Annotated in this window: 96 protein-coding genes (1 of these 96 only partly in view); 47 read left to right on the top strand and 49 right to left on the bottom strand. The window is 57.2% G+C overall.

Going from position 1 to position 110,817, the window contains the following annotated elements; translation table 11 throughout:
- Window positions 1-104 precede the first annotated feature (104 nt).
- The 3 genes from murB to UTM25_RS17795 are packed head-to-tail and all read left to right on the top strand — an operon-like array spanning window position 105 to window position 3,101.
- Window positions 105-1,133, top strand: a complete 1,029-nt coding sequence (murB, locus tag UTM25_RS17805; protein ID WP_194401355.1) for a UDP-N-acetylmuramate dehydrogenase — start codon at window positions 105-107, stop codon at window positions 1,131-1,133.
- A complete protein-coding gene (gene birA, locus UTM25_RS17800; RefSeq protein ID WP_194401356.1) occupies window positions 1,130-2,092 on the top strand; it encodes a bifunctional biotin--[acetyl-CoA-carboxylase] ligase/biotin operon repressor BirA in 963 nt (320 codons plus the stop codon). Before murB ends, birA begins: the two co-directional genes overlap by 4 nt.
- Window positions 2,093-2,108: 16 nt before the next feature.
- Window positions 2,109-3,101 carry a glycosyl hydrolase family 8 gene (locus UTM25_RS17795; RefSeq protein WP_194401357.1) on the top strand — a complete coding sequence of 331 codons (993 nt, stop codon included), beginning with the start codon at window positions 2,109-2,111 and terminating at the stop codon, window positions 3,099-3,101.
- Between the two features lie 48 nt (window positions 3,102-3,149).
- On the opposite strand, the gene bcsG is transcribed toward UTM25_RS17795, so the two are convergent.
- The 3 genes from bcsG to bcsE are packed head-to-tail and all read right to left on the bottom strand — an operon-like array spanning window position 3,150 to window position 6,575.
- Window positions 3,150-4,829, bottom strand: a complete 1,680-nt coding sequence (bcsG, locus tag UTM25_RS17790; protein ID WP_023309595.1) for a cellulose biosynthesis protein BcsG — start codon at window positions 4,827-4,829, stop codon at window positions 3,150-3,152.
- Entirely contained in the window at window positions 4,822-5,019 is a 198-nt protein-coding gene (gene bcsF / locus UTM25_RS17785; protein ID WP_024908822.1) for a cellulose biosynthesis protein BcsF, read from the bottom strand. Before bcsF ends, bcsG begins: the two co-directional genes overlap by 8 nt.
- Window positions 5,013-6,575 carry a cellulose biosynthesis c-di-GMP-binding protein BcsE gene (gene bcsE / locus UTM25_RS17780; protein WP_194401358.1) on the bottom strand — a complete coding sequence of 521 codons (1,563 nt, stop codon included), beginning with the start codon at window positions 6,573-6,575 and terminating at the stop codon, window positions 5,013-5,015. Before bcsE ends, bcsF begins: the two co-directional genes overlap by 7 nt.
- A 175-nt stretch (window positions 6,576-6,750) precedes the next feature.
- Between bcsE and bcsR the strand changes: the two genes are divergently transcribed.
- The 9 genes from bcsR (at window position 6,751) to UTM25_RS17735 (ending at window position 22,616) form a co-directional block, all read left to right on the top strand.
- Window positions 6,751-6,939 (top strand): cellulose biosynthesis protein BcsR, encoded by a 189-nt coding sequence (gene bcsR / locus UTM25_RS17775; RefSeq protein WP_008503237.1) that lies wholly within the window; start codon window positions 6,751-6,753, stop codon window positions 6,937-6,939.
- An 11-nt stretch (window positions 6,940-6,950) separates the two neighbouring features.
- Window positions 6,951-7,703: a cellulose biosynthesis protein BcsQ gene (gene bcsQ, locus UTM25_RS17770; RefSeq protein ID WP_194401359.1), complete on the top strand. Its 753-nt coding sequence runs from the start codon at window positions 6,951-6,953 to the stop codon at window positions 7,701-7,703.
- Window positions 7,700-10,315: a UDP-forming cellulose synthase catalytic subunit gene (bcsA, locus tag UTM25_RS17765; protein ID WP_029740462.1), complete on the top strand. Its 2,616-nt coding sequence runs from the start codon at window positions 7,700-7,702 to the stop codon at window positions 10,313-10,315. Before bcsQ ends, bcsA begins: the two co-directional genes overlap by 4 nt.
- A gap of 10 nt (window positions 10,316-10,325) precedes the next feature.
- Window positions 10,326-12,746, top strand: a complete 2,421-nt coding sequence (gene bcsB / locus UTM25_RS17760; protein WP_194401360.1) for a cellulose biosynthesis cyclic di-GMP-binding regulatory protein BcsB — start codon at window positions 10,326-10,328, stop codon at window positions 12,744-12,746.
- A 6-nt stretch (window positions 12,747-12,752) separates the two neighbouring features.
- Window positions 12,753-13,859 carry a cellulose synthase complex periplasmic endoglucanase BcsZ gene (gene bcsZ / locus UTM25_RS17755; RefSeq protein ID WP_320715125.1) on the top strand — a complete coding sequence of 369 codons (1,107 nt, stop codon included), beginning with the start codon at window positions 12,753-12,755 and terminating at the stop codon, window positions 13,857-13,859.
- On the top strand, window positions 13,841-17,323 hold the full coding sequence (gene bcsC / locus UTM25_RS17750) for a cellulose synthase complex outer membrane protein BcsC (RefSeq protein ID WP_320715117.1): 3,483 nt from the start codon (window positions 13,841-13,843) through the stop codon (window positions 17,321-17,323). Before bcsZ ends, bcsC begins: the two co-directional genes overlap by 19 nt.
- 119 nt (window positions 17,324-17,442) lie before the next feature.
- Window positions 17,443-19,449 carry a biofilm formation regulator HmsP gene (gene hmsP / locus UTM25_RS17745; RefSeq protein ID WP_194401362.1) on the top strand — a complete coding sequence of 669 codons (2,007 nt, stop codon included), beginning with the start codon at window positions 17,443-17,445 and terminating at the stop codon, window positions 19,447-19,449.
- Between the two features lie 159 nt (window positions 19,450-19,608).
- Window positions 19,609-20,895, top strand: coding sequence for a dicarboxylate/amino acid:cation symporter (locus UTM25_RS17740; RefSeq protein ID WP_194401363.1), 1,287 nt, complete (start codon window positions 19,609-19,611; stop codon window positions 20,893-20,895).
- A 227-nt stretch (window positions 20,896-21,122) separates the two neighbouring features.
- Complete coding sequence (locus tag UTM25_RS17735; protein WP_194401364.1) at window positions 21,123-22,616, top strand: M16 family metallopeptidase; 1,494 nt, start codon at window positions 21,123-21,125, stop codon at window positions 22,614-22,616.
- Between the two features lie 63 nt (window positions 22,617-22,679).
- Here the strand turns inward: UTM25_RS17735 and UTM25_RS17730 are convergent, their stop codons facing one another.
- Window positions 22,680-23,609, bottom strand: a complete 930-nt coding sequence (locus UTM25_RS17730; RefSeq protein ID WP_194401365.1) for a sugar kinase — start codon at window positions 23,607-23,609, stop codon at window positions 22,680-22,682.
- A 229-nt stretch (window positions 23,610-23,838) separates the two neighbouring features.
- Between UTM25_RS17730 and pdeH the strand changes: the two genes are divergently transcribed.
- Window positions 23,839-24,612 carry a cyclic-guanylate-specific phosphodiesterase gene (gene pdeH, locus UTM25_RS17725; RefSeq protein ID WP_194401366.1) on the top strand — a complete coding sequence of 258 codons (774 nt, stop codon included), beginning with the start codon at window positions 23,839-23,841 and terminating at the stop codon, window positions 24,610-24,612.
- Window positions 24,613-24,677: 65 nt separating this feature from the next.
- Complete coding sequence (locus UTM25_RS17720; RefSeq protein WP_194401367.1) at window positions 24,678-26,720, top strand: AsmA family protein; 2,043 nt, start codon at window positions 24,678-24,680, stop codon at window positions 26,718-26,720.
- 59 nt (window positions 26,721-26,779) lie between these two features.
- Here UTM25_RS17720 and UTM25_RS17715 read toward each other — a convergent pair whose 3' ends face one another.
- The 3 genes from UTM25_RS17715 to UTM25_RS17705 all read right to left on the bottom strand — a co-directional run bounded on the left by UTM25_RS17715 (window position 26,780) and on the right by UTM25_RS17705 (window position 30,340).
- Entirely contained in the window at window positions 26,780-28,102 is a 1,323-nt protein-coding gene (locus UTM25_RS17715) for an MFS transporter (protein ID WP_111963705.1), read from the bottom strand.
- Between the two features lie 260 nt (window positions 28,103-28,362).
- Window positions 28,363-29,388, bottom strand: a complete 1,026-nt coding sequence (yhjD, locus tag UTM25_RS17710) for an inner membrane protein YhjD (RefSeq protein WP_194401368.1) — start codon at window positions 29,386-29,388, stop codon at window positions 28,363-28,365.
- Window positions 29,389-29,440: 52 nt separating this feature from the next.
- Window positions 29,441-30,340, bottom strand: coding sequence for a LysR family transcriptional regulator (locus tag UTM25_RS17705; RefSeq protein ID WP_023309580.1), 900 nt, complete (start codon window positions 30,338-30,340; stop codon window positions 29,441-29,443).
- A 119-nt stretch (window positions 30,341-30,459) separates the two neighbouring features.
- On the opposite strand from UTM25_RS17705, the gene UTM25_RS17700 reads away from it, so the two are divergent.
- Window positions 30,460-31,218, top strand: a complete 759-nt coding sequence (locus tag UTM25_RS17700; RefSeq protein WP_194401369.1) for an SDR family NAD(P)-dependent oxidoreductase — start codon at window positions 30,460-30,462, stop codon at window positions 31,216-31,218.
- Between the two features lie 267 nt (window positions 31,219-31,485).
- Here UTM25_RS17700 and UTM25_RS17695 read toward each other — a convergent pair whose 3' ends face one another.
- On the bottom strand, window positions 31,486-32,025 hold the full coding sequence (locus UTM25_RS17695; RefSeq protein ID WP_194401370.1) for a GNAT family N-acetyltransferase: 540 nt from the start codon (window positions 32,023-32,025) through the stop codon (window positions 31,486-31,488).
- Window positions 32,026-32,173: 148 nt separating this feature from the next.
- Between UTM25_RS17695 and UTM25_RS17690 the strand changes: the two genes are divergently transcribed.
- Entirely contained in the window at window positions 32,174-33,763 is a 1,590-nt protein-coding gene (locus UTM25_RS17690) for an STY4199 family HEPN domain-containing protein (RefSeq protein ID WP_194401371.1), read from the top strand.
- A 59-nt stretch (window positions 33,764-33,822) separates the two neighbouring features.
- Here UTM25_RS17690 and UTM25_RS17685 read toward each other — a convergent pair whose 3' ends face one another.
- The 3 genes from UTM25_RS17685 to UTM25_RS17675 form a co-directional block, all read right to left on the bottom strand.
- Window positions 33,823-35,472, bottom strand: coding sequence for an alpha,alpha-trehalase (locus UTM25_RS17685; RefSeq protein ID WP_029740255.1), 1,650 nt, complete (start codon window positions 35,470-35,472; stop codon window positions 33,823-33,825).
- Window positions 35,473-35,653: 181 nt separating this feature from the next.
- Complete coding sequence (gene gorA, locus UTM25_RS17680; RefSeq protein ID WP_194401372.1) at window positions 35,654-37,006, bottom strand: glutathione-disulfide reductase; 1,353 nt, start codon at window positions 37,004-37,006, stop codon at window positions 35,654-35,656.
- A gap of 71 nt (window positions 37,007-37,077) precedes the next feature.
- Entirely contained in the window at window positions 37,078-37,920 is an 843-nt protein-coding gene (locus UTM25_RS17675) for a 23S rRNA (adenine(2030)-N(6))-methyltransferase RlmJ (RefSeq protein ID WP_023333753.1), read from the bottom strand.
- A 214-nt stretch (window positions 37,921-38,134) separates the two neighbouring features.
- Between UTM25_RS17675 and prlC the strand changes: the two genes are divergently transcribed.
- Together prlC and rsmJ are read left to right on the top strand one after the other, a co-directional pair.
- Window positions 38,135-40,177, top strand: coding sequence for an oligopeptidase A (gene prlC / locus UTM25_RS17670; RefSeq protein WP_194401373.1), 2,043 nt, complete (start codon window positions 38,135-38,137; stop codon window positions 40,175-40,177).
- 7 nt (window positions 40,178-40,184) lie between these two features.
- Window positions 40,185-40,937 carry a 16S rRNA (guanine(1516)-N(2))-methyltransferase RsmJ gene (gene rsmJ, locus UTM25_RS17665; RefSeq protein WP_194401374.1) on the top strand — a complete coding sequence of 251 codons (753 nt, stop codon included), beginning with the start codon at window positions 40,185-40,187 and terminating at the stop codon, window positions 40,935-40,937.
- A 98-nt stretch (window positions 40,938-41,035) separates the two neighbouring features.
- Here rsmJ and uspA read toward each other — a convergent pair whose 3' ends face one another.
- On the bottom strand, window positions 41,036-41,473 hold the full coding sequence (gene uspA, locus UTM25_RS17660) for a universal stress protein UspA (RefSeq protein WP_003861223.1): 438 nt from the start codon (window positions 41,471-41,473) through the stop codon (window positions 41,036-41,038).
- Between the two features lie 283 nt (window positions 41,474-41,756).
- Here uspA and uspB point away from each other — a divergent pair, with 283 nt between their 5' ends.
- Window positions 41,757-42,092, top strand: a complete 336-nt coding sequence (gene uspB / locus UTM25_RS17655) for a universal stress protein UspB (protein ID WP_003861224.1) — start codon at window positions 41,757-41,759, stop codon at window positions 42,090-42,092.
- A 54-nt stretch (window positions 42,093-42,146) separates the two neighbouring features.
- Here uspB and pitA read toward each other — a convergent pair whose 3' ends face one another.
- On the bottom strand, window positions 42,147-43,646 hold the full coding sequence (pitA, locus tag UTM25_RS17650; protein ID WP_023309552.1) for an inorganic phosphate transporter PitA: 1,500 nt from the start codon (window positions 43,644-43,646) through the stop codon (window positions 42,147-42,149).
- 228 nt (window positions 43,647-43,874) lie between these two features.
- Between pitA and UTM25_RS17645 the strand changes: the two genes are divergently transcribed.
- Complete coding sequence (locus UTM25_RS17645; protein WP_194401375.1) at window positions 43,875-45,071, top strand: aminoacetone oxidase family FAD-binding enzyme; 1,197 nt, start codon at window positions 43,875-43,877, stop codon at window positions 45,069-45,071.
- 32 nt (window positions 45,072-45,103) lie between these two features.
- Here UTM25_RS17645 and UTM25_RS17640 read toward each other — a convergent pair whose 3' ends face one another.
- Window positions 45,104-46,042, bottom strand: coding sequence for an NAD(P)-dependent oxidoreductase (locus UTM25_RS17640; RefSeq protein ID WP_194401451.1), 939 nt, complete (start codon window positions 46,040-46,042; stop codon window positions 45,104-45,106).
- Window positions 46,042-46,734: an RraA family protein gene (locus UTM25_RS17635; protein ID WP_194401376.1), complete on the bottom strand. Its 693-nt coding sequence runs from the start codon at window positions 46,732-46,734 to the stop codon at window positions 46,042-46,044. Before UTM25_RS17635 ends, UTM25_RS17640 begins: the two co-directional genes overlap by 1 nt.
- A 169-nt stretch (window positions 46,735-46,903) precedes the next feature.
- Between UTM25_RS17635 and UTM25_RS17630 the strand changes: the two genes are divergently transcribed.
- Window positions 46,904-47,641, top strand: a complete 738-nt coding sequence (locus UTM25_RS17630; protein ID WP_194401452.1) for an IclR family transcriptional regulator — start codon at window positions 46,904-46,906, stop codon at window positions 47,639-47,641.
- Between the two features lie 37 nt (window positions 47,642-47,678).
- Here UTM25_RS17630 and UTM25_RS17625 read toward each other — a convergent pair whose 3' ends face one another.
- On the bottom strand, window positions 47,679-49,013 hold the full coding sequence (locus UTM25_RS17625) for an MFS transporter (RefSeq protein WP_194401377.1): 1,335 nt from the start codon (window positions 49,011-49,013) through the stop codon (window positions 47,679-47,681).
- A 317-nt stretch (window positions 49,014-49,330) separates the two neighbouring features.
- Between UTM25_RS17625 and UTM25_RS17620 the strand changes: the two genes are divergently transcribed.
- Entirely contained in the window at window positions 49,331-49,729 is a 399-nt protein-coding gene (locus tag UTM25_RS17620; protein WP_023309546.1) for a potassium channel family protein, read from the top strand.
- Between the two features lie 167 nt (window positions 49,730-49,896).
- Entirely contained in the window at window positions 49,897-50,922 is a 1,026-nt protein-coding gene (locus UTM25_RS17615; RefSeq protein WP_194401378.1) for a TerC/Alx family metal homeostasis membrane protein, read from the top strand.
- Window positions 50,923-50,981: 59 nt separating this feature from the next.
- Here the strand turns inward: UTM25_RS17615 and UTM25_RS17610 are convergent, their stop codons facing one another.
- Complete coding sequence (locus UTM25_RS17610) at window positions 50,982-51,644, bottom strand: HAD family hydrolase (RefSeq protein WP_014885577.1); 663 nt, start codon at window positions 51,642-51,644, stop codon at window positions 50,982-50,984.
- Between the two features lie 239 nt (window positions 51,645-51,883).
- Between UTM25_RS17610 and UTM25_RS17605 the strand changes: the two genes are divergently transcribed.
- The gene (locus UTM25_RS17605; RefSeq protein WP_194401453.1) at window positions 51,884-52,411 is read left to right on the top strand and encodes an NlpC/P60 family protein; all 528 of its coding nucleotides are present in this window, start codon (window positions 51,884-51,886) and stop codon (window positions 52,409-52,411) included.
- 5 nt (window positions 52,412-52,416) lie between these two features.
- Here the strand turns inward: UTM25_RS17605 and UTM25_RS17600 are convergent, their stop codons facing one another.
- Together UTM25_RS17600 and UTM25_RS17595 are read right to left on the bottom strand one after the other, a co-directional pair.
- Window positions 52,417-53,211, bottom strand: a complete 795-nt coding sequence (locus tag UTM25_RS17600; RefSeq protein ID WP_194401454.1) for an SDR family NAD(P)-dependent oxidoreductase — start codon at window positions 53,209-53,211, stop codon at window positions 52,417-52,419.
- 32 nt (window positions 53,212-53,243) lie between these two features.
- Window positions 53,244-54,125, bottom strand: a complete 882-nt coding sequence (locus UTM25_RS17595; protein ID WP_194401380.1) for a LysR family transcriptional regulator — start codon at window positions 54,123-54,125, stop codon at window positions 53,244-53,246.
- A gap of 99 nt (window positions 54,126-54,224) precedes the next feature.
- On the opposite strand from UTM25_RS17595, the gene UTM25_RS17590 reads away from it, so the two are divergent.
- The 8 genes from UTM25_RS17590 to arnF all read left to right on the top strand — a co-directional run bounded on the left by UTM25_RS17590 (window position 54,225) and on the right by arnF (window position 62,430).
- Entirely contained in the window at window positions 54,225-54,731 is a 507-nt protein-coding gene (locus UTM25_RS17590) for a phenolic acid decarboxylase (protein WP_194401381.1), read from the top strand.
- 323 nt (window positions 54,732-55,054) lie between these two features.
- Entirely contained in the window at window positions 55,055-56,194 is a 1,140-nt protein-coding gene (gene arnB, locus UTM25_RS17585) for a UDP-4-amino-4-deoxy-L-arabinose aminotransferase (protein WP_194401382.1), read from the top strand.
- Window position 56,195: 1 nt separating this feature from the next.
- Window positions 56,196-57,179, top strand: a complete 984-nt coding sequence (gene arnC, locus UTM25_RS17580; protein WP_023619309.1) for an undecaprenyl-phosphate 4-deoxy-4-formamido-L-arabinose transferase — start codon at window positions 56,196-56,198, stop codon at window positions 57,177-57,179.
- Window positions 57,176-59,158, top strand: a complete 1,983-nt coding sequence (gene arnA, locus UTM25_RS17575; RefSeq protein ID WP_194401383.1) for a bifunctional UDP-4-amino-4-deoxy-L-arabinose formyltransferase/UDP-glucuronic acid oxidase ArnA — start codon at window positions 57,176-57,178, stop codon at window positions 59,156-59,158. The genes arnC and arnA overlap by 4 nt, the downstream gene beginning before the upstream one ends.
- Entirely contained in the window at window positions 59,155-60,057 is a 903-nt protein-coding gene (gene arnD, locus UTM25_RS17570; protein WP_058842007.1) for a 4-deoxy-4-formamido-L-arabinose-phosphoundecaprenol deformylase, read from the top strand. The genes arnA and arnD overlap by 4 nt, the downstream gene beginning before the upstream one ends.
- The gene (gene arnT, locus UTM25_RS17565) at window positions 60,054-61,709 is read left to right on the top strand and encodes a lipid IV(A) 4-amino-4-deoxy-L-arabinosyltransferase (protein ID WP_194401384.1); all 1,656 of its coding nucleotides are present in this window, start codon (window positions 60,054-60,056) and stop codon (window positions 61,707-61,709) included. The genes arnD and arnT overlap by 4 nt, the downstream gene beginning before the upstream one ends.
- Window positions 61,709-62,044, top strand: a complete 336-nt coding sequence (arnE, locus tag UTM25_RS17560) for a 4-amino-4-deoxy-L-arabinose-phosphoundecaprenol flippase subunit ArnE (protein WP_206689157.1) — start codon at window positions 61,709-61,711, stop codon at window positions 62,042-62,044. Before arnT ends, arnE begins: the two co-directional genes overlap by 1 nt.
- Window positions 62,041-62,430 (top strand): 4-amino-4-deoxy-L-arabinose-phosphoundecaprenol flippase subunit ArnF, encoded by a 390-nt coding sequence (arnF, locus tag UTM25_RS17555; RefSeq protein WP_194401386.1) that lies wholly within the window; start codon window positions 62,041-62,043, stop codon window positions 62,428-62,430. Before arnE ends, arnF begins: the two co-directional genes overlap by 4 nt.
- On the opposite strand, the gene acpT is transcribed toward arnF, so the two are convergent.
- The 20 genes from acpT to UTM25_RS17455 form a co-directional block, all read right to left on the bottom strand.
- On the bottom strand, window positions 62,378-62,995 hold the full coding sequence (gene acpT, locus UTM25_RS17550) for a 4'-phosphopantetheinyl transferase AcpT (RefSeq protein ID WP_194401387.1): 618 nt from the start codon (window positions 62,993-62,995) through the stop codon (window positions 62,378-62,380). The genes arnF and acpT overlap by 53 nt on opposite strands.
- 2 nt (window positions 62,996-62,997) lie before the next feature.
- Window positions 62,998-64,227, bottom strand: a complete 1,230-nt coding sequence (locus tag UTM25_RS17545) for a beta-ketoacyl-ACP synthase (protein WP_126786769.1) — start codon at window positions 64,225-64,227, stop codon at window positions 62,998-63,000.
- A complete protein-coding gene (locus UTM25_RS17540; RefSeq protein ID WP_194401388.1) occupies window positions 64,224-64,955 on the bottom strand; it encodes a 3-ketoacyl-ACP reductase FabG2 in 732 nt (243 codons plus the stop codon). Before UTM25_RS17540 ends, UTM25_RS17545 begins: the two co-directional genes overlap by 4 nt.
- The gene (locus tag UTM25_RS17535) at window positions 64,952-65,425 is read right to left on the bottom strand and encodes a 3-hydroxy-fatty acyl-ACP dehydratase (RefSeq protein ID WP_194401389.1); all 474 of its coding nucleotides are present in this window, start codon (window positions 65,423-65,425) and stop codon (window positions 64,952-64,954) included. The genes UTM25_RS17540 and UTM25_RS17535 overlap by 4 nt, the downstream gene beginning before the upstream one ends.
- Complete coding sequence (locus UTM25_RS17530) at window positions 65,422-66,591, bottom strand: beta-ketoacyl-[acyl-carrier-protein] synthase family protein (protein WP_194401390.1); 1,170 nt, start codon at window positions 66,589-66,591, stop codon at window positions 65,422-65,424. Before UTM25_RS17530 ends, UTM25_RS17535 begins: the two co-directional genes overlap by 4 nt.
- 1 nt (window position 66,592) lies before the next feature.
- Window positions 66,593-67,171: a DUF3261 domain-containing protein gene (locus tag UTM25_RS17525; protein ID WP_194401391.1), complete on the bottom strand. Its 579-nt coding sequence runs from the start codon at window positions 67,169-67,171 to the stop codon at window positions 66,593-66,595.
- Window positions 67,168-69,492, bottom strand: coding sequence for an MMPL family transporter (locus UTM25_RS17520; protein WP_194401392.1), 2,325 nt, complete (start codon window positions 69,490-69,492; stop codon window positions 67,168-67,170). The genes UTM25_RS17525 and UTM25_RS17520 overlap by 4 nt, the downstream gene beginning before the upstream one ends.
- A complete protein-coding gene (locus tag UTM25_RS17515; RefSeq protein ID WP_023309527.1) occupies window positions 69,461-70,066 on the bottom strand; it encodes an outer membrane lipoprotein carrier protein LolA in 606 nt (201 codons plus the stop codon). Before UTM25_RS17515 ends, UTM25_RS17520 begins: the two co-directional genes overlap by 32 nt.
- The gene (locus UTM25_RS17510) at window positions 70,063-70,485 is read right to left on the bottom strand and encodes an acyl-CoA thioesterase (RefSeq protein ID WP_023309526.1); all 423 of its coding nucleotides are present in this window, start codon (window positions 70,483-70,485) and stop codon (window positions 70,063-70,065) included. The genes UTM25_RS17515 and UTM25_RS17510 overlap by 4 nt, the downstream gene beginning before the upstream one ends.
- A 3-nt stretch (window positions 70,486-70,488) precedes the next feature.
- Window positions 70,489-72,180 carry a glycosyltransferase family 2 protein gene (locus UTM25_RS17505; RefSeq protein ID WP_194401393.1) on the bottom strand — a complete coding sequence of 564 codons (1,692 nt, stop codon included), beginning with the start codon at window positions 72,178-72,180 and terminating at the stop codon, window positions 70,489-70,491.
- Entirely contained in the window at window positions 72,171-72,524 is a 354-nt protein-coding gene (locus tag UTM25_RS17500; protein WP_023309524.1) for a (3R)-hydroxymyristoyl-ACP dehydratase, read from the bottom strand. Before UTM25_RS17500 ends, UTM25_RS17505 begins: the two co-directional genes overlap by 10 nt.
- Window positions 72,511-73,872: an acyl-CoA synthetase gene (locus UTM25_RS17495; RefSeq protein WP_194401394.1), complete on the bottom strand. Its 1,362-nt coding sequence runs from the start codon at window positions 73,870-73,872 to the stop codon at window positions 72,511-72,513. Before UTM25_RS17495 ends, UTM25_RS17500 begins: the two co-directional genes overlap by 14 nt.
- Window positions 73,865-74,452: a hypothetical protein gene (locus UTM25_RS17490; RefSeq protein ID WP_133551034.1), complete on the bottom strand. Its 588-nt coding sequence runs from the start codon at window positions 74,450-74,452 to the stop codon at window positions 73,865-73,867. The genes UTM25_RS17495 and UTM25_RS17490 overlap by 8 nt, the downstream gene beginning before the upstream one ends.
- A gap of 6 nt (window positions 74,453-74,458) precedes the next feature.
- A complete protein-coding gene (locus UTM25_RS17485; RefSeq protein WP_008503082.1) occupies window positions 74,459-74,710 on the bottom strand; it encodes an acyl carrier protein in 252 nt (83 codons plus the stop codon).
- 10 nt (window positions 74,711-74,720) lie between these two features.
- Window positions 74,721-74,978: a phosphopantetheine-binding protein gene (locus tag UTM25_RS17480; protein WP_008503081.1), complete on the bottom strand. Its 258-nt coding sequence runs from the start codon at window positions 74,976-74,978 to the stop codon at window positions 74,721-74,723.
- A complete protein-coding gene (locus UTM25_RS17475) occupies window positions 74,959-75,774 on the bottom strand; it encodes a lysophospholipid acyltransferase family protein (protein WP_033146839.1) in 816 nt (271 codons plus the stop codon). Before UTM25_RS17475 ends, UTM25_RS17480 begins: the two co-directional genes overlap by 20 nt.
- Window positions 75,771-76,493, bottom strand: a complete 723-nt coding sequence (locus UTM25_RS17470) for a beta-ketoacyl synthase chain length factor (RefSeq protein ID WP_194401395.1) — start codon at window positions 76,491-76,493, stop codon at window positions 75,771-75,773. Before UTM25_RS17470 ends, UTM25_RS17475 begins: the two co-directional genes overlap by 4 nt.
- A gap of 67 nt (window positions 76,494-76,560) precedes the next feature.
- Complete coding sequence (locus UTM25_RS17465; RefSeq protein ID WP_047646814.1) at window positions 76,561-77,625, bottom strand: methyltransferase; 1,065 nt, start codon at window positions 77,623-77,625, stop codon at window positions 76,561-76,563.
- A gap of 69 nt (window positions 77,626-77,694) precedes the next feature.
- Entirely contained in the window at window positions 77,695-78,084 is a 390-nt protein-coding gene (locus UTM25_RS17460) for a hypothetical protein (protein ID WP_023309518.1), read from the bottom strand.
- A 337-nt stretch (window positions 78,085-78,421) separates the two neighbouring features.
- Window positions 78,422-79,471 (bottom strand): AI-2E family transporter, encoded by a 1,050-nt coding sequence (locus UTM25_RS17455; protein WP_023309517.1) that lies wholly within the window; start codon window positions 79,469-79,471, stop codon window positions 78,422-78,424.
- Window positions 79,472-79,616: 145 nt separating this feature from the next.
- Between UTM25_RS17455 and UTM25_RS17450 the strand changes: the two genes are divergently transcribed.
- The gene (locus tag UTM25_RS17450; protein WP_194401396.1) at window positions 79,617-80,834 is read left to right on the top strand and encodes an MFS transporter; all 1,218 of its coding nucleotides are present in this window, start codon (window positions 79,617-79,619) and stop codon (window positions 80,832-80,834) included.
- Between the two features lie 4 nt (window positions 80,835-80,838).
- Here the strand turns inward: UTM25_RS17450 and UTM25_RS17445 are convergent, their stop codons facing one another.
- Both UTM25_RS17445 and UTM25_RS17440 read right to left on the bottom strand, forming a co-directional pair.
- Entirely contained in the window at window positions 80,839-81,396 is a 558-nt protein-coding gene (locus UTM25_RS17445; protein ID WP_194401397.1) for a DcrB family lipoprotein, read from the bottom strand.
- 72 nt (window positions 81,397-81,468) lie between these two features.
- Window positions 81,469-82,134: a 7-cyano-7-deazaguanine/7-aminomethyl-7-deazaguanine transporter gene (locus UTM25_RS17440; RefSeq protein ID WP_023309514.1), complete on the bottom strand. Its 666-nt coding sequence runs from the start codon at window positions 82,132-82,134 to the stop codon at window positions 81,469-81,471.
- A 167-nt stretch (window positions 82,135-82,301) separates the two neighbouring features.
- On the opposite strand from UTM25_RS17440, the gene tusA reads away from it, so the two are divergent.
- Window positions 82,302-82,544, top strand: coding sequence for a sulfurtransferase TusA (gene tusA / locus UTM25_RS17435; protein ID WP_008503071.1), 243 nt, complete (start codon window positions 82,302-82,304; stop codon window positions 82,542-82,544).
- A 64-nt stretch (window positions 82,545-82,608) separates the two neighbouring features.
- On the opposite strand, the gene yhgN is transcribed toward tusA, so the two are convergent.
- Complete coding sequence (yhgN, locus tag UTM25_RS17430; RefSeq protein WP_003861574.1) at window positions 82,609-83,202, bottom strand: NAAT family transporter YhgN; 594 nt, start codon at window positions 83,200-83,202, stop codon at window positions 82,609-82,611.
- Window positions 83,203-83,381: 179 nt separating this feature from the next.
- Here yhgN and asd point away from each other — a divergent pair, with 179 nt between their 5' ends.
- From asd to glgP, 6 genes are all read left to right on the top strand, one after another.
- The gene (gene asd / locus UTM25_RS17425; RefSeq protein ID WP_194401398.1) at window positions 83,382-84,485 is read left to right on the top strand and encodes an aspartate-semialdehyde dehydrogenase; all 1,104 of its coding nucleotides are present in this window, start codon (window positions 83,382-83,384) and stop codon (window positions 84,483-84,485) included.
- Window positions 84,486-84,734: 249 nt separating this feature from the next.
- Entirely contained in the window at window positions 84,735-86,921 is a 2,187-nt protein-coding gene (gene glgB / locus UTM25_RS17420; protein ID WP_033147085.1) for a 1,4-alpha-glucan branching enzyme, read from the top strand.
- Complete coding sequence (gene glgX, locus UTM25_RS17415) at window positions 86,918-88,891, top strand: glycogen debranching protein GlgX (protein WP_194401399.1); 1,974 nt, start codon at window positions 86,918-86,920, stop codon at window positions 88,889-88,891. Before glgB ends, glgX begins: the two co-directional genes overlap by 4 nt.
- 17 nt (window positions 88,892-88,908) lie before the next feature.
- Window positions 88,909-90,204, top strand: a complete 1,296-nt coding sequence (gene glgC, locus UTM25_RS17410; protein ID WP_023333724.1) for a glucose-1-phosphate adenylyltransferase — start codon at window positions 88,909-88,911, stop codon at window positions 90,202-90,204.
- The gene (gene glgA, locus UTM25_RS17405) at window positions 90,204-91,637 is read left to right on the top strand and encodes a glycogen synthase GlgA (RefSeq protein ID WP_194401400.1); all 1,434 of its coding nucleotides are present in this window, start codon (window positions 90,204-90,206) and stop codon (window positions 91,635-91,637) included. Before glgC ends, glgA begins: the two co-directional genes overlap by 1 nt.
- Window positions 91,638-91,655: 18 nt before the next feature.
- The gene (gene glgP / locus UTM25_RS17400; RefSeq protein ID WP_194401401.1) at window positions 91,656-94,103 is read left to right on the top strand and encodes a glycogen phosphorylase; all 2,448 of its coding nucleotides are present in this window, start codon (window positions 91,656-91,658) and stop codon (window positions 94,101-94,103) included.
- An 87-nt stretch (window positions 94,104-94,190) separates the two neighbouring features.
- Here glgP and glpD read toward each other — a convergent pair whose 3' ends face one another.
- Complete coding sequence (gene glpD / locus UTM25_RS17395; RefSeq protein ID WP_194401402.1) at window positions 94,191-95,699, bottom strand: glycerol-3-phosphate dehydrogenase; 1,509 nt, start codon at window positions 95,697-95,699, stop codon at window positions 94,191-94,193.
- A 188-nt stretch (window positions 95,700-95,887) separates the two neighbouring features.
- On the opposite strand from glpD, the gene glpE reads away from it, so the two are divergent.
- The 3 genes from glpE to UTM25_RS17380 are packed head-to-tail and all read left to right on the top strand — an operon-like array spanning window position 95,888 to window position 97,873.
- Window positions 95,888-96,220 carry a thiosulfate sulfurtransferase GlpE gene (glpE, locus tag UTM25_RS17390; protein WP_008503062.1) on the top strand — a complete coding sequence of 111 codons (333 nt, stop codon included), beginning with the start codon at window positions 95,888-95,890 and terminating at the stop codon, window positions 96,218-96,220.
- A 47-nt stretch (window positions 96,221-96,267) separates the two neighbouring features.
- Window positions 96,268-97,098 (top strand): rhomboid family intramembrane serine protease GlpG, encoded by an 831-nt coding sequence (gene glpG / locus UTM25_RS17385; RefSeq protein ID WP_194401403.1) that lies wholly within the window; start codon window positions 96,268-96,270, stop codon window positions 97,096-97,098.
- Window positions 97,099-97,114: 16 nt separating this feature from the next.
- Window positions 97,115-97,873 (top strand): DeoR/GlpR family transcriptional regulator, encoded by a 759-nt coding sequence (locus UTM25_RS17380; RefSeq protein ID WP_008503060.1) that lies wholly within the window; start codon window positions 97,115-97,117, stop codon window positions 97,871-97,873.
- 98 nt (window positions 97,874-97,971) lie between these two features.
- On the opposite strand, the gene malT is transcribed toward UTM25_RS17380, so the two are convergent.
- On the bottom strand, window positions 97,972-100,677 hold the full coding sequence (malT, locus tag UTM25_RS17375) for an HTH-type transcriptional regulator MalT (RefSeq protein WP_194401404.1): 2,706 nt from the start codon (window positions 100,675-100,677) through the stop codon (window positions 97,972-97,974).
- Between the two features lie 586 nt (window positions 100,678-101,263).
- Here malT and malP point away from each other — a divergent pair.
- Window positions 101,264-103,657 carry a maltodextrin phosphorylase gene (gene malP, locus UTM25_RS17370; RefSeq protein ID WP_194401405.1) on the top strand — a complete coding sequence of 798 codons (2,394 nt, stop codon included), beginning with the start codon at window positions 101,264-101,266 and terminating at the stop codon, window positions 103,655-103,657.
- A 9-nt stretch (window positions 103,658-103,666) separates the two neighbouring features.
- Window positions 103,667-105,748, top strand: coding sequence for a 4-alpha-glucanotransferase (gene malQ / locus UTM25_RS17365; RefSeq protein WP_194401406.1), 2,082 nt, complete (start codon window positions 103,667-103,669; stop codon window positions 105,746-105,748).
- A gap of 86 nt (window positions 105,749-105,834) precedes the next feature.
- On the opposite strand, the gene gntT is transcribed toward malQ, so the two are convergent.
- From gntT to gntX, 3 genes are all read right to left on the bottom strand, one after another.
- A complete protein-coding gene (gene gntT, locus UTM25_RS17360; protein WP_039263070.1) occupies window positions 105,835-107,151 on the bottom strand; it encodes a gluconate transporter in 1,317 nt (438 codons plus the stop codon).
- Window positions 107,152-107,536: 385 nt separating this feature from the next.
- Window positions 107,537-108,112, bottom strand: a complete 576-nt coding sequence (gene nfuA / locus UTM25_RS17355) for a Fe-S biogenesis protein NfuA (protein WP_008503055.1) — start codon at window positions 108,110-108,112, stop codon at window positions 107,537-107,539.
- A gap of 61 nt (window positions 108,113-108,173) precedes the next feature.
- Window positions 108,174-108,857 carry a DNA utilization protein GntX gene (gene gntX, locus UTM25_RS17350; RefSeq protein WP_194401407.1) on the bottom strand — a complete coding sequence of 228 codons (684 nt, stop codon included), beginning with the start codon at window positions 108,855-108,857 and terminating at the stop codon, window positions 108,174-108,176.
- 36 nt (window positions 108,858-108,893) lie between these two features.
- Here gntX and bioH point away from each other — a divergent pair, with 36 nt between their 5' ends.
- Together bioH and UTM25_RS17340 are read left to right on the top strand one after the other, a co-directional pair.
- Entirely contained in the window at window positions 108,894-109,667 is a 774-nt protein-coding gene (gene bioH / locus UTM25_RS17345) for a pimeloyl-ACP methyl ester esterase BioH (RefSeq protein WP_194401408.1), read from the top strand.
- 111 nt (window positions 109,668-109,778) lie between these two features.
- On the top strand, window positions 109,779-110,048 hold the full coding sequence (locus UTM25_RS17340) for a YdgH/BhsA/McbA-like domain containing protein (protein WP_023309499.1): 270 nt from the start codon (window positions 109,779-109,781) through the stop codon (window positions 110,046-110,048).
- 33 nt (window positions 110,049-110,081) lie between these two features.
- On the opposite strand, the gene feoC is transcribed toward UTM25_RS17340, so the two are convergent.
- Together feoC and feoB are read right to left on the bottom strand one after the other, a co-directional pair.
- Complete coding sequence (gene feoC, locus UTM25_RS17335) at window positions 110,082-110,318, bottom strand: [Fe-S]-dependent transcriptional repressor FeoC (protein ID WP_194401409.1); 237 nt, start codon at window positions 110,316-110,318, stop codon at window positions 110,082-110,084.
- A gap of 10 nt (window positions 110,319-110,328) precedes the next feature.
- Window positions 110,329-110,817, bottom strand: the final stretch of a protein-coding gene (feoB, locus tag UTM25_RS17330; protein WP_194401410.1) for a Fe(2+) transporter permease subunit FeoB. 1,830 nt of this gene lie beyond the right edge of the window; only the last 489 of its 2,319 coding nucleotides appear in the window; its start codon lies off the right edge, out of view; its stop codon occupies window positions 110,329-110,331.

Raw genomic sequence — 110,817 nt, 5'->3', positions numbered from 1 at the left:
ATCCGAAAGGATGGCCTTTTTGCGTTTATACGCTGCACAAACTAATCCCCCAACGCCCTGCTTATACGGTAAACTACCTGCGTTTTTGCATCAGGATAGCGTCTATGAACCACTCCCTTAAGCCCTGGAATACCTTTGGCATTCAACGCAATGCTAAACAAATTGTTCGTGCCGATAATGCACAGCAACTGCTGGATGCATGGCAAAGCGCAACAGAAAATAACGAACCCGTACTGATTCTGGGCGAAGGAAGTAATGTCCTGTTTCTCGATGATTTTGCGGGAACGGTGATCGTTAACCGCATCATGGGGATTGATGTTGAAGAGCGTGCCGATAGCTGGCACCTGCACGTGGGGGCCGGTGAAAACTGGCATCATCTGGTGCAATTCACCCTCGAAAAAGGGATGCCGGGCCTGGAAAACCTTGCGCTTATTCCAGGCTGCGCCGGATCGTCACCTATTCAAAATATCGGTGCCTACGGCATCGAACTGAAACATGTCTGCGAATATGTCGACTGCATCGAACTGGCGACCGGAACGGCTAAGCGTTTAACGGCGGAACAGTGCCGGTTTGGCTATCGTGACAGTATCTTCAAGCATGAATATCAGGATCGCTACGTGATTGTCGCCGTGGGCCTGCGCCTGTTGAAGAACTGGCAGCCCGTGTTGACCTACGGAGATTTAACGCGTCTCGATCCGGCTACCGTAACCGCCCGCGACGTTTTTGACTCGGTTTGCCATATGCGGATGACCAAACTTCCCGATCCAAAAGTAAACGGAAACGCCGGCAGTTTCTTCAAAAACCCGGTTATCAGCAACGAAAATGCAAAAGTCTTTCTTGAAGGATGGCCAGCCGCGCCACATTACCCTCAGGCTGATGGCAGCGTGAAGCTTGCCGCAGGATGGCTTATCGATCAATGCCAGCTAAAAGGCACTTCAGTAGGCGGTGCTGCCGTTCACCAGCAGCAGGCTCTGGTGCTGATTAATCAGCGCGATGCGACCAGCGATGATGTTGTACAGCTGGCTCATTATGTTCGTCAGCGTGTGGGCGAAAAATTTAACGTCTGGCTGGAGCCAGAAGTTCGCTTCATTGGCTGCACAGGTGAAGTTAATGCCGTGGAGGCTATCGCGTGAAGGACAATACCATTCCCTTAACCCTGATTGGCATCCTTGCTGACGGTGAGTTTCATTCTGGCGAGCAGCTGGGTGAACAGCTTGGCATGAGCCGTGCTGCTATCAATAAACATATCCATACGCTTCGCGACTGGGGTGTTGATGTGTTCACGATTCCTGGAAAAGGCTACAGCCTGCCGGAGCCGATTCAATTGCTGAATGAAGAAACGATCCGCAGCCAGATCGGACACGGCAATGTTGCGGTGCTTCCGGTGATTGATTCGACGAACCAGTATCTTCTGGATCGTCTGCCTGAGCTGACATCCGGCGATGCCTGCGTTGCTGAATATCAACAGGCCGGTCGCGGCCGTCGCGGTCGCAAATGGTTTTCGCCATTTGGCGCTAACCTCTATTTGTCTATGTACTGGCGACTCGATCAGGGCCCGGCCGCTGCTATTGGCCTGAGTCTGGTCATCGGCATCGTCATGGCGGAAGTGCTGCACGATTTGGGGGCGGATAAAGTACGTGTTAAGTGGCCTAATGACCTCTACCTCAACGATCGTAAACTTGCCGGCATTCTGGTCGAACTGACGGGAAAAACGGGCGATGCGGCGCAAATCGTCATTGGCGCAGGCCTCAACATGGTGATGCGCAATGTACAAAATGATGTGGTGAATCAGGCCTGGACTAACCTCCAGGAGGCGGGGATCGTCATCGATCGTAACACCCTTGCCGTGCGTATGATTAAAGAGTTGCGCAGTTCACTCACGCTTTTTGAGCAGGAAGGGCTGGCACCGTTCCTGTCTCGTTGGGAAAAGCTGGATAACTTCATTAACCGCCCGGTGAAACTGCTGATTGGTGATAAAGAGATCTACGGGACTTCACGCGGTATTGACGCACAGGGCGCGCTGCTCCTGGAGCAGGATGGCGTGATTAAACCCTGGATGGGCGGTGAGATTTCACTGCGAAGTGCCGAATAACCGGATCGAGTTAATTATGCGAAAACCCGTGTGCAAAACGCTGGCCGTCATGATGAGTCTGCTGTTCTCGCCTCTCTCTCATGCGGATCGGGCCTGGGAGAGTTACAAGGCCCGCTTTTTCAAACCGGAAGGCCGCATTGTTGATACCGGTAATGGCGGCGTGTCGCATACGGAAGGTCAGGGTTTTGCCATGCTGATGGCGGTGGCCAACGACGATAAAGCCACGTTCGATAAGCTCTGGCAATGGACAGACAGTCAGCTGAAGAACAAAGAAAATGGTCTGTTTTACTGGCGCTATAATCCCGCAGAGTCCAACCCGGTCGCCGACAAAAACAACGCTGCAGATGGCGACGTGCTGATTGCCTGGGCGTTACTGAAAGCCGACGCCCGCTGGCATGACAAACGCTACAGCGCCGCATCGGATGCAATTACAAAAGCACTGATTGACCACAGCGTGATCCGCTATGCCGGTTACCGCGTAATGCTGCCCGGCGTCCAGGGGTTTAAGCTTGAGGGTGAAGTGGTCCTCAATCCTTCCTATTTCGTGTTTCCGGCCTGGCAGGCCTTCTCCAGACGCAGTCATTTGCCGGTCTGGCGCGATTTGATTAAGGACGGGAAACGCCTGCTGGGGAAAATGGGTTCGGGTAAAGCGAATCTGCCCACTGACTGGGTTTCACTGGCATCAGGTGGCAAGCTGGCTCCTGCAAAAGGCTGGCCACCGCGAATGAGCTATGACGCGATTCGTGTTCCGCTGTACATTGCCTGGTCTGATAAGCAAAGCCCGCTGCTGACGCCGTGGAAGGCCTGGTTCGGACAGTTCCCCCGGGAACAAACGCCCGCCTGGGTTAACGTCGCGACCAACGAATATGCGCCCTACATGATGGAAGGCGGCCTGCTGGCTGTACGTGATTTCACGATGGGGCAGTCTTCCGGTGAACCTGAAATCACCGCTAAAGACGACTACTATTCGGCAAGTCTGAAAATGCTGGTGTGGATCGCCCAGCAATAATGTCGACATTGCCCCTCTCCCCGATGGGGAGAGGGACGTCATACCGTGTTACTGCGGATACGGTACCCAATCCCCGCCGTTCAGGCGAACGTAAGGTTTGTTTTGATATTGAATGACGACCGCGTTAGCGTTCTCTGAGACTTCTGCCGTTTGCGGCAGTTTGCTGGTGAGCTGATCCCAGTTCACGCTATCCTCCACAAACAGCTTCCCGTCAACGGCGCGGGCAACCAGTTCTGAGATCGCCAGATAGCTGGTTGGCTGTGTAATCTCAATCGGTGCGCCCTGATGCGGTGCCTTCATCCCAAAGAATTTAATGCCTGCAGGTACGTTGGTGATGGACGGGCTTGGGATATCACGCAGACCCGACACCTGCATTCTGTCACCTTTCAGCGCACCACCGTGCTCAGGCACTACAACCACCATCACTTTACGGCCTGATTTTTCCAGCTCCGTGAAGAACGCGTCCAGCTCGTCAAAGAACTTCTGCGCACGCACTTTATAATCAGCCGTTTTGCTCACGCCCGGGAAATGGTTACCGTCGTGGAGCGGCAGGGTGTTAAAGAACGTCGCGCTGCGCGGATTACTGTCTTTTTCGATGGTCTGCAGCCAGCGCTGCAGGACGGCAGTATCGTCATAAACGGGCGAACCGTCGAAGCCCAGCAGAGAGACAGGAAGACCGGTTTGATCCATCAGCGGTGCCTGCATGCCGCCCTGTTCACGCACCTCTTTCAGGAAGTTACCGAACTGGCCGTTATGCCCCAGCATCAGGTGCTGCGTGAAGCCCAGCTTTGCGAGGTTATCGAACAGATAACACTGGTTGCCGGCGGGTTGATACAGGTTTTTATGCGATGTCTGACCGCAGCTTGCACGCAGCAGGCGGATCGCCGCCGGGCCGCTGTACGAGGTGGCAGAGTTGAAATCTTTAAACTGAATATCGAAGTGTGACCACAGCGGATGAGACATCAAACCGGCGGCGTCCACGTCGGCCCAGGAGAGAGAGCAGATGTTGATCACCAGCAGTTCAAACGGCTGAGCATCCGCCGGCAGCGCATCCGGGAATTTAGTCTGTCGCTTGTCTTCCGCGGTATAGAAACTGGAGAGCCAGGCGTTCAGGTTGGTTGAGGTCGGCGGTGCGGTCTGGGTTGGGATATCGCCCACCACAGGCGTATCGCCTGCCGTTGTGACGGTTGCCGCCGCGCTTCCCCCTGTGGTAGTCACCGTGGTGGTCGGTTGACCGGCAGGCCACAGCGAAAAGTTCGGCCCAGCCAGCGTCAGCACGTTAAGCCAGATCATAATCGCGACGACAAACACCGTGACGCGGATCCACTGTGACAGGAACAGCCAGGCAACCAGCAGCACAAACACCGCGCCAATCATTTGCCAGTTAATAAAGCGCTCGGTCAGATCGAGGACATAGCTGGCGCTAAAGCCCGCCACCTGCGACCCCTGGCTCATAATGCTGTCCGGCCCCGGTAGCCAGGTATCATGCCAGAACAGCGCAAAGCCGACAGGTATAGCGACCCAGTGGCGCAAGCGATGTAGCCTGATATTCGGCAGCGGCATCAGCAGGAAGGCCATAAACACCAGGTTGAGAAGGGGATGGAAATTCAGATAGCCTGCCCACAGCAGGCCAAACTTCACCAGAAAGTAGAAGTTCCAGCCGGAAAGGCCGCGCCAGTATTGCCAGAGCGGCGAGGGTGACGAAGCGGTATAGGTAGAATTAGTCATGTTTTCGGTCTGCCTTGACGTGTGATGCCCGTGTCAGTGTTCCGGCTGGTTTTACATAGCGAGGTTTAATAAACAGCACTCTGGCCGTATCACGGATACGGCGTATGGAATGGCGCGCATAGTAGCCAAGCGGGAAAAAGATCAGCGCACAGAATATAACCAGTTGAATGATATCGCTGATGTTCATGATGATGCGTTCTCCGCGTTGTCTGTTAATAAGCGAAGGGGCTCCGGAACCCGACGCCAGACGTGTCCATCATGTCTGGCATTGAGGATCGGTTTGGCATCGCTCTTGATTGCGAGCGGTTTGGCCCATTGTTCAGGCTGGAGCGCACGCATCTGCACCAGCTCCGCGCTAATCGTATTATCTTCGAACCAAATCATACGGTTCGAGAAAATATCCCCTGTAGGCAGGGGGAAGATGTGGTTAAGCGCCGTATCGAGATCGTTTACCCGGCAGAAGGACAAAAACAGCACCAGGCGATTGTCGCCAATGGTCATGATGTCCCCTGTACGGTTCGGGCGACATAAGGTGAGAGCCTGTTCAACGCGAATACCCGGTACAGGACGCAGGGCAACCATAACCCCTTTTCCATCAGCAGGTAGAAGCGTGTTGTTCATCATGTTGCCCACGGCGTCGCAGAAGGTATCCCATTTTTGGTACCCACGCAGCTTCATCGGCTGCGTCATGGAGAGCAGCGTGGAAATATCTTCCGGTACGTGGCGGCTAAACTGCTGGCCCTGAACGCTTTCGATAAGCGTCAGGCAGCGTGACAACGGCGCATTCCAGGGAATAACCATATTGGCGCCGCAGCCCAGAAGCAGGCGCTCATCGGTGGCGCGCAGGCTGGTATTATTTTCGCGCACGATAATTTTTAATGCGCTTCCGCGCTGGCGGCGTAAGGTGTGGATTTGCCGTGCCAGCGTCTCAATCTGGTTATTCTGCATCAGCGAGAAAATAAGGGTTGCCGCCTGGGTTGTGCGGGCTTCATGGAAAAGGGCTTCGTTAGATTCAAACAGCGTCCAGTTTTCCGACAGGGCGGGTGCCCCCTCTAAAACCGCGATATGGCTCAGGATGCGTTTTTCATCACTGCGCGGCTGCACCACGGTTTCTTCCTGCTGCGCCAGGTGCCACTCGCCCTCGATATGTTTCAGCGTAAGCTGTTGCCTGGCACTCACGCCTTTTTCATTACACCAGAATGCAATATCGTAGAGATAGCTGCCTGCCTGGTCACGAACGCTTGCCAGGCCGAACAGGGAGCGATATTCGCCCATTAAAAGTGAAAACAGCTTGTCATTATTACTGCCGGGATTGACTATCAATAGCGTGCAATTTTGAAATTTTGCCCATTTATTGATATTTTCCAGCCACGAAAGCAGTTTTTCCGTAGGGATATTTTGCAGAACGTTATTGGCGCATTTAAGAATCACTAAATAGCGATCCGGATCAATAGAGCACTGAACGTCGCGGGTCAAAAAGTATAGACTATCGGCTTCCGATGTCATGGAAAATAATCGCACCGTCTTGGGGCCGCAGTCACTTTCAAGCGTGATAATGTTCTTCGGCTCTTCGCCCATGCTAATGACGGCCACGCGGGAATCCTTATCCTGAGCAGCAATTGTCTGGTTTACCAGACTGATAGCATCTTCATTACGGTCCGTATTAATCCACCAGACTCCTCCGACTGGCATGTGGCTCAATTCGTCCCATAATGACTGGATGCCAATAGAAAATATGGAGTCCACGGTGTCCCTCTTTTCGTCTAATTTATCTGTATCTCAGTTTACTAGCGAAAGCGTAGAAATAAACCTAACATTGAAATTAAAGAACATCAGATTTAGCATGTAAATGAAATTTGTCAGGGCAGGAAGCCCCGCAACTTCTTTAGCGTGCGATTTTCCTTAAAGGGATGGAAAAAGAATGGATAATAACGAACCTGGAACCCCAGTCGACTCGACTCTGGGTTACACATTCCAAAACGATTTTCTGGCGCTGACGCAGGCCTTTTCTTTACCTGAAATAGATTACACCGATATTTCCCAGCGGGAACAGTTGGCCGCGGCTATTAAACGCTGGCCGTTATTAGCTGAATTCGCCCATCAACAATAAGGGAGCCATTGATGGCCATACTCGGATTACAGGGTGTCCGTGGCGGTGTGGGTACCACATCAGTTACCGCGGCGCTGGCGTGGTCATTACAGCTTTTAGGTGAATCGGTGCTGGTTATTGACGCCTGCGCCGATAATTTGTTGCGTATGTCGTTTAACGTCGACTTTTCTCGTGAAGAGGGCTGGGCCCGGGCACTGCTTGATGATAAAGACTGGCAGGATGCAGGGATGCGCTATACCTCCCAGCTTGATCTGCTGCCGTTTGGGCAACTGACCACCACGGAACGCGAGAGTGAAGCCGCGTATCAGCGCCTGTTTTCGCAGTTCACGCTGGCGCTGCAAACCCTGAAAGAAAAGGGACACTACAAGTGGATCCTGCTGGATCTGCCGCACGGCGCCGGCACGCTGACCCGACAGCTTATCGCCCAGTGCGATCATATACTTTCCATCGTCAACGTCGATGCGAACTGCCATATCCGCCTGCATCAGCAGGGGCTGCCTCAGAACGCTCACCTTCTGATTAACGATTTGCGCATTGGCAGCCAGATCCAGGACGATCTCTATCAGGTCTGGCTGCAAAGCCAGCGCCGTCTGCTTCCCATTGTCATCCATCGCGATGAGGGGATGGCGGAATGCCTTGCGTCTAAGCAACCGCTCGGCGAATACCGCAGCGATTCACTGGCGGCAGAAGAGATCCTGACGCTGGCTAACTGGTGTCTGCTGAACTTCGCCAACAGGGCGGAGCATGCAGGGAGTTCTGTATGAGTCGTCTCGCCAGCTGGTTACTCATCCCACCGGTCAGTTCGCGTTTGAGCGAACATTACCGGCATTTCCGCCGGCACGGTGCTTCGGCATTTAGCGCCGCGCTCGGCTGTTTCTGGATGATTCTGGCCTGGATGTTTATTCCACTCGAACACCCGCGCTGGCAGCGCATACGTGCCCGGCACAGTGAGCTGTATCCGCACATTAATCCCAACCGGCCGCGTCCTTTGGATCCGGCGCGCTATCTCATTCAGGCCATCTGGCTGGTGGTCACGTCATCCCGCTCAGAGAAAATAACGCCGCACTGGCGCAGCTTCTCCCGCGTCCAGCAGTTACGTGAGCGCTACCACCAGTGGCTGGACAGACTGCCCAACAGCGTAAGCGATAAGACCAGCCATCTGGATAACCATAAAGAGCTCGGGCATCTTCACCCGGGCCTGCGGCGTTTTATCCTCGGCGTGATCGTCGTGTTCTCGCTCATTCTGGCGCTGGTCTGTATTACGCAACCTTTCAACCCTCTGGCGCAGTTCACCTTCCTGATCCTGCTGTGGGGCGTGGCGCTGTTGGTCCGCCGTATTCCGGGCCGCTTCTCGGCGCTGATGCTGATTGTGTTGTCGTTGACCGTCTCCTGTCGCTACATCTGGTGGCGTTATACCTCAACCCTGAACTGGGACGATCCGGTCAGCCTGGTATGCGGTCTGGTGCTGCTGTTTGCCGAAACCTACGCCTGGATCGTGCTGGTGCTGGGCTATTTCCAGGTCATTTGGCCGCTCAACCGCCAGCCGGTTCCGCTGCCAAAAGACACCGCGCAGTGGCCGTCTGTTGATCTCTTTGTACCGACCTACAACGAAGATCTGAGCGTGGTGAAAAACACCATTTATGCCGCGCTGGGCATCGACTGGCCGAAAGACAAGCTCAAGGTCTGGATCCTGGATGACGGCAACCGTCCGGCGTTCCGCCAGTTCGCAGAGGAGGTCGGCGTCGAGTACATCGCCCGTCCGACTCACGAGCATGCGAAAGCCGGGAACATCAACAACGCGTTGAAGTATGCCACAGGGGAGTTTGTCTCGATCTTTGACTGTGACCACGTGCCGACGCGCTCGTTCCTGCAGATGACCATGGGCTGGTTCCTGAAGGAGAAAGAGCTGGCGATGATGCAGACGCCGCATCACTTCTTCTCGCCGGATCCGTTTGAACGTAACCTTGGCCGCTTCCGCAAAACCCCGAACGAAGGCACCCTGTTCTATGGCCTGGTGCAGGACGGGAACGACATGTGGGATGCCACCTTCTTCTGCGGTTCCTGTGCGGTTATCCGCCGTAAGCCGCTGGATGAAATTGGCGGTATCGCCGTCGAAACGGTCACTGAAGATGCGCACACCTCTCTGCGCCTGCACCGTCGTGGCTATACCTCGGCGTATATGCGTATTCCGCAGGCTGCCGGTCTGGCAACGGAGTCACTGTCGGCGCACATTGGCCAGCGTATTCGCTGGGCGCGCGGCATGGTGCAGATTTTCCGTCTCGATAACCCACTGATAGGGAAAGGACTCAAGCTGGCGCAACGTCTCTGCTACGTCAACGCCATGTTCCACTTCTTATCCGGTATCCCGCGGCTAATCTTCCTGACCGCGCCGCTGGCGTTCCTGCTCCTGCATGCTTATATCATTTACGCCCCGGCGCTGATGATTGCGCTGTTTGTTCTGCCGCACATGATCCACGCGAGCCTGACGAACTCGAAGATACAGGGTAAATATCGCCATTCCTTCTGGAGTGAAATCTACGAAACGGTGCTGGCCTGGTATATCGCGCCGCCGACGATGGTGGCGCTGATTAACCCGCACAAAGGGAAATTTAACGTCACCGCCAAGGGCGGCCTTGTAGAAGAAGAGTACGTCGACTGGGTGATTTCCCGTCCGTATATCTTCCTGGTATTGCTGAATATCGTTGGCGTCATCGCCGGTATCTGGCGTTACTTCTACGGCCCGGAAAACGAAATCCTGACCGTCTTTGTGAGTATGGCCTGGGTCTTCTACAACCTGATTATCCTCGGCGGCGCGGTAGCGGTGTCGGTGGAGAGTAAACAGGTTCGTCGTGCACATCGCGTTGAAATCTGCATGCCTGCGGCGATCGCCCGTGAAGATGGTCATCTCTTCTCCTGTACCGTGCACGACTTCTCTGACGGTGGTCTGGGGATCAAAATCAACGGCCAGGCGAAGGTGTTGGAAGGCCAGAAAGTTAACCTGCTGCTTAAGCGCGGTCAGCAGGAGTATGTCTTCCCGACGCAGGTTGTGCGCGTGGCGGGCAATGAAGTCGGTTTGCAGCTGATGCCGTTGACCAAAAAGCAACATATTGATTTTGTGCAGTGTACGTTTGCCCGCGCGGACACGTGGGCTCTCTGGCAGGACAGCTTCCCGGAAGATAAACCTCTGGAAAGCCTGCTGGATATTCTGAAGCTGGGGTTCCGTGGCTATCGTCACCTTGCAGAATTCGCCCCGTCGTCGGTGAAATTAATTTTCCGGTCACTTACTTCGCTGGTTTCCTGGGTCGTGTCGTTCATTCCTCGTCGTCCTGAGCGGGATGAGGCGAAGCAGGCGGACCCGGTTATGGCTCAACAATGATGATAACGCGATGAAAACAAAACTTTCCTGGTTATGTGCAGTGGCAATGGGGATGAATGTCCTCCCCGCAACAATGGCTAACGCAGCTCCTGGTAACGCAGCGGCAACGCCTGCGCCAACGGTACCTGTCGTGGCGCAGGCAACCGATCCGGTTGTCACCGCGGCACCTGGTCAAACAGAAAATATCATGCCGAACCAGCCAACGGAGGGGAACACCCTGCTGGCAGACGGCCAGGTCATCGGGCAGGTGATGCCTGGCGTCCGGGGGGCGAATGCGCCCGTCGTTGCGGACAATGCGCCGTCGCGGGACGTGAAGCTGACCTTCGCGCAAATTGCACCGCCTCCGGGCAGTATGGTGCTGCGCGGCATCAACCCTAACGGCGGCATTGAGTTTGGCATGCGCAGCGATGAGGTCGTCTCCAATGCGGTGCTGAACCTGGAATATACGCCGTCGCCATCTCTGCTGCCGACGCAGTCTCAGCTGAAGGTCTACCTGAATGATGAGCTGATGGACGTACTGCCGGTCACCAAAGAGCAGCTGGGTAAGAAAACCCTGGCTCAGGTGCCGATCAACCCGCTGTTCATCACCGACTTTAACCGTATCCGTCTGGAATTTGTCGGCCACTACCGCGATGTCTGCGAAAACCCTGCCAGCAACACGCTGTGGATGGACGTCGGGCGTAACTCCTCGCTGCAGATGACCTACCAGTCGCTGGCGCTGAAAAACGATCTCTCGGCATTCCCGGTTCCGTTCTTTGATCCGCGTGATAACCGTCCGCTCACGCTGCCGATGGTGTTTGCATCATCCCCGGACGTGACCGAGCAGCTGGCGGCCACCATTGTGGCGTCCTGGTTTGGTTCACGTGCTGGCTGGCGTGGACAGAGCTTCCCGGCGATGTATGACAAACTGCCGGACAGAAATGCCATTGTGTTTGCGACCAACGCGAAACGCCCGGCCTTCCTGCGCGATCATCCGGACGTCAAAGCGCCGACCGTTGAGATGATAAGCCATCCGGAAAACCCGTACGTGAAGCTGCTGGTGGTCTTTGGCCGCGACGATAAAGATCTGGTGCAGGCCGCAAAAGCCATTGCCCAGGGCAACGTCCTTTTCCGCGATGACAGCGTGGTGGTGGATGAGGTCAAACCGCTGCTGGCGCGTAAACCTTATGATGCGCCAAACTGGGTGCGTACCGACCGTGCGGTGACATTTGGCGAGCTGAAAACCTATGAAGAACAGCTGCAGGCGACGGGGCTTGAGCCAGCGCCGATTAGCCTGTCACTGAATCTGCCGCCGGATCTGTACCTGCTGCGTACCAACGGCATTGATATCAATCTGAACTACCGTTATACCGCGCCAGCGACCAAAGACAGCTCGCGCATGGATATCAGCCTGAACAACCAGTTCCTGCAGTCGTTCAGCCTGCAAAGCACGCAGGATACTAACCGCCTGATGCTTCGCCTGCCGGTGTTGCAGGGGCTGCTGGACGGTAAAACGGATGTCTCCATCCCGGCGCTGAAGCTGGGCGCGATAAACCAGCTGCGCTTTGACTTCCAGTACATGAACCCGATGCCTGGCGGCTCGGCGGAAAACTGCATCACCTTCCAGCCCGTACAGAACCACGTTGTGATTGGCGATGAGTCGACCATCGACTTCTCGAAGTACTATCACTTCCTGGCGATGCCGGATCTGCGCGCCTTTGCTAACGCGGGCTTCCCGTTCAGCCGCATGGCCGATCTCTCTGAGTCCATCGTTGTGATGCCAAAAGCGCCAAGCGAAGGGCAGGTCACGACCCTGCTGGATACCATGGCGACCGTTGGGGGGCAGACGGGATTACCGGCGATTAACGTCACGTTGACGGACGATGGCAGTCAGATCCAGAACAAAGACGCTGACATCATGGTGATCGGTACCATTCCGGATAAGCTGAAGGATGACAAACGTATCGACCTGCTGGTGAAAGCGGCCCAGTCCTGGGTTAACACGCCGCTGCGTCAGACCGAGTTCCCGAGCATTATGCCGGATATGAACGACCGTCAGGCCAGCGCGCAGACGACCGTAACGTCTCAGGGGGCAATGGCCGCGGTGGTGGGCTTCCAGTCACCTTACAACGAACAGCGTAGCGTGGTGGCTCTCCTGGCGGACAGCCCGCGCGGGTATGAACTGCTCAATACGGCCATGAACGACAGCGGTAAACGTGCCGCGATGTTTGGTTCCGTTTCGGTGATCCGTGAGTCCGGCGTCAATAGCCTGCGCGTGGGCGACGTGTACTACGTGGGCCATCTGCCGTGGTTCGAACGCCTGTGGTATGCGCTGGCTAACCATCCGGTTCTGCTCGCCATCCTGGCGGCGGTCAGCGTGGTCTTGCTGGCATGGGTGCTGTGGCGTCTGCTGCGTATCATCAGCCGTCGTCGCCTGAACCCGGATGAGTAAGATGTGATGAAAGCCTTTCGCTGGTGTGCATTAGCAGCGTTGATGCTGGCGGCGCTTCCTCTTCGCGCCGCCTGTACCTGGCCTGCCTGGGAGCAGTTTAAAAAGGATTACATCAGTGAGGGCGGGCGCGTTATCGATCCCAGCGACACGCGCAAAATAACGACCTCGGAAGGGCAAAGTTACGCCCTGTTCTTTGCCCTTGCGGCGAACGATCGCCGCGCGTTTGACCAGCTGCTGACCTGGACGCGCGATAATCTTGCCAGCGGTAATCTCAACGACCATCTGCCAGCCTGGCTATGGGGCCAGAAAGATAAAGAGACGTGGGCGGTGATTGATACCAACTCAGCCTCTGACGCCGATGTCTGGATCGCCTGGTCTCTGCTCGAAGCGGGTCGGTTGTGGAAACATCCGGACTATACCCGCACGGGTAAGGTGCTGCTGAAACGTATTGTCAGCGAGGAAGTGGTGAAAGTCCCGGGGCTCGGCGCAATGCTGCTTCCCGGCAAAGTCGGCTTTGCCGATGAAAACGTATGGCGTTTTAACCCCAGCTATCTTCCGCCGCAGTTAGCGAGTTATTTCACGCGTTTTGGTACTCCGTGGACCCAGCTTCGTGAAACCAATCAGCGTCTGCTGCTGGAGAGCGCGCCGAAAGGCTTTTCGCCGGACTGGGTGCAGTATCAGAAAAATAAAGGCTGGCGGTTACAGCAGGATAAATCGCTGGTGGGCGGCTATGACGCCATTCGCGTTTATCTCTGGGTGGGAATGATGAGTGATAAAGATCCTCAGAAAGCCCGGCTTCTGACGCGCTTCCAGCCGATGGCGGCAAAGACAATGAAACGGGGTGTGCCGCCGGAGAAAGTGGATGTGGTCATGGGTAAACGCACCGGGAATGGTCCGGTCGGGTTCTCTGCCGCCATGCTGCCGTTTTTACAACAACGTGATTCCCAGGCGGTTCAGCGCCAGCGCGTTGCAGACCATTTTCCCGATAATAATGCCTATTACAGCTACGTGCTGACTCTCTTTGGGCAAGGATGGGATCAGCATCGTTTTCGCTTCACCGCAAAAGGTGAATTAATACCGGATTGGGGCCAGGAATGCGCAAGTTCACAGTAAATCTACTCACTTTATCGCTTGGCCTGGCGCTTATGCCGATGGTTGAGGCCGCCAACTCTCCGCAGCAGAAACAGCTGCTGGAACAGGTTCGGCTGGGCGAATCGACACAGCGTGAGGATTTGGTTCGTCAGTCGCTTTATCGTCTTGAGCTGATTGACCCGAACAACCCTGACGTCATTGCCGCACGCTTTCGCTACCTGCTGCGCCAGGGCGATAACGCCGGCGCGCAAAAAGAGCTGGATCGTCTGAAAGGGATCGCGCCGGGCTCGAGTGCATACCAGTCATCACGCAACACGATGCTGCTGTCCACGCCGGATGGCCGCCAGCAGCTCCAGCAGGCGCGTTTGCTCGCCACAACGGGACACACGCAGGAGGCGATTGCAGCCTATGACAAGCTGTTTGACGGCAACCCGCCGGGTGGCGACGTGGCGACGGAATACTGGAATGTGGTCGCGAAAGACCCTGCTCGCCGGAATGCGGCCATTAACCAGCTCAAGAAAATAAATACCAGCAGCCCCGGAAATACGCAGCTGCAGGCGACGCTGACCCAGCTTTTGTTCCAGAGCGGACGCCGTGATGAAGGCTTTGCGGTATTGCAGGAGATGGCTAAATCGACCAACGGGCGCAGCCAGGCGTCTGATATGTGGTATGACCAAATCAAAGGCCAGCCTGCCAGCAGCGCCAGCGTCAGCGCGCTGCAAAAATACCTGAGCGTATTCAGTGACGGCGATAGCGTCGCGGCGGCGCGTGCGCAGCTCGAAGAACAGCAAAAACAGCTCGCTGACCCGGCGTTCCGCGCGAAAGCGGAAGGGCTGGCGGCGGTGGATGCCGGGCAGGGGAGTAAGGCGGTGGCTGAGCTGCAAAAAGCCGTCAGCGCCAACCATGCCGACAGTGAAGCGGTGGGTGCCCTTGGTCAGGCTTATTCCCAGAAAGGCGACCGCGCCCGCGCGGTGGCGCAGTTTGAAAAGGCGATTGCCCTCGATCCCCAGAGCGATAACCGGGGTAAATGGGACAGTCTGCTGAAGGTCAACCGCTACTGGCTGCTGATCCAGCAGGGCGATGCGGCGCTGAAGGCGAATAACCCTGCGCAGGCGGAGCGTTACTATCAGCAGGCGCGCGGTATCGACAATACCGACAGTTATGCCGTGCTGGGGCTGGGAGATGCCGCCGCGGCGCGTAAAGATAACGACGCGGCGGAACGTTACTATCGCCAGGCGCTGCGTATGGACAGCGGTAACAGCAATGCGGTCCGCGGCCTGACCAATATTTACCGCGCGCAGTCCCCGGAGAAGGCCTCGCAGTTTATCCAGTCTCTCTCCGCCAGCCAGCGCCGGAGCATTGATGATATTGAGCGCAGCCTGACCAACGAGCAGCTCTCCGCTCAGGCAGAACAGCTGGAGAATCAGGGGAAATACGCCCAGGCGGCAGAGATTCAGCGTCGTCGTCTGGCACTCTCTCCCGGCGACGTGTGGATAACCTATCGTCTCTCGCGCGATCTCTACAGCGCGGGTCAGCGCAGCCAGGCGGATACCCTGATGCGTCAGCTTGCCAGCCAGAAACCGTCCGACCCGGATCAGGTGTATGCCAATGGGCTCTATCTTTCCGGTAACGATCAGGACCGCGCCGCGCTGGCGCATCTGGACACGCTGCCGCGCAGCCAGTGGAACGGCAATATTCAGGAGCTTGCCGACCGCCTGCAAAGCAACCAGGTGCTGGAAACCGCCAACCGTCTGCGCGACAGCGGCAAAGAGCAGGAGGCGGAAAACCTTCTGCGTCAGCAGCCAACCTCCACCCGCATCGACCTGACGCTGGCGGACTGGGCGCAGCAGCGTGGCGATCTGGCGTCGGCGAAAACGACGTACAGCGCCGTTCTGCAGCGTGAACCGCAGAACGAAGACGCGATCCTTGGCCTGACCGAGATTTACAGCGCGCAGGGCGACAAAGATTCCGCGCGCGCAGAGCTGGCGAAATTGCCCGCCGCGCAAAACGGCCAGCCGCTGTCGCTCAACATGCAGCGCCGGATCGCGATGGCGCAGGCAGGCCTGGGCGATTCTGCTGCCGCAGAACAGACCTTCAACAACATCATTCCGCAGGCTAAATCGCAGCCCGGCTCCATGGAAAACGCGCTGGTATTACGTGATGCCGCGCGTTTCCAGGCGCAAAACGGTCAGCCTCAGCAGGCGCTGGAAACCTATAAAGACGCGATGGTGTCGACGGGCATCACCACGACGCGTCCGGCCGACAACGACAGTTTCACTCGTCTGACGCGTAACGATGAAAAAGACGACTGGCTGAAGCGCGGCGTGCGCAGTGATGCCGGTGACTTGTACCGTCAGCAGGATGTTAACGTCACGCTGCAGCACGACTACTGGGGCTCCAGCGGCACGGGCGGTTATTCGGACCTGAAAGCGCACACCACCATGCTGCAGGTGGATGCCCCGCTGTCTGACGGGCGCATGTTCTTCAGAAGCGATCTGGTCAACATGGACGCCGGTTCATTTGATAACAATAACGGGACCTACGATCCAAAATGGGGGACCTGCTACGAAACGCCGTGTAGCGGCAACACCCATCAGTCCGACAATGGCGCAAGCGTCGCCGTCGGCTGGCAGAATAAAACCTGGGCGATGGATATTGGCACCACGCCAATGGGCTTTGACGTCGTCGACGTGGTGGGCGGTATCAGCTACAGCAGCGATCTGGGCCCCATCGGCTATACCGTTAACGCCCATCGCCGCCCAATCTCCAGCTCCCTGCTGGCGTTCGCCGGGCAAAAAGATACTAACACCGGCACCACCTGGGGCGGCGTACGTGCCACCGGTGGCGGCGTGAGCATGAGCTATGACAAAGGTGAAGCAAACGGCATCTGGTCAAGCCTGAATGCGGAAACGCTGACGGGTAAAAATGTGGAGGATAACTGGCGCGTCTGCTGGATGACGGGTTACTACTACAAGCTCATTAATAAAAACAACGAGCGCCTGACCGTCGGCGTCTCCAATATGCTCTGGCACTACGATAAAGACCTGAGCGGTTATACCCTGGGTCAGGGCGGCTACTACAGCCCGCAGGAGTATGTCTCCTTCGCACTGCCGGTGACCTGGCGTAAACGTACGGAGAACTGGTCCTGGGAGCTGGGTGGCTCGGTGTCCTGGTCTCACTCTAAAATCAAAGACGAACTGCGCTACCCGATCCAGAATCTGATCCCGACCGATGAGCCAGACCGCTATACCGACCGGGGCGCGATGGAAACCGGCAGCAGTTCCTCAGGCACGGGTTATACCGCGCGGGCCATTATCGAACGCCGCGTAACGTCCAACTGGTTTGTGGGCATGGGCGTGGATATTCAGGAAGCGAAAGACTATACCCCAAGCCATGCGCTGATCTATGTGCGCTACTCTGCTGCAGGCTGGCAGGGCGATATGGACTTACCGCCGCAGCCGCTCATCCCTTATGCGGACTGGTAATCGGATTTTCCTTAATCCATTTGTAAGTCTCTCTTAATAGCGAGGCAATCGGGTATACTCAGGCGCGCCAGGTTTACACCCTGGCGCGCCCTGCGCTTCGAGTTTTGTGGAGAGTCATTTTGCGTGTCAGCCGTTCCTTAACAATCAAACAGATGGCGATGGTTTCTGCCGTCACCATGCTGTTTGTACTGCTCTTCTGCGTAATTTTGCTGTTTCATTCCGTACAGCAGAATCGCTATAACACGGCTTCGCAGTTAGAAAGTATCGCGCGCTCGGTGCGCGGCCCGCTCTCTGCCTCTATCCTGAAAGGGGATATTCCCGAAGCGGAAACCATTTTAAAACGCATTCAGCCTGCCGGCGTCGTTAGCCGCGCCGATGTGGTCTTGCCCAACCAGTTTCAGGCGCTGCGGATGAGCTTTATCCCGGAGCGTCCCGTCCCGATGATGGTGATGCGCCTGTTTGAACTGCCGGTGCAAATTTCGCTGCCCGTTTATTCTCTTGAACGCCCTGCCAACCCGCAGCCGCTGGCCTACCTGGTATTACAGGCGGACTCTTACCGCATGTATAAATTCGTCATGAGTTGGGTGGTTACGTTAGTGACCACTTGCTTACTTATGACGCTTATTCTCAGCGTGGCGCTCACCTGGTGCATTAACCGGCTGATTGTTCATCCGCTGCGCCGTATCGCCCGCGAGCTGAATACGCTTGCGCCGCAGGATCAGATGGGACATCAGCTTGAGCTGCCGCGTCTGCATCATGACGATGAGATAGGTATGCTGGTGCGCAGCTACAACCTCAACCAGCAGCGCATCCAGCGTCAACAGGATGAGTTAAACAGCAGCGCCACGCGCTTCCCGGTGTCGGAGCTTCCCAATAAAGCCTTCCTGATGGCGATGCTGGAGCAGACCGTTGCCCGTCAGCAAACCACGGCGCTGATGGTTATCGCCTGTGAAACCCTGCAGGACACGGCTGGCGTGCTTCAGGAGAGCCAGCGCGAAATGCTTCTGCTCACCCTGGTGGAAAAGATCAAATCTGTCCTTGCCCCGCGCATGGTACTGACCCAGGTTAGCGGTTACGACCTGGTGGTGATTGCCAACGGCGTAAAAGAGCCCTGGCATGCAATCACGTTAGGTCAGCAAGTACTCACTGTCATTAATGAGCGGTTGCCCATTCAGGGGATCCAGCTTCGTCCAAGCGCCAGTATCGGGATTGCCATGTTCTATGGCGATCTGACCGCGGAACAGCTTTATCGCCGTGCCTTCTCGGCGGCCTTTACCGCCCGGCGCAAAGGGAAAAATCAGATCCAGTTCTTTGACCCGGAGCAGATGGAAAAGGCGCAGCAGCGCCTGACGGAAGAGAGTGACATTCTGACCGCGCTGGATAACCGCCAGTTTGCCCTCTGGCTTCAGCCGCAGGTGGATCTGTTGACTGGAGAGGTAAAAAGCGCCGAGGCCTTGCTGCGTGTGCATCAGCCGGATGGTTCATGGGAGCTGCCGGAAGGGCTGATTGAGCGCATTGAGTCCTGCGGCCTGATGGTTACCGTCGGCTATTGGGTGCTGGAGGAATCCTGCCGTCAGCTTGCCGCCTGGCAGGAGCGCGGCGTGACGCTGCCGCTGTCGGTCAATTTGTCTGCCCTGCAGCTGATGCACCCGACCATGGTTTCAGAGATGCTGGAGCTAATCCATCGTTACCGAATCAAGCCTGATACGTTAACTCTGGAAGTGACGGAGAGCCGACGCATCGACGACCCTAATCAGGCGGTCGCGATCCTGAAACCGCTGCGTAATGCCGGCATTCGCATCGCGCTGGACGATTTTGGCATGGGGTACGCCGGGCTGCGTCAGCTTCAGCACATGAAAACCCTTCCGGTGGATGTGCTCAAAATTGACAAAGCGTTTGTCGACGGTCTGCCGGGCGATAGCAGCATGGTGCAGGCGATTATCCAGGTGGCGCGCAGTCTCAACCTCCATCTTATTGCCGAAGGGATTGAAACCGAAGCGCAACGCGCCTGGCTGGCAGAGGCGGGCGTGGAGAGCGGGCAGGGCTTCCTTTTTGCCCCTGCTGTTCCTTCGGATGTCTTTGAAGAACGATACCTTTCTGGTGCTGACAATAACGCAAAAGTGTAATTTTGTTGCTGGCTTGTGCGAGCCAGCTCAAAGTTCTTAACATTTGTGTTTCAAATTTGAACTGAGTTTATTTCTGTCCTGTTATGTGGGTGTTATTTTAAAGCCGCAGGTTAACCATAACCTTACAAAACCTGTGGTTTTTCTTCCCAAGGACACCTTATGAAAACCTCACTCTTCAAAAGTCTTTATTTCCAGGTCCTGACAGCCATCGCCATCGGTATTCTGCTGGGTCACTATTACCCTGAACTGGGCGCGCAAATGAAACCGCTTGGCGACGCGTTCGTTAAGCTCATCAAAATGGTCATCGCTCCGGTGATCTTCTGTACCGTCGTGACGGGTATCGCCGGCATGGAAAGCATGAAGGCGGTAGGTCGTACCGGTGCAGTGGCGCTTCTCTATTTTGAAGTGGTCAGTACCCTTGCGCTGATTATTGGTCTGATCATCGTCAACGTGGTGCAGCCGGGCGCGGGGATGAACGTAGACCCGTCAACGCTGGATGCCAAAGCGGTCGCGGTGTATGCCGAGCAGGCGAAGGATCAGGGCGTGGTGGCCTTCCTGCTGGACGTGATACCGGGCAGCGTCATTGGCGCGTTCGCCAGCGGAAACATCCTGCAGGTGCTGCTGTTCGCCGTGTTGTTTGGCTTTGCCCTGCACCGTCTGGGCAGCAAAGGCCAGCTTATCTTTAATGTGATCGAAAGCTTCTCCCAGGTAATTTTCGGCATCATCAATATGATCATGCGCCTGGCGCCGATAGGTGCTTTCGGTGCGATGGCCTTCACCATCGGTAAGTATGGCGTCGGTACGCTGGTGCAGCTGGGTCAGCTGATTATCTGCTTCTATATCACCTGTATCCTTTTCGTGGTCGTGGTGCTGGGCTCCATCGCCCGCGCGACGGGTTTCAACATCTTCAAATTTATCCGTTACATCCGCGAAGAGCTGCTGATTGTTCTGGGGACCTCCTCTTCAGAATCCGCGCTGCCGCGTATGCTCGACAAGATGGAAAAGCTGGGGTGCCGTAAATCGGTGGTCGGGCTGGTGATCCCGACGGGCTACTCCTTCAACCTGGACGGCACCTCGATATACCTGACGATGGCGGCCGTGTTTATCGCTCAGGCGACCAACAGCCATATGGATATTTTCCATCAGATTACCCTGCTGGTGGTGCTCCTGCTCTCCTCTAAAGGCGCGGCAGGCGTGACGGGCAGTGGCTTTATCGTGCTGGCTGCTACTATTTCCGCTGTGGGTCACCTGCCGGTGGCGGGTCTGGCGTTGATTCTGGGTATTGACCGCTTCATGTCAGAGGCGCGTGCGTTAACCAACCTGGTGGGTAACGGCGTGGCAACGGTGGTGGTGGCGAAATGGGTGAAAGAGCTGGATCACAAAAAGCTCGACGATACTCTGAATAATCGTTCAACTGACAGCAAAAATCCTGGCTTAACCTCTTAATCTTGTCACAAATGCCCGTATTCCCTTGTCGGGATGCGGGCTCCTGCGCATAATAACTGTTCGTACCTGTCATAATTCGACAAGATTTTTTTTGGGTATATTTCACTTCTGACCGTGACGTTTTGCCGAACGCGCGGTCTAATCGACGTGTTTTCATCGTCATCTTTAAGAGTGAAGCGCGTCGCGAAACACTCTTTTTTAACCAGGAATGTTGATCAGGGGTTCACATGCAGGGCACAAAAATTCGACTCTTAACCGGCGGTTTGCTGATGATGGCAGCAGCCAGTTATGTGCAGGCAGATGCGCTCCAGCCAGACCCGGCCTGGCAACAAGGGACATTAGCGAACGGTTTTCAGTGGCAGGTTTTAGCCACTCCGCAACGTCCCAGTGACCGTGTAGAAATCCGTCTGTCCATTAATACCGGTTCCCTCGCGGAAAGCACTCAGCAAACCGGTTTTAGCCATTTTATTCCCCGGCTGGCGCTCACGCAGAGCGGCAGCCTGCAAGCGGTTCAGGTGCGTTCGCTTTGGCAGCAGGCCATCGATCCGAAACGCCCGCTCCCACCGGCAGTGGTCTCGTATGACTACACCATGTTTAACCTGAGCCTGCCAAATAACCGTAACGATCTGCTAAAAGAAGCGCTTACGTATCTCTCCGATGCCTCTGGCAATCTGGCGATTACGCCGGATACCGTCAACTATGCGTTGAGCAACAGCGACATGGTGGCGACCTGGCCCGGGGATACCAAAGAGGGCTGGTGGCGTTACCGCCTGAAGGGCTCGACGCTGCTGGGACATGACCCGGCCGAACCGCTGAAACAGCCGGTAGACGCCGAACAGGTAAAATCGTTCTACCAGAAGTGGTACACCCCGGATGCGATGACGCTGATCGTGGTGGGTAACGTGGACAGCCGCGCGGTGGTGGAGCAGATCAACAAAGCGTTTGGTGATTTGAAAGGCAAGCGTGAAACGCCAGCGCCTGTCCCGACGCTCTCACCGCTGCGTGCAGAGCCTGTCAGCATTATGACGGACGCCGTGCGTCAGGATCGCCTCTCCGTCATGTGGGATAACGCCTGGCAGCCCATCCGCGAGTCCGCGGCGATGTTGCGCTACTGGCGTGCCGATCTGGCGCGTGAAGCGCTGTTCTGGCACGTTCAGCAGACGCTGAGCAAGAACAACGTGAAGAATATCGGTCTTGGCTTTGACTGCCGCGTGCTGTTCCAGCGTGCGCAGTGCGCCATCAACGTTGAGTCGCCGGGCGATAAGCTGAATGCCAATCTGGGCGTAGTCGCGAAAGAGCTGGCAAAAGTGCGTAAAGAGGGGCTTTCCGAAGAGGAATTCAACGCTCTCGTGGCGCAGAAAAAACTCGAGCTGCAGAAGCTGTTTGCAACCTACGCTCGCGCCGATACCGACATTCTGATCAGCCAGCGTATTCGCTCTCTGCAGAACCAGGTGGTGGACATTGCGCCGGAACAGTACCAGAAGCTTCGTCAGGACTTCCTGAACGGCCTGACCGTCGAGATGCTCAATCAGGACCTCCGTCAGCAGCTGTCGCAGGAGATGGCGTTGATCCTCCTGCAGCCGAAGGGCGAGCCGGAATATGACATGAAGGAACTTCAGACGACCTGGGATTCCATTATGGCTACCGCGCCGCAGCCAGTGCAGGCCGCCACGGCCGATGATTTACATCCGGACGCGACGGATATTCCGCAGGGGCAGTAATGCTTAAACATTCCCTCTCCCTGTGGGAGAGGGTTAGGGTGAGGGCATCAGCCCGCACCTTACTTAAACAGGCATCGCCTCGCGCGGAATAATCGCCCCGCGATACTGAATCACCGTGCTGGCCGTCAGGTGCCCACGCTGTGCCGCCGCTTCCGGCGTTCCACCCGTCAGCCGTACTGCCAGATAGCCCGCGCTGAATGAATCACCGGCCGCCGTGGTATCAATCACTTTCTCTTTGGCAAGCTTCACCGCCGGAACGTTAACCAGCGCTTCACCCGCCACCGCGACCAGGCATGAATCCGCCCCGCGCTTAATCACCACTTCGCTCACGCCTGCCGCCTGCGTGCGTGCAATCACGTCCTCTACCGGTTTCTCACCCCACAGGGCGTCTTCATCGTCGAGCGTGAGGAAGGCGATGTCGGTGCACTGCAGCATCTGCTGATAGACCTGCTGCGTCTCTTCGCGGCTGGCCCACAGGCGCGGGCGATAGTTGTTATCGAAAATAACCTTACCGCCGTTTGTACGGCATTTGCGCAGCAGCGAGAGCAGCTTTTCACGGCTGGTGGGGCTTAAAATCGCCAGGCTGATCCCGCTCAGATAGAGATAGTCAAATGTCGCCAGTTCTTCGCAGATTGCCGCGGCCGCGTCGCTCTCCAGCCAGAATTTGGCCGCGGCTTCGTTACGCCAGTAATAAAACGTGCGTTCGCCGGTGCTGTCGGTTTCGATGTAGTAAAGCCCCGGGAGGCGGTTTTCCATACGCTGAATCAGCGACGTTCCAACATGTTCACTCTGCCAGGCCTCCAGCATTTGCTGGCTAAAGCTGTCCGTACCCAGGGCGGTAACGTAGTTCACGGTAAGCGCGTCAGGTGCGACCTGACGGGCAATATAAACGGACGTGTTTAACGTATCGCCACCAAATCCGCGGCTGACTTCAGCGCCTTTTTGTGACAGTTCAATCATGCATTCGCCAATCACGGCAATTTTTTTGGACATAGTCGTGAACCTGAACAGAAGAATTATCAGCAGTGTGCGCTGAGTGAATTAACTGGTCAACTATATTAAAACAACGTTCCATTATTTTATTTGAGCCAGCGCGTGTTCCCGCGCATTTCTGTCATCTTAATTTCATTTTCCCGGTGAATTGAACATAAAGTTCTCAATTGTCGCGCCGATAATCCTGTGACGAGTCCAGAAAGGCTATCCCAACAACAGGACATCTGAAATGAAGTCAGAGCAGGTTATCCAGCGGCTGAGCACTACGCCTGAGGCAAGTATCGAGAACTTGCAGGAGCATCGCTACTGGCTGCAATGCGAGCGTGCGTACACCTATCAGCCGATCTACCGAACAGATGGTCGACTGATGGCAATTGAAATTTTGACCGTCGTTACGCACCCCTCAAACCCTACTCAGCGCATCGCGCCGGATCGCTATTTTGCCGAAGTTGCCGTTCGCCAGCGTCTGGACGTGCTGGAAGAACAGCTTCGTATGCTGGCGACGAAGCAGCCCTTTTTCGAACAGCACGATATCCTCGCCTCGGTGAACGTCGATGGCCCAACCCTGCTGGCGCTGCGCCAGAACGCAAAATTGCAGGAGCTGATCGCCACCCTGCCGTGGATGCGCTTTGAGCTGGTGGAGCATGTCCGTCTGCCGCAGGATTCCTCGTTTGCTTCGATATGCGAATACGGCCCGCTGTGGCTGGATGACTTTGGCACCGGCATGGCGAACTTCTCCGCCCTGAGTGAGGTGCGCTACGACTACATTAAAGTGGCCCGCGACCTGTTCATTATGCTGCGTCAGACCCCGGAAGGACGGAATCTGTTTACGCTGTTATTACAGCTGATGAACCGCTATTGCCAGGGCGTGATTGTTGAAGGCGTGGAAACGCTGGAAGAGTGGCGTGATGTGCAAAACTCTCCCGCAGCGGCGGCGCAAGGCTATTATCTCTCTCGCCCGGTGCCTATGGATCGCCTCGATAACGTTATAACGACCCTCTGATAAGCCCGCTTCCCTTTGTCTGGACTATAGTTTTACAGAACAGGTCATCAGGAAAGGGGATAAAAATGACAAGAACAACCAGGGTAATCTCCTGGACAGCAGGGATTTTCTTGTTGTTGATCGTTGTCGTCGCCATCATTATTGCGACGTTTGACTGGAACCGTCTCAAGCCGACCATCAACCAGAAAGTCTCAACCGAACTGAACCGCCCCTTCGCCATACGCGGTGATTTAGGGGTGGTATGGGAGCGTCAGAAAGAGGAGCCCGGCTGGCGAAGCTGGATCCCCTGGCCACACGTCCATGCCGACGACATCATTCTCGGCAACCCGCCGGATATCCCGGACGTCACCATGGTCCACCTGCCGCGCGCGGAAGCCACGCTAGCGCCGTTAGCGCTTCTGACCAAAACAGTTTATCTGCCGTGGATCAAACTTCAGCAGCCCGATGCGCGTCTGATCCGACTCTCAGAAAAAAACAACAACTGGACCTTTAACCTTGCCAGCGATGGCGAAAAAGATCCGAATGCCCAGCCTTCCTCCTGGTCATTCCGTCTCGACAATATTCTTTTCGATCGCGGACGGATCGCCATCGACGATAAGGTCAGCAGGGCGGATGTGGAGATCCTGGTCGATCCGCTGGGCAAACCGCTGCCGTTTAGCGAGGTCACGGGCACGAAAGCGAAAGGTGACGTGGCAAGCGTGGGTGACTATGTCTTCGGCCTGACGGCAAAAGGGCGCTACAACGGCCAGCCGCTGAGCGGAAAAGGGAAAATAGGCGGCATGCTGGCGCTACGGAGCGAAGGTACGCCGTTCCCGGTGCAGGCGGACTTCCGTTCCGGTAACACCCGCGTGGCGTTCGTGGGCACGGTCAACGACCCGATGAATATGGGAGGCGTCGACCTTCAGCTTAAATTTGCCGGCGATTCGCTGGGCGAGCTGTATGACCTGACCGGCGTACTGCTGCCGGATACCCCGCCGTTCGAAACGGACGGGCATCTGGTCGCCAAAATTGATACCGAAAAATCATCCGTTTTTGACTACCGGGATTTTAACGGCCGCATCGGCGACAGCGACATCCACGGCACGCTGACCTACACCACCGGAAAACCGAGGCCGAAGCTGGAAGGGGATGTTGAGTCCCGTCAGCTGCGTCTGGCCGATCTTGGTCCGCTGATTGGCGTGGATTCGGGCAAAGGTACTAAGTCGAAAGAGGTCAAAAAGGACGTTCAGCCTGCGGGTAAAGTACTGCCTTACGATCGCTTCGAAACCGACAAATGGGACGTGATGGATGCGGATGTACGCTTCAAAGGCGGAAAAATTGAGCATGGCAGTACGCTGCCGATCAGCAATCTTTCGACCCATATCCTTCTCAAAAACGCCGACCTGCGCCTGCAGCCGCTGAAGTTCGGCATGGCGGGGGGGACGATTTCCTCGAACATTCACCTGGAAGGCGATAAGAAGCCGATGCAGGGACGGGCGGAGATCCAGGCGCGTCGATTGAAGCTTAAAGAGCTGATGCCGAACGTAGAGCTGATGCAGAAAACCCTCGGTGAAATGAACGGTAATGCCGATATTCGCGGCGTGGGGAACTCGGTGGCGGCGCTGCTGGGCAGCGGCAACGGGAACCTGAAACTGCTGATGAACGACGGGCTGGTGAGCCGAAACCTGATGGAGATCCTGGGGCTGAACGTCGGTAACTACGTCATCGGGCAAATCTTCGGTGATGACGAGGTGCGGGTGAACTGCGCGGCGGCCAATCTGGATCTGGTTAACGGCGTGGCGCGTCCGCAGATTTTTGCCTTCGACACGGAAAACGCGGTGATTAACGTGACCGGGACCGCCAGCATGGCCTCAGAGCAGCTTGATCTGACGATTGACCCGGAAAGTAAGGGGCTCCGTATCATCACCCTGCGCTCGCCGCTTTACGTGCGCGGAACCTTCAAAAACCCGCAGGCGGGCGTGAAGCCCGGACCGCTGATTGCGCGCGGTGCAGTGGCTGCGGCGCTTGCGACGCTGGTCACCCCAGCCGCAGCCCTGCTGGCGTTGATTTCGCCGTCAGAAGGCGAGGCGAATCAGTGCCGGACTATTTTGTCGCAGATGAAGAAGTAGCTCCCGTTCGCCCTCTCCCTGTGGGAGAGGGCCGGGTGAGGGCATCAGGCCGCAGTGAATTACAGAGCCTGGTGCTTCGTCTCGTGCGTCAGCAGCAGCGCAATCAGCGTCAGCGCCGCCATGGCCGCCAGATAGACGCCCACATAGAACAGACCATAGTTCGCCTGAAGCCAGGTGGCGATATACGGCGCAACGGACGCGCCCAGAATAGACGAGACGTTGTAGGAGAACGACGCACCGGTATAACGCACTTCCGTCGGGAACAGCTCAGGCAGCAGCGCGCCCATCGGGCCGAAGGTCAACCCCATCAGGCTCAGGCCAATCAGCAGATAGGCCATCACCAGCGCCGGGCTACCTGAACCCAGCAGCGGCGGGAAGACGAACAGGGCAAACAGAACGATCAGCGTGGTGATCGTAATCATGCTCGCACGACGACCGAATTTATCCGCAAGCAGTCCCGCAATAGGAACCATCACGCCAAACCCGATCACCGCCATCATCAGCATCCACAGCACTTCGTTACGCGGCAGCCCCAGGCCAACCGGCGCGGCGGCGGTACTGAACGTCATGGAGTAGACGGTCATGATGTAGAACAGCGTATAGGTTGCCAGCATGATAAACGTGCCCAGCACGGTCACGCGGACGTGTTTGGTCAGCAGCGTACCCAGCGGCACTTTCACCTGCTTGTTCGCCGCGGCCACTTTCGCAAAAACTGGGGTCTCATGCAGCGAAACGCGCACATACAGGCCAATCAGTACCAGGACGGCTGAGAAGATAAACGGAATACGCCAGCCCCAGCTCATGAACTGTTCATCCGTCAGCAGCCAGGAGAGCAGCAGGAACGTCCCGTTGGCAAAGAAGAAGCCAATCGGTGCGCCCAGCTGCGGGAATGAACCGTACAGCGCGCGCTTGCGCGCCGGGGCGTTCTCGGTGGCCAGCAGCGCCGCGCCGCCCCATTCACCGCCCAGTCCCAGACCCTGACCAAAACGCGCCAGCGCCAGCAGGACCGGCGCCAGAATGCCGATGGTTTCATAGGTCGGCAGCAGACCGATGGCTACGGTGGAGATGCCCATCGTCAGCAGTGAGGCCACCAGGGTGACTTTTCGGCCAATGCGATCGCCAAAGTGTCCAAACAGCGCAGAGCCAATCGGACGCGCAACAAACGCGATAGCAAAGGTCGCCAGAGACTGCAGCGTGGCCGCCGTCGGATCGCCCTGCGGGAAGAAAATGTGCGGGAAGACGATGACCGCCGCGGTGGCATAAATATAAAAGTCGAAGAACTCAATGGCGGTGCCAATCAGCGAGGCGACGACAACTTTATTGCGTGAATTTACCGGAACGTTTTCCGTTTCTGAGTCGAGTGTGGTGGCGGTTGCTTGCATAATATTTTCTTATTTTTGTCGAACGAAAGGCCATATTACGCACAGCAAAAGCGACATTTCAATCTGTAACAAAGCCGTGTGCTGGTGATAAAAGCAACAAAAAGCGAATAATTTTCAGGCCAGCGAAAAGACGTCTATGAAATGCTTCACAGATTTTAAATATCAGTCCATTAAACTGGTTTTTGGTTAAATAAAAGTTACTAACTGGATTTATATGCTGAAATGATGAATCGGGCTGAAATTTCAGCCCGAGAGCGGGGCTAGCGGTGTGTTTTACCGGGCATTCGCGTGTCGCCTTTGTACTCGGCGGTGGCAATCCATGCCGCGCAGAACAGGGTCAGGCGGGCGAAGAAGTAGAAGAAGGCCATCAGTCCCAGCACCGAGCCAAACGCCGCGCCAGAAGGAGATTTAACCAGTGACGGTAAGGTGTAAGTCATCACGATTTTGATCGCCTCAAAGCCGATCGCCGCAATCAACGTGCCGCGGATCAGCGCCTTCTTGTGCGGACGATGGCGGGGCAAGCGCCAGAAGATCCAGAAGAACAGCAGGTAGTTGGCGAAGATGGAAATGGCCAGCCCAATGCCGCGCCAGGCGGGCTTCAGCCATTCGATGTAATCAAGATAGAGCGCGGAGATGATCATCTGCTGCGCCGAGCCCGCCACGGAGGTAATGGAAAGCGTCACGATGAGCGCGACGAGCAGCCCAATCAGCGAAACAAAATCGCGGAGATACTTCACCCAGATTTTCTCCTGGTCCTGCGGCTTACGCTCCCAGACGTCGCGCGACTGGGCGCGAATGGCCTCGCGCAGGTTGCCCATCCAGTTAATGCCGGAGTAAAGGGCAATCAGCAAACCGACGATGCCGACGGTGGTACGCTGCTGAACGGCGGTATTGATGGTGCTCTTGAGCGTGCTGGCAAGGGTCGGGTCACTGACGTTATTCAGGATCTTATTGAAGATATCCTGCAGGAGCGTAGGGTGCGACGCGAGCACAAAACCGGCTGCCGCAAACGACACCATCAGGATAGGGATCATCGACAGGAAGGAAAAATAGGTGATGGCGGCACCAAACTGGTTTCCCATGCGGTCATTAAAGCGCTCGGTCGCGCGTATCAGATGCGCAACCATGGGAAACTGCTGAATTCTCGCGGCGATGCCGGTGACAGTCCCCAGCGCTTTGCTGGCGGTGCCTGGCGTTTTGGCCTCTTCGGGCCCGGTTTCCATCTTTTTGACTGGCTCATACTCTAAATGTTGGGTGGGTCGTTGCGGGTTGTTTTCCGGCGTCACGCGCATTTTCCTTTTCGTTGAGCTGGATGTGTTTTTGAATTATAGCTTGCGGCTAGTCCACGTAAGCTTTTGTGAGTTCGGTAAGCCACTCCATGAATAGATGCACCCGGCGAGAGAGGTTGCGGCGGTGAGGGTAAATCAGGGAGACAGGCATTGCTTCGGCCCGGTATTGCGGGAGGATCTCAATCAGTTTCTTCGCGCGCAGTAAATCGCGCACCCCAACCCGCGGAACCTGAATAATGCCCAGCCCGGCGAGACAGGCAGCCTGGTAAGTTTCCGTGCTGTTGACGGTTAACACCCCGCCCGTTTTTATCCACTGCGTCGCACTGCCGTTATAAAACTCAAAGCCCTGCGGACGGGTTCCCAGCATCGCAGCGTAGTGGATCACGGCGTGCGAGCCTAAATCGTCCAGGGTTTCCGGATAGCCAAATCGCGCCAGATAATCCGGGCTGGCGCAGTTAATCACCGACAGCTTGCCCAGCGGACGGGCAATCAGCCCTGAATCCTTCAATGTGCCGACGCGCACCACGCAATCAAACCCTTCGCGGATCACATCCACCAGACGATCGCTGCTGCTGAGCTCCAGTTCAATGCCCGGGTAGTGCTGCAGAAAAGCAGGCAGTTTGGGGATGACTAAATTTCGAGCAACGCCGACGGGCATATCCACGCGGAGCCGACCGCTGATGCTGGAGGGATCGTGCTGAAACATACCGTCGAGTTCATCAAGGTTTGCCAGCAGATCTTTTGCCCGTTCGTAATAGACCATGCCGTCCTGCGTCAGGCTGACGCGGCGCGTGGTGCGGTGCAATAGCTGGGTGCCAAGCCGGTTTTCCAGAGCCTGAATTTGCCGCGAGACGCTGCCTTTTGGCAGGGTTAATGTTTCGGCCGCGCGGGAAAAACTTTCCAGTTCCGCGACGCGGACGAACAACTGCATTGCGTGAATTTTATCCATAGGGGAAGCTCATTGTTGTTTCTGGTGAAACAGTGAAGCGTTTTAACCCATCTTTATTGATTTTCTATCACCTAATAAGCTCTTTCTCAATCTCCTTAACAGCCAAAACGAGGTTTATGATGAGTGAACGTATCGCATTAGTGACGGGTGGTAGCCGTGGTCTGGGCAAAAACGCTGCGTTAAAGCTGGCGGCAGACGGCACGGGAATTGTCCTGACATACAACCGTAGCCAGCAGGAAGCGCTGGATGTTGTGCATGAAATTCAGCAAAAAGGCGTCAACGCAGCGGCATTACAGCTCAACGTCGGTGATATCACGAGTTTTGATCATTTTGCCCGACAGCTTCAGGAAACCCTTAAGACCGTCTGGCAGCGCGAAACCTTTGACTATTTATTGAACAATGCCGGAACGGGTTTATACGCGCCCTATGCCGACACGACGGAGGCTCAGTTTGATGAAGCGCTGAACATTCATTTCAAAGGACCTTTCTTCCTGACCCAGCGCCTGCTGCCGCTGCTTAAAGACGGGGGACGTATCCTCAACGTCTCCAGCGGGCTGGCCCGTTTTACCCAGCCGGGCTCAGGGACCTACGCGGCCATGAAGGGGGCGATGGAAGTGCTGACGCGTTATCAGGCGAAAGAGCTGGGCGCGCGCGGAATTTCCGTCAATATCATTGCGCCGGGCGCTATTGAAACTGACTTTGGCGGCGGACGCGTGCGCGACAACGCGGAGCTGAATCAGCTTCTGGCCTCGCAGACGGCGCTGGGCCGGGTGGGGCTGCCGGACGATATTGGCGATGCCATTGCGGCACTGCTCAGCGATAAATTGGGCTGGATGAACGCGCAACGTATTGAAGTATCAGGCGGTATGTTCCTGTGATACGCGGGCTTAAGGGGAAGGAGCCCCTTAAGGAAACCCTTAGTATGGATGTGTCTGCATACTGACAGTGATAAAGAACACAGGCAGCCATAGCCGATAACCCCTTTTCATCATGATATTTCTCCAGAGACCGACCCGGATGTTTTTTTATTAACGCAACGGCCGCTGAAAATATTTTCAGCGAATGATGTTTGATATTCGTTTCCTCTTAATAGCGACACTAAAGAGGAAACGACGTCCGGGAAATATCTGCTAAAAAGCGGTTGGTCAGGAATTATTATTCAGGTATTCATGCTGTAATAAACCAAATAGCCAGTCATTTTGCCAGCGCCCCGCAAGGTAATAGCTCTCGCGTAATTCACCTTCCAGACGAAAGCGGGCTTTTTCCAGCAGGCGTCTTGACGCGACATTTCCCGCGGTGACGATGGCGGTGAGTCGCCGTATACCGCCTTGATGAAAAGCGTAATCGCAAAGTGCTTTCAGGGATTCAAAGCCGTAACCTTTCCCCTGCGCCTCGGGTGCGAAAAGGAAGCCCACTTCTGCGCAGTCCTCCTCCCGATGAATATACCCGGTAACGCCCAGCGGGGCCTGTGAGGCGGTGTCACGTACGACGAGACAAAGCCAGTGCGCGCTGCCCGGTGCCCATGGGGTCAGGCGCGAATCAAACGCCTCGCGGATCGCCGCGACGGGACGGTCTTCCGCCACAAAGCGCATCACGTCCGGGTGCTGCTGTAGCGCCAGAAAAAAGGGCCAGTCTTGTTCCTGCAGGGGCGAACAGGTCAGGCGAGAGGTAATTAAAACCGGCATTCAGATTCTCCTGAAACATTTTAAATCATTTTAGGGTTGTCACTTTATTTCAACAGAAAGTCAGGTATGGTTAACCGCGTATAAATAAAAAGAATAAAGGGCGTTTCGTGCCCATTTCGGATGTCTTCGTTGTCGCTTAAGGAAAACAATGACTCTCAGCACATCACATCATATTCGCGAACAGTTTGAACACTGTCTGGCGGTCATTCGCCAGGCGTCGGTGGAAATTTTACTCCTTCTGAATGTACATGCTTCTGAGGGCAAAGATCCACGCTGGTTCCTGGAACAACTCGACAGCGCGCGATTAGCTCTGGGCGGCTGGGGAGCCGTTGCGAAAAAACTCAACCTGAATGATGCCGAGATGTCGGAATTTACGCTCCAGCTGCGCCTGCTGCAGCAGCGCGTTCCGCAGTATGAAAGCGGACAGGATGTGAGTGAAAACCAGCTTATTGCGGCGATGCGGTTTGTGACCGCTCTGGAACATCTTCGGCTGCAGCAGCCGCTGTTGACCTACAGCACTGACCTTGCACCGGGAAGCGAACTACAACAGCAGCAGGCGCACAAGCAGGTACGCGCGATTGAGCTGATGATTAAAGGGCTCATCCAGCAGGCCTGGCCCGATCAGGTGCGGCTGAACAACCATCTTAAGACCCTGTTTAACGCTGACCGCGTACGGCGCTGGCTGAAGCTTGGCGAGATCAATGATGTCCTCAGCGGCATGATGTTCAGTGAACTGGCGCAGATGCTGGTGGATAAAAAAGAGTTCAGCCGCTATTACGCTTCGCTGTTCAGCGACCCGTCCATGCTGACGTTGCTGGTTGAACCGCGCAAAACGCTGCAAACCTTCCTCGATGACATTCGGCAAATCCGCAACAGCATTACCGTTCAGAAAACGTTAAGCTCGGCGCAAATCCAGCTGCTGGAAAACTACTATGCGCAGATCGCGCGGCCCGTTCAGCGCGCGTTTGAAGAGGGGAGAACGCGCGTCAATCCGGCCGGATTCATGGCGGTAGATGCCAGCGAATTGCATACCTTCTGGGAAAAGGCGCAGAAAATGGATCGGGTCACCGGTGGGGATCTGTTTGAAGTCCGTGACACCATTGAAAAGCCGACCCAGCGCGCGCCGCGTACCCCCGAACAACGCGAGCAGCTCATTTCCGGTGCGCTATGGGGGGCGGTTGGCGTCATGGTGATTGCTATCGTGGCGGGGGGCTTCTGGCTGGTGACCAGCAGCAAACCGCAGCCTGCAACCGCCAGCGCGGCTGAAGCGGCTTCTCCGCAGGAAATGCGCGAGACGCCTTCTTCGCGCGAAACGCTCACGCGCATGGGGGTCACCTGGGACGAGAATAATTTCCGCTCGGCCATTAACCGCAACGATACCCGCGTGACCCTGCTGTTTTTGCAGGGCGGCATGGACTGGAAGCTCTCCTGGACCGAAGAGGCGATGTCGGCAGGCTATGACGATGTGCTGGAGCTGATGTTACGCTACCGGCAGAACATGGTGGAAGAGAAGCCGTGCCGTCGCTTCATCAACACGCTCAGCCACGCCATGTCGAACGGCGAGTCTCTGACCTCGGTTCGTAAAGAGTATCTCAAAGCTTTCTGCACCGTGCCTGCCGTGGTGAAACGCCAGCAGCACGATCTCGACATGGCCACACGCCGCGCGCAGTCGCAGCCGGATGCCACCACGAAAAAATGGCAGTCCATTCAGACTGCCATTTATGAGGTGATTCGCTGATCTCTTCTCCCTCTCCCTGTGGGAGAGGGCTGGGGTGAGGGCACCAGACCGCACCCCGCTTAAGGCTCCCCATACAACCCAATCAGCCGCCGCACCACGCCGTTCGTCCAGCCGAAACCGTCCTGCAGCGGATACTCACCCCCGCCACCTTCGCGCGGCGTGCTGCTGGCGATGTGGTACTTCTCAATCAGCTTGTGATGCGTCTTATAAAAATGGTTCACCGTATGCAGCCAGCTCCAGGCGATCTCATCGCCCAGCGAGTCGTTGCCGTACTGCTTGAACCCCTGAATCGCCATCCACTGCAGCGGCGCCCAGCCGTTGGGTTTATCCCACTGCTCGCTGGTTTCGTACTCGGTCGCCAGAATTCCGCCCGGGGTCAGCAGCCGCGATTTGACCGCATCAGACAAACGTTCTGCCTGCTCGTGCGTCGCCATTCCAACATACAGCGGCACAATGCTGGCGGCAGAAAACAGAGCCAGCTCTTCGCGTCGCCAGTCGTAATCGCGGTAGCAGCCGCTCTCCTCGTCCCACAGATAGCGGTTCACCGCCGCGCGGCGATCGTTGGCTTTCTGGCGGAACGCCTCTGCCGTCTCTTTATCCCCTTTCGACGCGGAGATATTGGCGATAGCGCTTTCCAGCTTGAACAGGAAGGCGTTCAGATCGATGGGGATAAACTGCGTCGTGCGGATGCTGGCGAGCCGCGACGGATCGCGCAGCCAGCGGGACGAATAATCCCAGCCGGACGCCGCCCCCGCGCGCAGATCGCGGTAAACCTCATTGGGCGGACGACCCGAGTGGCGGGCAGTTTCCACGTCCTCAATCCACGATTCGTCGCGCGGGGTATCACGGTCGTCCCAGTAGCGGTTGAGCAGTGAACCGTCCGGCATGCGCACGGCGCTGCGGTAAGCCTGGTTAAGCAGCAGCGACTCCGCGCCGTCCATCCAGAAGGCGTACTCCATTTTGAGGTGATCCAGATAGCGTTTAGCACCGCGCACGCCGTCCTCCTCGAACAGCTCCACCATCAGGGCAAAGACCGGCGGCTGCGAGCGGCTGAGATAATAGGTGCGGTTGCCGTTGGGGATATGCCCGTAGCGTTCAATCAACCAGGCGAAGTTGTCCGCCATACATTTGAGCAGATCGTTACGGCCGCTCTCAGCCAGCCCCAGCATGGAAAAATAGGAATCCCAGTAGTAGGTCTCGCTGAATCGCCCGCCGGGGACGATATAGGCCTGGGGCAGGGCCAGCAGGGAAGACCAGGGAATATGATCCTGCGGCTCGCGCGTCAGCACCGGCCACAGGTTATCAATGTGCTCTTTCAGGGAGAGTCCCGGGTCGGAGACATATTCTGTGCCGTACGTTTCCGGCATCCAGAAGTGGTTCTCCACAAACTGGCGCAGGTCGAAATCCCGATGGCGTCTGACCTTGCGGTAGCGGATCAGGATATCCAGCGGATCCATCTTCGGCGCGCAGTCGGGGAAGGTTTTACTGTCCGCAAACAGCCGCGTCGACTGCACATGCTCGAACAGTTCAAGATAGCGGTCTGCGGGCGTCAACGCATCGGAGGCAGGTAGCCCCTCGATCATTTCGGGTTCCGGCTCCGCCTCAATCATTTCATCCAGTTTCAACTCGCAGGGATCGGTCTCGTAGCGCAGCTCTTCTGCAATCTCGAACTCGATGTTCTCGGTAGCCTGTAGTTTCTGGTTGAACATGGTGATAGGGACCTCCGGTTGTGTGTTCAAAAGACAGGTTTATCCGGGCGTCTTATAAGCGTAGACATTCGCTTCGGTAGATGGGGAGGGAAATGTGCGGTAGATCACTATTTTCGGAGCATTCGTTTTGCAACGATTTATGAATGTTAAAAAAATGCCCCTCCGGGGAGGGGCATCAGGATTAACGCATGGTCACAAACTCTTCCGCGGCCGTCGGGTGGATGGCCACCGTGTTGTCGAAGTCTTTCTTGGTTGCGCCCATCTTCAGCGCCACGGCGAAGCCCTGCAGGATCTCGTCCATGCCGAAGCCGATGCCGTGGATGCCGACAATCTTCTCTTCCGGACCTACGCAGACCAGCTTCATGCGGCACGGCTGACGGTGAGAGGTGACGGCGGTGTACATCGCGGTAAACGCCGATTTATACACTTTCACCTGATCGTCGCTGTACTGCTCGCGCGCCTGCGGCTCAGTTAAGCCGACGGTGCCGATTGGCGGATGGCTGAAGACCACGGTTGGAATGTTGCTGTAGTCCAGATGCTCGTCCGGCTTGTTGTTGAACAGGCGCTCGGAGAGACGACGACCCGCCGCAACGGCAACCGGCGTCAGCTCAAACGCACCGGTATTATCGCCGACCGCATAAATGCCCGGCACGCTGGTATTCTGGAATTTATCGACGAGGATATAGCCTTTTTCGTCGGTTTTCACGCCAGTTACGCCCAGGTTGAAGTTATCGTTCGCAGGTTCACGGCCAATCGCCCAGATCAGGCAATCGACGGTCTGGCTGCGGCCATCTTCAAGCTCAAGGGTCAGGCTGCCGTCCGCGTTTTTCACGACCGCTTTTGGCACGGCGTTGGTGTGCAGGGTCGGGCCTTCGGTGTTCATCACTTCAACCAGCGTATCGACAATCAGCGGGTCAAAGCTGCGCAGCGGCGCGTGTTTACGTACGAACAGGTGCGCTTCTGCGCCCAGGCCGTTAATCACGCCAGCCAGTTCCACCGCAATGTAACCCGCGCCAACAACGGCAACGCGTTTTGGCAGGGCAGGCAGCTCGAAGAAACCGTCGGAATCAATGCCGTATTCCACGCCCGGGATGTTCGGGTGGCTCGGACGACCGCCGGTGGCGATCAGGATGTGATCGGCGGTGATCGTCTCGCCGTTCACTTCGATCGTTTTCGCGTCCACAAAGCGGGCGAAACCGTGGATGACATCGACGTTATTTTTACCCAGCACGTTGTCGTACGAGGTGTGAATACGGTCGATGTAGGCGGTACGGCTGGCGATCAGTTTGTCCCAGTCGAAGCGGTTGATGGTGGTGTCAAAGCCGTAGTCCGGGCCATACATATGGATAGCTTCACGGATCTGCGCCGCATGCCACATCACTTTCTTCGGTACACAACCCACGTTCACGCAGGTGCCGCCCAGCGCTTTGGCTTCAATCAGTGCGCACTTCTGGCCGTACATGGCCGCACGGTTGATGGAGGCGATGCCGCCGCTGCCGCCGCCGATTGCGATGTAGTCATAATGCTTAGTCATTGCTTTTGTCCTTAATCGTGAATTGCCGCGATTGTATACCTGAAATCAATAGTTTCCACCGATGGCTGCGATTACTCCGGCACGATCCAACTGACGGTGGCGTGGCCTGTACCCGCTGGCACCAGCGTTTTATGCAGCCACGGCAGCACGTTGTTCATCTGCGCTTCAAGCTTCCACGGCGGGTTGATCACAATCATGCCGGAGGCGGTCATGCCGCGCTGATCGCTGTCAGGGCGTACCGCCAGCTCGATCTGCAGGATCTTGCGGATGCCGGTCGCTTCCAGGTCTTTGATCATGCGTTTGATTTGCGCGCGCAGCACTACCGGGTACCACAGGGCATAGGTGCCGGTAGCAAAGCGTTTGTAGCCTTCGTGGATGCCGGTAACCACCGCCTGATAGTCGGTTTTGATTTCGTACGGCGGGTCGATCAGCACCAGGCCGCGACGGGAAACCGGCGGCAGCTTGGCCTTCAGCTGCTGGTAACCGTCGGATTTTTCCACGCGGGCGCGGCTGTCTTTCTGGAATTCAGAACGCAGCAGCGGGAAGTCGCTCGGATGCAGTTCGGTCAGCTGGAGACTGTCCTGCTCGCGCAGCAGCTGGCGCGCAATCAGCGGCGAGCCAGGGTAGTAGCGCAGCTGGCCGTTGCGGTTGAAGTGATTCACCACGCCGATGTACGGCTCCAGCTCGGCAGGCAGGTCGTCCTGCTGCCAGATGCGGGCAATCCCTTCCAGATATTCACCGGTACGCTCGGCATGCTCGCCGCTCAGCTGATAACGGCCCGCGCCCGCGTGCGTGTCCAGATAGAGAAACGGCTTCTCTTTTTCTTTGAGCGATTCGATGATCAGGCTCTGAACGGTGTGTTTAAGGACGTCGGCGTGGTTGCCTGCGTGGAAGCTGTGGCGATAACTGAGCATGGATGAATGTGTTCCAGGTAGTAAACGTAGGCCCGATAAGCGTAGCGCCATCGGGCAAAAATAGAGCGTATCGCCACAGTATACAGAAAAGTTTCCACTGCCGCGAAAGCGCAACGTTCGGCATTGAAATCCTCTACACTTAACCCCATTCTAGATCCCATATGCACAGCGCCGGATGCGCGCTTCATTCACCTATTTCAACAGGACAGCGTTTATGACCAATCCATTACTGACGCCTTTTTCGTTGCCGCCGTTTTCTAAAATCCTCCCTGAGCATGTGGTTCCAGCCGTTACGCAATCGCTGGACAACTGCCGCGCGGCGGTAGAAAGCGTGGTAGCGCAGGGCGCGCCGTACACCTGGGAAAATCTGTGTCAGCCGCTGGCCGAAGTGGACGACGTGCTGGGGCGTATCTTCTCCCCGGTGAGCCACCTGAACTCGGTAAAAAACAGCCCGGAACTGCGCGAAGCCTACGAACAGACGCTGCCGCTGCTCTCTGAGTACAGCACCTGGGTTGGCCAGCACGAAGGGCTGTACAAAGCCTACCGCGACCTGCGCGACGGCGACCACTATGCCGAACTGAGCACGGCGCAGAAAAAATCGGTCGATAACGCCCTGCGTGATTTTGAGCTGTCCGGGATTGGCCTGCCAAAAGAGAAGCAGACCCGCTACGGCGAAATCGCCGCGCGTCTGTCCGAGCTGGGCAACCAGTACAGCAACAACGTGCTCGACGCCACCATGGGCTGGACGAAGCTGATTACCGACGAAGTGGAGCTTGCGGGTATGCCGGAAAGCGCGCTGGCGGCGGCAAAAGCCCAGGCCGAAGCGAAAGAGCAGGAAGGCTTCCTGTTGACGCTGGATATCCCGAGCTATCTGCCGGTGATGACCTACTGCGACAACCAGGCCCTGCGCGAAGAGATGTACCGCGCGTACAGCACCCGCGCCTCCGATCAGGGGCCGAATGCCGGTAAGTGGGACAACAGCCCGGTAATGGCGGAAATCCTTGCCCTGCGTCACGAGCTGGCGCAGCTGCTGGGCTTCGAAAACTACGCCGATAAATCCCTCGCCACCAAAATGGCGGAGAACCCGCGGCAGGTGCTCGACTTCCTGACCGATCTGGCGAAACGCGCCCGTCCGCAGGGTGAGAAAGAGCTGGCCCAGCTGCGCGCCTTCGCAAAAGCGGAGTTCGGCGTGGACGAACTGCAGCCGTGGGATATCGCGTACTACAGCGAAAAACAGAAGCAGCACCTTTACAGCATCAGCGACGAGCAGCTGCGCCCGTACTTCCCGGAAAACAAAGCCGTTAACGGCCTGTTCGAAGTGGTGAAACGCATCTACGGCATTACTGCCAAAGAGCGTACCGATATCGACGTCTGGCACCCGGACGTGCGTTTCTTCGAGCTGTATGACGAGAAAAACGAACTGCGCGGCAGCTTCTACCTCGATCTCTACGCGCGTGAGAACAAGCGCGGCGGGGCATGGATGGACGACTGCGTGGGCCAGATGCGTAAAGCCGACGGTTCTCTGCAGAAGCCGGTCGCCTACCTGACCTGTAACTTCAACCGTCCGGTAAGCGGCAAACCGGCGTTGTTCACCCACGACGAAGTGATCACCCTGTTCCACGAGTTTGGTCACGGTCTGCACCACATGCTGACCCGCATCGAAACCGCAGGCGTGGCCGGTATCAGCGGCGTGCCGTGGGATGCCGTCGAGCTGCCAAGCCAGTTTATGGAAAACTGGTGCTGGGAGCCGGACGCGCTGGCGTTTATTTCCAGTCACTATGAGACCGGCGAACCGCTGCCGAAAGAGCTGCTGGATAAAATGCTGGCGGCGAAAAACTACCAGGCGGCGATGTTCATCCTGCGCCAGCTGGAGTTCGGCCTGTTCGATTTCCGCCTGCACGCCGAGTTTAGCCCGGAGCAGGGGGCGAAAATCCTTGAGACCCTGGCCGAGATTAAAAAGCAGGTTGCCGTTATTCCAGGGCCAACCTGGGGCCGCTTCCCGCACGCGTTCAGCCACATCTTCGCCGGCGGCTACGCGGCGGGCTACTACAGCTACCTGTGGGCCGACGTGCTGGCGGCAGATGCTTTCTCCCGCTTCGAAGAAGAGGGGATCTTCAACCGCGAAACCGGCCAGTCGTTCCTCGATAACATTCTGACCCGAGGCGGGTCTGAAGAGCCAATGGTGCTGTTCAAACGCTTCCGCGGACGCGAGCCGCAGCTGGATGCGATGCTTGAGCATTACGGGATCAAAGGCTGATTGTTACGTGAAGATCTGCTTAGTAGATGAAACAGGCGCCGGAGACGGCGCCTTATCTGTTCTGGCGGCCCGCTGGGGGCTGGAGCACGATGAAGAAAACCTGATGGCGCTGGTGATGACGCCGGAACATCTCGAATTACGCAAGCGCGACGAACCGAAGCTCGGCGGGATTTTTGTCGACTTTGTCGGCGGCGCGATGGCGCACCGGCGCAAGTTCGGCGGCGGTCGCGGCGAAGCGGTGGCCAAAGCGGTCGGCATCAAAGGGAGCTACCTCCCGGACGTGGTCGATGCCACGGCGGGGCTGGGGCGCGATGCGTTTGTGCTGGCGTCTGTCGGCTGTCGCGTGCGGATGCTGGAGCGTAACCCGGTGGTCGCTGCGCTGCTCGACGACGGGCTGGTGCGAAGCTATGCGGACCCGGAAATCGGTACCTGGCTACAGGATCGTTTGCAGCTGATCCACGCCTCCAGCCTGACGGCATTGACGGATATCACCCCGCGCCCGCAGGTGGTCTATCTCGACCCTATGTTCCCGCATAAGCAGAAAAGCGCGCTGGTGAAGAAAGAGATGCGGGTGTTTCAGTCGCTGGTGGGGCCGGATTTGGATGCCGATGGCCTGCTGGAGCCGGCTCGTCAGCTCGCGACGAAGCGGGTGGTGGTAAAGCGCCCGGACTATGCGCCGCCGCTGGCGGACGTTGCGACCGCTAACGCGGTGACCACCAAAGGGCACCGGTTTGATATTTATCCGGGTACGCCGGAATAAAAAAAAGCCGGGTGGCGGCTTCGCCTTACCCGGCCGGTGTCCTTGAACTATCCCTTCTCCCTTTGGGAGAGGGTTAGGGTGAGGGGAATTTAACGCACTTATTCGTCTTCTTCGTCACGCAGTGGAACAATCAGCATATCCACGTGAACGGTGTTAATCAGCTGGCGCGCTGAAGACATCAGCTTGCTCCAGAAGTCCTGATGGTGACCGCAAACCACCAGGTCCATATCGTATTTCTTGATCGCATCAACCAGCACCTGGCCCAGGTCGCCGCTGCCGCTCAGGGTTTCGGTAATTGGATAGCCCGCGTTGGTGGAGAGTTCGCTCAGGGCATGGTGAGTCTCTTCGGAAATGCGTTTCTGCATATCGCCAAGATTCACGTCGATCAGACCGGTGTAGAGGTCGGAGTAATTCACGTCAACGTGAATCAGCGAAACTTTCGCGTTGTAGGGACGTGCCATGGATACCGCTTTATCAACCAGCACTTTGCTCTCAGGGGAGAGGTCTACCGCGATGAGAATGTGTTTGTAAGCCATAGTGTTACTCCTTCCTTAAGTTATCGATGACTAAATGGGAAAGCCGTCGTCTGATGCTTTCATTACGGCCCAGTTAAACATATTTTTCAAGCTTTGGTGTTGATAACGATTAACCTTGTGGCAAAAAAATTAACGGATCTCCTACACTATTAAATGAGCCGTTCGGATATTAAAACGCGAACCGGATCGACTTTTGGTCATTCTTTCACTGAACTGTCTGTCAGGGCATTGGGGTGCGGTAGCTCAGGAGCCTTGCTTCGTGGGCGGACGCCGGGGAGGATGTATGATTAGCACCGTCGCATTGTTTTGGGCGTTATGCGTGGTTTGCATAGTGAATATGGCGCGCTACTTCTCATCGTTACGTGCGCTGTTAGTGGTACTTCGTGGTTGCGATCCGTTGCTTTATCAGTATGTGGACGGTGGAGGGTTCTTCACCTCGCATGGACAGCCCAGCAAGCAGATGCGTCTGGTGGGATACATCTACTACCAGCGCTACCGCGATCATCACGATGAAGAGTTTATTCGTCGCTGCGAGCGCCTGCGTCGTCAGTTCATTTTGACCAGCGCCCTGTGCGGGCTGGTCGTGGTCAGTATGATTGCATTGATGATTTGGCACTGAGCATAAAAAAAGCGGGTCAGTTTCCTGACCCGCTTTTTTGTCGCCTTCAACCGATTAAATCAGCTTCAGCGAAATCCAGTACAAACCGCCAGACAGCAGGATGGATGCCGGAAGGGTGAACACCCAGGCCATCAGAATGTTGGTCACGGTTTTGCGCTGCAGACCGCCACCGTCAACAATCATGGTACCTGCCACGGACGAAGAGAGTACGTGGGTGGTGGATACCGGCATACCGGTGTAGCTCGCCAGACCGATAGACACTGCCGCCGTCATCTGAGCGGACATACCCTGCGCATAGGTCATGCCTTTCTTACCGATCTTCTCGCCGATGGTGGTCGCCACACGACGCCAGCCAATCATCGTACCGATACCGAGTGCCAGCGCGACGGCCATGATGATCCAGATTGGCGCGTACTCAATGGTGTTGAGCATATCGCTTTTCAGTTTCTTCAGCAGACGTTTGTCGTCACCATTCACCTCTGGCAGCTTCGCGACTTTATCGGTCACATCAGAGATACAGAGCATTATACGACGCAGCTGACCACGCTGTTCTACAGCCAGTTTGTCGTAGCTTTCGATATCGCCCAGCATGCCTTTCGCACGTTCCAGCGCGTTAATCGCGTTTGCCGGATGGCAGTGGAACTCGCCAGGCGCGGTGGTTGCACCGGCTTCCGGAGAAGGGATCAATTGATCAACGCCGGTCGCTTTTTTCAGCAGATCAGGATGCTGCTGGAAATAGGTTTCAACGTTGTTGACCGCATCGCGGGTACGGGTGATTTCGTAACCCGAGGCGTTCATGTTCACCACGAAGCCTGCCGGTGCGACGCCGATCAGAACCAGCATCACCAGACCAATGCCTTTCTGCCCGTCGTTCGCGCCGTGAGAGAAGGCCACGCCGATAGCAGAAATGATCAGGGCGATACGCGTCCAGAACGGCGGCTTTTTCTTGCCGTCTTTCTTCTCACGCTCTGCTGGCGTTAGGTGGATACGCGCACGTTTTTTCGTGTTACTCCAGTAGCGACGCAGGATAAAAATCAATCCCCCCGCGACTACCAGACCCACGATAGGGGAGATGATCAGGGAGCCGAAAATGCCCAATACTTTAGGCAGGTTCAGCGCATCAACAACCGATGTCCCGGTCATCAGGGCGTTGGTTAATCCGATGCCGATAATCGCGCCGATGAGCGTGTGAGAACTGGATGCAGGCAGGCCAAAATACCAGGTACCGAGGTTCCAGATAATTGCAGCAAGCAGCATTGAGAACACCATAGCGAGGCCATGGCCAGAACTAACGTTAAGCAGCAGATCCGTTGGCAGCATATGCACGATGGCATACGCAACGCTCAGCCCGCCCAGGAGAACACCAAAAAAGTTAAATACCGCCGCCATAACAACCGCAAGCTGCGATCGCATTGCGCGAGTGTAGATAACCGTCGCTACTGCGTTTGCAGTGTCGTGGAAGCCGTTGATCGCTTCGTAAAACAGTACAAAAACCAGAGCAAGCAATAATAAAAGCCCGGTATGTAAATCCAGGCCGGCAAACAAATGTAGCATAGGACGTTACGCCATTTTGAGGACATGAACGCGGCGCATTATCCAGGACAAATGCGCGGCGGGCAAAGTGAAATATAGACTTTTTTTGACATACCACCTGATTTGAGAAAAGCGCCAGAAAGGATATTCTTTAAATTTCAATGGAATGGCTTTGTAATATTTTTTTACGCTGGTGTGACCACAGAGGAAACTTTACAATCCGCGGCAGTTAACAAAGAGGGTTTTGACGTGGAAAGGTTTGATGCCGTGGTAATTGGCGCCGGTGCGGCGGGTATGTTTTGTGCGGCAATGGCCGGACAGGCGGGTCGTCGCGTGCTGCTGCTGGATAACGGTAAAAAGCCCGGCCGTAAGATCCTGATGTCCGGCGGCGGGCGCTGCAACTTTACTAATCTGTATGTTGAACCCGCAGCCTATTTGAGCCAAAACCGTCATTTTTGTAAATCTGCGCTGGCGCGCTACACCCAATGGGATTTTATCGACCTGGTGGGTAAGCACGGCATCGCGTGGCATGAAAAGACGCTGGGACAGCTGTTCTGCGACGACTCCGCGCAGCAGATTGTCGATATGCTGGTGGCCGAGTGCGAGAAGGGCGGCGTCGTCATGCGCCTGCGCACGGAAGTGCTGGAGGTCGCCCGCGACGACCAGGGCTACACGCTGCAGCTGAACGGTGAAACCGTCAGTGCGGATAGCCTGGTGATCGCCAGCGGCGGCCTGTCTATGCCGGGGCTGGGCGCCTCCCCGTTCGGCTATAAGATTGCCGAACAGTTTGGCCTGAAAGTCTTGCCCACGCGCGCCGGGCTGGTGCCGTTTACGCTGCATAAACCGCTTCTGGAACAGCTTCAGACGCTGTCTGGCGTGTCCGTTCCCTCCGTCATTACCGCCGAAGACGGGACGGTGTTCCGCGAAAATCTGCTCTTTACCCATCGCGGCCTCTCCGGCCCGGCGGTACTGCAAATCTCCAGCTACTGGCAGTCGGGGGAGTTTGTCACGGTTAACCTGCTTCCCGATTGCGATCTCGACGCGTTCCTTAACGAGCAGCGTACCGCGCACCCGAATCAAAGCCTGAAAAACACCCTGGCAATGCAGCTGCCAAAACGTCTGGTGGAATGTTTGCAGGCGCTGGGGCAGATCCCGGACGTGTCGCTTAAGCAGCTTAACAGCCGCGAGCAGGAGATGCTGGTGGAAACCCTGACAAACTGGCGCGTTCAGCCAAACGGCACCGAAGGCTACCGCACGGCGGAAGTGACGCTGGGTGGCGTTGACACGAATGAGCTCTCGTCCCGCACCATGGAAGCGCGCAACGTGCCGGGGCTCTATTTTATTGGCGAAGTGATGGATGTGACCGGCTGGCTCGGCGGGTACAACTTCCAGTGGGCATGGGCAAGTGCCTGGGCGTGCGCTCAGGCGCTGGCAGAAGACAAGTGACATAAGAGCACAGCCACTCGTCACGGTTGGCTTTATGGGCTGACGGTGGTGACGTCCGTCACTGCAAGAATATTGCTCGCGGCCACGGTCCCCATCCTGATATATGACGCTGCGGTAACGCCGCCAATATGCGGTGAAATAACCACGTTTTCTACGGACTGCCAGAGGTGCGGCGCGGTCAGCGGCTCGTGGGTAAAGCTGTCCAGCGCGGCGCTGTGCAGCGTGCCATCCCTGAGCGCCGCCAGTAACGATTCGCTGTGGATCAGTCCACCGCGTGCCGTATTGACCAGAATCGCGTTCCGCTTGCAGTGTACGAGCGTCTCGCTATTGATCATCCCCTTATTCTCATCGGTCAGCGGACAGTGCAAAGAGATGACATCGGAACGGGAAAGAAGTCCGTTCAGCGTCTCTGCGCGTTCGCACAGAGCAGGCATAGTCTTAGCATAGGGATCGTAAGCCAGCACCTTCATGCCGAAAGCGTGACCAATAGTCGCCACGCGCGAGCCGATAGCACCCAACCCAATTAGCCCTAACGTTAAGCCCTCCAGTTCAATGGATTTATGCGTCGCCTTATCCCAGTGCCCGTCTCGCAGCCGCTTGTCCAGAGGCACCACTGACTTTGCGCAGGCGAGGATCAGCGCCCAGGTATGTTCAGCCACTGCAGCCGCGTTTGCGCCTGGCGCAGCCCGGACGGCGATGTTGCGCTCGGCCGCTGCCTCCTGGTCTATCACATCGATCCCGCTTCCGTGCTTGGAAATAACCTGCAAAGCCGGGGCGGCATCCATAACTTTCGCGGTGATCCTGCCGTAACGTACCAGGATCGCCACAGGATTGTGTCGTTTACACAGCGCGATCAGGTCATCTTCTGTGGGCTGGCGGCCCGCAAACACTACCTCAAAGCCCTGCAACATCACCATGGCCTGCTCCGCCAGGTCGCTTCCGGTAACCAGAACTACGTCTTTGCCCCCCATCACAGCGTCTCCCCGTCGCTCAACATACCTGCCTTACGAAGCGCGTCATTAAGCCAGTGTGGACGTAAATCGCCTTCACGGATGGCGGCAAGACGCCGGGTCTCCATCTCCAGCTTTTCTTTTGCCAGAGCGATAACCTCCTGAACCTCATCTCGTGGGATAACGACCACGCCGTCGATATCCGCGACAACCAGATCCCCGGCCTGAACCGTCGCCCCGGCGACTGAAATGGGATGATTAACCCGGCCAGAGATTAACTTTGTCGGGCCGCAGGGGTTCAGACCGGCAGAAAAGACGGGGTAGTGACCTTTGCTCAGGGTATCGGCGTCACGTACAGCGCCATCAATAATAATGCCCGCAATGCCGCTCGCCTGAGCCTGAGTGGCCATGATTTCCCCAAGCAGCGCGCAGCTCAGGTCGCCTTTGCCATCGACGATCAGGACATCGCCGGGCTGCGCCACCGCCATCGCGGCATGAATCGCCAGATTATCACCCGGACGGACTTCAACGGTGATGGCCGGACCCGCAACGGACATGTGTGGGGCCAGCGGTTTGATGCGGCCATGAAGCGTACCGCGGCGACCGGCCACGTCGGCCAGAATAGCTGCCTGATACTCGGCAGCCCGACGAACGTCCTCGGCAGAAACGCGCTCGAAATGGCGATTAATCGGTTTTTTTTCAGTAACGGACATAAATGCCTCCATATTGTTTTACTGAGTACAATGCAGGTGTACAGAACAAAACAACTATAGCGGTGTTGCTTTCCTTTTAGCCAGACCCGAGGTGGCGTTTGTGATGTAAACACGAAGTGACTCACAAAATTTGAGGTACACTCACTGCCGGGCTAACAAGGAGATAATGATGGGGAATGAAGGCGTTGTAGCGGTTGAAAAAGCGCTGGCTTTACTGGATTGCTTCCGTCCTGGAGATGAGAGCCTGACGCTGACCGCGCTGGCACAGCTGTCGGGTTATCACAAAACCACGGTTTACCGCTTGATGAATTCTCTTGAACGGATGAATTACGTCGTCAGGCATGAAGACGGCAATTATGCGCTGGGCCCACGTCTGCTTTACCTCGGCAAGCTGTATGAACAATCTTTCCATCTTTCCCGGGTGGTTCAGCCAGAGCTTCAGGCCTTATCCCTGGCGTCTCAGGAGAGTGCCAGCTGGTATGTGCTGGAGGGAGGGCAGCGGCTTTGCCTGTTTCGCGCTGAAGCGTCGCATGGCCTGCGACACAGCAATCTTCCCGGCAGCCAGTTCCCGCTCGATAATTCGGCCATCAGTAAGGTATTGCGTCATTGGGGGCTCAATGAAAGCCTGCCGGAGGGAGACGCTGAACTCCCTTTCTACACGTCAGGCGCACGCGATCCCCATACTGCTGCGTTTGCGATGCCTGTCTTCGGCGTTCACGACAAGCTGGTTGCGGCGTTAGCCCTGACCGGCCCTATCTCGCGGCTGACGGAAGATCGTCGTGAGAAGGAGATAGGGCAGTTGATGAAGGCGGCTGCAAGCCGTCTTTCGCAGAAAATGGGCGCCAGCAAGCCCTTCTGTCAGCAGTTCTTTGGTGAAACGAGCGACGCGGCGGAAGAAGATCTTTAAATGCAGAAGCGGGACAAATGTCCCGCTTCTGCCATCGTTAATGCGTGACCTGTTTTTCGTGTAGCTGAGCGCGGCGGGCCTGCCGGCCCATAATGAGCACCGCGATACCCCCGGCCACGCACAGCGCGGCCAGCGGAAGCATAGCCAGCGTGTAACTGCCCGTCCGCTCATTGATAATGCCGTACGCGTTTACCATCACCGCCCCGCCTATCAGGTTTGCGATAGCGCCAATCGCGGCCAGTCCCGCCGCCGCTGAGGTACTGCTCATCCAACCGGACGCCAGCGCCCAGAAAGGCCCTTTCATTGAATAAGCGCCTATCAGCATAATGCTGAGGATAACGATCGTGGCAGACAGCGAGACGCTTACAAAGGCGGCGAACACGCCGGCGGCAATCATGAACAGCGTGAGTGCGGTATGCCAGCGGCGTTCGTTGGTACGATCGGAATTCCGTCCCCATACAATCATCAGAACAGATGCCAGACCGTAAGGAATGGCGTTAAGCAGGCCTGTCTCAAGGTTATCGAGATGGAAGGATTTAAGCAGTTGAGGAGACCAGACGCTGATGGTGGTGCCCGCGGACGATGCGCCCGCATAAATCAGCGCCATCAGCCAGATTTGGCGATGCTTCAGCAACTGCCACGTCGTCTGGTGTCCAATGTTCTTTTGCTGGCTACGCTCGGTCTCAAGCGTGGTTTCCAGCCACTGTTTCTGTTCGCTGCTGAGCCAGCTCGCCTGATGAGGGCGATCCCGGAGAATAAACCAGGCTGCAATACCCAGCAGCACCGCCGGCAAGCCTTCAATAATGAACAGCAGATGCCAGCCGCGAAGACCCAGCCAGCCATCCAGTGACAGTATCAGCCCGGAAAGCGGGGAGCCGATGAAGTTAGCGAGCGGGATGGCGACCATAAAGGACGCAATAATGCGTGCGCGGTAGCGGGACGGGATCCACCAGGTCAGATACAGCACGACGCCCGGGAAGAAGCCCGCCTCAGCAGCACCGAGAAGAAAACGGACGATATAGAGCGACGTGGTGTTCTGCACCAGGGACATACACATGGAAACGATGCCCCAGCTGATCATAATGCGCGGGATCCACAGCCGGGCGCCGACTTTCTGCATGGCCAGGTTGCTGGGTACCTCAAACAAAAAATAGGCCACGAAGTAAAGACTGCTGGCGAAGCCAAACGCCGCTTTGCTGAGGCCAAGGTCCTCATTCATCTGCAGCGAAGCCATGCCGATATTCCCGCGATCGATAATGGAGACCAGGTAACTGACAATCAGAAACGGGAGAATACGCCAGATCACCTTCCGCATCGTCTCTCTTTCTATGTCCTCGGTGGCGGTAGCGCCGTTACGTAAATGTTCTGTCATTGTGTCCTCGCAGGGTTTGTTCTTTGTTTTATTAGGTACAACTAAGTTTTATTAAACAAAACCACTATAGCGACGGCGCGTTATTTTTATCCAGTTAATGGAAGGTTTAAATGATGTAAATAAGAGGTGACTCACAGATAGTGCGCTTCAAATATATCGCTCACAGCAGTCGAACCAGCCGCACAGAGAGCACGCTGCAAGGGAGATAATCACGCAACGCAATTATTGCACCAACTTTTCCTCGCCATTCAACTAAGCTTCGACCGGGTGCCCCGCCGCATTAGCGGGGCCATATTTCTTTTGGTCGAGCACGCATCATGCAGCTACTTAGTATTATTATTTTGCTTACCCTAACCGTTGTGATCCATTCGCTGTGGATGTTTGGCGTTTTAAAATTCATCAAATTAGAAGTCGATTCGGCGGTACGCATTGTTTTACGCAATGTCGGTATCGTGATCTCCATGATCTTCGCCCACCTCCTTGAGGCCGGACTGTTTGCTGCGTTTTATTTTGTCATCGACGCGTTTAATGACTGGAACACCAGCTTCTATTTTTCACTGGTCAGCTACGCCACCGTGGGATACGGCGACGTCACGTTACCCCAGCACTGGCGGCTCATCGGCGGAGTGGAAGGGCTGGTGGGCGCGTTGATGGTGGGCTGGTCCGTGGCGGTTCTGGTGGCGGTGCTGCAGCGTTTGCGCGGAATGAGCGCCTAAACGGCAGATGCGCGATCCCCGTCTGGTAAGGTAAAGTACCCCCTCCTTGCGCGGCCAGAAGGCCGCGACTTTGAGGGCGAAGAGGCTGATTAACGGCCCGCCCTTTTCTGTTCCTGGTTTACGCCAGTTTGCATGGTGTTGTGTTTTGTCTGCCAAAAGGGTTTTGTATGTCTGCTGCTCATCTCGGTTTCCCGACGGAAACCGTTGTTGTCTTTGTGGTGATGGCCGTTGGGGCGATGTTTATCGACCTCTTTATGCACCGTCACGATAAACCCGTCTCGCTGAAAAGCGCGGCGATGTGGTCCATTTTCTGGGTCATGATGGCGATGGCCTTCGCCGGATTCCTGTATGTTCACCACGGCGCCGAGATGGCGAGCCTGTTCCTCACCGGCTATGCGCTGGAAGAGGTGCTCTCCGTCGATAACCTGTTCGTGATGATGGCGATCTTCGCCTGGTTCGGCGTGCCGGATAAGTACCGTCACCGCGTGCTCTACTGGGGCGTGCTGGGGGCGATTGTCTTCCGCGGCATCTTTGTGGCTATCGGCACCAGCCTGTTAAGCCTGGGGCCGTACGTTGAGGTGATCTTCGCGCTGGTTGTCGGCTGGACGGCGGTGATGATGCTCAGACGCAATGAAGAGAGCGACGAAGTGGAAGATTACTCGGGTCATCTCGCCTATCGCATGGTGAAGCGCTTCTACCCGGTCTGGCCGAAAATCAGCAGCAACGCCTTTATTCTGACCCAGAAAGAGGTGGATGCGGAGCTTGAAAAACCGGAAAACCAGGACGTGATGGTCGGACGCGTGAAGAAGGCGAAGCGCTATGCGACGCCGCTGCTGCTTTGCGTAGCCGTCGTCGAGCTTTCTGACGTCATGTTCGCGTTTGACTCCGTGCCGGCCATTATTGCTGTGAGCCGCGAGCCGCTGATTATCTACAGCGCCATGATGTTCGCCATTCTCGGCCTGCGTACGCTTTACTTCGTGCTGGAAGCGCTGAAGCAGTATCTGGTGCACCTTGAGAAAGCCGTGGTTCTGCTGCTGTTCTTCGTGGCGTTCAAGCTGGGGTTAAATGCCACCGATCACTTCTGGCATCACGGTTACAGCATTGGCGCCACGGCCAGCCTGTTTGTGGTGCTTGGCGTGCTGGCGCTGGGGATTATTGCGAGCGTGATGTTCCCGGGGAAACGTGAGGCCTGATGTACCGCCTTTCTCCCTCTCCCTGTGGGAGAGGGCCGGGGTGAGGGCCCGGACCGCACCTAACCCTTAATCGGTGAATTCCGACGCTTGCGCGGGTGGTGGAAGTGCCGCCAGTGCGGATCCTGCGCCGCCGCCAGCAGTTCGTGGTCGCCGCGGGTGTCGCCCCAGGCGCGCAGATGATAGGCGTTCAGATCGCCATACACTTTCTCCAGCCTTGCCACCTTCTGGGCGCAGCGGCAGTTATTGCCCGTGATGCGCCCCGTCAGCTTGCCGTCTTTCACTTCCAGCTGCGTGCCAATCAGCTTAATGCCGAGCTTATCAGCCCACGGCTGGAGCACCAGCGCCGGGGATGCGGAACAGATGGTCACCTCCGCACCGGAATTTACCTCAGCCGCCACCGCCAGAACCCCTTCGGGTCGCATCAGCTTGTTCCAGTATTTTTCGCAAAAGGCTTCCGCCTGCTGGCGCAGCCAGTGTTCATCCACGCCCGTCAGGAAGGTTTTAATCAGCACTTCCTTCAGCTCATCGCGCGTCAGCTTGCGACGCACGCAGTGGAGCGTGGGCAGCGCCATGCGCACCAGGCGGCCCGCGAAGTAACGTTTGCCGAAGGCAAAACGCAGGAAAGGAATAAAGCTGTCGTGGTGCGTTAATGTCCCGTCAAAGTCAAAGACAGAGAGCACGCTGGATTTAGCCACCGTCTCGTCGGCAATCATATTGGTCATAAATACGTCTTAGCTGAAATACACATTCTGCGGATCAGTTTACCTGCTTTAGCTGGACAGTCCTTATATCACCACTCTTTTTTTCTCGATCTTGCGATCTCAAAGTGAGTCCATTTTTGGCCTCGATAACAATTGGTGAAAAAATGAGCTGTCTATATTATCGCCACTTCGCAAGATATTTAGGGGAACCATTGGCCCCCATAGGTAAGGAAAAACTCACTCACTACTTCTTTTTTGATATGACTCTTAGATCGCTTATTTCAATCCTCACGTTAAGTTTTGCTTCGTTTTCTGCGTTCAGCTTTCAACTTCCAGCGTCGATGTTATCGATGAACAGTGAACTGGCTGCATCACCGGCGAAATCTGCGCTAGTGCATCAGGAAACAGGCCCGCTGCGCTCGCGTATTCTCGATCAATACCAGAAGTGGAAAGGCACCCAGTACCGGTGGGGCGGAACCACGCATCGCGGGGTAGATTGCTCCGCGCTCATGCAGCACCTGTTCACCGATGCGGCGCATCTTAATTTGCCGCGCACGACGAGTGAACAGATCCATCGTGGCGTGCAGGTCGCGCAATACCACCTGAGAGCCGGCGATCTGGTCTTCTTCCAGACGGGCCCGAACCGCAAGCACGTTGGCGTTTATATTGGCGAAAACCAGTTTATTCATGCCTCAACCAGTCAGGGCGTAACGGTTTCAACCCTGACGGATGATTACTGGCAAGCACACTACATTACCGCCCGCCGCATTGCAGGCAGTGCGGCCTGACAGCATCAGATGATGTCATCCACGACGCCACCGTCGACGCGCAGCGCCGCGCCCGAGGTGGCGGAGGCCTGGGGCGAACAGACATAAATCACCATATTGGCCACCTCTTCAACCGTGGCGGCACGCTGGATAACCGAGCTGGGGCGGTTGGCCATTACAAACTCTTTCGCCAGCTGCTCCAGCGATTTTCCGGTCTTTTCGATTTCATCTTTCATCATCTCTGCGAAACCGTCAGACATCGTCGGGCCCGGCAGGACGCTGTTCACCGTCACGCTGCTCCCCGCCACAAACTTCGCCAGCCCGCGCGCTAGGGAGAGCTGCGCCGTTTTGGTCACGCCGTAGTGGATCATATCCGCCGGAATATTGCAGGCCGACTCGGAGGAGATAAACACCACGCGTCCCCAGCCTTTCTGCACCATACCCGGCAGCAGGGCGCGGGACAGACGCACGCCGGACATCACGTTGGTCTGCCAGTAACGCTCCCAGGTCTCATCGTCGGTGGCATAGAAATCCTGCGGACCGTAAATCCCGGCGTTGTTGACCAGAATATCGACGTTATTCGCTACCTTCAGAAGCGACTCGACCCCTTCCGCCGTGCTGAGATCGGCAATCGCGGCGCGCACCTGTACGCCCGGCACCACCTGCTGGAGCTGCTGAATGCCTTTATTCACCGATTCCGTGCTGCGGCCATTGACGATCACTTCCGCACCGCTTTCTGCCAGACCTCTGGCAATGGCGAATCCGATCCCGCCGGTTGAGGCGGTCACCAGCGCCACTTTCCCCGCAAAGTCGATTTTCATCATCTGCTCCTTCTCGTTTTAACGTTCAGACCTTAAAGCGTAGCAGGTGAGGATGACGGCTCCTGGCTAAAAAGGCGCAATAGCGTTTCAACCTGTTCATCAAGCGGGGCGAGGGAACGCTTAACAATCAGGTGTAGCGGCGTTGCCCTGCGCGCGCCGTGGCTCAGCGGCAGGCGTTTCAGTACGCCCTGATCCAGCTGGGTCTGGATGCGTTCCTCTGGCAGCCAGCCGTAGCCGACCTGAGAGACGACGGCCTCTATGGCGGCATCGATGGTGGAGAAGGTCCACGACTCGCCGGCAGCACGCGCGGCGGGCTGGCTGTCCGCAATCTGGATAAGCGGCCACGGGCGCAGCATCTCATCATTTAGCGGCGCGTCGAGGCGAAACAGGGGATGCCGGGAATGGGCCACGGCAACAAAGTCGATATTCATCAGCCATTCGCCGAGCCCGGTAATGTCCTGGCGGCGGGTTAAGACCATCACATCGGCTTCGTCGTTAATGGCGTCGGCGCGGGTATTTTCCAGCACCTCGGTCAGACGTACCTGAGTCTGGGGATACTGCTGCTGGAACTGACGAAGAATAGCGAACAGGCGGCGGCGCGGGAAAATGGAGTCCACCACCAGATCCAACCGCGTGCGCATTCCGTTACGAAGGGTCGCTGCGCGCGTCTCAACATACGAAAACGCTTTCAGCAGCGGTTTTACCTGGTTGAGAAGAAGCTCTCCGGCCGGAGTTAACACCGCCCGTCGCCCCTCCGGGACCAGCAGCGCCACGCCGAGCCGCTCCTGCAGCAGCGACAGGTTATAGCTTACCGAGGACTGGCTGCGGTGGGTTTCTTCCGCGGCTTTGGCAAAGCTGCCCGCTTCCACCACTCTTTCCAATAAAGCCCATTGTTCCAGCGTCGTCTTATGCATGATTTATCTAAAATTTGGATGAATTTGATTAAAACATAGCGTTATTCATTCATTTTTTGAAGGGGTAAGATCCTCTCATCAAAACAAAGGAGACATCTTATGAACACCTTCGACAAACACGACTTAAGCGGCTTTGTTGGTAAACATCTTGTATATACCTACGATAATGGCTGGAACTACGAGATTTACGTAAAAAATGAGACTACGCTTGATTACCGTATTCACAGCGGTCTTGTGGCCAACCGTTGGGTGAAAGATCAGCAGGCTTATATCGTTCGGGTAGGCGAGAGCATCTATAAAATTTCCTGGACCGAGCCAACCGGTACCGACGTCAGCCTGATCGTGAACCTGGGCGACAAACTGTTCCACGGCACCATCTTCTTCCCACGCTGGATCATGAACAATCCGGAAAAAACCGTCTGCTTCCAGAACGACCATATTCCGCTGATGAACAGCTATCGCGATGCGGGCCCGGCGTATCCAACTGAAGTGATTGATGAATTTGCCACGATCACCTTTGTACGCGACTGCGGTGCAAATAATGAAAGCGTCATCGCCTGCGCAGCCAGCGAGTTACCAAAAAACTTCCCAGATAACTTAAAATAAGCGCGACAATTAACTAAAAAGAAAAGTTCCCGGCTATTTCATATTATTTTGAAATGGCCGGGATTTTTTTTGTTTGTTGATGATTGGTTTAAATGAATCCATTTCAAAATGTTGCGGAAGCTCACATTAAAAATATTTAATATTAATTTAACTTGTTGTTTTTCAAGTGCCTGCTAGTTGTCTTATAACGATGCAAACGTTGTCTTAATTTTTCCCTAAGGAAAGAGAGCTACTTTGATAAAAGTTTATGGTTCGTTGAAATAAACGGGCTGGCATTTGGTTAATATCAAAAACATGCCGTTTTTATTACAAGGAAATTAATAATGAGTGATTTTTTGCCTTTTTCCCGCCCGTCGATGGGGCATGAGGAATTAGCGGCGCTGCAGGAGGTTTTAACCTCCGGCTGGATCACCACTGGGCCAAAGAACCAGGAACTTGAAGAGGCATTCTGCCAACTTACCGGGAATCAGCATGCGATTGCCGTCTGTTCAGCCACCGCAGGAATGCACGTCACGCTGATGGCGCTGGATATTGGCCTGGGCGATGAAGTCATTACCCCTTCCCAGACCTGGGTCTCCACGCTGAATATGATCGTGTTGCTGGGTGCCACACCGGTCATGATTGATGTGGACAAAGACACATTAATGGTGACGCCAGAAGCCGTTGAAGCCGCCATTACCCCGCGTACCAAAGCCATTATTCCCGTTCATTATGCCGGCGCGCCGTGTGACATCGACGCTATTCATGCCATCGGTGAACGTCACGGTATTCCGGTGATTGAAGATGCGGCCCATGCCGCCGGAACGTACTACAAGAACCGTCATGTGGGCTGGAAAGGGACGGCGATTTTTTCCTTCCACGCCATTAAAAATATGACCTGTGCGGAAGGCGGCCTGGTCGTCACGGATAATGCCCAGCTGGCACAGCGGATCCGCAGTCTGAAATTCCATGGCCTGGGCGTAGATGCCTATGACCGCCAGACGCACGGTCGCGCGCCGCAGGCGGAAGTGATCGCGCCGGGCTATAAATACAACCTCGCGGATATTAACGCTGCTATCGCGCTAGTGCAGTTAGGCAAACTGAAAGAGGCCAACAGGCGCCGCCAGGAGATCGCTGAACGCTATCTGCGGGAGCTTGCCGATACGCCGTTTCAGCCGCTCACCATTCCGTCATGGCCGCACGTGCACGCCTGGCACCTGTTTATTATTCGCGTTGATGAAGCGCGCTGTGGGATTTCACGCGACAACCTGATGGCGGCGCTGAAAGAGAAAGGCATCGGTACCGGCCTCCACTTCCGCGCGGCCCACACCCAAAAATACTACCGCGAGCGTTTTCCTGATGTATCGCTCCCGAATTCTGAATGGAATAGCGCGCGTATTTGTTCTCTCCCTCTTTTCCCGGATATGACTCATGACGACACAACCCGCGTCATTACCGCACTCCATCAGCTTGCAGGACATTGATATGTTCAGTGCACCGCCTGTACAAAAAGTTTCCGTGGTCATCCCGGTTTATAACGAGCAGGAGAGCCTGCCCGAACTGATCCGCCGTACAACGGCCGCCTGCGACACGATGGGCAAGGCTTATGAAATTCTGCTGGTGGATGACGGCAGTAGCGATAATTCGGCACTGATGCTGACAGAGGCCGCGCAGGCTGAAGGCAGCCACATTGTTGCCGTGCTCCTCAACCGCAACTATGGCCAGCACTCGGCGATTATGGCGGGGTTTAGCCACGTCACGGGCGATCTGATCATCACTCTGGATGCTGACCTGCAAAACCCGCCGGAAGAGATCCCGCGCCTGGTTGCCAAAGCCGATGAAGGCTATGACGTGGTCGGCACGGTTCGCCAGAACCGTCAGGACAGTCTGTTCCGAAAGCTAGCCTCACGCACGATTAACCGACTGATTCAGCGCACTACCGGTAAAGCGATGGGCGATTACGGCTGCATGCTGCGCGCCTACCGCCGCCATATTGTCGACGCCATGCTGCATTGCCATGAGCGCAGCACCTTTATTCCGATCCTCGCCAACACCTTTGCCCGTAAGGCAACGGAAATTCCGGTTCTGCACGCCGAGCGCGAGCACGGGGAATCGAAGTACAGCTTTATGCGTCTCATCAACCTGATGTATGACCTCATCACCTGCCTGACCACCACACCGCTGCGTCTGCTGAGCGTGTTCGGCAGCATCATCGCCTTGGCCGGGTTTACGCTGTCCGTCCTGCTGGTGGTGCTGCGGCTGGTCTTTGGCCCGCAGTGGGCGGCGGAAGGGGTCTTCATGCTCTTTGCCGTGCTGTTTATGTTCATTGGCGCCCAGTTTGTCGGGATGGGCCTTCTCGGTGAATACATTGGCCGTATCTATAACGATGTTCGCGCGCGTCCGCGCTACTTTATTCAACGTGTTGTCCGTCAGGAACACAAAGCGTCTCAAGAGGAAATTCATCCATGAAAGCTGTTGTATTTGCCTATCACGATATGGGGTGCACGGGCACGTTGGCCCTGCTGGAAGCAGGCTATGATATTGCTGCAATCTTTACCCATCCGGACACGGCCGGAGAGAATAACTTTTTTGGCTCCGTGGCGCGTATCGCCGCCGAGCGCGGGATCCCGGTTTATGCACCGGACGACGTAAACCATCCGCTGTGGGTGGAGCGCATCCGCGCGCTCGCGCCTGACGCGATCTTCTCGTTCTACTATCGCAACCTGCTTTCCGACGAGATCTTAGGTCTGGCCGCAAAAGGGGCCTTTAATCTTCATGGCTCTCTGCTGCCAGCCTACCGTGGACGCGCCCCGCTGAACTGGGTGCTGGTGAACGGTGAAACGGAAACGGGCGTGACGCTGCACCGCATGGTGCGTCGCGCGGATGCGGGCGCTATCGTGGCACAGCAGAAGGTCGCTATTGATGCGGACGAAACTGCGCTGCAGCTGCATCAAAAGCTGAATGCGACGGCGCAGACGCTGCTGCGTGATGCACTTCCAGGCATCCTTAACGGCACCTTCAGCGAAACCGCGCAGGATGAGAGCAAGGCAAGCTGCTTTGGCCGCCGCGCGCCGGAAGATGGCCGTCTGGACTGGAACAAGCCCGCTCGCCAGCTGCACAACCTGGTGCGCGCCGTGACCGATCCGTGGCCGGGCGCATACAGCTTTGCGGGCGTCAGCAAGTTTATCGTCTGGAAATCCCGCGTGCGTGATGACATCCCGGCCGCTAAACCGGGCACCGTCGTTTCGGTCTCTCCGCTGATTGTGAGCTGCGGCGAGCAGGCGCTGGAGATCGTCACCGGGCAAACCGACAACGGCCTGTACGTTCAGGGCACGCAGCTGGCACAGTCTCTGGGCCTGGTGGCCGGGGCGCTGATCACCAGCGCACCAGTTGTTGCCATCAAGCGCCGCACCCGCGTGCTGATCCTGGGCGTGAACGGCTTTATCGGTAACCACCTGACCGAACGTCTGCTTAAGGACGATAACTACGAGATTTACGGTCTGGATATTGGCGCGGATGCCATCAGCCGTTTCCTCGACAACCCGCGCTTCCACTTCGTGGAAGGGGACATCAGCATCCATTCCGAGTGGATTGAATACCACATTAAGAAATGTGACGTAGTGCTGCCGCTGGTCGCCATTGCCACGCCAATCGAGTACACCCGTAACCCGCTGCGCGTGTTCGAGCTGGACTTCGAGGAGAACCTGAAGATCATCCGCGACTGCGTGAAATACGACAAGCGCATCATCTTCCCGTCCACCTCTGAAGTGTACGGCATGTGTACCGATAAGAACTTCGATGAAGACACTTCCAACCTGGTGGTCGGGCCGATCAACAAACAGCGCTGGATTTACTCCGTCTCCAAACAGCTGCTGGACCGCGTGATTTGGGCCTACGGTGAGAAAGAAGGCCTGCGCTTTACCCTGTTCCGTCCGTTCAACTGGATGGGTCCGCGTCTGGATAACCTGAACGCGGCGCGTATCGGTAGCTCCCGTGCGATCACCCAGCTGATCCTGAACCTGGTAGAAGGCTCACCGATTAAGCTTATCGAAGGCGGTAAGCAGAAACGCTGCTTTACGGATATCAGCGACGGTATCGAAGCGCTGTTCCGCATCATCGAAAACAAGGATAACCGCTGCAACGGTCAAATCATCAACATTGGTAACCCGGACAACGAAGCGAGCATTCGCGAGCTGGCCGAGATGCTGCTGGCCAGCTTTGAGCGCCATCCGCTGCGCGATAAATTCCCGCCGTTTGCCGGTTTCCGCGAAGTAGAAAGCAGCAGCTACTACGGTAAAGGCTATCAGGACGTTGAGCACCGTAAGCCAAGCATTCGCAACGCGAAGCGCTGCCTGAACTGGACGCCGACGGTGAAGATGGAGCAGACCATTGATGAAACGCTCGATTTCTTCCTGCGCACCGTGGAGCTGTCGGAACAGGACTCATGAAAAAAGTCGGTTTACGCATTGATGTCGACACCTTCAGGGGAACGCGTGACGGCGTACCCAAACTGCTGGAACTGCTGAGCAAGCACGGCGTGCGTTCAAGCATTTTCTTCAGCGTGGGGCCTGACAACATGGGACGCCATTTATGGCGTCTGATTAAACCGGCATTTCTGTTCAAAATGCTGCGCTCGCGCGCAGCATCCCTCTACGGCTGGGATATTTTGCTGGCCGGCACCGCCTGGCCCGGCAGACGTATCGGCGCGGGTAATGAAGCCGTTATCCGCGAGGCGGCGCAGCATCATGAGGTCGGTCTGCACGCCTGGGATCACCATGCCTGGCAAGCCTGGGCCGGCGTCTGGGACATCCCGCGCCTGTCCCGTGAGGTCGAGCGTGGGATGCTGGAGCTGGAGGCCATTACCGGTCAGCCCGTGCGCTGCTCCGCCGTGGCGGGATGGCGTGCAGATCAGCGCGTCGTGAAAGCCAAAGAAGCCTTTGCGTTTCGCTACAACAGCGACTGCCGCGGAACCGGACCTTTTTTGCCGCTGTTAGGCGAAAATCGCTACGGTACGGTGCAAATTCCGGTCACGCTTCCCACCTGGGATGAAGTGGTCGGGCGCGAGGTAAAGGCGGATGAGTTCAATCGCTACATTCTGGACCGCATTCATCGTGACGCCGGCACGCCGGTGTATACCATCCATGCCGAAGTGGAAGGGATTGCGTATCAGCATGATTTCGATGAACTGTTGACGATGGCCGCTCAGGAGGGTATTGAATTTTGCCCGTTGAGCGAGCTGCTGCCGGACGACCTCAGCACCCTGCCCGTGGGTAAAGTCGTACGCAATGAAATGGCTGGCAGGGAAGGCTGGCTTGGCTATCAACAAACCGTGAGTCCGGTCCCATGAAAACAGCCCGTTATGGCTTAGCGCTTCTCGCACTGTTTATCGTTTACTACCTCATTCCGGTCGATATTCGTCTGCTCTGGCAGCCTGATGAAACGCGCTATGCGGAAATCAGCCGCGAAATGCTGGCATCCGGAGACTGGGTTGTCCCACATTTTCTGGGGCTGCGTTACTTTGAAAAGCCGATTGCCGGCTACTGGATCAACAGCATCGGGCAGATGCTGTTCGGGCACACGAACCTCGCCGTGCGCGCCGGGTCCATCTTCTCCACTGGTTTAGCCGCGCTGCTGGTCATCTGGATGGCCTGGCGTCTCTGGCGGGATAAACGTGTTGCCATTTTCTCCGGTCTTATCTTCCTGACCCTGTTCCTGGTGTATGGCATTGGCACGTATGCTGTGCTGGATCCTATCATCACCCTGTGGCTGGTGGCGGCCATGTGCAGCTTCTGGCTGGCCTCACAGGCCCAAACCGTTGCCGGAAAAGCGGGGGGCTATGTGCTGCTTGGGCTGGCCTGCGGGATGGGGGTGATGACCAAAGGCTTTCTGGCGCTGGCCGTTCCGGTGATTGGCGTGCTGCCGTGGGTGATCGCCCAGAAGCGCTGGAAAGAGGTGCTGATTTTTGGCTGGCTCGCGATCCTGAGCTGCGTGCTGATCGTTCTGCCGTGGGCGCTGGCCATTGCGCAGCGTGAGCCTGACTTCTGGCGTTACTTCTTCTGGGTTGAGCATATTCAGCGCTTTGCCCAGAGCGACGCGCAGCACAAAGCTCCGTTCTGGTACTACGTGCCGTTCCTGATTGCGGGCAGCCTGCCGTGGCTGGCGCTTTTGCCCGGCGCGTTTCGTCTCGGTTGGAATGACAGACAAAACGCGGGTGGCGGGTTCTATCTGCTGGGTTGGGTGGTGATGCCGCTGCTGTTCTTCAGCATCGCCAAAGGCAAGCTTCCGACCTATATTCTGCCGTGCTTTGCCCCGCTGGCTATCCTGATGGCGCGCTATGCCTGCCTCGCGGCGGAAAAAGGTGCCAGAGCGTTACGCATTAACGGCGGGATTAACCTGGCGTTTGGCGTTATCGGCGTGGTGGCGGCGCTGGTGGTCTCGCCGTGGGGACTGTCTAAGCATCCGGTCTGGACGTCGGTCGAACTGTATAAAGTCTTCTGTGCGGTAGTGGCGTTCCTCATCTGGGCGGCGGTAGGCTGGTTTACGTTCAGACAGAGCCAGCAGCGCTGGTGGCTGGCGGCACTGTGCCCTGCAGGGGTGGCGCTGCTGATTGGTTTTGCCATTCCTAACCTGGTGGTGGATTCCAAACAGCCGCAGTCGCTGGTCGATACCGTGCGCGAACCGCTGCAGGAAAGCCGGTTCGTGCTGGCCAATAACGTTGGCGTGGCCGCGGGCCTGGCGTGGGAGCTGAAGCGCAATGACATCACGATGTTCGATCAGAGTGGCGAACTGCGCTACGGATTGGATTATCCCGATGCGAAAGATCGTTATGTTGATAAAGACGACTTCACGAAGTGGTTGACGGAGCATCGTCAGCAGGGGCGCATCTCGCTGGTGATGCTGCTCTCAAAACGCGACGATATTTCACAGGCGAATTTACCGCAGCCGGACAATCTCTATATTCAGGGACGTCTGGCCTTGCTGGAGTATCTGCCGAAGTGATGACCTGGATCTGGCTGATACTGGCAAGCTTGCTCAGCTGCGCGGGGCAGCTGTGTCAGAAACAAGCCACCCGTCCGGCGAAAACCGGGCGGCGTGGGACGCATATCGCGCTGTGGCTGGGTCTGGCACTGCTGGCGCTGGGGAGTGGGATGCTGGTCTGGCTGGTGGTGCTGCAACGTCTGCCTGTCGGCATTGCCTATCCTATGCTGAGCCTCAATTTTGTCTGGGTGACGCTGGCGGCGAAGGTTTTCTGGCGTGAGCACGTTGCAGCGCACCACTGGCTGGGGGTGGGGTTGATCATCATTGGGATTGTTATCCTGGGAGGGAGCCTGTGAAAGGTGCATTCTGGGCCTTATGCAGCGTGCTGTTAGTCAGCGCGGCGCAGCTGTTGCTGCGCGATGCCATGCAGGCATTGCCACCGGTCAGCGATGTTAAGGCGCTTATTTCCGCGCTGTGGCACTTCTCATCCGGCACGGGGGCGCTGCTGCTGGGGCTGATGGGGTACGTGGCCTCTATGGGCTGCTGGTATCTGGCGCTGCATCGTATGGCGCTCAGCAAAGCCTATGCCCTGCTGAGCCTCAGCTATATTCTGGTGTGGGCCGCCGCGATCCTTCTGCCTGGCTGGGGGGAGCGCTTCTCCTGGCACGGGCTGGTGGGCGTCGGGTTTATTATTCTGGGCGTGTTAGTGATTTTTCTGCCCCGAACGTCCCAACGTGAATAATCGACTCGTGGGTCAGGGTATAAGGGGTCGATGTGCAGACGGCAAGGCTCAGCGAGCCGACCTGTAGCTGACTGACCGCGTGCGTCTGCGCCGTGCTGTCGATGCTGACAATCTGCCATGCGCTGCCGCCACGCTGTTTCACAATCGCTTCTTTTCGCGTCCAGATACGCCAGAACGCGGAAAGCCGTTCCTCGGGCGCTTCACGCTCCAGCTCGTCATGCTCCGTCATGCTGAATACCGCATTAGCCAGCGCCTGCCAGTTCTTCCTCGGGCGAATCACTTCGATATCGCAGCCGACTTCGCCTTCATCGCTCATCAGCAGGGCGATATCGTCACCGCTGTGGCTCAGGTTGAACCACAGCGGATGACCCTTCGCAAAGGCCGGTTTGCCCTGCTCGCCGTAAATGATGTTGGGGAGCGGGCGAGGGGATAACGTTCTGGCGAGCAGCGTCCTCCCGGCCAGCCAGGAGGCCTGTCGGGCACCCTGAGGCGCCCTGTCTGCGAGCGCTGACGCCAGCGGGTCCGCGCAAAGAGTGGAGATTTTTCCCAGTACAAACTGGTACATAGTTACGCCCAGCGTTTAATGATAATCGAGGTGTTGATGCCGCCAAACGCGAAGTTATTGCTTTGCAGATACTCGCAGTCAATCTGACGGGCTTCTCCCATAATATAATCTAAAGCACCGCATTGCTCATCCGGCTGCGTTAAATTGAGCGTCGGGGCAAACCAGCCTTCACGCATCATCTGCAGGCTCATCCACGCTTCCAGCGCGCCGCAGGCACCCAGCGTATGGCCAAAATAGCTCTTCAGCGAGGAAACCGGCACGCTGTCACCATAGATAGCGGCGGTGGCCAGGCTTTCGGCGATATCGCCGCGATCGGTGGCGGTACCGTGCGCGGAGATATACCCCATATCCCGGGCGCTTAATCCCGCCATGGACAGCGACTGCTCCATGCAAATCTGCATGGTTTCACGCTGAGGCTGGGTGATATGGGCCGCGTCGCAGTTAGTGGCAAAGCCTACGATTTCGCCGTAGATCGTGGCCCCGCGCGCTTTTGCATGCTCCAGCTCTTCCAGAATCAGGGTGCCTGCGCCTTCTCCAATCACCAGACCATCGCGCTGCGTATCAAATGGCGACGGGGTGTGTTTAGGCGCGTCATTGCGCTGGCTGGTGGCGAACAGCGTATCAAATACCGCCGCTTCAGACGGACACAGCTCCTCAGCGCCCCCCGCGACCATCACGGTCTGATACCCGTGGCGAATGGCCTCCCAGGCGTAGCCAATCGCCTGGCTGCCGGAGGTACAGGCGCTTGAGGTCGGGATGACGCGGCCGCGTAGTCCAAAGAACAGGCCGGTATTCACCGCCGTAGTGTGCGGCATCATCTGGACGTAGGTTGTCCCGGTGATGTTATTGGTGTGCTTTTCGGTGAGCATGGTCGCGAATTCGCTGACGGGCCCGGTGCTGCCAGTCGAAGAACCGTAGGCGATACCGGTTTGGCCGTTGGTGAGCACCGCTTCGCCAATCAGTCCCGCCTGCTCCAGCGCCAGCTCGGTGGCGCGGGTCGACATCAACGACACCCGGCCCATCGCGCGAATACGCTTGCGGGTATAGTGCTCCGGCAGCGTGAAATCATCGATCGGCGCGCCCAGGAGGGTATGCAGGCCATCATACACCTGCCATTCCGGCATTTTACGCACCGCGTTTTCATAAGCCAGCAGCCTGCTGGAAACGGATTGCCAGCTTTCGCCAAAGGCGGTCACGCCGCCCATGCCCGTAATCACCACGCGACGCGTCATAGCATTCCTCCGTTAATGGAAATGACCTGGCGGGTAACGTAGCCCGCAATATCCGACATCAGATAGCTTGCCAGCCCGGCGACCTCCTCAGCCTGGCCCATACGTTTCATTGGGATGATGGACATCGCTTCCTTCAGCGCGGCTTCTTCCATCTCAATCATGCCGGTATCAATCAGACCCGGGGCGATGCAGTTGACGGTGATTTTGCGTTTTGCCAGCTCAATCGCCAGCGCTTTGGTGGCGCCGATAATGCCCGCTTTGGCCGCGCTGTAGTTCACCTGTCCGCGGTTGCCCATCACGCCGGACACGGACGATAAGGTGATAATGCGCCCCCCTTTACGGGTGCCAATCATCGGCATAATGCAGGGGTGAATGACGTTATAAAAACTGTCGAGATTGGTGTGGATCACCCTGTCCCAGTCGTCTTCGCTCAGCGCCGGAAAGGCGCCGTCGCGCGTAATTCCGGCGTTGCTGACCACGCCATACCATGCGCCATGGGCTTCAATCTCCTGCTCCAGCACTTCGCGGCACTGTTCGCGGTTGCCCACATCAAAGGCGAGTAAACGACCGTTGCCACCCGCCTGCGTGATGGCGTCCAGCGTCTCCTGCGCGCCTGCGGCATCACGATGGTAATGCACGCCTACGGTAAACCCGTCGGCGGCGAGCTGGCGGGCGATGGCGCGCCCTATGCCTTTGCTGGCCCCTGTGACCAGTACGGAACGACTCATGCGTTAGATCCCTGATTAAAAAGCGATGTTAATTCTTCTGCGCTCGGCTGGAAGGTGTTGACCCGGCCCGTGGCCAGCGTCTCTTCATTCGCGGAAATCGCGCATTCAAAGCTGCCGAAGCGTTCGTCCTGCATCAGCAGCTTAACGGTGATGTCCAGCGTCAGGCCTGCGGCGAAATGCCCGCTGGCGCAGACCAGCTCGCGCGCGCCGAGCACCATGCCCAGCGCGATATGATCCTGCCCCTGCTGCCGGCGATGCCAGCCTGACCAGACGCCGACGGTCTGCGCCATAAGCTCGAGCGCGTACCAGCCCGGTAGGTCGCCATCGGCATTCAGAAACGGCGCCAGCACGCTTTGCCCGCTGACGGCCACGCGGCAGACCGCCGTGTCGTCCGTGACGCACTCAACGGACCCCAGCAGCATCATTGGCGCCTCGTGCGGCAAATAGGCTTCGGGTGATAAGTAGCTCATGAGGCTCTCCCCAGCAGGATGCTGGCGTTATTGCCACCAAACGCGAACGAGTTAGACAAAATGACCGGCTTTTTCAGAGCGGCGCGCTGGTGCAGCAGGCCGCACGACGCCAGCGTGTCGTCCGGCGCGTAGCGGGCGAAGTCCTGCTGCGGCAACGGCAGATCGCGCGTCAGAATCAGCCAGCTCAGGGCCGCTTCGGTAATACCGGCGGCGCCCAGCGTATGGCCGGTAAGGTGTTTGGTTGAGCTGCACGGCACGCTTTCCCCGAAGAGATCGTGCACCACCTGCGATTCAATCTGATCGTTGAGCGGCGTGGCCGTGCCGTGCAGGTTGATGTAGCCGATATCCTGCGGCTGCATACCCGCTTCGTTAAGCGCCTGCGCGATAGCCCTTATCGCCCCTTCGCCCTGCGGATGCGGAGCGGAAATATGGTACGCATCGCTGGATTCGCCCGTTCCGAGCAGCGCCACGTCGGCGGGCTCCCGGCTCAATACCATCAGCGCGGCGGCTTCACCAATGGTGATCCCCCGGCGGTCTCGACCAAACGGCTCGCAGAGCGTGGGGGAGAAGGATTCAAGGCTGTTAAAACCGTTGACGGGCATCCGGCTCAGGGTATCGGCCCCGCCGACAATGGCGATGTCCACCAGCCCGGCTTCAATCAGACGTTTGCCGCCGATCATCGCCCGCGCGCTGGAAGAGCAGGCCGTCGAGATCGTATAGGCCGGGCCTTCGAGCTGAAGCCAGTTGGCGAGGAAGCGGGACGGATCGCCAAGCTCCTGCTGCGGATACTGCCAGCGCGTGCTCGCTTCGCCATGGGTCATGCGGCGCACGTGCTCATCGCCCTCATCCAGCCCGGAGGTGCTGGTCCCCAGCACCACGGCCACGCGGTCGCGACCGACGCGGGCGATGGCCTCGTCAACCGCGGGCTGAATCTGCGCCAGCGCGGCCAGCAGCAGCTGGTTATTGCGGGTGCGGTGTGCGGAGAAGGTGTCCGGGATAGGCGGAAGCTCGCCTTCCACGCCGCCCAGTACGGCTTCGGGTAAACCCTGCAGCCAGCCGGTCCGGGCGTGCATCCCCGGCGCCACGCCTGCCGTCAGGTTCGCGGCAATCTCGTCAGGCGAGTTGCCCAGCGCGTTGACCATGCCAACAGCGGATATATAAATCATCTCAGTCACCCAGATATTGAATGGTGATGTGGTATTTAAAGACGTGTTGCTCGATGCTGATCGGCTCGCGCTTGCCTTTGCGCTGCAGGTAAACAATCTCCGTCACCAGCTTGCCGCTGGCGTTTCGCAGCTCGCGCCGATCGCCATTGTCCGTTAACGTCCAGCCCTTCGGCAACTGCGGCTGCCAGGCGCTAATCGGCCAGTGGCTGAGCATCACGTCGGCCAGCACCTGGCTGGCTGGCGGCAGCTGCGGCACGACGATCGACTGCTCGGTATGAATACCGGTCTCATCGTACGTCGCCAGGAACAGGCGAATGCCCACGGAAGAGAGCCCGGCCAGCGTGACCTTATGCGCATCCGCGTTGAGCATCACCAGCAGAGACTGCGTTTGTCCGTTAAAGCTGCCGGTAAGCAGCTGCTGGGAGCTTACCGCCGGGCTAATGCCGGGCGGCGGCAGCGTCACTCTGGTGCCCGGCTGGAGCCAGGCCTGAGGCCGCGTCTCTTTCGTATCGGTCGAATGGCTGCAGCCCGCCAGCAGCAGCGCCGCGGCCAGCGCAACGGCGCGATAAAAAGCGATCATTTACGTTTTCTCTCTTTCTTATCCGGCATCGCCAGCGGAGCCAGCAGGAAGGCGGTAAAAATACCGCTCACCAGCACAATACCAAAGCTGCTGATGGCCTGGGTGGCGCTGAAGACGAGCATGCCCAGCGTCAGCAGCGTGGTCATCATGGCCAGCGTAATCGCCAGCATGGAGGTCAGCGGCGTACCGCGCGGGTTGCTGAAAAACAGCGTGTAGTTAATGCCAATGCCGAGCACCAGTACCAGCGCCAGCAGTGAGAACAGATTCACCGGGTGGCCCGTTGCGGCCAGCACCGCCAGGCCGCAGCTCAGCGACAGCACGGAAGGCACCAGGCTTATCAGCCCTTTACGCCAGCCGAGGCGCAGCATCGCCCCGCAGGCAATCACTGCCAGCGCGGCAAGCAGTAGCCCCGTCAGCAGCGTGCGGTAAAGGGCAAACAGGCTATCAAAGCTGGCTTTGCGATCGACCCAGACGACGCCGTCATGGCGCGCGGCCAGTTCACCGAGGTAAGCGCTGTTTTTCGCGCCGTCCACCGGCACGAGCACGCCGCTTTCCCCGTCGGGCAGGGTCAGCCAGAGCAGACGCCAGCCTTCGCTGGCCGGGCTTTTAAGCCACGCGTCCACGCTGACCGGCATGGCATCGAGGTTTGGGGATACGGCGCTGAGCCCGGCGCTTTTCAGCACGTTCGTCACCGCAGGCGCGGCCTTCTGCAGCAGCGTAAGATCGCTTTTCTGGCGCGCCAGCGAGTTCAGCGGTAGGGTACGCCAGCGGGCGATCTCTCCGGCTTTTTGCGCCTGTGCCAGCGCCGGGGTAAAGGCTTCCAGCCGCTCCAGCGTTTGCTGAGGCGAGGCGCCATGCACCACAAACCATTTCTGATCGACGCTCTGTCCGGTCAGGGCGGTAATGGCCTTCTCCTGGGCCAGGATATCTTTCGGCAGGGCCTGTAGCTGGGCGATGTCGTCGTCCACCCTCAGGGCGCTCATCCCCACGGCGGAGAGCAGCGCCAGCGCGACGGGCAAACCAACCGACAGTTTTTTATTGCGTCGCCAGGCGGCCAGCCAGCGCAGCATCAGGACCATTAGCGGAACCGGGCGCACCGGTAAACCCCGGCACAGCCACGGATGCCAGAAAATCACCGTCAGGCAGGAGGCGCTCAGCCCCACGGCGGCGAACACCGCCATCTGGCGGATCCCGGGGAAGGGGGCCAGCATCATAATCAGGTAGGCGGCAACGGTCGTCAGCAGCGCCAGCAGCAGCGCATTGCGTACTTTGGCCAGGCTTTGCCAGGGGGAATATTCCGCGCCGTGCACCATCCGTTCGGTCAGGTAGTAGAGCGTGTAGTCGGCTGAAATACCGATGATGCTCATGCTCATCACCAGCGTCATCAGGTGCAGTTCGCCAAAGAGCAGCAGCGTCACCACCGTACCCGCCAGCGCGCCGATGGCAATGGAGAGCACGCTCAGCAGCAGCGGGCGCAGAGAGCGGAACACCGCCACGATGAGCAGGAACACGCCAAGCAGGGTGGCGATGCCCAGCGTCGAGACGTCGCGTTTGGCCTGCTGGCTGGCGTAATCGCTGTAGAACACGGTCCCGCGCGAAAGCAGCTGCGCCTGCGGGAAACGCGCTTTTAGCGTCTCCTGCAGCGCGTTAAGCGTCGTCACGAGCCGGTGGGTCTGCTGCATATCAAATGACGAGCCCGCCAGCTCGCCGTGCAGCAGATACCAGTAGTTTCCCGCCTCATCCTGTGTGACCAGCCAGCCGTCCATCAGCCGCAGCTTCTGGCCGTTTTGCGCCAGAGCGAGCTGCGAGCCGCGCATCAGCATCAGGGGATCGTTTTGCAGCTCTTTGCCGCTGACGCCGGAAAAGGCCGAATAGAGCTGAGATAAAATCCACTGCGCCTGCGCTTCCCCGCCGTTTTGCAGGCGAGCGCGGGTGGCGGGATCGATCAGGCCATTCCGGTGCTGCCAGAAGAACTCTCCCCAGGCCTTTTGCCCGGCGGCGTCCATAGGGCCTTTGACCTCGCTGAGCGAATCGCTGCTTTGCAGCAGCGCCAGCCACTGCTGCGCCACGCGCGGATCGGGCTCTTTGCCGGGGCTGACCAGCCAGACCAGCTGGCGGTCGAGACGCTGCATAAACCCGTCGTTGAGCGCCGGCGGGATCGCCCCCAGCGTCTGCTTCGGCAGCATGGCCAGCACGCTGCTGTTCAGACGCGCGCCGGGCAGCAGCGACAGCAGCACGCCCAGCAGAATCAGGCATAGCGTGGCCCACATCAGCGCCGGGCGCAGGGATTTACGGTGCGGCAAAGCGTTGGCGTTCGTCATCGGTCAGGCTGGCGGGCGTCAGTTGGTGGCGTGAAAGGGCGATATCGGTACGGTCGCCCTGTTTGTCGTTGAGGCGAATCGTCTCCAGATAGGTCGCGCCGCCCAGATCGAGGGTGGCGAAAATCTTGTCTAGCGGCGTCGTTTTTGGCGTAAGCACCAGCGACCAGCGGCCCGCGCCCAGGTCTTTAAAATCGATGCGGAAGTTCTCTTCAAGCACCCTGCGGTCGGCCTGGAACAGGGCCCGCAGAAGATGGTTGAACTGGAACATCTGCGGATTATTGTCGGCGGTGACGGTCTGCGGCGGCTGGCCGTTAATGGCCTGAACCATCCGCTTGTCGTCCAGCAGGAGCGTCATCGGAAACGGCGCTTTTTGATCCCACAGCAGGCCGCTGTCGCGAGCGATCAGCATCTCGCCCTGCGAGCGCAGCGGCTGCGGCATATCTTTTATGGTGCGAACCTGTTCGAAGTGCGCGCGCACGACGGGCTGTCCGGTGAAGCGCTGCTGCAGTTCATCCAGCGTCACGGCGCTGACCAGCGGGCTGACGATCAGCGCCAGCAAAGGCAACCATTTCATGGTGTCACTCCCATTCGTTCAAACAGTATTGCCGGGCTCACAAAGCACATTTCGCGGGTGGCTTCTTCCACCGCCACCTGGATGGTGTAACCGGTGGTGGTGCGTTTGCCGGTCTGCGCATCGAAAATTTGATAGGCAATGCGCAGGCGGTTTTCATACTCTTCAACGTGCGCGCGGACGCGAATACGCTGCTCAAAGGTCACCGCATCGCGGTATTTCACCCGGGTATCGACGACGGGCCAGACGTAGCCGGAGGCCTTCATCTGGCGATAGCCATAGTCAAACTGATTGAGCAGCGCCTCGCGGGCGATCTCAAAGTAGCGGAAATAGTTACCGTGCCAGACCACGCCCATCATATCGACGTCGTGGAACGGAACGGTGATCTCAACTTCAGTCGTAAAGCGGGGATCGGTCAGCACCCTTTACTCCTTCTCTCTGGACTCTGGCAGATGCCAGAAATCGAAAAAATTAAACCAGTCGAGCGGCGACAGGAGGGCGTAATGCTCCAGCCGCTGCGCGTAGCGATCGACGGTCTCCTGCAGCGCCTGCTGGCGTTCGCCGCGCGGCAGGCGCAGTGGGTCGGCAAACGGTTCACTGTGCAGTACGAGCTTACCCTGCTGGCGCAGGGCAAAGATCAGCACCACCGGGCAGCGCAGGATGGAGGCCAGGATAAACGGCCCCTGTGGGAACGGCGCTGGCTGGCCCATGAACGGGCTCCAGATCACCCGCCACTCGCCGCCACGCTGCGGATTGACCGCGATGCGGTCGCCCACAATCGCGACCCATTCTCCCCGCTCAAGCTTCTCTTTGATGGCAATCGCGGTGTCCGGGCCGATGTCGGTAACCGACATCAAATTCACGCCCGCCTGGGGCGCCATTTCGCTCATGATTTGCTTAAAACGCTGGGCGTTCTCGCTGAAGACCAGGGCGGTGATAGTTTTGCTGCCGTCCAGCTGGGCCAGCGCCCGGCAGGCCTCAACGTCGCCAAGATGCGAGGCCAGCAGCAGCTTGCCCTGCGGCGCCGCGATATTAAGCGTTTCGCACGCGCCGGGGGCAAAGACCACGTCGCGATCAAACTTCAGCTCACCGCGCCAGCTGGCGACTTTATCCAGCATCGCGTTGCCGAAGCGCATGAAATGGAAAAAGCTGTTGAGCCGCGGGGGAACGGGCATGTTCCGCTGACGCAGCTCTTGCTTCACCCTTCCAATCCACTGCCGCGAGGCCTGCCGCGCCGGACGCGCGATAAGCCAGTACACGCCAATTACCGGCCACAGCAGCACGGTAAAGGCCCGGCGCCCCATCAGCTTCCAGACGCGCAGCATCAGGCGCATCCCCCACAGGCCTTTGACCTCGTCCTGCTGCGCCCAGTGCTGGCGGCGTCGACGGAAAAGCAGGCCGGGCATGCGGGGCAGCATGCCGAAGAACAGCCGGGTATGCATCAGGGAGATCCGCACGTTATCTTTCAACGCGTCGAAGTGGGACAACCCGTCCTGCGGGTAGGTGACGCGGGTGGGCAGAAAGATGCTGGTGTTACCCTGCCAGTAGAGACGGACCATCACTTCGGTGTCAAAGTCCATCCGTTTGCCGAGCGTTTCACGCGCTGCCAGCCGCAGCGTGGGCGAGACCGGGTAGACCCGAAAGCCGCACATGCTGTCTTTAAGCTGCAGGGATAAGGTCTCAATCCACACCCAGACGTGGGTTACCCAGCGTCCGTAGAGTCGCGAGCGTGGAATGGAATCATCGTAAATGGGCTGGCCGGAAATCAGCGCGTCCGGGTGGCGCTCCGCCAGCGCCAGCAGTTTGGGGATATCTTCGATGGCGTGTTGACCGTCCGCGTCCACCTGCACGGCGTGGGTATAGCCCGCGCGCGCGCACTCCTCCAGCCCCCTGATGACCGCGGCACCTTTCCCGGCGTTTTGTGCCAGACGGACCAGCGTTACCTGTGGCTGCTCCGCCGCCAGGCGCTCGAGCTCCTGACGGGTGATCGCTTCGCTGCCGTCATCCACCACCAGGCACGGCAGGCAGAACGGTGCGAGACGCGACAGCACGCGGGCGATCATGGCGCCGTGGTTGTAGCACGGGATCAGCACGCAGGGGCGAAAGATCACTGACATAGCCGAATCTTCCCGCTGCTGGCGGTATGGCGCTCCGCCCCGGCGTGACGCTGGTAGCTGAAGGTCAGCATCTGACGTTCGGCATGCCACTCAAGCACCAGCGTCACCGTAGTTTCCGGCAGCAGAGGCGCCTGGAACTTCACGTTTTGAATGCTGTGAAAGCGGTAGCCCGGCGCCAGTAACGTTGTGGCGTAGTGCATCACCCAGTCAAGCTGCGCAACGCCGGGCAGCAGCGGCTGTACGGCAAAATGGCCCTGAAACCAGAACAGCGCCGCGTCGAGATGCAAAATGATTTCCAGCTTCTCCGGCTGTGTCTGGCGGCGCTCAATTTCAGGAATTTTCATGAAATAACTCCTCTAACTGCGCATAGACACGCTTGTTCATACTGTTTACCGGCATTTCATCGACAATGCGCCAGTAGCGCGGAACGGCGACCGGCTCAAGCCACGGCAGCAGGGCGCGACGCCAGGCGAACTCCTGCGCTTTTTTATCCTGCATATAGCCGCGCTGGCGAACCGCTTCGTCCAGCACCAGCAGTGCGCCAATCCCCTGACGGCCCCCGCGCGTGACCGGCAGCGCAGCCGCTTCGCAAATGCCGTCGATTTCGAGCAGGCGACGTTCGATCTCGTTAAGCGAGATGCGCTTTTCTTCAATTTTGACCACCCGCCCGCGACGACCGGCGATGCTGAACAGCCCCTCGCTGTCGAAGTGCAGGATATCGTCCAGCTGGAGTCCTTCAGCCTCGTGGATCAGTGGCGACGTGACGCGACAGGCGTCATCTTCCTGATGGAAGATAACGCCGGGGAAGGCAATCCACGGGACGTTATCCTGCTGGCGATGGCGCCAGGCGAGGATCCCGGTTTCGGTGCTGCCATAAATTTCATCCGGGCAGATGTTAAGCCAGCCCGCGGTGGTGGAAACGTCACACCAGGGCAGCATGCCCCCTGCTGAAATTAGCATTCTGACGGGCGGCGCGGGCAGTTCCGTATCCAGGCGCTTCAGGAACGCCGGGCTGCTGATGAACAGGTAATGTCTGTCATGAGGAAGAGCGGCCAGCTGTTCAGCGTAGTAGAGCATCGCGGCATGCAGCGGCAGCCCCAGCGCCATCGGCAATACGATGCGGAATGACAGGCCGTACAGGTGTTGCGGTACGACCGAGGCGACAACGCTACAGCCGGCCAGACGCTCGCCGAAGCGGTCAGCCAGCAGACGGGCTTCGCGATCCAGGCTGACGATGTGCTTCATCACCCGGCGCGGGGTACCCGTGGAGCCGGAGGTGAACAGCTCAACGAAGCGGCTTTCGTCAATGGCCGGCAGGGGCGCCCAGCGGCTAGCCGTCTGATGGCTGGAGGCCACCACAATCAGCTTGCCATGGAAACCGAGAGTCCGATCGCTCAGAACGCCGCTAAACAACGACTGCTGTTCTTCAAGCTGCGAGACGCGGCTATGGCCGGGAATGACCGGCGTTTTACCGGCGTGCAGCGAGGCCAGCAGCGCAACGACAAACAGGTAGCTGTTTTCAAAGCACAGCGCCCAGCGCTCGCCATCCTGCTGACGCAGGGTGTCGACCAGCAAGGTCACGTCGTGGCGCAGCTGGCCAAGCGTCCAGGTACGATCGTCAAGCCAGGCAACGGGCGTATCGTCAGGGCGGGGCGCATTTAACCACTGGCCCAGCGGAAGGGGGTTAGTCATTGTGCATCTCTTTTTTAATCACCCGCTGGCGCACCAGCCACTCTGTCGCCATCAGCGTCCCCATCAGGATGTAGGCCACCATACCGTTCCACAGCGTCCACAGATGCATGTCGCCGTGGAGCACGGTGAACAGCGCCATCGCGCCGTTTCCGATGAAAAAGCCGCACCAGACGAGGGTCACCTTGCGGGTATAGCGCACGCCCTCCGGGGGCAGGTTTGGCTCGCGCAGGCGCGCCAGTCGCTCGACCAGCGGCATCGCGGTCCACAGTGAACCGCCGAACACGGCCAGCATCACAAGGTTGACGACCACCGGGTAGAACAGCAGCCACTGGTGGGTTTTCAGCAGGTAGCTGGCCGCGCAGAGCGCGATGCCCGCGAACGCCACGCACTGCACCACATACCGCATCGGGCCAGCGTTCCGTCGCGCCTGGCGCAGCCGCAGCAGCAATACCAGCGCCATCACCGGCAACAGCCACTGCAGGCTGTTGTGGGTTAGCCCAAATCCAATCAGGAAGGGCCACGCCAGCAGCATCAGCCCCGTCAGCAGTGGGATGACCGGGAACGTCCGTCCACCACGCACGAGGCCTTACTCTTCGCGCAGAAGCTGTTCGACGGCGTCAACCACATCCTGAACGGTACGAACCGACTTGAAGGTTTCCGGCTTGATTTTCTTGCCCGTTTTTTTCTGCAGATGAACAATCATGTCCACCGCGTCAATGCTGTCCAGTTCCAGGTCTTCGTAAAGACGGGCTTCGGGCGTAATGTCCTGCGGGTCGATTTCAAAGAGCCTGGTCAGCAGGCCGCAGACTTCCTGGTAAATGGTTTCTTGTTCAGTCATCGTTCACATCTCAGGCGCGTTGAGCGTTGATAAAGGACGCCAGCGTGGCGACGGAAAAGAAGTGCTGGCGCATCTCTTCGCTTTCGGCAGAAAGCACCACGCCATACTGGTTTTTTACCGCCAGACCCAGTTCCAGCGCATCAATGGAGTCCAGACCCAGCCCATCGCCAAACAGCGCGGCATCGGTATCAATATCCTCTGCGGTAAGCTCGTCCAGATTCAGCGTGGTGATAATGAGATTCTTAATTTCAAGATAAAGCGCTTGCATCATTAATTCCTGACAAAGATTGAAGGCCTGATGTTAATCGATGCTGCAGATGCCGGTTTAACTGCCTTGCCGCCAGCGCCGGTTCTTGTTCATTTGCATCGTAAAATTCGTCGATGTTCACGCGGTCGCGGACATCCACGGTGAAAACAGGTTTTTCTGGCGGTACATCATACCAGTGACTTTTTTTATCCAGCAGGTGTTCGCTACAGTGGATCAGCACCACCCGCAGATCGCTGTTACAGCGCACGGCGATATTTGCCGCGCCGCGCTGGAGGGAGATAGCCTCGCCAAACCGGGTACGCGTGCCTTCCGGGAAGATTAAAAGCGTGTCGCCCTGAGCCAGACGCTGCTGGCTGGCCGCGAGCAGGGGCTCGGCTTCGCTGTTAATCAGATAATCCGCCGCGCGGATGACGCCGCTGACAAAGGGATTGCGCAGCAGCGCGCTTTTCACCAGGCAGTCGGTTTCGGGCATCACCGACGCCAGAATCACGTAGTCTATTAACGTTGGATGGTTTGCCACCACCAGACAACCCCGATCGCTGCGCAGCGCGTCAAGATTGTGAATGCGATAGTCCAGTACGCCGAGGCCGCGGGCCACGGTCAGGAAGAAGCGGAAGCTGGCCGCAATGCTGCGACGCGCCAGGCGGCGACGGCTGGCGCGGTCGCGCTGGACGATCAGCAGCAGGTTGAACCAGACCAGCGACAGCAACAGCCCGCCCACGCCAAACAGCGCGAAGCAGAAGCCGGTCATCACCAGACGCCATAGCCAGTTGATACGGGCAGCCAGGCGGTTCATGCGCGCGTCCATTGCCACAGCAAACGTTCGCCGGGCACCACAAACTGACGTTCCTCGCTGAGATAGCGCTGCAGGAACAACAGGCTTTGCGGCAGGGCGGGTTCTTCACCCGTGCTGCCGCTGTGGGTTTCACACTGCATTCCGTTGCCGGATTCAATCACCAGCGCCAGCGCGTACGGCCAGGTGGGCATCTGCGGCGGTAGCGCCGGATGGTAAAATTCCGGCAGCGCGCCGTCAAAATCGACCAGCAGGACGCGGGAATAGCCCGCCTGCAGCAGGCTCAGCACTTCGCATAAAGCCTGCTGGAAGGTGTCCAGCCCGGCAGAAATGGATGACGAGACGATGGCCTGGCGTGCGGTGATCGTGAGATTACCGACCGCGGAATTGTGCACGGACATCGCGAAATCGGTGGGTGAAACGGACTGCCCGGTCGCCAGAGCATGCAAAATACGGTCGTTGCGCTCCAGCTCGCCGTGGCGGCTGGAATAGACGACGGCATCAATGGCGTGGTTTTGCAGCATGGCAAGACCAATATCCACCGCCAGCTTACTGCCTGAGTTGAGGCGGCGCGCGGTCATCATGGGTAAAGCGGTCAGGCGGGGAAGCGGGGCCGCTGGATCGACGGTCAGCTGCAGGCGCGACCACGCCTGCCACTCTGTGGCATCGCTGAGTCCTGGCGCTCTCGCCTGCCAGTCGATAATGTTCAGTGAAAATTTCATCTACGCGCGTCCGCGAAAAAAACCGTATTCAAAGGGCAGGCTGGGCCACCCGGGCAGCTAAGCTGCTCTATTGTTCACGTTTGGTGCATATCAGCAGGGTATGACCGACCCCAAGGTTGTCCAGCCGCTGTTCAACGCTAAAACCTGCGCTCTCCAGGTAGCGATAAAACTTCTCTACGCTGTAAAACCGGCTATTACCATTCGCCATACAGGTGAAATAGAGCGAGGTGGCATTCAGGCTGAAAGAGGCTGCTTCAAATTTCTGAGCATCCCAGAAAAGCTCCATGATGCACAAACGTGCGCCTGGCTTCATGGCCTGTGCGACGCGCGTCAGCATGGCGACAATCTGATCCGGAGAGAAACAATCCAGGAACTGGCTCATCCACCAGACGTCGGCGTCACCCGGCAATGTTGCTGGGCTAAGCATATCGACAGCATGGAATGCAATACGATGAGAAAAACCTGCTTTTGCGATGTTTTCCTGCGCCAGCGCTATCTGCTGCGGCAGATCGAGGATCGTCACGGCAACATTTTCGTCATAGCGGCAGCAGCGTAACGACCATTTACCCGTATTTCCGCCCACATCGTACAATTTTGTCGGCGAGCTTGCGAATATATATGGCAAAGCAGCGTCAAAAGCGGCGTCAGAATAGTAATGATCGAAGGCGAACCAGCTCTCTTTCGCCGCAGCAGGTAATTGGGATAACGCCGGGTAGATGGTTGGCCAGTTGCCAAACACGGCTAATCCGGCCGGTTTTTCTTCCTGCAGGGCGTCCGCCAGGTGAAATAGCCCCTGATAACAAACGTCCTGGGTGAAATCCATATTTACGCGGGTCATTTCGTCGTGCAGTAAAAAATGGCCCACTTTCGCCAGGAAATAACGTCCATTCTGTTGGGTAACGATTCGACCGCTTAATCCCATATCCAGCAGTACGCTGACGCCATAGCTGCCGAGCGTGCTGTGTTCGGTTATTTCCTCGAGGCTTGCCCCCTCTTTTCCTTGTTTATCGAGCCAGGCGAGAACGCCTGAGTTACGCAGACAAAGCGCAGTCTGGAATAACATCGGGGCAAAGGCGATGCGTTGCGCTTCGGTAATGGCATCCAGTGCGCTGAGTGTGTCCTTTTCGTACATTCCTGCGTAACCTTTGAGGGCAATAAAGAGAGGTTATCGGGCCATACGCAGCCCGACTTTAGAAAAATATTACAGCGCGGCGCCAGCGGAGAGGTTCAGCTGAATATCGTGGTCGAGGTTATTCACCCAGCGGTTATAATTTTTGTGGATTTTACCGTCTGCCGCTTTCAGGTTAAGGCTGTTTTCATAGTTGATTGAATAGCTTGTTGCCGTGTACGGAATACTCACCTGAACCGAGTGATCGCGTGACTGCAGACGCCCCTTAATCATTCCCGGGCCGGTTTCCGTCATGATCCAGTCGCGTTTTTGGCCTGCTTTCAATATTGCCGTTTTTACCTGATCGGCAGTATGGCCTGCGCTTACAATAGAGTGAACCTGAGCGATTGGCGCGGTACGCGCGCAGCCTGCCAGCGCGCCAACGAATACGGCAGCAGCACACCATTTAACGATCTTTTTCATCAACAACTCCATATCAATAATAACAATTAAAGGCAGTGGTTTTTACAAATAATACTCATCCGGCTTTTTGTTATCGCCAGGTGTAATTTTTAATCAATATTAATGTTTACATTACGTTGAAGCGAAGGCGGGAATAATAACATGGAAAATAAATAAGGATTTCATTTTTTATAATTTGCGTTAAATCATGAATTGCGTTTGAACGTAATGCGCGCGGCGTAATTAAAACCGGAATGAATATCGCCTTAACGCAAATAAAAATACCGCGACGGATTAGGGGCGCGGTAATTCATGGTGTATTACTGACGGTTTAAACCTACCTGTACAGGCAGGTCCGTTACCCGGGTAATCGGCTTTTCGGCCTCCCCGGCCCGAGCAGGATCGCCAGCTTGCTGCCGCCTTTGGTGGTCTCCATCCAGATTTTACATACGCTGGTAAGGGGGACCGACAGCAGCATACCGACCGGGCCCAGCAGCCATCCCCAAATTAGTAAGGATAAAAATACCACCAGCGTCGACATGCCCAGACGGTGTCCCATCATGCGCGGCTCAAGAATATTGCCCAGCACCATATGCACCACGAGGAACAGCGCGCCGACCAGCATGCATTCGTAGAAGCCGTTAAACAGAAACGCCTGAATCATCGGCGGTACGGCGGAAAGCACCGCGCCAATATTGGGCACGTAGTTCAGCAGAAAGGCCAGCACGCCCCACATCAGCGCAAACTGTACGTCCATCAGCATCAGTCCCAGCCATACAATCACCCCGGTCCAGACGCTCAGGAGCGTTTTCAGCGCCAGATATTTGGAGACGCCCTTCAATGCCCGGTGTAAGCCGGCAATGTGAATTTGTGGATTGTTCAGCGCAAAGCGCAGCTTGTAGGGGACGTGGCGAACTTCGAACAGCATAAACACCACCGTCATGACCAGCAGCAGAATGCTGGCCATCGCGCCGGAAAGCCCCGTCATCAAGGTGGTGGCGTAGGTCATGACCTTCTCGGAGTCCATCCTGCGCAGCATCCGTTCGGGTGAGATATGCAGATTAAGGAAGGGCACCATCTCCTGCAGCGCGACAATTTTACGCGTCAGCTCTTTGTTGTACTGCGGCAGCATGGTGGAGAATTCGCTCAGCGATGCCGCCAGCACGCCGAAGAGCGCCGTCAGGCCAATAAGCATCACGATGACGACGATGGTGATAGCTACCGGACGGCTGACGCCCCGGCGTAAAAACCAGGTGACCAGAGGATTAAGCACGATGGCAAAAAAGAGCGCCAGCAGGAGCTGAACAATAATGTCAGCGGCAGCATGGATACCCGCAAGGATAACCACCAGACAGGCGAGTTTTAATAAGATGTGGAGTCCTGCTTTGTCGGACGGGTTAGCGATCATGCGTGTTCCTTAATATGATGACCCGATAAGTGTAGTGCCCGGGCTTCGCTTCGTCTGGCACCGTTAATCTGAAAGTCGGGGCTGATTTTCTTATTGCGCCGTGGTAATAGTGAAACACTGTTGTAAAAAATCCAGGTAGAACCCCATGCCCGAACCTGCCGCTGAACCGGCACTGAGCGGACTGCGCCTCAATCTGCGCATCGTTTCCGTTGTTATTTTCAACTTTGCCAGCTATCTGACCATTGGCCTGCCGCTGGCGGTCCTGCCGGGCTATGTCCATGACGTGATGGGCTTCAGCGCCTTCTGGGCGGGGCTGGTGATAAGCCTGCAATATTTCGCTACGCTCCTCAGCCGCCCGCATGCCGGGCGCTACGCGGACATGTTCGGTCCAAAAAGCATCGTGGTGGTGGGACTGTGCGGCTGTTTCCTCAGTGGTCTGAGCTACCTGCTGGCTGCCACCACCGGCCACTGGCCGCTGGTCAGCCTGGCGCTGCTCTGCCTGGGCCGCGTTATTCTTGGCATCGGGCAAAGTCTGGCGGGAACCGGCTCAACGCTGTGGGGAGTGGGTGTGGTAGGCGCGCCGCACATTGGCCGGGTGATCTCCTGGAACGGGATTGTTACCTACGGTGCGATGGCGCTCGGGGCGCCGCTCGGCGTGGCCTGCTATGCGCTGGGCGGGCTGTATGGGCTGGCCATCACCATTATGGCGGTCGCGCTGCTGGCGATCCTCTTTGCGCTGCCGCGCCCGAAAGTGAAGGCCTGCAAAGGCAAGCCGCTGCCGTTTCGGGCGGTGCTGGGGCGCGTCTGGCCGTACGGCATGGCGCTGGCGCTGGCGACTACCGGCTTCGGCGTGATTGCGACCTTCATTACCCTGTTATACGACGCCAAAGGCTGGGACGGCGCAGCCTTTGCGTTAACCCTGTTTAGCTGTGCGTTTGTTGGCGCCCGCCTGCTTTTCCCTAACGGCATCAACCGTCTTGGCGGGCTGAATGTGGCGATGATCTGCTTTGCGATAGAGATTGTCGGGCTGCTGCTGACCGGAATTGCGATGGTGCCCTGGGTCGCGAAAGTGGGCGTGTTCCTCGCGGGGGCTGGCTTTTCCCTGGTCTTCCCGGCGCTGGGCGTGGTGGCGGTAAAAGCCGTGCCGCAGCAGAATCAGGGGGCGGCGCTGGCGACCTATACGGTATTTATGGATATGTCTTTAGGGATTACCGGCCCGCTGGCGGGGCTGGTGATGGCCTGGGCAGGAGTTCCGGTGATCTATCTTGCCGCGGCGGGACTGGTGGTGATTGCGCTGCTGCTGACGTGGCGGCTAAAAAAATGGCCCCCGGTGCAGGCACCGGAGGCCACGTCATCATCGTGAAGCGTTACTGGATCACGATGGTGTTAATGATGTTTTCAGCAGCCGTCTGCGCTTTCTGCTGATCTTCCGCTGGCAGGGTGATCTGCAGGGTCAGCAGTTTGTTATCAACCTTGCCCAGCACCACAGAAGAGTAGGCTGTCTGGCCTTTTGCAGAAATGATGCTGTCGAGCTGTTGCAGCGTGTGGCCTTTCAGCTCGATGGATTTATTGGTCACGACCTGCAGCTGAGGATCGCGGCCGCGCTGCTGATCTTCCAGACGTTTGGACAGGACGGCCAGATCTTCGCTGGTGTCGTCGCCCACAATCACAATGACCGCTTTCTGCCCGGTTGCGTCGGAGTAAACGTGCATGTTATTCGCCTGGGTCCCCAGCTTGCCGCTCTGATCGGTGATATCGGCTGGCAGAGAGAAGCTGAGTTTGCCATCCATCAGATTCACCGGCTGGCCGGTCGCGTTGCTCTCTGCGGATGCGCCCTGAGCAGGCGTTTTCGTGTCGCTGTTATCACAGGCTGCAAGACCCACAACCAGCAGGCCAATCCCGACATATTTAACCAGATTGCGCATTGACTTCTTCCTTTCGATAAACGGCCATAACGGCTCATTCGCTCATCTTATCACAACTGATAAAGCGAACCCTTAACCAGCCTGCAATGCCGTGATTTCAGATTTATCTGCCAGTCTTTTCAGCAGCATATTGAGCAGCACGCCGTACATCGGCAGGAAGAACACAATGCTGATGAGCACCTTGAAGCAGTAGTCCACCAGCGCGATTTCCATCCAGTGTTCAGCCATGAACGCATCCGGACTGCGCCAGAAGGCGATGAAGAAGAAGGCCAGCGTATCGCTCACGTTACCGAACAGCGTGGAGGCGGTTGGCGCCATCCACCAGCGATGATTCTGACGCAGGCGGTTAAACACATGCACGTCGAGGATCTGCCCCAGCGCGTAGGCCATAAAGCTTGCCGCGGCGATACGGGCAACAAACAGGTTAAAGTGGGTTAATGCCTCAAAGCCCTGCCAGCTTCCCATATAAAACAGTGACGAAACTACGTACGAGATGAAGAGCGCCGGGAGCATGACCGAAAAAATAATACGGCGAGCCAGCGGTGCGCCAAAGATACGCACGGTCAAATCGGTCGCGAGGAAAATAAACGGGAAGCTGAATGCGCCCCAGGTGGTATGAAAACCAAAGATGGAGATTGGGAGCTGCACCAGATAGTTGCTGGAGGTGATCACCAGCAAATGGAAAAGCGAAAGCCAGAACAACGCTTTTACGCGCTGTGATTCAGAAAACGACGTCATATTGTGACCTTTTTAGACGTTGGGGTGAGGGAACCCAATAAAAACCGCAGCATGATACTGCTTTGACAGGACATTGCAATGGTTAGTTTTTACGCAATCGTTAACCTGGTTTGCATTGATCGCAACCGGGCGTAAACTACAGCCGTTTTTACCAGACCGAGAAGACCATGACCGACCTGTTTTCCAGCCCAGACCACACTCTTGATGCCCAGGGCCTTCGCTGCCCGGAACCGGTAATGATGGTACGTAAGACCGTGCGCAACATGCAGACCGGTGAAACGCTGCTGATTATTGCCGATGACCCGGCCACAACCCGCGATATTCCCGGCTTTTGTACCTTTATGGAGCATGAACTGGTGGCACAGCAGACCGAAGCGCTTCCGTACCGGTATTTGATTCGTAAGGGGTAGATGGGTAGTCCTCTGCGGCCTGATGCCCTCACCACGGCCCTCTCCCACGAGGAGAGGGAGAAAGTCATCCTTTCATCCACGCGCGGATCCCGTCCAGGAACATCTGCGTTGCCATCATCACCAGAATCAGCCCCATCAGGCGTTCCAGCGCGTTCACCCCTTTCTCACCCAGCAGGCGCAGGAACAGCGACGACTGCAGCAGGATGATAAACGTCCCGCCCCAGGCGATCAGCAGGGCAATCACCAGATGGCTCATCTGATTCGGATACTGGTGCGACAGCAGCATCAGCGTGGCCAGAATCGTTGGCCCGGCGACGAGTGGAATCGCCAGCGGCACGATAAACGGCTCTTCACCCGCAGGCAGGCCGCTGCTGCTGCCTTCCGCGCTCGGGAAAATCATCTTAATGGCAATCAGGAACAGAATAATCCCGCCGGAAATCGAAACGGTTTCGGCGCGCAGGTTCAGGAACGCGAGAATTTTTTCACCGGCAAACAGGAAGATAAACATCACGAGCAGGGCGATGAGCAGCTCGCGGATCATGATCGCCCGGCGGCGCTTCGGCTCGGTGTGCTTCAGCACCGACATGAAGATAGGCAGGTTTCCCAGTGGATCCATAATCAGGATCAATAAAACCGCCGCGGAAATGATTTCACTCATCTTTAAATTATCCCTGATACTTAGTAGTGTTATTCCGATGATTAGCGCTTTTTCTGATTGCCGGGCAATCATCGATTAATTTCGCTTGCGACTTTGGCAGCATTTTGTAATGTGAAGCATATCCCAGTTCAATACTGGCTTGCACAATCAGCACACACCCTCAGCAGGAAAAAAATGCTATGAAAAACGTTGGTTTTATCGGCTGGCGCGGTATGGTCGGCTCTGTACTCATGCAACGCATGGTTGAAGAGCGCGATTTCGACGCTATCCGCCCGGTCTTCTTCTCCACTTCCCAGCTCGGCCAGGCTGCTCCGTCCTTTGGTGGTACCACAGGCACGTTGCAGAATGCTTACGATCTGGAAGCGCTGAAGGCACTCGACATTATTGTGACGTGCCAGGGCGGCGATTATACCAACGAAATCTATCCAAAGCTGCGTGAAAGCGGCTGGCAGGGCTACTGGATTGACGCGGCTTCTTCGCTGCGCATGAAAGACGATGCCATCATCATTCTCGACCCGGTAAACCAGGGCGTCATCACCGACGGCCTCAACAACGGCGTGAAAACCTTTGTCGGCGGTAACTGTACCGTCAGCCTGATGCTGATGTCCCTCGGCGGCCTGTTCGCGCAGGATCTGGTGGAATGGGTCTCCGTGGCGACCTACCAGGCGGCGTCCGGCGGCGGCGCGCGTCATATGCGCGAGCTGCTGACCCAGATGGGCCAGCTGCACCAGAGCGTCGCGACCGAGCTGGCAAACCCGGCGTCCGCGATCCTTGATATTGAACGTAAGGTCACTCAGCTGACCCGCAGCGGCGACCTGCCGGTGGATAACTTCGGCGTACCGCTGGCCGGTGGCCTGATCCCTTGGATCGACAAACAGCTGGATAACGGCCAGACCCGCGAAGAGTGGAAGGGCCAGGCTGAGACCAACAAAATCCTCGCGACCGCGAACACCATTCCGGTTGACGGTCTGTGCGTGCGTATCGGCGCGCTGCGCTGCCACAGCCAGGCCTTCACCATTAAACTGAAAAAAGATGTGTCTATTCCGACCGTGGAAGAGCTGCTGGCCGCGCACAACCCGTGGGCGAAAGTGGTACCAAACGATCGCGATATCACCATGCGCGAGCTGACCCCGGCTGCCGTTACCGGCACGCTGACCACGCCGGTTGGCCGTCTGCGCAAGCTGAACATGGGGCCGGAGTATCTCTCCGCGTTCACCGTCGGCGACCAGCTCCTGTGGGGCGCCGCCGAGCCGCTGCGCCGCATGCTGCGCCAGCTGGCGTAATAACTTGTTAACTACCGGGGGTGATTTTCACCCCTTTTTTTTGCGTACTACATGGAGTAACACGCGTATGTCTTATTTTTTATCAGGAGTCATCTAGAGCGTTGGCTATGCTTTAAGGAAGAGTCATTTCTTACCTGAGGTTCGAACGGAGCAGAATGGATGCACATTTTTGTGCTGTCCCGTTCAGGTCACATTAAAAGTCGTCCCGGAGCGCTTAAAAAGGACGACATAAAAAACAGGATGAATACCATGTCCGATCGTGTGGATAGAGACGTGATTAATGCGCTTATTGCGGGTCATTTTGCTGACCCCTTTTCTGTGCTTGGGATGCATCAAACTGAGGACGGCCTTGAAGTTAGGGCACTGTTACCGGATGCCACAGAAGTCTGGGTGATTGAACCCAAAACCGGCCGCAAGGTGGGTAATCTTGAATGCCTCGATTCCCGTGGCTTCTTTTCGGGCGTAATGCCCCGCCGTAAAAACCCTTTTCGCTATCAGCTCGCCGTTCTCTGGCACGGTCAGCAAAACCTGATTGACGATCCTTACAGCTTTGGCCCTCTGCTTAAAGAGATGGACGCCTGGCTGCTCTCCGAAGGAACGCATCTTCGCCCTTATGAAACCCTGGGTGCCCATGCCGATACCATGGACGGCATTACCGGCACGCGGTTCTCCGTGTGGGCGCCTAACGCCCAGCGCGTCTCCGTTGTCGGCCAGTTCAACTACTGGGACGGTCGCCGCCACCCGATGCGCCTGCGCCGGGAAAGCGGCATCTGGGAGCTGTTTATCCCCGGAGCGCACCCCGGGCAGCTTTATAAATTCGAGATGATCGACGCTAACGGCAAGCTGCGCATTAAAGCCGACCCGTATGCCTTCGAAGCGCAGATGCGCCCGGATACCGCGTCGCTGATTTGCGGCCTGCCGGAGAAGGTCGTCCAGACGGAGGAGCGCAAACAGGCCAACCGCTTTGACGCGCCCATCTCCGTCTATGAGGTACACCTTGGCTCCTGGCGTCGCCATACCGATAACAACTTCTGGCTGAGCTATCGTGAGCTTGCCGACCAGCTGGTGCCCTATGCCAAATGGATGGGCTTTACCCACCTTGAGCTGCTGCCGGTCAACGAGCACCCGTTCGACGGCAGCTGGGGCTATCAGCCCACCGGGCTGTATGCGCCAACGCGCCGCTTCGGCACGCGCGATGACTTCCGCTATTTCATTGATGCCGCGCACGCCGCCGGGCTGAACGTCATCCTCGACTGGGTGCCGGGCCATTTCCCTGCGGATGATTTCGCGCTGGCAGAGTTTGACGGCACGAAGCTGTACGAGCACAGCGACCCGCGCGAAGGCTATCACCAGGACTGGAACACGCTGATCTACAACTATGGTCGCCGTGAGGTCGCAAACTACCTGGTCGGGAATGCCCTGTACTGGATCGAGCGGTTTGGCATTGATGCCCTGCGCGTCGATGCGGTGGCGTCGATGATCTACCGCGACTACAGCCGCAAAGAGGGCGAGTGGATCCCGAACGAGTTTGGCGGGCGTGAAAACCTGGAAGCGATTGAATTCCTCCGCAATACCAACCGCATTATCGGCGAACAGGTGGACGGTGCCGTGACCATGGCGGAAGAGTCGACCGACTTTGCGGGCGTCTCCCGTCCGCCGTCATCAGGCGGCCTGGGGTTCTGGTACAAGTGGAACCTGGGCTGGATGCACGATACGCTCGACTACATGAAGCTGGATCCGGTTCACCGTAAGTATCATCACGATAAGCTGACGTTCGGGATGCTCTACAACTACACCGAAAACTTCATGCTGCCGCTGTCGCATGATGAAGTGGTGCACGGCAAAAAATCCATTCTCGACCGCATGCCGGGCGACGCGTGGCAGAAGTTTGCCAACCTGCGCGCCTACTACGGCTGGATGTTTGCCTTCCCGGGCAAGAAACTGCTGTTTATGGGCAATGAGTTCGCACAGGGACGCGAGTGGAACCACGACGCCAGCCTCGACTGGCACCTGCTGGAAGGAGGCGACAACTGGCACCACGGGGTGCAGCGTCTGGTGCGCGACCTGAACCTGACCTACCGCCACCACAAAGCGCTGCACGAGCTCGACTTCGATCCGTACGGCTTTGAGTGGCTGGTAGTGGACGACCACGAGCGCTCGGTGTTTGTCTTTGTGCGTCGTGACAAAGCGGGTAACGAGATCATCGTCGCCAGCAACTTCACACCGGTGCCGCGCGAACACTACCGCTTCGGCATTAACCAGCCGGGCAAATGGCGCGAGATCCTGAATACCGACTCCATGCACTATCACGGCAGCAACGCCGGTAACGGCGGGCTGGTACAGAGCGACGCCATCGAAAGCCACGGGCGACCCAACTCCCTGAGCCTGACGCTGCCGCCGCTTGGCACCATCTGGCTGATGCGGGAGGGCGAATGACGCAGCTTACGGCAGGTGAACCCGAACCGCTCGGCGCGCGTTTTGACGGAAAGGGTGTCAATTTCACCCTCTTTTCCGCTCATGCTGAGCGGGTAGAACTGTGCGTGTTTGATGGGGAAGGTAACGAGCACCGTTACGATTTACCCGCGCGCACGGGGGATACCTGGCACGGCTACCTGGCCGGGGGACGGCCAGGCATGCACTATGGCTTTCGCGTACACGGTCCGTGGAATCCGGCGCAGGGCCACTGGTTTAACCCGGCGAAGCTGTTGATTGATCCGTGCGCGCACCGCGTGGACGGCGAATTTAAAGACGACCCGCTCTTCCACGTGGGCTACGGCGAGCCCGACCACCGCGACAGCGCGCCCGTCGCGCCAAAAAGCGTGGTGGTAAACGATCTTTATGACTGGGAAGACGATGCTCCGCCGCAGACGCCGTGGGGCAATACCGTCATTTATGAAGCCCACGTTAAAGGGCTGACGTACCTGCACCCGTCGATCCCCAAAGAGATGCGCGGCACCTATAAGGCGCTCGGGCATCCAACCATGATCGCCTACCTGAAGCACCTCGGCATCACCGCTCTGGAGCTGTTACCCGTCGCCCATTTCGCCAGCGAGCCGCGCCTGCAGCGGCTGGGGCTAAGCAACTACTGGGGCTACAACCCGCTGGCGATGTTCGCGCTTGAGCCACGCTATGCCGCCCATCCGGAAAAGGCGCGGGACGAGTTTCGCGATGCGGTGAAGGCGCTCCATACGGCGGGCATTGAGGTCATTCTGGACGTCGTGCTGAACCACAGTGCCGAAAGCGATCTCGACGGTCCGACGCTCTCCATGCGCGGAATTGATAACCGTAGCTATTATTGGATCAGGCAGGATGGCGATTATGAGAACTGGACCGGCTGCGGTAACACGCTCAACCTCAGCCATCCGGCGGTCACGCATTTTGCTTATGAATGCCTGAAATACTGGGTGGAAACGTTCCACGTCGACGGTTTTCGTTTCGACCTGGCGCCCGTGATGGGGCGCACGCCGGCGTTCAGCCAGCAGGCTCCGCTGTTTGAGGCGATAAAAAACTGTCCGGTGCTTTCGCAGGTGAAGCTCATCGCGGAGCCGTGGGACATCGGGGAAGGCGGTTATCAGGTCGGGAATTTCCCGCCGCTGTTTGCCGAGTGGAACGATCACTACCGCGATGCCGCGCGCCGCTTCTGGCTGGAACGGAATCTGTCGCTGGGGGAGTTCGCCGGACGCTTTGCCGCTTCAAGCGATCTCTTTAAGCGCGACGGCAAACGCCCGTCGGCCACCGTCAATCTGTTGACGGCACACGACGGTTTTACGCTCAGGGACTGCGTTTGTTTCAATCAGAAACACAATGAGGCAAACGGCGAAGAGAATCGCGATGGCACTAACAATAACCATAGCTTTAATCATGGTATAGAAGGGTTAGGCGGAAACCTGGACGTCATCGAGCGGCGACGCGCCAGCGTTCATGCTTTGTTGACAACGCTTTTACTGTCGCAGGGCACGCCGATGCTGCTGGCAGGCGATGAACACGGCCATAGCCAGCACGGTAACAACAATGCGTATTGCCAGGACAACACGTTAACCTGGCTCGACTGGGGTGAAGCCAACAGCGGGCTGATTCATTTTACCGCTGCGCTAATCCATCTTCGCCAGCAGATCCCCGCGCTGAACGCCGACCGCTGGTGGGAAGAGGGTGACGGCAACGTTCGCTGGTTGAATCAAGACGCGCAACCGTTAAGCGCGCAAGAGTGGCAACACGGCGTACCACGCCTGCAAATCCTGCTGTCGGATAAATGGCTGGTGACGCTGAACGCGACGGATGACGTCGCAGAGATTGTTTTACCTGACGGGGAGTGGCGCGCCGTTCCCCCCTTTGCCGGAGCGGATAATCCGGTAGTAATGGCTGTCTGGCACGGGCCTGCGCACGGAGTGTGCGTATTCCAAAGATGATAAAAAAGGAGTTAGTCATGGTTAGATTAGAGAAGAACGATCCCTTAATGTTGGCACGCCAGCTACCATTAAAAACGGTCGCCCTGATACTTGCGGGCGGGCGTGGTACCCGTCTGAAAGATTTGACCATCAAGCGCGCCAAACCGGCTGTTCACTTTGGTGGTAAGTTCCGCATCATCGACTTTGCGCTCTCCAACTGCCTGAACTCGGGCATTCGCCGCATTGGCGTCATTACGCAGTATCAGTCGCACACGCTGGTTCAGCATATTCAGCGCGGCTGGTCATTCTTCAGCGAAGAGATGAACGAGTTTGTCGATCTCCTTCCCGCTCAGCAACGCGTCCACGGTGAGAACTGGTATCGCGGAACGGCGGATGCAGTGACGCAGAACCTCGACATCATTCGTCGCTACAGCGCGGAATACATCGTGATCCTCGCCGGGGACCATATCTACAAGCAAGATTACTCCCACATGCTCATCGACCACGTCGAAAAAGGGGCGCGCTGCACCGTAGCGTGTCTGCCTGTGCCCGTTGCTGAAGCGACGGCGTTTGGCGTGATGCACGTGGATGCCGACGACAAAATTATCGACTTTGTTGAAAAACCGGCGAACCCGCCAACCATGCCCGGCGATGACACCAAATCGCTCGCCAGCATGGGGATTTATGTCTTTGATGCAGATTATCTTTATGAGCTGCTGGAGGAAGACGACAAAGACGAAAACTCCAGCCACGACTTCGGTAAAGACATCATTCCGAAAATCACTAAAGCTGGCATGGCGTATGCACATCCTTTCCCGCTGTCCTGCGTGCAGTCCGACCCTAATGCGGAACCATACTGGCGTGATGTGGGAACTCTGGAAGCGTACTGGAAAGCGAACCTCGACCTGGCGTCAGTCACGCCTGAGCTGGATATGTACGACCAGAACTGGCCGATTCGTACCCATATGGAATCGCTGCCGCCGGCCAAATTCGTGCAGGATCGCTCCGGCAGCCACGGTATGACGCTGAACTCGCTGGTGTCCGGCGGGTGCATTATTTCAGGCTCGGTGGTGGTGCAGTCGGTGCTGTTCCCCCGCGTGCGGATAAATTCATTCTGTAATATCGATTCGGCAGTCTTACTGCCTGATGTCTGGGTTGGGCGCTCGTGCCGTCTGCGTCGCTGCGTTATCGATCGTGCCTGCGTCATTCCAGAAGGGATGGTGATTGGTGAGAATGCGGAAGAAGACGCGCGTCGTTTCTACCGTTCGGAAGAGGGGATCGTGTTAGTCACACGGGAAATGTTGCGGAAGCTGCAGATCAAACAGGAGCGATGATGCAGGTTTTACACGTATGTTCTGAGATGTTCCCGTTGTTAAAAACGGGCGGTCTGGCAGATGTTCTGGGTGCATTACCGGCAGCGCAAATCGCCGGAGGCGTGGATACCCGAGTCCTGCTGCCCGCCTTTCCGGATATCCGGCGTGGTATTCCCGATGCAAAAGTGGTGACCCGCCGTGAGACCTTCGCCGGACGCATCACCCTGCTGTTTGGACATTACAATGGCGTAGGGATTTACCTGATCGACGCGCCGCACTTATACGATCGACCGGGCAGCCCGTATCACGATACGAACCTGTTCGCTTATACCGATAACGTGCTGCGCTTTGCGCTGCTCGGCTGGGTCGGGGCAGAAATGGCGACGGGGCTGGATCCGTTCTGGCGCCCGGATGTGGTGCACGCGCACGACTGGCACGCCGGGCTTGCCCCGGCGTATCTCGCGGCGCGCGGCCATCCGGCCAAATCGGTCTTTACCGTGCACAACCTGGCGTATCAGGGGATGTACTATGCCCATCACATGAGTGAAATCGATCTGCCATTATCGTTCTATAACATGCACGGACTGGAATTTAACGGGCAGATCTCGTTCCTGAAAGCCGGGCTCTATTACGCCGATCATATTACCGCCGTGAGCCCAACCTACGCCCGTGAGATCACCCAGCCGGAGTTTGGCTACGGCATGGAAGGTTTGCTGCAACAGCGCCATCGCGAAGGCCGCCTGTCGGGCATTCTGAACGGCGTGGATGAACAGATCTGGAGCCCGGAAACCGATCTCCTGCTGGCGGCGCGCTATGGCCGTGATTCCGTGGAAGAAAAAGCGGAAAACAAACGCCAGCTGCAGATTGCGATGGGCCTGAAGGTTAACGACAAGGTGCCGCTGTTCGCGGTGGTCAGCCGCCTGACCAGCCAGAAAGGGCTGGATCTGGTGCTTGAGGCGTTGCCCGGTTTACTGGAGCAGGGCGGGCAGCTGGCGCTGCTCGGCGCGGGCGACCCGGTGCTGCAGGAAGGTTTCCTTGCCGCCGCGGCGGAACATCCGGGTCAGGTGGGAGTGCAGATTGGCTATCACGAAGCGTTCTCGCACCGCATTATGGGCGGCGCGGACGTCATCCTGGTGCCGAGCCGTTTCGAACCCTGCGGCCTGACGCAGCTTTACGGCCTGAAATACGGCACGCTGCCGCTGGTACGCCGTACGGGCGGACTGGCGGATACCGTATCCGATAGCTCTCTGGAAAACCTGGCGGACGGTATCGCCAGCGGGTTTGTCTTTGAGGACAGTAATGCCTGGTCGCTGCTTCGGGCGATTCGGCGTGCTTTCGTCTTGTGGTCCCGTCCATCGCTCTGGCGTTACGTTCAGCGTCAGGCGATGTCCATGGACTTTAGCTGGCATGTCGCGGCGCAGTCATACCGCGATCTCTATCAACGCTTGATGTAACGAGGCGAAGTTACTGATATGAACGCTCCATTTAGCTACTCTTCACCCACGCTCAGCGTTGAGGCGTTAAAGCACTCCATCGCCTACAAGCTGATGTTCACCATCGGGAAAGATCCGGTTATCGCCAACAAGCACGAGTGGCTGAACGCCACCCTGTTTGCGGTGCGTGACCGCTTAGTTGAACGCTGGCTGCGCTCAAACCGCGCCCAGCTCTCGCAGGAAACGCGTCAGGTTTACTACCTGTCGATGGAATTTTTGATTGGCCGCACGCTCTCCAACGCGCTGTTGTCGCTCGGTATTTATGACGACGTCAAAACCGCCCTGGAAGAGATGGGGTTAGATTTAGAAGAGCTGATCGACGAAGAGAACGACCCGGGCCTCGGCAACGGCGGCCTGGGGCGTCTCGCCGCCTGCTTCCTCGACTCGCTGGCGACGCTTGCGCTGCCGGGCCGCGGCTACGGTATTCGCTACGATTACGGCATGTTCAAACAGAACATCGTCGACGGGCGCCAGAAAGAGTCGCCTGACTACTGGCTGGAGTACGGCAACCCGTGGGAGTTCAAGCGCCACAATACGCGCTACAAGGTGCGCTTTGGCGGGCGTATCCAGCAGGAAGGCAAAAAGTCCCGCTGGGTAGAAACGGAAGAGATCCTGGCCGTGGCCTACGACCAGATTATCCCCGGCTATGACACCGATGCCACCAACACGCTGCGCCTGTGGAGTGCCCAGGCCAGTAGCGAAATTAACCTCGGTAAATTCAACCAGGGTGACTACTTCGCGGCGGTGGAAGATAAAAACCACTCCGAGAACGTGTCCCGCGTGCTGTACCCGGATGACTCGACCTACTCCGGCCGCGAGCTGCGCCTGCGTCAGGAGTATTTCCTCGTTTCGGCGACCATTCAGGACATCCTCAGCCGCCACCATCAGCTCCACAGAACCTACGCCAATCTGGCGGAGAAAACCGCGATTCACCTCAATGACACCCACCCGGTGCTATCCATTCCGGAACTGATGCGCCTGCTCATCGACGAGCATAAGTTCAGCTGGGACGATGCCTTCGAGGTGACCTGTCAGGTATTCTCGTACACCAACCACACGCTGATGAGCGAAGCGCTGGAGACCTGGCCGGTGGATATGCTGGGCAAGATCCTGCCGCGCCATCTGCAGATTATCTTTGAGATTAACGACTACTTCCTCAAGACGCTGCAGGAGCAGTACCCGAACGATACCGGGCTGCTGAGCCGGGCGTCCATCATTGATGAATCCAATGGGCGCCGCGTGCGCATGGCCTGGCTGGCGGTGGTCATCAGCCATAAGGTCAACGGCGTATCTGAGCTGCACTCAAACCTGATGGTGCAGTCGCTGTTTGCAGACTTCGCGAAGATCTTCCCGACGCGCTTCTGCAACGTCACCAACGGCGTTACGCCGCGCCGCTGGCTGGCGCTGGCCAACCAGCCGCTCTCTGAGGTGCTGGACGAGAATATCGGCCGCACCTGGCGTACCGATTTAAGCCAGCTGAGCGAGCTGGAACAGCATATTGATTTCCCGACGGTGAACAAAGCCGTGCGCGAAGCCAAGCTGCTGAACAAAAAACGGCTGGCGGTCTGGCTGGCGCTGCACCTCAACGTGGTGGCAAACCCTAAAGCGCTGTTCGACGTGCAGATTAAACGAATCCATGAATACAAGCGTCAGCTGATGAACGTGCTGCACGTTATCACCCATTACAACCGCATCAAGGCCGATCCAACGGCCGACTGGGTACCGCGCGTGAAGATCTTCGCCGGTAAGGCGGCTTCTGCCTACTACATGGCGAAGCACATCATTCATCTCATCAACGATGTGGCGAAGGTGGTTAACCAGGATCCGGATATTGGCGACAAGCTGAAGGTGGTATTCATTCCAAACTACAGCGTAAGCCTGGCGCAGATGATCATCCCGGCGGCGGATCTCTCTGAGCAGATTTCTACGGCGGGTACGGAAGCATCCGGCACCAGTAACATGAAGTTTGCCCTTAACGGCGCGCTGACCATCGGCACGCTTGACGGGGCGAACGTCGAGATGCTGGAGCACGTGGGCGAAGATAATATCTTTATCTTCGGTAATACGACGGAAGAGGTGGAGGCGCTGCGCAGGAAAGGCTACTCGCCGCGTCAATATTACGAAGAGGATGAAGAGTTACGCCAGGTGCTGACGCAGATCGCGACCGGTGTGTTTAGCCCTGACGAACCGAGCCGCTACCGCGATCTGGTGGATTCGCTGATTAACTTTGGCGATCACTACCAGGTGCTGGCGGATTATCGCAGCTACGTGGACTGTCAGGATAAGGTGGATGAACTTTATCGTCAGCAGGAGAAGTGGACCAGTGTTGCGATGCATAACATCGCCAATATGGGGTATTTCTCGTCTGACAGGACCATCAAGGAGTATGCCGACACGATCTGGCATATTGATCCGGTGAGGTTGTAAAAGCAAAACGGCAACCTCGGTTACCGTTTTAGTGTTTGTTCCCTCTCCCTGTGGGAGAGGGTGAGGGCATCAGCCGGACCGATCGCATCAAGACGCTAGCGACAGCTCACGCTTCCCCGCATTTTGCAGTAACCACTGCGCCACGCGAGACTGCTGCTCGGCGCTGAGCCACATCCCTTCTTTGGTACGACGCCAGATAGCATCGTCCAGACGACGTACCCACTCGTGTTCAACCAGATAGCGCAGCTCGGCTTCGTACAGCTCGTGGCCGAAATGCTCGCCCAGATCCGCAATCTCCTTTGCATCGCCCAGGAACAGCTCGGTATTGCTGCCGTAGGTGCGGGCATAGTGGCGCGCCATCCCTTCGGTAATGAACGGGAAGCGACGGCGCAGCTTCGCGGCGTAATCATCGCGGTTGTCGCCGATATCACCGCCGGGCAGTACCGCGCCTTTGGTCCATGCCGGGCCAATGCCTTTATAGTATGGCGCCAGTTTTTCCAGCGCGTGCTCGGCCAGCTTGCGGTAGGTGGTCAGCTTTCCGCCAAACACGGAAAGCAGCGGCGCCTGACCGTCAACGTCGTGAATATCGAGCGTATAGTCGCGGGTAATCGCCTGCGGCGAGTCAGACTCGTCATCACACAGCGGACGCACGCCGGAGTAGGTCCAGACCACGTCATCGCGTGACAGCTGTTTCCTGAAGTGCGCGTTATACACTTTGAGCAGGTAGTTCACTTCGCTCTCGTCGATCTCGACGTTCTTCGGATCGCCTTTGTACTCCACGTCGGTGGTACCGATGATCGAGAATTCGTCCATCCACGGGATCACAAACACGATGCGCTTGTCTTCGTTCTGCAGGATGTAGGCCTGCTTCTGCGTATGCACGCGCGGCACCACAATGTGGCTGCCCTTGATCAGGCGAATGCCGTACGGCGAAGGCAGATGCATGCCGTCGTCGAAGAACTGCTTCACCCACGGGCCGGTAGCGTTCACCAGGCCGCGCGCTTTCCAGCTGAATTTCTCGCCGGTATCGATGTCTTCCGCTTCCACAATCCACAGGCCGTTTTCACGACGGGCAGAGGTTGCGCGGGTACGGGTTTTCACCTCACCACCTTTTTTCTCAACCATCTGGGCATTCGCCAGCACCAGACGTGCATCGTCCACCCAGCAGTCGGAATATTCGAAACCGCGCACGATTTCAGGCTTAAGGACCGATTCTGAGCCAAAACGCAAACCCTTCGAACCCGGGAGGCTGGTGCGTTTACCCAGATGATCGTACATAAACAGACCGATTCGGATCATCCACGCCGGACGCAGATGCGGGCGATGGGGCAGGCGGAAGCGCATCGGAATAGCCAGATGCGGTGCCATTTTCAGCAGCACTTCACGTTCGGCCAGTGCTTCACTGACCAGGCGGAATTCGTAGTGTTCCAGGTAGCGCAGGCCACCGTGAATCAGTTTGGAGCTGGCGGACGACGTCGCGCAGGCGAGATCGTTAGCTTCCAGCATCAGTACGGATAAACCGCGTCCTGCGGCGTCGACCGCAATACCGGCACCGTTGATGCCACCGCCTATCACAATCAGATCTTTGGTTTCCATAACACCCTCATGCACTTTCGTTAAAGCTCAGAAATGTTCGATATCGCTCATAATAGCAAAGGAACGCGCTTTTGGTAACATCAAAAAAACAATTTAGAGTGATATGGATAACATAATGGCGTTTACCCGCCGCCAGGACGTACACTACGGGGTAAAATAGTGCCGTTGAACAATGTAAAGAGAACACCATGGATCAGTTTGAATGTATTAACGTAGAAGAAGCCCACCAGAAGATGCACCAGGGAAAAGCGGTGCTGGTGGACATCCGCGATCCGCAGAGTTTTGCGATGGGCCATACGCCGGGCGCGTTCCATCTCACCAACGACACGCTGGGCGCGTTTATGCGCGATAACGACTTCGATACGCCGGTGATGGTCATGTGCTATCACGGCAACAGTAGCAAAGGCGCGGCGCAGTATCTGCTTCAGCAGGGTTACGACGCGGTTTACAGCGTTGACGGCGGTTTTGATGCCTGGCATCGTCATTTCCCGGCAGAAGTGGAATACGCTTTTGAGCGCTGATCCCGCTATACTGTCCCCTTTTGTGTGGAAATAAGCGACCGCTGCCCATGTTGATGATCACCTCTTTTACCAACCCGCGCGTTGCCCAGGCGTTTGTCGACTATATGGCGACGCAGGGCGTTATTCTGACTATTCAGCAACATACGCAGACCGACGTCTGGCTGGCCGATGAGAGCCAGGCCGGGCGGGTAAACGAGGAGCTGGCGCGTTTTCTTGAGAACCCTGGCGACCCGCGCTATCTGGCGGCCAGCTGGCAGTCTGGCCAGACCGACAGCGGATTGCACTACAGCCGTTTTCCCTTCCTTGCCACTATCCGGGAACGCGCGGGCCCGTTTACGCTGCTGCTGATGGCGGCCTGCATTATTGTCTTCATTATCATGAACGTGGTCGGCGACCAGAGCGTGATGATTGCCCTGGCCTGGCCCTATGACCCGTCTCTTGAGCTTGACGTCTGGCGCTACTTTACCCACGCGCTGATGCACTTCTCGGTGATGCATATCCTCTTTAACCTGCTCTGGTGGTGGTATCTCGGCGGTGCTGTTGAAAAGCGTCTGGGCAGCGGCAAGCTGATCGTTATCACCCTTATCAGCGCCCTGCTGAGCGGCTATGTTCAGCACAAGTTCAGCGGGCCGTGGTTCGGCGGGCTGTCGGGCGTCGTGTATGCCCTGATGGGCTATGTCTGGCTCCGCGGGGAGCGCGATCCGGAGAGCGGCATCTATCTGCAACGCGGATTAATAACCTTTGCGTTAATATGGCTAATTGCCGGATGGTTTGATCTGTTTGGTATGTCTATCGCCAACGGTGCACACGTCGCCGGGCTGGCCGTGGGGCTGGCGATGGCGTTTGCCGACACGCTCCATGCGCGAAAACGAACATAATTCTCAGGGATAATTGATGAAACAAACACAACGTCATGACGCCATTATCGAACTGGTAAAAAAACAGGGATACGTCAGCACCGAAGAGCTGGTGGAGCAGTTTGCCGTCAGCCCACAAACCATCCGTCGTGACCTGAACGACCTGGCCGATCAGAACCGCATTCTTCGCCACCACGGCGGCGCGGCGCTGCCGTCCAGTTCGGTTAACACCTCCTGGCACGACCGCAAAGCCACGCAGACGGCAGAGAAAGAGCGGATTGCCCGCAAGGTCGCCAGCCAGATCCCGAACGGGGCGACGCTGTTTATTGATATCGGCACCACGCCGGAAGCGGTCGCCCATGCGCTGCTGGATCACGAGAACCTGCGCGTGGTCACGAACAACCTGAACGTGGCCAATACCCTGATGCAGAAAGACGACTTCCGCATCATCCTCGCGGGCGGCGAACTGCGCAGCCGCGACGGCGGGATTATCGGCGAAGCGACCCTCGATTTTATCTCTCAGTTCCGCCTCGACTTCGGTATTCTCGGGATCAGCGGCATCGACAGCGACGGCTCGCTGCTGGAGTTTGACTATCACGAGGTGCGCACCAAGCGCGCGATTATTGAGAACTCACGCCACGTGATGCTGGTGGTGGACCATTCGAAGTTTGGCCGTAACGCAATGGTAAACATGGGCAGCATCAGCATGGTGGATGCGGTCTACACCGACGTGATGCCGCCAGCGGGCGTGATGCAGGTGATTAAAGATAATAATTTGCAGCTGGAATTGTGCTAGGACTTGTGCCGGGTGGCGCTGCGTTCACCCGACCTACAAAACTTTCGCCCTCTCCCTGTGGGAGAGGGCCGGGGTGAGGGCATCAGGCCGCACAAAACCTAAACGCCATACCCCATCATCTTCAACAGCTGCTGCGCATGCTGTACCGCATCCTGACGATGCGCCACGCCCAGCTTCTGATACAGATTGCGGATATGCGTTTTGATGGTGGTCGCCGCCACCGCCAGCTCGCCGGCAATCTGCTCGTTGCTGTAGCCTGAATAGATCAGCCCCAGAACCTGCCATTCGCGCTGCGTGAGCGGGCTGGTGCGGATAAGCTCCGGCACTTCCGGGTGGTTCAGCAGACGTTCAACGAAGTTCTCATCAAAATGCGCAAACTTGTGCCGATGATGCTGGTTTATCTCGCGCAGAATGCGCTGGGCGCGATGCTGATCCAGCTCCGGCAGCGTGTTGAGCTGAATAAGCTGACGCAGCTGCTGCGCCATCACTTCACCTTCAATCACAAAGTGGCTGATAAACCCGGTGCGGTTAGCCAGCTGCAGCGCTTCCAGCAGCACGCGCTGGGCATCGTTTTTACGACCCGCCTGCCAGTAAAGCTGGTTCAGCAGCAGCAGGTTACGGTTCAGGTCGCTCATCAGACGCAGGCTGCGCGCGTTCTCGTTCAGCTCTTCCAGCACAATCTCTGCGGGCTCTAAATCACCGAGCAGGATCTGCGCGCGGGCAATGTTGCGCCACTGGCTCTGCAGGAAGTGGTTGTTAGCAAATTCCGGTTTTGGCGTCTGGCGCAGCCAGTTAGCGGCGGATTTTTTATCGGCGGTCATCTGCCAGTAAATCACCCGGACCTTATCGGCGTTAGAGACCCAGTCGCTATGATACTGACCGTTGCCGAGCAGGTTCTCCAGGCGGTTCAGATGGTTGCGGGCGTTATCGAGATCGCCGCGCGCCAGCGAGCACTGCACCAGCAGCGCCAGGCACTGCAGCTGCTGCTGAGGCTGGAAGCTGGAAAGGACATCCACACCCTGGCGGGCGCAGCTTTCCGCTTCATCCAGACGCGACCAGGCCCACAGCAGCTGAGCGCGAATACGCAACAGGAACTCGTGCATCGGCAGCTGTTCCAGATGCTGTTCACGAATCAGCTGGAACGCTTTTTCCTGGTTTTCCCAGGCGGCCTGCAGGAACCCCTGTGCGAATAAAATCTCGCTCTGTTGGATCAGGCTCCACAGCGCGTAATGCCAGACATCATGACGACGCGCCATCTGTTCGGTTTGCTGCATCAGTGAAAGCGAACGCGTGAGGTCGCCTTTGCAGTGCAGCACTTCACCGTGCACCGAGGTCGCAACGATGCGGCTGTAGAAGTTAGCCAGCGGCAGTTCATCCAGCGCGACCATCGCCAGCCGTTCAGCTTCGTCCGGGTCGCCGTCGTTAATGGCCACCTGAGCGCGCAGCGCGTTAAATTCGCCGTGCAGGGTGGTATCCATTTCGCTTTCCATCTCCTGCTCGGCGCGTGCCAGCAGGGTGTTCACTTCGCTGTAGCGGTGCTGGCTCTGCATCAGCCAGGCCTGCAGCAGCACCAGACGCGGATTCTCCAGCAGGCTTTCCCACGGCAGGGCTTTGAGAGATTCTTCCAGCAGCGTCAGCTCGCTGTGGTTAAACAGGCCCCACGCATGGTTGAGGAGGATATCGCGCAGCATGCTGGCATCACCGGCGGCCAGCGCGTGGTGGATGGCCTCGCTCGGGAAGCCTTGCGCCATCCAGCTTTCGGCAGCGGCGCGGTGGATCTCCGGCAGTTCAACCGCCAGTTCCCACTGACAGCGCTGGCGCAGGAAACTGCCAAACAGCGGGTGATAGCTAAACCACTCGCCGGGATCGTCCATGCGCGTCAGGAAAAGGCCCTGACGTTCAATCTCTTCGAGCTGCAGCTGACCGTTTTCACATCCCGTCACGCGCACGATGAGCGCATCGTTCATGGAGCGCAGCAGAGAGCTTTTCAGCAGGAAATTACGCGTCGAGGGATCGACGCTGTCCAGCACCTCATCCACCAGGTAGTCAGAAAGGTGGCTGGCGTTGATGCCCGCCAGACGCCGCGCAGACTGATGCGCCGGACTGTTGTTTTGTCGGGCAGAGAGCGCGATAAGCTGCAGCGCCGTGGCCCAGCCGGCAACGTCATCACACAGACGGCTGCTTTCGGCGGCCTCAATCGGTGATGTTAGGCGGCAGTCAAAGAACTGCTTCGCTTCCTGGTGGGTAAAGGCCAGCTGCTGGCTGCCCACTTCCAGAAGCTGATCGCGCACGCGCAGGTTGGCAATGCCCAGCTGCGGCAGGTTGCGTGACAGCACGACTAAGGTCAGGTTTTCCGGCTGATGGCGCAGGAAGAAACGCATCGATTCATGAATCACCGGATTTGTGATGAGATGGTAATCATCAATCACCACGTAAAGCGGGCGATGCCATTCGGCCAGTTCGATAAACAGCTGAGAGAAAAGGGAGGACAGGCTGGCGTACTGGCGCTTTTGCACCATCACCTCACTGGCGACGCAGTGTCCATGGGTGGCTTGCTGTATGGCGGCAATCAGATAGCTGGCAAAACGCTCTTGCTGGTTATCGCCCTCGTCGAGGGAGTACCAGCCAAGATCGCTTTTACCCGCGGCCCATTGCGAAATGAGCGTTGTTTTTCCATAGCCTGCAGGACTCGTAACCAGCGCCAGTCGGAAATTATGCGCGCCGGAAAGTTTAGCCAACAGACGCTCGCGGACCACTGTATGGTCAAGACGAACCGGGCGACTTAATTTAGACGGAATCAACATAGGTTTCACTTCACTGTGGGGAACGAGAGATTTTATTTTTTTTGCGCTTCGTAATTAATACGATATAAGGTCGAACAGAAAGAGAACTATTGCAAGTTATGTCTGGGTTTTGTGGTTCTGAATTTGCACTCTGTCACAAAACATTCAGGCAAATGTTGGAACTTTCTCGAAAGGGGCTTAACGCCGCGTCACTACTGGCTTGTCTGTATACATTGCCGCTGCGCTGAAACTGGTTTCAGAAAGGTATAGTGACGTCAAATTTAATAAAGTGCTGGTAAAGTTGAGTGAGAGTAATAGTCTCCGGAGATGTAACCCGATGACTAAATTATTATTCTACGTAAGTAATCATTTCAGAACGGATTAATCTCACCCGAAACTGCATTTCATTTCTTTGACATTCTCCCCGGTTACTTTTTTATCTTCCGGGCACACTCGAACTATGCTCTGAGAGTGGCCTCGATCACACTTTTATGCTCATCCCCGCTACTCCTCCCTGTCTAATCCCCCACAGGAGGAGGAAGAGGGGAAATGAGCCAGGCACACTAGCGCCAACTTGTGTTTTCTTTCTAAAGGATGCCGATCCCCTATGTCACAGCCTACCTTCAACAAAGCTCAATTCCAGGCTGCCCTGACGCGTCAGTGGCAGCGTTTTGGCCTTCATGCTGCAAACGAAATGACGCCTCACCAGTGGTGGCAGGCCGTGAGCGGTGCGCTCGCAGAGCAGCTGGATGCTCAACCGGTGGCAAAGCCTGTTAAAGGCCAGCGTCACGTGAACTATATCTCGATGGAATTCCTGATTGGCCGTCTGACGAGCAACAACCTTTTGAACCTTGGCTGGTATCAGGACGTCGGTGACGTCCTCAAAGAACACGACATTAGCCTGACTGACCTGCTCGAAGAAGAGATTGACCCGGCGCTGGGCAACGGCGGCCTGGGACGTCTGGCAGCCTGTTTCCTTGACTCCATGGCGACCGTCGGCCAGTCGGCGATCGGCTATGGTCTGAACTACCAGTATGGCCTGTTCCGGCAGTCGTTTGCCGATGGCCATCAGATGGAAGCGCCGGACGACTGGCATCGCAATACCTATCCGTGGTTCCGCCATAACGCGCAGCTGGATGTGCAGGTCGGCATTGGCGGGAAAGTGACAAAGCAGGGGCTCTGGGAACCGGCGTTCATCATTACCGGTGAAGCCTGGGATCTGCCAGTGCTCGGCTACCGTAACGGCGTGGCGCAGCCGCTGCGTCTGTGGCAGGCGAAGCACGCGCATCCGTTTAACCTGACCAAATTTAACGACGGCGATTTCCTGCGCGCCGAGCAGCAGGGCATCGACGCCGAGAAGCTGACTAAAGTCCTCTACCCGAATGACAACCACCTGGCCGGTAAAAAGCTGCGCCTGATGCAGCAGTACTTCCAGTGCGCCTGTTCCGTGGCGGACATTCTGCGTCGCCATCACCTGGCGGGCCGCAAGCTGGCGCAGCTGCCGGACTTCGAAGTGATTCAGCTCAATGACACGCACCCGACCATTGCGATCCCGGAACTGCTGCGCGTGCTGATCGACGAGCATCAGCTGAGCTGGGACGACGCCTGGGCCATCACCAGCCGTACCTTCGCCTACACCAACCACACTCTGATGCCAGAGGCGCTCGAGTGCTGGGATGAAAAGCTGGTGAAAACGCTGCTGCCGCGCCACATGCAGATCATCAACAAGATTAACGACCAGTTTAAAACCCTGGTGGATAAAACCTGGCCAGGCAACAAAGCGGTCTGGGCGAAGCTGGCGGTGGTTCACGATAAGCAGGTGCGCATGGCGAACATGTGCGTGGTCAGCGGCTTTGCGGTGAACGGCGTGGCGGCGCTGCACTCGGATCTGGTGGTCAAAGATCTCTTCCCGGAATACCACCAGCTTTGGCCGACCAAATTCCACAACGTGACCAACGGCATCACGCCGCGTCGCTGGATCAAGCAGTGCAACCCGCTGCTGGCCGGTCTGCTGGATAAGACCCTGAAGAAAGAGTGGGCCAACGATCTGGACCAGCTCATCAACCTGGAAAAATACGCTGACGACGCGAAGTTCCGCGAGCAGTACCGTGCGATCAAGCTGGAGAACAAGGTTCGCCTGGCGGAGTTTGTGAAAGTGCGTACCGGGATTGAGATCAACCCGAATGCCATTTTCGACATTCAGATCAAACGTCTGCACGAGTACAAACGCCAGCACCTGAACCTGCTGCATATTCTGGCGCTGTACAAAGAGATCCGCGAGAACCCGCAGGCCGACCGCGTGCCGCGCGTGTTCCTGTTCGGTGCGAAAGCGGCGCCGGGCTACTACCTGGCGAAAAACATTATCCTCGCCATCAATAAAGTGGCGGCGGCGATCAACAGCGATCCGAAAGTGGGCGACAAGCTGAAGGTGGTGTTCCTGCCGGACTACTGCGTCTCGGCGGCTGAAATGCTGATCCCGGCGGCGGATATTTCCGAGCAGATCTCTACCGCAGGTAAAGAAGCGTCCGGTACCGGCAACATGAAGCTGGCGCTGAACGGCGCGCTGACCGTCGGTACGCTCGACGGGGCCAACGTCGAAATCGCCGAGAAGGTGGGTGAAGAGAACATCTTTATTTTCGGCCACACCGTGGAAGAGGTGAAAGCCATCAAGGCTAAAGGCTATGACCCGGTGAAATGGCGTAAGAAAGACAAAGTGCTCGACGCGGTGCTGAAGGAGCTGGAAAGCGGTAAATACAGCGACGGCGACAAGCACGCGTTTGACCAGATGCTGCACAGCATGGACAAACACGGCGGTGACCCGTATCTGGTGATGGCGGACTTCACGGCCTACGTTGAAGCGCAAAAGCAGGTCGACGTGCTGTATCGCGACCAGGAAGCCTGGACCCGCGCGTGCATTCTGAACACCGCCCGCTGCGGTATGTTCAGCTCTGACCGTTCAATCCGTGATTATCAGGCCCGTATCTGGCAGGCAAAACGCTAAGGAAGCGCGATGGAGAGTAAACGTCTGGACAGCGCCGCGCAGGCGGCGGGAATCAGCCTCAGTTACATTAATGCTCACGGCAAACCGCAGTCTATTGGCGCCGACACCAAAAGACGTTTGCTGGATGCCATGCACAAAACCGACGCGAAAGCGTCGGTTGCGCCGGTGCCGAACGTGAAGGTATTCACCGCAGGCAAAAAGATGCCGCTGGCGGTGGAGGGGCGCGGCGAGTTTAGCTGGCTGCTGACCACCGAAGAGGGGCATCAGCACAAAGGCCACGCCACCGGCGGCAAAACGTTAAACCTTCCGGCGAAGCTGCCGGAGGGGTATCACACCCTAACGCTCACCCAGGATGACCAGCGCTTCCACTGCCGGGTAATCGTCGCGCCAAAACGCTGCTACGAGCCACAGGCGCTGCTTGAAGGTAAAAAGCTGTGGGGCGCCTGCGTGCAGCTCTATACCCTGCGCTCCGACAGCAACTGGGGCATCGGTGATTTTGGCGATCTGAAAAAGATGCTGGTGGATGTGGGCGAGCGCGGCGGCGCGTTTATTGGCCTCAACCCGATCCACGCGCTCTATCCGGCCAACCCGGAGAGCGCCAGCCCGTATAGCCCGTCTTCCCGCCGCTGGCTGAACGTGATTTATATCGACGTTAACGCGTTAGATGACTTCAAAAACAGCAAAGAGGCGCAGGCGTGGTGGAAACTCAGCACCACGCAGCAGGCTCTCAAGCAGGCGCGCGACGCGGACTGGGTGGACTATTCCACCGTCACGGCGCTGAAAATGGCCGCGCTGCGTCTGGCGTGGAAAGGCTTTTCGCAGCGCGATGACGAGCAGATGGCCACGTTCCGCCAGTTTGTAACGCAGGAGGGCGAGAGCCTGTACTGGCAGGCGGCGTTTGATGCGCTGCACGCGTATCAGGTGAAAGAGGACGAAATGCGCTGGGGCTGGCCGGTCTGGCCGGAAGCGTATCAGTCCGTCGACACGCCTGAAGTAAAAGCGTTCTGTAAAAAATATGCCGATGAAGTGGACTTCTACCTGTGGCTGCAGTGGCTGGCGTACAGCCAGTTTGCAGCCTGCTGGCAGGTGAGCCAGGGCTATAAGATGCCGATCGGCCTGTATCGCGATCTGGCCGTGGGCGTGGCGGAAGGCGGCGCGGAAACCTGGTGCGACCGTGAGCTTTACTGTCTGAAAGCCTCCGTCGGCGCGCCACCGGATATCCTTGGCCCGCTCGGCCAGAACTGGGGATTGCCGCCGATGGATCCGCACGTCATGGCGGCGCGCGCCTACGAGCCGTTCATCGACCTGCTGCGCGCGAACATGCAGAACTGCGGCGCGCTGCGTATCGACCACGTGATGTCCGTGCTGCGTCTGTGGTGGATCCCGTACGGTGAAACGGCCGATCACGGGGCGTACGTGCAGTATCCGGTTGACGATCTGCTGTCGATCCTGGCCCTGGAAAGTAAACGCCATCAGTGCATGGTGATCGGTGAAGATCTCGGTACCGTGCCGGTGGAAATTGTCAGCAAGCTCCGCGACAGCGGCGTCTACTCCTATAAAGTGCTCTATTTTGAAAACGACCATGAGAAAACCTTCCGCGCGCCGAAAGCGTACCCTGAACAGTCAATGGCAGTCGCGACGACGCATGACCTTCCTACGCTTCGTGGCTATTGGGAAAGCGGCGATCTGACGCTCGGTAAAACGCTGGGTCTGTATCCTGATGAAGAGGTTCTGCGCGGCCTGTATCAGGATCGCGAGCTCTCCAAACAGGGGCTGCTGGATGCGCTGCACAAGCAGGGCTGTCTGCCGAAACGTGCCGGACATAAGGCGTCATTGATGTCGATGACCGCGACCCTTAATCGCGGCCTGCAGCGCTATATTGCCGACAGCAACAGCGCCCTGCTGGGCCTGCAGCCGGAAGACTGGATTGATATGGCGGAGCCGGTGAACATTCCGGGGACCAGCTATCAGTACAAGAACTGGCGTCGCAAGCTGTCCACAACGCTTGAGAAGATGTTTGCCGATGATGGGGTGAACAAGCTGATTAAGGATTTGGACAAGCGTAGAAGGGCGGTGGGCAAGAAGCGGTAGTTTCACCCTCACCCTAACCCTCTCCCAGAGGGAGAGGGAATAGAATGTAGGCCGGGTAAGCGTCAGCGCCACCCGGCTTTTTTACATCAAACCACCATATTCAACAGCAGCACCCCGACCAGACCACACACCGAAATAATGGTTTCCAGCGCGGACCAGGACTTGATGGTTTCACCGATCGTCAGGTTGAAGTACTCCTTGAACAGCCAGAAGCCAGGGTCGTTAACGTGAGAGAAAATCACGCTACCGGAACCGACGGCGATAACCATCAGCTCAGGGCTTACGCCCGTGGTCGCAATCAGCGGGGCAACGATACCGCCCGCGGTGATCGCCGCAACGGTCGCAGAACCCAGCGCAATACGCAGAACCGCGGCAATAGACCAGGCCATCAGGAGCGGCGATACGTTAGTTTCATGCATCATGGCAGCGATGTATTTATCCACGCCGCTGTCGACCAGAACCTGCTTGAATGCACCGCCGCCGCCGATGATCAGGAGCATCATGGCAATGATTTTGATGGAAGAGGTCAGCGTGTCGTTGATCTGATCCATTGAACGACCGCGGTTAAGACCGAAGGTGAACATCGCGATCAGCACGGCAATCAGCGTTGCCATCACCGGGTCACCCAGGAATTCCGCAACGGACAGGAACGGATGACCTTTCGGCAGGATCATCTCTGCCACGGCGCGCATCGCCATCAGGATGACCGGTACCAGAGAGGTCCAGACGCTGACGCCAAAGCCAGGCATCTCTTCTTCGGTGAAGGTTTTGGCGCTGTACAGACCTTCCGGAATCGGCTTATCAATGCCTTTCAGGAAGCGGGCATAAACCGGGCCCGCCAGAATCACGGTAGGGATCGCCAGAATTGTACCGAACAGCAGGGTTTTACCCATATCCGCGTGGAAGATGGTTGCGATAGCGGTTGGACCCGGGTGCGGCGGCAGGAAGCCGTGGGTCACGGACAGCGCCGCAGCCATTGGCACACCGACATACAGCAGCGGGATGTTTGCCGCAGCAGCGATGGTGAACACCAGCGGCAGCATCAGCACGAAGCCCACTTCATAGAACAGCGCGAAGCCGACGGTAAAACCGGTTAATACCACCGCCCACTGGATATTCTTCTTGCCAAATTTGGCAATCAGCGTGGTGGCGATACGCTGCGCGCCACCGCAGTCTGCCAGCATTTTACCGAGCATGGCGCCGAAGCCCATGATCAGCGCCAGGCTGCCGAGCGTGCCGCCGACGCCGGCTTTGATGGAACTGATAACTTTAACCAGCGGCATACCCTGCATCAGACCGACTGCAAGTGCCACCAGAACCAGAGCGATAAATCCGTTCATTTTGAAACGGATCATCAAGAGCAGTAATAACACAACACCGATAGCAACGATGACTAGTGGCATGATTTACCTGGCCTTTGAATTGTTATGGGTAACGTCATTGTTTCAACGACAAATTCCGATTGTCCCAACTGGGAACAGAGTGTTAACGGCACTCATACTGATGCCTTCGAAACCATTAAGTTTAGTCGGCTGTTATAAGGGTGCTGAGTGCCCACGAGAATGATACGGGTAACATGACTTGATTGAGAATCACCCTGGGAGGGTAAATTTGAATTATGAGACGCAGGTCAACATATAGAGGGGGAGCGGCGGGAAAACAAAAGCCGGGTGGCGGCTTCGCCTTACCCGGCCTACGATTCGGATGCTGTGTCCAGGCATACGCGCAGGCACAGTTTTGTAGGCCCGGTAAGCGCGGCGCCACCGGGCAATACAGACGGATACTGAATTAGTAGTAAGAATGCTCGCCGCGCTGGTGTTCGGTCAGGTCACGCACGCCTTTCAGTTCCGGGAACTCGTTCAGCAGCTGCTTCTCGATCCCTTCTTTCAGCGTCACATCGACCATGGAACAGCCGTTACAGCCGCCGCCAAATTGCAGAATGGCAAAACCTTCGTCGGTGATTTCCATCAGGGAAACACGACCGCCGTGGCCCGCCAGCTGTGGGTTGATCTGGGATTGCAGCAGATACTCAACGCGCTCCATCAGCGGGGCATCGTCAGACACTTTACGCATTTTCGCGTTCGGCGCTTTCAGGGTCAGCTGAGAACCCAGCTGGTCGGTGACGAAGTCGATCTCCGCATCTTCAAGATACGGTGCGCTCAGCTCATCAACGTAGGCGGTGAGCTGCTCAAATTTAAGGGCAGTGTCAGTGGCTTCCACAGCGTCCGGAGGACAATAAGAAACACCACATTCTGCATTCGGAGTGCCTGGATTAATCACAAACACGCGGATCTGCGTCCCTTCTTCCTGATTTGCCAGCAGTTTGGCAAAGTGCGCTTGTGCAGAATCGGAAATACGGATCATAGCTTTGGCCTAATAGTTGACTAAATTACCTGGGTATAATCATACGCCCATTGAAGAAGGGCTACAAGGTACGGCACAGACACCATACCTGAACCGACGCGGCGCCGCTTCGCAAAAGCAGTCGGGAAAGTTCAGCAACGGTACTGCCCGTGGTGACGACATCATCCACAATCGCGATATGGAGACCGTCGACCGGCAATTCAAGGCGAAAGGCATTTTTGAGGTTTCTTTTGCGAAGCCGGGCGCTGAGCTGATGCTGGATGGCGGTGGCATGAACGCGTGTCAGCGCGCGGGCCTCATACCGGCAGCCGAGCCACCGCGCGAGGGGACGGCAGATCAGGTCACTCTGGTTATAGCCGCGCCGCCAGTGCCGACGCCGGTATAAGGGAACATTCACCACCATGTCAATTTTCGGCAATGCCCGGTGACGTCGCGCCTGCAAAACCGCCAGCAATAGCAGGCGGGCAAGGGGCTGTGCCAGCGAGCTCTGCCCGGAAAACTTCAGCGCATGAACCAGTCTGCTCAGCGGGGGGACATATTCATCCACGGCCACCAGCGCGCTCCACGGCGGGGATTTTTTCAGGCAGCGGCCACAGGGCAACGAGGGGTTTGTGGCCGGTAAACCACATTGTGGACAGATCCCGATATGCCATTGCAGCGATCGCGTGCAGACGGAGCATACGCCCCACCCGCTAAGCGCCAGCGGCATTTGGCATAGCCAGCACAAGCCGGGTACTGTTAGCATGTGCAACCTCCATGTGAAAAAAGAGAACAGTAACTGATGAAGACGCTGTGGTGGCAGACCGTAGGGACAGGAAATTGCCATCTTGTGCTGCTGCACGGATGGGGCCTGAACGCGGAGATATGGCATTGCATACGTGAGGAACTTGCCTCGCATTTCACGCTGCATCTGGTGGACTTACCCGGCTTTGGCCGCAGCCGCGGGTATGGCGCGTTGTCGCTTGATGTGATGGCGCAGCAGGTTCTGGACGCTGCGCCGCAAAACGCGGTTTGGCTGGGCTGGAGCCTGGGCGGGCTGGTGGCGAGCCAGATTGCGCTGTCGCGGCCTGACCGCGTAAAAGCGCTGGTGACGGTGGCGTCATCGCCCTGTTTTAGCGCGCAGGAAGAGTGGCCGGGGATCAAGCCTGACGTGCTGGCGGGCTTCCAGCAGCAGCTGAGCGACGATTTCCAGCGGACCGTAGAGCGGTTCCTGGCATTGCAGACAATGGGCACTGACACCGCGCGTAAGGATGCCCGAACGCTGAAGCAGACCGTGCTTTCTCTGCCGATGCCGGAGGTTGAGGTGCTTAACGGCGGTCTTGAGCTCCTGAAAACGGTTGACCTGCGCGAGCCGCTGGCAGCGCTGACGGTGCCGCACCTGCGTATCTACGGTTATCTCGACGGGATTGTGCCGCGCAAAGTGGTTCCGCTGCTGGATTCACTCTGGCCGGAGAGTGAATCGCAGATCATTGCCAAAGCCGCGCATGCCCCGTTTATCTCTCATCCGACGGAATTTTGTTCAGCGCTGATTGCGTTAAGTCAACGTTTAGACTGATTATTTTCTATCCCGCCTGGAAAAAGTAACACACCGCAACCATACTCCAGATGTCGTTGCGGTTGTTCTGCCTACGATAATCAAAACAACAATCCTATGGAGAGTCAGGCTATGAAACTTGTTACAGGTATTGTCACTTCTCTGGTTATTGGGTCACTGTCATTTGGCGTCTTTGCGGCAAAAGAGCTGGAAAAAGATAAAGTTGCCGGCATGAATCTGACGAAAATTGGTGAGATTTCTACGTCTGACACCACCGCGCCGATGGACGCGAGAAAAGAGCTGTCGAAGAAAGCGGATGAGCTGGGTGGAACGTACTACGTCGTCACCAGCGCTGAAAAGCAGACCAAAAACGTACGCGCAACGGCGGACGTCTACAAGTAATACGATAAAGCCGGGCAGCGATGCCCGGCTTTGTTAACGCAGCGCCCACCACTCCCTGAGGCAGGCCTTTCCTTCCGGACAGCTTTTACAACTGCCGGAGAGACAGCCGTCCGCGTCTTCCTGAATCCGCACGGCTTTCCCCATGGCTTCCAGTCTTTGCAGCATGGCATCGATCATCGGCTGCGGCGTATGCAGGCTGAGGCTCAGCTGTTTCGCCTCCATTCGCCCTTGCAGTGCCAGCAGGTCACGAACCTGAATCAACGATGCCATGGTTTACTCCTTAGTGACAGTCGCCCGCCGGGCTGCTGCAGCAGGTCGCGGCGGTTTTACGGTTTGCCAGCAGGTCGATGTCGACGCGGCTGCGCGCACGCCGCAGTAAACCGAGCACTATCACGTTAAACAGCACAACCGCGAGAATGCAGACCAGGCTGTAGCGCGGATGCTGGCTGAAGTTAACTGTTTGATAAAAGAGCGTCGACAGCGAGTACGCAATGTTTAACCCCCACAGGATGGAGAAGCCCATCCAGCCGCGGCTGGACTCGCGGGCAATCGCCCCCATCACGGAGATGCACGGAATGTAGAGCAGAACAAAGATGAGGTAGCTGTAGGCCGCGGACGCGCTGCCAAATTTCTCGCCCATCACGCCCATTGCACCCGTCGCCATTTCGCCGTCACCTTTGCTGGCCTCAATAGGGTTCGCCAGCACGCTCAGGCTGAAGGTGTCTTTCAGGCTCTGCCAGGTCTCCTCAACGGCACCCAGCAGTTCATG

It is taken from the genome of Enterobacter sp. 61D5, assembly GCF_034107965.1.
GTDB classification, from domain to species: domain Bacteria; phylum Pseudomonadota; class Gammaproteobacteria; order Enterobacterales; family Enterobacteriaceae; genus Enterobacter; species Enterobacter cloacae_M.
The sequence above is the reverse complement of the archived record's forward strand: the minus strand, read 5'-3'. Positions and strand labels throughout refer to the sequence as shown.

Bases quoted from the DNA above. Each gene is read 5' to 3' on its own strand.
- murB (WP_194401355.1), top strand. From the start codon at position 105: ATGAACCACTCCCTTAAGCCCTGGAATACCTTTGGCATTCAACGCAAT.
- UTM25_RS17795 (WP_194401357.1), top strand. From the start codon at position 2,109: ATGCGAAAACCCGTGTGCAAAACGCTGGCCGTCATGATGAGTCTGCTG.
- bcsG (WP_023309595.1), bottom strand. From the start codon at position 4,829: ATGACTAATTCTACCTATACCGCTTCGTCACCCTCGCCGCTCTGGCAA.
- bcsR (WP_008503237.1), top strand. From the start codon at position 6,751: ATGGATAATAACGAACCTGGAACCCCAGTCGACTCGACTCTGGGTTAC.
- bcsQ (WP_194401359.1), top strand. From the start codon at position 6,951: ATGGCCATACTCGGATTACAGGGTGTCCGTGGCGGTGTGGGTACCACA.
- bcsA (WP_029740462.1), top strand. From the start codon at position 7,700: ATGAGTCGTCTCGCCAGCTGGTTACTCATCCCACCGGTCAGTTCGCGT.
- bcsB (WP_194401360.1), top strand. From the start codon at position 10,326: ATGAAAACAAAACTTTCCTGGTTATGTGCAGTGGCAATGGGGATGAAT.
- bcsZ (WP_320715125.1), top strand. From the start codon at position 12,753: ATGAAAGCCTTTCGCTGGTGTGCATTAGCAGCGTTGATGCTGGCGGCG.
- bcsC (WP_320715117.1), top strand. From the start codon at position 13,841: ATGCGCAAGTTCACAGTAAATCTACTCACTTTATCGCTTGGCCTGGCG.
- UTM25_RS17740 (WP_194401363.1), top strand. From the start codon at position 19,609: ATGAAAACCTCACTCTTCAAAAGTCTTTATTTCCAGGTCCTGACAGCC.
- UTM25_RS17735 (WP_194401364.1), top strand. From the start codon at position 21,123: ATGCAGGGCACAAAAATTCGACTCTTAACCGGCGGTTTGCTGATGATG.
- UTM25_RS17730 (WP_194401365.1), bottom strand. From the start codon at position 23,609: ATGTCCAAAAAAATTGCCGTGATTGGCGAATGCATGATTGAACTGTCA.
- pdeH (WP_194401366.1), top strand. From the start codon at position 23,839: ATGAAGTCAGAGCAGGTTATCCAGCGGCTGAGCACTACGCCTGAGGCA.
- UTM25_RS17720 (WP_194401367.1), top strand. From the start codon at position 24,678: ATGACAAGAACAACCAGGGTAATCTCCTGGACAGCAGGGATTTTCTTG.
- UTM25_RS17715 (WP_111963705.1), bottom strand. From the start codon at position 28,102: ATGCAAGCAACCGCCACCACACTCGACTCAGAAACGGAAAACGTTCCG.
- UTM25_RS17705 (WP_023309580.1), bottom strand. From the start codon at position 30,340: ATGGATAAAATTCACGCAATGCAGTTGTTCGTCCGCGTCGCGGAACTG.
- UTM25_RS17700 (WP_194401369.1), top strand. From the start codon at position 30,460: ATGAGTGAACGTATCGCATTAGTGACGGGTGGTAGCCGTGGTCTGGGC.
- UTM25_RS17695 (WP_194401370.1), bottom strand. From the start codon at position 32,025: ATGCCGGTTTTAATTACCTCTCGCCTGACCTGTTCGCCCCTGCAGGAA.
- UTM25_RS17690 (WP_194401371.1), top strand. From the start codon at position 32,174: ATGACTCTCAGCACATCACATCATATTCGCGAACAGTTTGAACACTGT.
- UTM25_RS17685 (WP_029740255.1), bottom strand. From the start codon at position 35,472: ATGTTCAACCAGAAACTACAGGCTACCGAGAACATCGAGTTCGAGATT.
- gorA (WP_194401372.1), bottom strand. From the start codon at position 37,006: ATGACTAAGCATTATGACTACATCGCAATCGGCGGCGGCAGCGGCGGC.
- UTM25_RS17675 (WP_023333753.1), bottom strand. From the start codon at position 37,920: ATGCTCAGTTATCGCCACAGCTTCCACGCAGGCAACCACGCCGACGTC.
- prlC (WP_194401373.1), top strand. From the start codon at position 38,135: ATGACCAATCCATTACTGACGCCTTTTTCGTTGCCGCCGTTTTCTAAA.
- uspA (WP_003861223.1), bottom strand. From the start codon at position 41,473: ATGGCTTACAAACACATTCTCATCGCGGTAGACCTCTCCCCTGAGAGC.
- uspB (WP_003861224.1), top strand. From the start codon at position 41,757: ATGATTAGCACCGTCGCATTGTTTTGGGCGTTATGCGTGGTTTGCATA.
- pitA (WP_023309552.1), bottom strand. From the start codon at position 43,646: ATGCTACATTTGTTTGCCGGCCTGGATTTACATACCGGGCTTTTATTA.
- UTM25_RS17640 (WP_194401451.1), bottom strand. From the start codon at position 46,042: ATGGGGGGCAAAGACGTAGTTCTGGTTACCGGAAGCGACCTGGCGGAG.
- UTM25_RS17635 (WP_194401376.1), bottom strand. From the start codon at position 46,734: ATGTCCGTTACTGAAAAAAAACCGATTAATCGCCATTTCGAGCGCGTT.
- UTM25_RS17630 (WP_194401452.1), top strand. From the start codon at position 46,904: ATGGGGAATGAAGGCGTTGTAGCGGTTGAAAAAGCGCTGGCTTTACTG.
- UTM25_RS17625 (WP_194401377.1), bottom strand. From the start codon at position 49,013: ATGACAGAACATTTACGTAACGGCGCTACCGCCACCGAGGACATAGAA.
- UTM25_RS17620 (WP_023309546.1), top strand. From the start codon at position 49,331: ATGCAGCTACTTAGTATTATTATTTTGCTTACCCTAACCGTTGTGATC.
- UTM25_RS17615 (WP_194401378.1), top strand. From the start codon at position 49,897: ATGTCTGCTGCTCATCTCGGTTTCCCGACGGAAACCGTTGTTGTCTTT.
- UTM25_RS17610 (WP_014885577.1), bottom strand. From the start codon at position 51,644: ATGACCAATATGATTGCCGACGAGACGGTGGCTAAATCCAGCGTGCTC.
- UTM25_RS17605 (WP_194401453.1), top strand. From the start codon at position 51,884: ATGACTCTTAGATCGCTTATTTCAATCCTCACGTTAAGTTTTGCTTCG.
- UTM25_RS17600 (WP_194401454.1), bottom strand. From the start codon at position 53,211: ATGAAAATCGACTTTGCGGGGAAAGTGGCGCTGGTGACCGCCTCAACC.
- UTM25_RS17595 (WP_194401380.1), bottom strand. From the start codon at position 54,125: ATGCATAAGACGACGCTGGAACAATGGGCTTTATTGGAAAGAGTGGTG.
- UTM25_RS17590 (WP_194401381.1), top strand. From the start codon at position 54,225: ATGAACACCTTCGACAAACACGACTTAAGCGGCTTTGTTGGTAAACAT.
- arnB (WP_194401382.1), top strand. From the start codon at position 55,055: ATGAGTGATTTTTTGCCTTTTTCCCGCCCGTCGATGGGGCATGAGGAA.
- arnC (WP_023619309.1), top strand. From the start codon at position 56,196: ATGTTCAGTGCACCGCCTGTACAAAAAGTTTCCGTGGTCATCCCGGTT.
- arnA (WP_194401383.1), top strand. From the start codon at position 57,176: ATGAAAGCTGTTGTATTTGCCTATCACGATATGGGGTGCACGGGCACG.
- arnD (WP_058842007.1), top strand. From the start codon at position 59,155: ATGAAAAAAGTCGGTTTACGCATTGATGTCGACACCTTCAGGGGAACG.
- arnT (WP_194401384.1), top strand. From the start codon at position 60,054: ATGAAAACAGCCCGTTATGGCTTAGCGCTTCTCGCACTGTTTATCGTT.
- arnE (WP_206689157.1), top strand. From the start codon at position 61,709: ATGACCTGGATCTGGCTGATACTGGCAAGCTTGCTCAGCTGCGCGGGG.
- acpT (WP_194401387.1), bottom strand. From the start codon at position 62,995: ATGTACCAGTTTGTACTGGGAAAAATCTCCACTCTTTGCGCGGACCCG.
- UTM25_RS17545 (WP_126786769.1), bottom strand. From the start codon at position 64,227: ATGACGCGTCGCGTGGTGATTACGGGCATGGGCGGCGTGACCGCCTTT.
- UTM25_RS17540 (WP_194401388.1), bottom strand. From the start codon at position 64,955: ATGAGTCGTTCCGTACTGGTCACAGGGGCCAGCAAAGGCATAGGGCGC.
- UTM25_RS17535 (WP_194401389.1), bottom strand. From the start codon at position 65,425: ATGAGCTACTTATCACCCGAAGCCTATTTGCCGCACGAGGCGCCAATG.
- UTM25_RS17530 (WP_194401390.1), bottom strand. From the start codon at position 66,591: ATGATTTATATATCCGCTGTTGGCATGGTCAACGCGCTGGGCAACTCG.
- UTM25_RS17525 (WP_194401391.1), bottom strand. From the start codon at position 67,171: ATGATCGCTTTTTATCGCGCCGTTGCGCTGGCCGCGGCGCTGCTGCTG.
- UTM25_RS17520 (WP_194401392.1), bottom strand. From the start codon at position 69,492: ATGACGAACGCCAACGCTTTGCCGCACCGTAAATCCCTGCGCCCGGCG.
- UTM25_RS17515 (WP_023309527.1), bottom strand. From the start codon at position 70,066: ATGAAATGGTTGCCTTTGCTGGCGCTGATCGTCAGCCCGCTGGTCAGC.
- UTM25_RS17505 (WP_194401393.1), bottom strand. From the start codon at position 72,180: ATGTCAGTGATCTTTCGCCCCTGCGTGCTGATCCCGTGCTACAACCAC.
- UTM25_RS17500 (WP_023309524.1), bottom strand. From the start codon at position 72,524: ATGAAAATTCCTGAAATTGAGCGCCGCCAGACACAGCCGGAGAAGCTG.
- UTM25_RS17495 (WP_194401394.1), bottom strand. From the start codon at position 73,872: ATGACTAACCCCCTTCCGCTGGGCCAGTGGTTAAATGCGCCCCGCCCT.
- UTM25_RS17485 (WP_008503082.1), bottom strand. From the start codon at position 74,710: ATGACTGAACAAGAAACCATTTACCAGGAAGTCTGCGGCCTGCTGACC.
- UTM25_RS17480 (WP_008503081.1), bottom strand. From the start codon at position 74,978: ATGCAAGCGCTTTATCTTGAAATTAAGAATCTCATTATCACCACGCTG.
- UTM25_RS17475 (WP_033146839.1), bottom strand. From the start codon at position 75,774: ATGAACCGCCTGGCTGCCCGTATCAACTGGCTATGGCGTCTGGTGATG.
- UTM25_RS17470 (WP_194401395.1), bottom strand. From the start codon at position 76,493: ATGAAATTTTCACTGAACATTATCGACTGGCAGGCGAGAGCGCCAGGA.
- UTM25_RS17465 (WP_047646814.1), bottom strand. From the start codon at position 77,625: ATGTACGAAAAGGACACACTCAGCGCACTGGATGCCATTACCGAAGCG.
- UTM25_RS17460 (WP_023309518.1), bottom strand. From the start codon at position 78,084: ATGAAAAAGATCGTTAAATGGTGTGCTGCTGCCGTATTCGTTGGCGCG.
- UTM25_RS17455 (WP_023309517.1), bottom strand. From the start codon at position 79,471: ATGATCGCTAACCCGTCCGACAAAGCAGGACTCCACATCTTATTAAAA.
- UTM25_RS17450 (WP_194401396.1), top strand. From the start codon at position 79,617: ATGCCCGAACCTGCCGCTGAACCGGCACTGAGCGGACTGCGCCTCAAT.
- UTM25_RS17445 (WP_194401397.1), bottom strand. From the start codon at position 81,396: ATGCGCAATCTGGTTAAATATGTCGGGATTGGCCTGCTGGTTGTGGGT.
- UTM25_RS17440 (WP_023309514.1), bottom strand. From the start codon at position 82,134: ATGACGTCGTTTTCTGAATCACAGCGCGTAAAAGCGTTGTTCTGGCTT.
- tusA (WP_008503071.1), top strand. From the start codon at position 82,302: ATGACCGACCTGTTTTCCAGCCCAGACCACACTCTTGATGCCCAGGGC.
- yhgN (WP_003861574.1), bottom strand. From the start codon at position 83,202: ATGAGTGAAATCATTTCCGCGGCGGTTTTATTGATCCTGATTATGGAT.
- asd (WP_194401398.1), top strand. From the start codon at position 83,382: ATGAAAAACGTTGGTTTTATCGGCTGGCGCGGTATGGTCGGCTCTGTA.
- glgB (WP_033147085.1), top strand. From the start codon at position 84,735: ATGTCCGATCGTGTGGATAGAGACGTGATTAATGCGCTTATTGCGGGT.
- glgX (WP_194401399.1), top strand. From the start codon at position 86,918: ATGACGCAGCTTACGGCAGGTGAACCCGAACCGCTCGGCGCGCGTTTT.
- glgC (WP_023333724.1), top strand. From the start codon at position 88,909: ATGGTTAGATTAGAGAAGAACGATCCCTTAATGTTGGCACGCCAGCTA.
- glgA (WP_194401400.1), top strand. From the start codon at position 90,204: ATGCAGGTTTTACACGTATGTTCTGAGATGTTCCCGTTGTTAAAAACG.
- glgP (WP_194401401.1), top strand. From the start codon at position 91,656: ATGAACGCTCCATTTAGCTACTCTTCACCCACGCTCAGCGTTGAGGCG.
- glpD (WP_194401402.1), bottom strand. From the start codon at position 95,699: ATGGAAACCAAAGATCTGATTGTGATAGGCGGTGGCATCAACGGTGCC.
- glpE (WP_008503062.1), top strand. From the start codon at position 95,888: ATGGATCAGTTTGAATGTATTAACGTAGAAGAAGCCCACCAGAAGATG.
- glpG (WP_194401403.1), top strand. From the start codon at position 96,268: ATGTTGATGATCACCTCTTTTACCAACCCGCGCGTTGCCCAGGCGTTT.
- UTM25_RS17380 (WP_008503060.1), top strand. From the start codon at position 97,115: ATGAAACAAACACAACGTCATGACGCCATTATCGAACTGGTAAAAAAA.
- malT (WP_194401404.1), bottom strand. From the start codon at position 100,677: ATGTTGATTCCGTCTAAATTAAGTCGCCCGGTTCGTCTTGACCATACA.
- malP (WP_194401405.1), top strand. From the start codon at position 101,264: ATGTCACAGCCTACCTTCAACAAAGCTCAATTCCAGGCTGCCCTGACG.
- malQ (WP_194401406.1), top strand. From the start codon at position 103,667: ATGGAGAGTAAACGTCTGGACAGCGCCGCGCAGGCGGCGGGAATCAGC.
- gntT (WP_039263070.1), bottom strand. From the start codon at position 107,151: ATGCCACTAGTCATCGTTGCTATCGGTGTTGTGTTATTACTGCTCTTG.
- nfuA (WP_008503055.1), bottom strand. From the start codon at position 108,112: ATGATCCGTATTTCCGATTCTGCACAAGCGCACTTTGCCAAACTGCTG.
- gntX (WP_194401407.1), bottom strand. From the start codon at position 108,857: ATGCTAACAGTACCCGGCTTGTGCTGGCTATGCCAAATGCCGCTGGCG.
- bioH (WP_194401408.1), top strand. From the start codon at position 108,894: ATGAAGACGCTGTGGTGGCAGACCGTAGGGACAGGAAATTGCCATCTT.
- UTM25_RS17340 (WP_023309499.1), top strand. From the start codon at position 109,779: ATGAAACTTGTTACAGGTATTGTCACTTCTCTGGTTATTGGGTCACTG.
- feoC (WP_194401409.1), bottom strand. From the start codon at position 110,318: ATGGCATCGTTGATTCAGGTTCGTGACCTGCTGGCACTGCAAGGGCGA.